We start from the raw sequence: 113,547 nt of genomic DNA on the forward strand, positions 1-113,547 counted from the left end.
CGGCGCGCAGGGCGTCGATGATGACGCCGGCCGAGTTCGGGGAGTCCCAGACCTCGAGCTTGTACTCCAGGTTCAGCGGGACGTCACCGAAGGCGCGGCCCTCGAGGCGGACGTAGGCCCACTTGCGGTCGTCCAGCCAGGCCACGTAGTCGGACGGCCCGATGTGGACGTTCTTCTCGCCGAGGTCCCGGTCGGGAATCTGGGAGGTGACGGCCTGCGTCTTGGAGATCTTCTTGGACTCCAGGCGCTCGCGCTCGAGCATGTTCTTGAAGTCCATGTTGCCGCCGACGTTCAGCTGCATCGTGCGGTCCAGGATCACACCGCGGTCCTCGAACAGCTTCGCCATGACGCGGTGCGTGATGGTGGCGCCGACCTGGGACTTGATGTCGTCACCGACGATCGGCACGCCCGCCTCGGTGAACTTGTCCGCCCACTCCTTGGTGCCCGCGATGAAGACGGGAAGGGCATTGACGAAGGCGACCTTGGCATCGATGGCGCACTGGGCGTAGAACTTCGCGGCGTCCTCGGAGCCCACGGGGAGGTAGCAGACGAGCACGTCGACCTGCTTGTCCTTGAGGATCTGGACGACGTCGACCGGCTCGGCGTCCGACTCCTCGATGGTCTCGCGGTAGTACTTGCCGAGACCGTCGAGGGTGTGGCCGCGCTGGACGGTGACACCGGTGGTGGGCACGTCGCAGATCTTGATGGTGTTGTTCTCGGAGGCGCCGATGGCGTCCGACAGGTCGAGGCCGACCTTCTTGGCGTCGACGTCGAACGCGGCGACGAACTCGATGTCCCGCACGTGGTAGTCACCGAACTGCACGTGCATCAGGCCGGGGACCTTGGCCGCCGGGTCGGCGTCCTTGTAGTACTCGACGCCCTGCACCAGCGACGCGGCGCAGTTGCCCACGCCGACGACGGCTACGCGAACCGAACCCATTCCGGTTGCTCCCTGTGTGTACGAGTGAGGCCCTGAGTGGGCCGTCACGTGGCGGTGTCGCCGGGCGTATCCGTCCCCGGGAGGTCCCTGGGACGGGGCAGGCCGCCCGCCGATCCAGATGTGGTGTCCTGCTGAGCGGACTCCCCGGACTCCGACCCCTTCAGGTCGCGTCCGGCCCGCTCGCTTTCGATGAGCTCGTTCAGCCAGCGCACCTCGCGCTCCACGGACTCCATTCCGTGGCGCTGGAGCTCAAGCGTGTAGTCGTCGAGCCGCTCCCGGGTGCGTGCCAGGGAGGTGCGCATCTTCTCCAGACGCTCCTCCAGGCGGCTGCGCCGGCCCTCCAGCACGCGCATCCGCACATCGCGCGAGGTCTGCCCGAAGAAGGCGAACCGCGCGGCGAAGTGCTCGTCCTCGTACGCGTCCGGGCCGGTCTGCGAGAGCAGCTCCTCGAAGTGCTCCTTACCTTCGGCCGTCAGCCGGTAGACGATCTTCGCGCGGCGCCCGGTGAGGGGGGCCGCCAGAGCGTCTTCGCGGGTGTTGCCCGGTTCCTCGATCAACCAGCCGTTTACGACCAGCGTCTTGAGGCAGGGGTACAGCGTTCCGTAGCTGAAGGCCCGGAACACACCCAGGGATGTATTGAGTCGTTTGCGCAGTTCGTAGCCGTGCATCGGAGACTCGCGCAACAGCCCGAGTACGGCGAACTCAAGGATGCCGGAACGCCGGCTCATGATCGCCTCCTCTCGGCACACAGCGTCTTTGTCTCGCGCTGATGTATCGACTCGATACATCCCGACGATAGAACGGCCCCCGTTGTGCGACAAGGGGGCAGATGGTGAACGGGATCACATCACTGATTCGTACGCGGCAAGTTGCCTGATTTGGGGTGAACTTCAGGGCTCGGAAGGTTTTGGCGGTGCGTAGTCTGTGCGCCATGCACACCACCGGGAACCATGGGGCGCTTGGGGGGCGTCGTGGTCCCCGGTGCAGTACGGGTGAATGCAGCAACGACCGCATCCGTACTTCGGGGGGACCGGAAACCAGCCGCTGTTTCCAGGCGCGCACGGGTGCGCCTGCCCGAGGAGTAATCGTCCGATGAGCGAGCACCGTCGCAAACCGCCGCCGCCGCAGGGAGGCGGACGTGCCGCGGCCCGACGCGGCCAGCCCGGCCCGTCCTCCGGCCGCCGAGCGGCCCCGCGAGGCGCCAACGAGGCCCCTGCCGACTCCTATGGTGACGAGCCTGCCTACGGCAGCCGTGCCGAGGCGCGCCGCGCGAGCCAGAGAGGCGGCGGTCGCCGCCAGGGTCCCGACACCACCGGCCCGGGGCGCGGCCGAGGCCGTGCCGCCGCGGCCCCCACCCGTTCGAGGTTCATCGACTACCCCCGCGCGGGCAGGGACGGCTGGCAGCGCTGGCTGCCGTCGTGGAAGGTCGTGACCACGGTCTGCATCGCGTTCTTCGGAAGCCTGGTGGCCCTGGTCGGCGTGGGTTACGCATGGGTCGGCATCCCGAGCGAGAACGATGCGGCCAAGTCCCAGAACAACGTGTACTACTGGGCCGACAAGTCCCAGATGGTGGCCACGGGCACCGGTGTGAACCGGCAGAACGTCCCCATCGAGAAGATTCCGCTGGCCATGCGGTGGGCGGTGATCTCGGCCGAGAACAAGAGCTTCTACAAGGACTCGGGCGTGGACCCCATGGGTATCGCACGCGCCCTGGCCAACATGGCGCGCGGCGGCCAGACGCAGGGTGGTTCCACCATCACCCAGCAGTTCGTGAAGAACACGTACCTGAGCCAGGATCAGACCGTGACCCGCAAGTTCACGGAGATGATCATCTCCCTGAAGGTGGGCACGAAGCGGAGCAAGGACCAGATCCTCCAGGGGTATCTGAACACCTCGTACTTCGGGCGTGGTGCGTACGGCATCCAGGCCGCCGCGCACACGTACTACGGCAGGGACTCGGACAAGCTGACGCCTAGTCAGTGCGCCGTGCTCGCGGCACTGCTGAAGGGCCCCACGTATTACGACCCGGCCGGTAACACCGACCTGGACAAGGCCGCCACTCCGGAGGCCAACCTGCACCTCTCCACGGAGCGCTGGCGCTGGATCCTCGGTGAGATGCACAAGGACAACCACCTCACCGACGCCGAGTACCAGAAGGCGGTCAGCAAGTACCCGATGCCGAGCGGCCGCAAGGCCACCAAGGGCATGACGGGCCAGATCAGCTACCTGGCCGACACGGCGAAGAAGTACGTGCTGAAGCACTCCAAGATCACCGAGGCTCAGTTCGACAAGGGCGGCTACCAGATCTACACGACCTTCCAGAAGGACAAGGTCGACGCTCTGACGACTGCCGTGAAGAAGATCCAGAAGGACCGTCTCCACCCCGAGACCGAGCCGAAGGACAAGTACGTCCAGTTCGGCGCGGCTTCCGTCGTCCCCGACGACGGTGCCATAGTCGCCCTCTACGGTGGTGCCGGATACGAGAACGGCCACTTCACCAACAACGCGGACACCTCGGGTGTCCCCGTCGGTTCGACGTGGAAGCCGTTCGTGCTGGCCGCGGCCATGGAGCACGGCACGTACGACTCCGACGGCGAGGGCATCTCGCCGTTGAGCAAGTACAACGGCAACGACCATCTCAAGGTCAGAAGGCCGGACGGTTCCTACTACCTCACCAAGGACAACTCGATCTTCTACCAGAAGAACGAGAGTCCTCACCCGTGGGGTTACATCACCTTGCGCAAGGCGATGGAGCAGTCCGTGAACACGCCGTTCGTTCAGCTCGGCGTCGATGTCGGGCTGGGACGGGTCCGGGACATGGCCCGCTCGGCCGGCATCCTCGACGACAGCATCTCGAAGGACCTCAACCCGTCCTTCTCCATCGGTACCTCCACGCCGAGTGCCATCCGCATGGCGGACGCCTACGCCACGTTCGCCGCCTCCGGTAAGCACGCGGAGCCGTATTCCGTGACCGCCGTCAAGCACGATGGCGTGCAGGAGCCGGGCTTCGACAAGCCGGAGACCAAGCGGACCATCCCCGGCGACGTGGCCGACAACGTCACGAACGTGCTGGAGAACGTCATCCAGAACGGCACGGGCACGAAGGCCAAGGCTCTGGGGCGTACGGCGGCCGGCAAGACCGGTACCACCGACAAGAACAAGTCGGCCTGGTTCGTCGGGTACACCCAGCAGCTGTCCACCTCGGTGGCCATGTTCCGTGAGAATCCGGAGAACCACACCCTGCTCTCCATGAACGGAACGGCGGGCGCGGACTCCATCCACGGTGGCGACATTCCCACCCTGGTCTGGACCGAGTACATGCAGGCGGCGCTGCAGGGTAAGAGCGACCCGGGCTTCCCGGACCCCACCAAGATCGGCAAGGTTCAGGACGAGGCGGGTGCGCCTTCTCCGACCCCGTCCATCAGCCTCACGCCGAGCGCGACCCCGACCGAGTCGCCGAGCCCGTCGCCGACCGAGTCCGAGCTGGAGCCGTCGCCTTCGGCCACCGTCACCTGTGGCTTCTTCGGCTGCCGGGACGGCGGAAATGACAACGGCGGCAACGGCAATGGCAATGGAGGCGACGGAGGCAACGGCACCGGCGGCTTCAACGGTGGCACCGACACCGGCGGCGGCGGTGAGCCCAGCCCGAGCAACTCGGCCACGGAAACCCCAGGCACCACCCGGGGAGGCTTCTTCGGAGGTCAGGACGGCTAGCCCGTCCGAATGACCGGTTGCGTCCCCGACGACCGGTACGCCTGTTTCACGTGAAACATGGGCCGCCGCACCTGTGAGGTGCGGCGGCCCACGGCTTTTTCCGGGGCGCGTACGGCAGGATGTGCCCCATGCCCAGTGCTGAAACGACGCCCGCGCGCGTGCCCGAGCCGGAGACGGTACGACCGACCCGGGAGGACGAGATCGCCGCGGCCGGCAGCGAGCTGATCGGCGGCCCGGTCGGGCGGCGTGCCCTGCTCGGAACGTCCTGGTGGACACCGGTCAGGGTCATCGCCCTCGTGGCGATCGGCATGTTCGCCCTCGGCCTCGTCCAGAAGGCGCCCTGCTACGACGGTGCCTGGTTCTTCGGGGCCAGCTCGCAGTACACGCACGCCTGCTATTCGGACATCCCGCACCTCTATCAGGGGCGCGGCTTCGCCGACGGACTCGTGCCGTACTTCGACAGGCTCCCGACCCAGAACCCGGGCGACATCGAGTACCTCGAATACCCGGTGCTGACCGGCGTGTTCATGGAGGTCGCCGCCTGGCTCACCCCGGGCAGCGGCAGCATCCAGCAGCAGGAGCAGTGGTACTGGTTCGTCAACGCCGGGATGCTGATGATCTGCGCCGCGGTCATCGCCGTGTGCGTGGCCCGTACGCACCGGAGGCGCCCCTGGGACGGGCTGCTGGTCGCCCTGGCGCCCGCTTTCGCCCTGACCGCCACCATCAACTGGGACCTGCTGGCCGTCGCCCTGACCGCCGCCGCGATGTTCATGTGGTCGCGAAGCCGCCCGGTCGCCTTCGGTGTGCTGCTCGGGCTCGCCACGGCCGCCAAGCTCTACCCCGTCTTCCTGCTCGCGCCGCTGCTCGTGCTGTGCTGGCGGGCCGGCAAATGGCGGGCGTTCTTCCAGGCGGTGGGCGGCGCGGTGGTCGCCTGGCTCGTGGTGAACCTGCCGGTGATGCTGTTCGCGTTCCCTGGCTGGTCGAAGTTCTACCGGTTCAGCCACGACCGGCCCGTCGACTTCGGCTCGTTCTGGCTGATCTGGGCGCAGAACTCCGGCAACCCGCCCAGCATCGACTTCGTGAACACCGCGGCCAGCGCTCTGGTCATGCTGTCCTTCATCGGGATCGCGGCGCTGACGTTCTTCGCCCCGCGCCGTCCGCGCTTCGCCCAGCTCGCCTTCCTGATCGTGGCCGCCTTCATCCTCACCAACAAGGTCTACTCGCCGCAGTACGTCCTGTGGCTGGTGCCGCTGGCCGTGCTGGCCCGGCCCAAGTGGCGGGACTTCCTCGTCTGGCAGGCGTGCGAGGTGGCGTACTTCCTCGGCATCTGGATGTACCTCGCGTACACGACCAGCGGAGACGCCCACAAGGGACTGCCCACGCACGGCTACCACTGGGCGATCGCCCTGCACCTGCTGGGCACGCTCTACCTGTGTGCCGTGGTCGTCCGGGACATCCTCCTGCCGGAGCGGGACGTGGTGCGCCTGGCCGGGGACGACGACCCCTCGGGCGGGGTCCTCGACGGCGCGCCCGACGTGTTCGTCCTGGGCGCCGCCGCCCAGAACCGGCGGCCCACCGAGCCGCCCGAGATGCTCCGGATGGAGTGGGGAGTGCCGGGCGAGCCCACGCACTGAGCAGGACTCCGGGCAGGAAAAAGGCCGTGTACGAGAAGCTCGTACACGGCCTTTCCGCTTCCGTCCCGCGCTCTAGCGGTCGACGATCCGGTCGAACTGCGTGGTGGTGTGCCGCAGATGGGCCACCAGCTCGTCACCGACCTGCGGCTCGGGGGCGTCCGACGGCACGAACAGGATCGACACCTGCATGTGCGGCGGCTCGGCGAACCACCGCTGCTTGCCGCCCCAGACGAACGGGGCGAGGTTCCGGTTCACCGTGGCGAGGCCGGCCCGGGCGACGCCCTTGGCGCGCGGCATGACGCCGTGCAGGGCCTTCGGGGCCTCCAGGCCCACTCCGTGCGACGTACCGCCCGCCACGACCACCAGGTAGCCGTCGGAGGCCGCCTTCTGCTGCCGGTAGCCGAAGCGGTCGCCCTTGGCCACGCGCGTGACATCCAGGACGGCGCCGCGGTACTCGGTGGCGTCGTGGTCCCCCAGCCACAGCCGGGTGCCGATGCGCGCGCGGAACCGGGTCTGCGGGAACCGCTGCTGGAGCCGGGCGAGTTCCTCGGCCTTGAGGTGGCTGACGAACATGGTGTGCAGCGGCAGCCGGGCCGCGCGCAGCCGGTCCATCCAGCCGATGACCTCGTCGACCGCGTCCGTGCCGTCGGTGCGGTCCAGCGGGAGGTGGATGGCGAAGCCTTCCAGGCGGACGTTCTCTATGGCCTGGTGCAGCTGCGGCAGGTCCTGCTCGCTGATGCCGTGCCGCTTCATCGAGGACATCACCTCGATGACGACACGGGCGCCCACGAGGCCGTACACGCCGTCGACCGACGACACCGACCGCACCACGCGGTCCGGCAGCGGCACCGGCTCCTCGCCGCGCCGGTACGGCGTCAGCACGAGCAGGTCGCCGCTGAACCAGTCCTTGATGCGCGCGGCCTCGTACGTGGTGCCGACGGCGAGCATGTCGGAGCCCAGCCGGGTGGCCTCCTCCGCCAGCCGGTCGTGCCCGAAGCCGTAGCCGTTGCCCTTGCAGACCGGGACGAGTCCCGGGAACTGCTCCTGCACGTGCTTGTGGTGCGCCCGCCAGCGCGCGGTGTCGACGTAGAGCGTGAGCGCCATGGCCGGACCGGAACCTTTCTCGTGGCTGGGGTGGATCAGGGGGGTGAGAGCCGTGCGGCCGGTGAAGGCCGCTCGAAGGCTATGGAATCAAAGGTTCGCTGCTCAGCGGCGCGACATGTAGATGTCGAGGGCCTTGTGGAGCAGCTTGTTCAGCGGGAAGTCCCACTCGCCGAGGTACTCGGCGGCCTGACCGCCCGTGCCGACCTTGAACTGGATGAGGCCGAACAGGTGGTCCGTCTCGTCCAGCGAGTCGGAGATGCCGCGCAGGTCGTAGACGGTGCCGCCGAGCGCGTAGGCGTCGCGCAGCATGCGCCACTGCATGGCGTTGGAGGGGCGGACCTCACGGCCGATGTTGTCGGAGGCGCCGTAGGAGTACCAGACGTGGCCGCCGACGATCAGCATCGTCGCCGCCGAGAGGTTCACACCGTTGTGGCGGGCGAAGTACAGCCGCATCCGGTTGGGGTCCTCGGTGTTGAGGGCCGTCCACATGCGCTGGAAGTACGACAGCGGGCGCGGCCGGAAGTGGTCGCGCACGGCGGTGATCTCGTACAGCCGCTGCCACTCCGCCAGGTCCTGGTAGCCGCCCTGGACGACCTCGACACCGGCCTTCTCGGCCTTCTTGATGTTGCGGCGCCACAGCTGGTTGAAGTTCTTGTGGACCTCTTCCAGGGAGCGGTTGGCGAGCGGCACCTGGAAGACGTAACGGGGCTGCACGTCGCCGAAGCCAGCGCCGCCGTCCTCGCCCTGCTGCCAGCCCATGCGGCGCAGCTTGTCGGACACCTCGAAGGCGCGCGGCTCGATGAAGTCGGCCTCCATGTCGCGCAGGCGCTTCACGTCCGGGCTCTGGATGCCCTTCTTGATGGTCTCCGAGTTCCAGCGGCGGATGATCACCGGCGGGCCCATCTTCACGGAGAACGCGCCCTGGTGCTTGAGGTGGGCCAGCATCGGCTGGAGCCACTCCTCCAGGTTCGGCGCGAACCAGTTGATGACCGGTCCCTCGGGGAGGTAGGCGAGGTAGCGCTTGATCTTGGGCAGCTGGCGGTAGAGGACCAGGCCGGCGCCGACCATCTCGCCGGTGCGCTCGTCGAACCAGCCGAGGCTCTCCGAACGCCATTCGGCCTTCACATCTGCCCATGCCGGGACCTGCATGTGGCTAGCCGCCGGCAGGCTCTGGATATAGGCCAGATGCTGCTCACGGCTGATGGTCCTCAGGGTCAGGCTCATGTCGGGGCGCTCCTCGGGCTGGTGTGTCCCCATGGGTACAGGGGCTCCGGCTCTCGCGCGAAGCCTACTGCCCGGTGCGAGCGCCCCGACTGGGGCGTACGGCACCTTCTCCCCGGCCGGTGGCCGGGAAGGTGCCCCCGGGTGTCTTCGTGGATGTGATGCGTGGGTGCTGTGCGCGGGACGGCGGGTGGGTCAGCCGCCGATCACTCCGCCGAACAGACCGCCGTTCGCCATGCCGAGCAGGAAGCCGATGCCGGAGGCACCGAGACCCAGGATCAGGCCGAAACGCTCGCGAGTGGTCACCGAGATCCACTGCCCGTACGCGCCGCCGACGATCCCGATCAGGCCGGCCCAGGAGGCGAGCAGGTGGAGACCCGGGAAGAAGGACGTGATGAAGGAGAGCAGTCCGAGGACCAGCGTCGCCACCGTCAGGGTGTCCTGAACCGGATGGGGCTTGCCGTCGGTGGCGAACAGGGAGCCGGCGATGTTGGGGAACGATGCCTGTGCCATGTGGGGCACCTCCTGCGGATAGCGGCGGCGCACTGTAGCGCCTTACACACCCGATGTGTACAGATTGGCTGCCCCCACCGCCTGATTTCAACCGGAAGCCAGTGTGCGGGTAGTCTGTAACGTCTGCACCGGTGTCTGCCCGCACCTTTCCAGGTCACTGCGCGGAACTTCCTTCGAAGTCTCCGACTGTCAGTGGCGGCCGATACCGTTGCGCACGCATCACGACCCTCCTGCCACGGAACGACCGTGGCCGCTGAGTCCAAAGGAGGTGGGTTCCACATGCGTCACTACGAGGTGATGGTCATCCTCGACCCCGATCTCGAGGAGCGTTCGGTCTCCCCGCTGATCGAGAACTTCCTCTCTGTCGTCCGCGATGGCGGCGGCAAGGTGGAGAAGGTCGACACCTGGGGCCGTCGTCGTCTGTCGTACGAGATCAAGAAGAAGCCCGAGGGCATCTACTCGGTCATCGACCTGCAGGCCGAGCCTGCGGTCGTCAAGGAGCTCGACCGCCAGATGAACCTGAACGAGTCGGTCCTCCGGACCAAGGTCCTCCGCCCCGAGATGCACTGAGCCTTCGGCTCAGCTGATCTCGGGATTCGAGTAGCAACCAAGCAGCTAACCCGCCGAGAGGTTCCCCCATGGCAGGCGAGACCGTCATCACGGTCGTCGGCAATCTTGTCGACGACCCCGAGCTGCGCTTCACCCAGTCCGGTGCGGCGGTCGCGAAGTTCCGCGTCGCGTCCACTCCCCGCACCTTCGACCGGCAGACCAACGAGTGGAAGGACGGCGAGAGCCTGTTCCTCACCTGCTCGGTCTGGCGTCAGGCGGCGGAGAACGTCGCGGAGTCGCTCCAGCGCGGCATGCGCGTCATCGTGCAGGGCCGGCTGAAGCAGCGGTCCTACGAGGACCGTGAGGGCGTCAAGCGCACGGTCTTCGAGCTGGACGTCGAGGAGGTCGGCCCCAGCCTGCGCAGCGCGACGGCCAAGGTCACCAAGACCTCCGGTGGCGGTGGCGGCGGTGGCGCACGCGGCGGCCAGGGCGGATACGGCGGCGGCGGTGGCGGCGGCTGGGGCGGTGGCTCCGGCGGTAACCAGGGCGGCGCTCCGGCCGACGACCAGTGGGCTTCCGGCGCTCCCGCCGGTGGCAACCAGGGCGGCGGCTGGGGCGGCAGCTCCGGCGGCGGTGGCGGCTACTCGGACGAGCCCCCCTTCTAAAGGGCTCGCATCCCCACTTCTTGATCACACAGGAGAAACACCATGGCGAAGCCGCCTGTGCGCAAGCCTAAGAAGAAGGTCTGCGCTTTCTGCAAGGACAAGGTCACGTACGTGGACTACAAGGACACGAACATGCTGCGGAAGTTCATTTCCGACCGCGGCAAGATCCGTGCCCGCCGCGTGACCGGCAACTGCACGCAGCACCAGCGTGACGTCGCCACGGCCGTGAAGAACAGCCGTGAGATGGCGCTGCTGCCCTACACGTCCACCGCGCGATAAGGGAAGGGTGACCGAAACATGAAGATCATCCTCACCCACGAGGTCTCTGGCCTCGGTGCCGCCGGCGATGTCGTCGACGTCAAGGACGGTTACGCCCGCAACTACCTGATCCCGCGGAAGTTCGCTATCCGCTGGACCAAGGGTGGCGAGCAGGACGTGGCGCAGATCCGCCGCGCCCGCAAGATCCACGAGATTCAGACCATCGAGCAGGCCAACCAGATCAAGGCCCAGCTCGAGGGTGTGAAGGTCATTCTGGCCGTTCGCTCCGGCGACGCCGGCCGTCTCTTCGGTTCCGTCACCCCGGCCGACGTCGCTTCCGCGATCAAGGCTTCCGGTGGCCCCGAGGTCGACAAGCGCCGCGTCGAGCTGTCCGCCCCGATCAAGACCCTGGGCTCCCACGAGACCTCGGTGCGTCTGCACCCCGAGGTTTCCGCCAAGGTCAGCGTCGAGGTTGTCGCGGCCTGACGCCGCGCGCAGCTTGAACAGCTGAGAGAGGGGCCGTCCCACGGGGGCGGCCCCTCTTCGCGTTCGTCACCGGGGGCGATGGGGCATCGGTGATCGGCCGTCGGCACCCTCGGCACGTTTCACGTGAAACCGGGACAACGGTGGGACGGAGGCTGCCGCCCCGCCTCAGCGGCTGGCGCCCGTCACGATCCACTTGCCCGAGCGGGCCCGCAGCCACAGGGTGAGCAGGCGGACCGTCATCATCAGGGTCATGGCCGCCCACAGCGCGGTCAGACCGCCGCCCAGCACGGGGACGAGCAGCGCCACCGGCGTGAACACGGCCAGGGTGGCCACCATCGCCCAGGCCAGATAGGGGCCGTCTCCCGCCCCCATCAGGACGCCGTCCAGGACGAAGACGATCCCGCAGACCGGCTGGGACAGCGCCACCATCAGGAGAGCGGGCAGTGCCGCGTTCCGTACCGTGGAATCGCCGGTGAACAGCGGCAGGAAGAGCGGCCGGGCGGCCACGACGAGCACGCCGAGGACGATGCCGGTCGCGATGCCCCACTGGACCATGCGGCGGCAGGCCTCGCGTGCGCCCGGGGCGTCGGCGGCGCCGAGGTACCGTCCGATGATCGCCTGTCCGGCGATCGCGATCGCGTCCAGGGCGAAGGCCAGCAGACTCCACAGGGACAGGACGATCTGGTGGGCGGCGATGTCCGCGTCCCCGAGCCGGGCCGCCATCGCCGTGACGATCAGGAGAATCGCCCGCAGGGAGAGCGTGCGGACCAGCAGCGGAACGCCCGCCTGGGCCGATGCCCTGATGCCGGCGAGGTCCGGCCGCAGCGACGCCCTGTGCCGCCGGGCCCCGCGCACGACCACCAGGAGATAGACGGCGGCCATGCCCCACTGGGCGATGACCGTGCCCCAGGCCGAGCCCGCGATCCCGAGCCCGGCCGGGTAGACGAGCAGCGCGTTGAGGACGGCGTTGGCGACGAAGCCCGCGACGGCGACGTACAGCGGGGTCCTGGTGTTCTGCAGACCGCGCAGTACACCGGTGGCGGCCAGGACCGTGAGCATGGCCGGGATGCCCAGCGCCGAGATGCGCAGATAGGTGGTGGCGTAGGGCGCCGCCGTGACGGAGGCGCCGAAGAGACGCACGATGTCCGGCGCCAGCGGCAGCACCACGGCGATGACCGAGGCGCCGATGAGCAGGGCCAGCCAGATGCCGTCCATGCCCTGGCGCAGGGCCGCGGGAAGGTCACCGGCGCCGACCCGCCGGGCCACCGCGGCCGTGGTGGCGTAGGCGAGGAAGACGAACACGCTCACGGCGGTCGTGAGGAGTGCCGTCGCGACGCCGAGACCGGCGAGCTGGGCGGTGCCGAGGTGGCCGACGATCGCGCTGTCGGCCAGGACGAACAGAGGCTCGGCGACGAGCGCACCGAAGGCCGGAACCGCCAGGGCGACGATCTCTCGGTCGTGCCGCCGACGAGTGGCCGGGGGAATCGCTGGAGCCTGTGTCATGAGCGTCAATGTATCCGTCCACAGGTAAGCGATGCAATTGTCATGTGACCCTTACATTCCGTCCTGGATCGCGGACGTTCGCGCGTTGTTCGAGGTGATCTTGGTCCGGCTGGGGAGTTTTTTGTTCTGCACAGCCAGTGGACGATAAAGGTGCAGGTCAGAGTCGTCCTGCTCAGGGAATCGAGGTCTTGTTCACAGGGCTGTCCACCGGGTCGTGCACAGGTTTCGGGGAGTTCTCCACAGCATCTGGGCCGTCGTCCACATGCCCTGTGGATAACCAGATTGGCTGAAGGTGCCTGGGGGCCTACCGTGGTCCGGCGCCCGCTCCCCGTCCCGGCCCTGGAAAACGTCGTACCACCGACGCGCCGGATCCGGAGCCGGGCCTCTCATTTTGTCAGTGCCGTGCCGTACAAAGAGGCGTGGCGAGGTCCGCGGTGCGGACGGGAGGAGGTGGCTCGGTGAGCATTTCCGAGCCCTTGGACGATCAGTGGGCCGACAGCGGACCCAGCGATCGTCTGCCCGCCTCCCGCCGCCGTGGCGAAGCCGTCCGCAGCCGCGGCGAGCAGCACGACCGCGGCCGGGACGACGGTGACTGGGAAGGCGGCGGCTCCTCCTTCGAGCGGGTGCCGCCTCAGGACCTCGACGCCGAGCAGTCCGTCCTCGGCGGCATGCTGCTGTCCAAGGAAGCCATCGCCGACGTGGTCGAGATCCTCAAGGGTCACGACTTCTACAAGCCCGCGCACGAGACGATCTACCAGGCGATCCTCGACATCTACGCGAAGGGCGAGCCGGCCGACCCCATCACCATCGCGGCCGAACTCACCAAGCGCGGCGAGATCAACAAAGTCGGCGGCGCGGCGTATCTGCACACCCTCGTCCAGACGGTGCCGACGGCGGCGAACGCCGAGTACTACGCCGAGATCGTCCACGAGCGCGCGGTGCTGCGCCGGCTGGTCGAGGCCGGCACGCGCATCACGCAGATGGGATACGCGGCCGACGGCGACGTGGACGAGATCGTCAACAGCGCCCAGGCCGAGATCTACGCGGTAACCGAGCAGCGCACCAGCGAGGACTACCTGCCGCTCGGCGACATCATGGAGGGCGCCCTCGACGAGATCGAGGCAATCGGCTCCCGCAGCGGCGAGATGACCGGCGTGCCCACCGGGTTCACGGACTTCGACTCCCTGACCAACGGCCTGCACCCGGGCCAGATGATCGTCATCGCCGCGCGTCCCGCCATGGGTAAGTCCACCCTGGCGCTGGACTTCGCGCGGGCCGCCTCGATCAAGCACAACCTGCCGAGCGTGGTCTTCTCCCTCGAAATGGGCCGCAACGAGATCGCGATGCGTCTGCTGTCCGCCGAGGCGCGGGTCGCCCTGCACCACATGCGCTCCGGCACGATGACCGACGAGGACTGGACCCGGCTCGCCCGCCGGATGCCGGACGTCTCGGCCGCCCCGCTCTACATCGACGACTCCCCGAACCTGTCGATGATGGAGATCCGCGCCAAGTGCCGCCGCCTGAAGCAGCGCAACGACCTGAAGCTCGTCGTCATCGACTACCTCCAGCTGATGCAGTCCGGCGGCTCCAAGCGCGCCGAGAGCCGTCAGCAGGAGGTCTCGGACATGTCCCGTAACCTCAAGCTCCTCGCGAAGGAGCTGGAGATTCCGGTCATCGCGCTGTCCCAGCTGAACCGTGGTCCCGAGCAGCGCACCGACAAGAAGCCGATGGTCTCCGACCTGCGTGAGTCGGGCTCCATCGAGCAGGACGCGGACATGGTCATCCTGCTCCACCGCGAGGACGCCTACGACAAGGAGTCACCGCGCGCGGGCGAGGCCGACCTGATCGTCGCCAAGCACCGAAACGGCCCCACCGCCACGATCACGGTCGCCTTCCAGGGCCACTACTCCCGTTTCGTGGACATGGCCCAGACCTGACCGGGCCGGCAGCGGCTGAAAGAACTCGACGTGCCGGTCTCCAGCGGGTGGACTGGGCGTATGACGACATCTCATGAAGAGCTGCTGCCGGGGACCCGGCGGGCGCTGTCGCACCGGATCGCCGTCGCGCAGGCCGAGGGGCGTGCGCCGTCGCTGGTCGCCGCGGTGGTGCGGGGCGGGCGGGTCGTGTGGCAGGGGGCGCGGTCCTCGGTCGACGGGCACGCCCCGGACGAGAACGTGCAGTACCGGATCGGCTCCATCACGAAGACGTTCACCGCCGTTCTGGTGCTGCGGCTGCGGGACGAGGGGCTGCTGGACCTCGGTGACCCGCTGGAGAAGCATCTGCCGGGCACCGGCGCCGGGGAGGCGACTGTCGCCGAACTGCTCGCCCACACGGCGGGCTTGGCGGCCGAGTCGCCCGGTCCCTGGTGGGAGCGGACGCCGGGCTCGCTGCGTCCCGAGCTGAGCGATGTGCTCGGGGAGCACCCCCTCCCGCACCCGGTCGGACGGTGCTTCCACTACTCCAACCCCGGCTACACCCTGCTCGGCGCGCTGGTGGAGGAGCTGCGCGGCGCTCCCTGGGAGCAGGTGCTGCGCGAGGAGATCCTCGAACCGCTCGGCCTCCACCGCACGAGTGCTCAGCCTCAGGCGCCGCACGCGGGCGGCTGGGCGGTGCATCCCTGGGCGGATGTGCTGCTGCCCGAACCGCTGGAGGACCTCGGCCGGATGGCGCCGGCCGGACAGCTCTGGTCGACCACCGGTGACCTCGCCCGGTTCGCCGCGTTCCTGGCCAAGGGGGACGACCGGGTGCTGAGCGCGGAGTCGGTCCGGGAGATGCGGACACCCGCCGCGCCCGCCGAGGCCGCCGATGTGGCCGACGGAGCCGCCTACGGCCTCGGGATGCAGATCCAGCACCGTGACGGCAGGCTCCTCGTCGGCCACTCCGGCTCGCTCCCGGGCTTCCTGGCGAACATCACCATCAGCGTGGACGACGACGTGGCGGCGGTCGTGCTGGCCAACTGCACGAGCGGCCCGCTGCTCGGCGCGCTGGACGCCGATCTCGTCCGCATCGTCGCCGAGGCGGAACCGCGCATCCCGGAGCCCTGGCGGCCGATGCCTGAAGTGGACGCGGACGTCCTGGAGTTGGCCGGCCCGTGGTACTGGGGGACACACGCCTTCGGGCTGCGGGTGTCCGCCGACGGACTCGCGCTCGGCCCGCTCTCGGGAGCCGGCCGTCGTGCGCGGTTCCGGCCGAACGGCGACGGCACGTGGACCGGTCTGGAGGGCTACTACGCCGGTGAGTTGCTGCGTCCCGTACGGCGTCCGGACGGCACGCTGAGCCATCTCGACGTCGGCTCCTTCGTGTTCACCCGGCAGCCGTACGACTCGGCGGCGCCGGTGCCGGGTGGCGTGGACGCGGGAGGCTGGCGGGGGAGCGAGCAGGCTTAAGCGCGGCGGAAGTTGAGGGGATTCGCCCCTGTTTCACGTGAAACAGGGGCGAATCGCTGTTCGCGGGCGCCCGGCTGGGGTGCCCGCGCCGAGACGCGGGCGCTCAGAGGTTCAGCTTGAAGCCCTCGTGCGAGGCGGTGAATCCGAGGCGCTCGTAGAAGCGGTGCGCGGCGGTGCGGGTCTTGTCGGAGGTCAGCTGTACGAGGGTGCAGCCGAGGTCGCGTGCCCGCTCGACGGCCCAGCGGATGAGGTCACCGCCCAGTCCGGCCCCGCGCTGGTCCGCGTGGACACGGACGGCCTCGATCAGCGCACGGGTCGCGCCCTTGCGGGAGAGCCCGGGGATGACCGTGAGGTGCAGGGTGCCGACCACGCGTCCCGCCAGGACGGCGACGACCAGATGCTGGTTCGGGTCGGCGTCCAGGCGCTCGAAGGCGTTGACGTAGGGCGTCAGGTCGTCGGGGGACTCGCGCCGGGCGCCGAGGGGGTCGTCGGCCAGCATGGCGACGATCGCGGGGATGTCGTCCGGTCGGGCCCGCCGTATGTCCGTCTGTTCCATGATCCCCGACCCTAGACGGGTGTGTGCAGGGACTCCACGGCCTTTACCAGGGGCGCCAGTTCGGGCTTCAGGGCGGCGGCGTCCAGTGCCTCGCGCAGGGCGGCGTCGTTGGTGGGGCGCGCCTGCTCCAGCAGCGTCAGACCCGCCTCGGTGACGTTCGTGTAGATGCCCCGGCGGTCGGTCGGGCACAGATAGCGCTCCAGCAGGCCCCGGTCCTCCAGGCGGGTCACCAGGCGCGTGGTGGCGCTCTGGCTGAGGACGACCGCGTCGGCCACCTGCTTCATCTGGAGATGGCCGCCCTCGCCGTCGTGCTGGCGGCTGAGCACGTCGAGCAGGGAGTACTCGCGCACGCTCAGCTCGTGCCGTGACTGGAGGGCGCGCTCGATGTGCGCCTCGATCCTGCCGTGCAGCAGCGACAGCGCGCACCAGCTCTGGGCGAGGGCGGTGAGCGCGGGGTCCGTCGCAGTCATGGGCGTTCTCCTCCGTCCCGGGCGGCCGGGTTCCAGGGTAGAGCATCACTCGCAATATCCAGCGATTGCATTTAACCCGCGTCTGCAACTATTGTCGAAGCGCGCAAAGCGCTCCTGCAATCGTCTGGGAAGGTGTACCCCCTCATGCCTCTCGCGCTTCTGGCCCTCGCGATCGGGGCCTTCGGAATCGGGACGACCGAGTTCGTGATCATGGGCTTGCTGCCCGAGGTCGCGGGCGACTTCGGGGTCTCCATCCCCCTGGCGGGCCTGCTCGTGACCGGCTACGCCCTCGGCGTGGTGATCGGCGCCCCGCTGATGACCGTCCTCGGCACCAAGGTCTCGCGCAAGCGGATGCTGATGATCCTCATGGGTCTGTTCATCGCCGGGAACCTGCTCTCCGCCGTGGCCCCGGTGTTCGGGATCATGCTCGCCGGACGCGTGGTCGCGTCCCTCGCCCACGGCGCCTTCTTCGGCATCGGCTCGGTCGTCGCCGCCGAGCTGGTGGCCCCGGAGAAGAAGGCCGGCGCCATCTCGATGATGTTCACCGGTCTCACGGTCGCGAACGTGGTCGGGGTGCCGCTGGGCACGCTCGTCGGGCAGCAGGTCGGCTGGCGGGTGACCTTCGGCATCGTGGCCGCGCTGGGCGTGGTCGGCCTCGCCGGTGTCGCCAGGCTGGTGCCCGAGATGCCGCGTCCCGAGGGCGTGCGGCTCCGCCACGAGCTGGCCGCCTTCAAGAACGCCCAGGTCCTGCTCGCCATGGCGATGACCGTCCTCGGCTTCGGCGGGGTCTTCGCGGCCGTCACCTACATCGCCCCGATGATGACCCACGTCGCCGGGTTCTCCGACGGCTCGGTGACCTGGCTCCTGGTCCTGTTCGGCCTCGGCATGGTCGGCGGCAACCTGGTCGGCGGCAAGTTCGCCGACCGCGCCCTGATGCCGATGCTGTACGTCTCCCTGGGCGCCCTGGCCGTCGTCCTCGCGCTGTTCACGCTGACCGCCCACAACAAGATCGCGGCCGCCGTGACCATCGCCCTGATCGGCGCCCTGGGCTTCGCGACCGTCCCGCCCCTGCAGAAGCGCGTGCTCGACCAGGCGCACGGCGCCCCGACCCTGGCCTCGGCCGTGAACATCGGCGCCTTCAACCTGGGCAACGCCCTCTCGGCCTGGCTCGGCGGCATCGTCATCGCGGCCGGCTTCGGCTACACCGCCCCCAACTGGGTGGGCGCCGCCCTCGCGGCCGCCGCGCTGGTCCTCGCCTTCCTGTCGGCCGCCCTGGAGCGCCGCGACGGCACGACCGGCACCGCGGCTTCCTCCGGCGCGGCCGTCACCGACGCGTCCGTCCCGCAGCGGGCGGCCGTCCACCACTGAGCCCGCCCCTCCCCGACCACCGGACGGCCGTGCGGGCCGGGGGCGTCACACCTCGCCCGGCCCGCACGGCAGCACCTCAGAAACACTCAAGGAGAACCCCCACCATGAGCACCACCACCATCACCCCGCTCACCACCGAGGACGCCGAACTGCTCATCGCGACGGCGCGGCGCGCCGCCGAGGACGCCGGAGTCACCGTCAGCGTCACCGTGCTGGACGCGGGCGGCCATCTGCTCGCCTTCCGCCGGGACGACCGGGCGGTGCTGATCTCCGGCGAGACCAGCACCCGCAAGGCCTACACGGCGCTCCAGCTGAACGCGGCCACCGCCGACCTGGTCGACGCCGTGCAGCCCGGCGCCCTCTTCCACACGCTGCCCACCGCGCTCGACCGTCCCCTGCTGTTCATCGCCGGTGGTGTCCCGGTGCACCGCGACGGCCGGCTCGTCGGCGCCATCGGCGTCGGCGGCGGCGCGCCGGACCAGGACCACGGCTTCGCGACCGAGGCCGTGCGCGCTCTCGACGCCTGACGGAGCCGTCACACCGTGACGGGTGCGGGCCCCCGGCTGGACACAGCCGGGGGCCCGCACTCATCTCCCTGCGGTCAGCCCGCTGCCACCGTCAGCGGCGCGAACCGACGCGTCCAGTCCCCCGGCACATTGGCGATTCCGCAGGTCATGACAGCGTTGACCGCTACGGGCGCCAGACCTCGTTCCTTGAACCAGGCGCGCAGTTCGTCGTGGCGCATGTCGATGTCGGTGCGCAACGGACGCTCGGTGCGGGCCGCGAGCGAGGCGACGAGCGCCTTCGCCGTCTCCGTGTCGCGGGCGATCAGCGGTCCCACCACGTGCGTGTCCATGTTGGGCCAGGCGGCGGCGTAGCCCGTGATCCGTCCCGCCTCCTCCGCCACGCGCAACTGATCGGCGAACGCGGGCAGGCGGGCGAGGAGCGGGGTGCGGTCGGTGCCGAAGACCTCCGCGTCGAGTCGGAGGATCGCCGGAAGGTCCTCGGCCGTCGCGGCACGGGTCGGCGTCCGCTCCGGCAGCCCGGACGGGACGAAGTCGCCCATGAGCATCTCGGCGTGGCCCACGACCTTGAAGCCCAGCTCCTCGTAGAGCGTCCGGCCCATGGGCGTGGCGTGCAGCGTCAGCGGGGTGGTGCCCGACACTGACACGACGTGCCGCAGCAGGCGCCGTCCCACACCTTGGCGGGCATGGCGCTTTGCCACCAGCACCATCCCGACGGCGCCGAGGTCCGTGTGCCCTTCCGGGCCGTATTCCGTGACGACACAGGCGGCGACGAGACCGCCCTCGGGGTCGTCGATGCCGTACCCCTGTCCGGCGGTGAGGAGCAGCCCCCACTTGTGTTCCTCACGCTGCCACTGCCGGTCCTCGGAGAGGTCGGCACACGCGGTCAGATCGCGCGGGTTCAGACGGCGGATGGGCAGAGTAGCGAGTGAATGCGTCGGCACGCGGGCCACGCTGTCGGATCCAGGGCGTGGCGTCCACCGGTTATACGGGAAGCCCGGGCCGGCCCTCATGCGCCCGAGCGACCGCGCCGCATGACTGTTTCACGTGAAACACGGCCTCTTGGGCGGTGACAGATCAAATACCCCGCTCTGTCCGCTACTTGAGGAACGAACAGCCTAACCGGACGAAGGTCCCGAAGAACCGCTTTTTCAGGTACGCCGTCGCGGTCCCCGAGCGCGGTGGAAGGCTGCGGAACGAGTGCTGTGGGTCGGTCCGCCCCGCCGGGGACACGCGCGCTTCCCCACCGGGAGAGCGTCCGCCGACCACGGATGTTCGAGGCGAGGGCACACCATGGACGCTCCGGCCGCCATGTCGGGGGAGAACGGGACACGGGGCGACGGGCAGGGACGCCGGCTGGTGGAATCCGCCGAGACGACATCCCTGGACGCGCTCCTCATCCGCCGCACGCTGACCGAGATCGCGCCCGTCGCCGACAAGGTCACCTCGTACTTCTACGCGCTCCTCTTCGTCCGCCACCCGGAGCTGCGCTCGCTGTTCCCGCCCGCCATGGACACCCAGCGGGACCGGCTGCTGCGGGCACTGCTCACCGCCGCGGAGCACATCGACAACACCCCCGTCCTCGTGGACTACCTGCGCAATCTGGGCCGCGGACACCGCAAGTACGGGACGCTGGACGAGCACTACCCGGCCGTGGGCGCATGCCTGATCGGCGCCCTGAGCGCGTACGCCGTCCACACCTGGACTCCGCAGACCGAGGAAGCCTGGTCTCGCGTCTACGCCACCCTCTCCCAGGTGATGATCTCCGCCGCGGCGGAGGACGCGGTCGCTGCCCCGCCCTGGTGGGGAGCCGAGATCGTCGCGCACGATCTGCGCACCCCGGACGTCGCGGTCCTCACCCTGCGCCCGGACCAGCCGTACCCGTTCCGCGCGGGGCAGTACACGAGCGTGGAGACACCCTGGTGGCCTCGTGTCTGGCGGCACTACTCCTTCGCTTCCGCACCGCGTGCCGACGGTCTGCTGACCTTCCATGTACGGGCCGTTCCGGCGGGCTGGGTGTCCAACGCGCTGGTGCACCGCGCCCGCCCGGGAGACGCCGTACGCCTCGGGCCGCCGGTCGGCTCGATGACCGTCGACCACACCGGTGAGGGAGGCCTGCTCTGCCTGGGCGGCGGCACCGGCATCGCGCCCATCAGGGCCTTGGTCGAGGAGATCGCCGGACATGGTGCGCGCCGCTCCGTCGAGGTGTTCTATGGCGCCCGCGCCGACCATGACCTGTACGACATGGACACGCTGCTGAGGCTCCGGGCGAGCCACCCGTGGATCTCGGTGCACCCCGTCATCGACTGGCAGGACCGCCGCCGGCTGCCCGACGTCATCCGGGCGGGCGGACCCTGGCACGGGTACGACGCCTACCTCGCGGGACCGCCCGGCATGATCTGCGGCGGAGTGGCCGTCCTGCGCGCCCTCGGCGTGCCGGACGTCCGCATCCGGCACGACCCCGTGGAGGAGATGACCGTCGCCGGTTTCTGAGCGCCTATCCGAGGTCGGGCGCGTGCATGGCGCGTACGCCCTCGATGTTGCCGTCCAGGTAGTGGCGCAGGGACAGCGGGACGAGGTGGACGGAGGCGATGCCGACCCGGGTGAACGGGATGCGGACGATCTCGTACTCACCGGCGGGCTCGTCGACTTCGGGGCCGTGGCGCAGTGAGGTGTCCATGGACTCCAGGCGGCAGACGAAGAAGTGCTGCACCTTCACCCCGGTCGCACCGCCGTCCTCGCCGATGTGCTCCACGGTGTCCACGAAGCAGGGGACCACGTCGGTGATCTTGGCGCCGAGTTCCTCGTACACCTCGCGGTGCAGGGCGTCCACGACGGTCGGGTCGGCGGGCTCGACCCCGCCGCCCGGGGTGACCCAGTACGGATCGACTCCCGGTTTGGTGCGCTTGATCAGGATCAGGTCGTCACCGTCCAGGAGAACGGCTCGGGCGGTGCGCTTGACCACGGGTCGGACGGTCATGGGAGAAATGTGGCCCGGGTTGTTCCACGTGAAACATCGCGAGGAGCCACGGCCGGGGCACACGGTGTGACCTCTGTCGCACGCGGGCTCAACACCAGCGCGTGGCCGCCCGTTGCAGCCACTCGTGCGCCCGCGCCACATGCGGCAGGGCGAGCGAGCCGGTGCGCACCACCAGGAAGTAGGTCCGTAGCGGCGGGACCAGCGGATCGTGCAGCAGGACGATCTCCTCGCGCTCCAGCGCGGGTCCGCACAGATAGCGGGGCAGCACGGCCAGCCCGGCCCCGGCGCTCGCGCACGCCAGCACCGCCCGCAGGTCGGGGACGATCACCGTGCCCGCGACGGCCGGGCAGGAGTCGAAGACGGAGGCCCAGTAGCGCGCGACGAAGGGCAGCGACTCGTGCACCTCCACGACGGGCAGGTTCTCCAGAGCGGGCGCACCACCGCCGAGCGGCAGCGCTCCGATCCGTTCCGCCCAGCGCGGTGAGGCGACCAGCACATGCTCCTCGTCGCACAGCGGGCTCGCGGTCAGCAGGGCGCCGCGTGGCCGGGCCGTGCTGATGGCCAGGTCGTGATGGCCCGCGGCCAGGCCCTCCAGCGCCTCCTCCGCCGTGCCGAAGGAGGCGCGGAGCGCGAAGCCCTGACCGTCACGGGCCGCGAGCTCGGTGAGGGCGGGCAGCGCGCGTTCGGCGGTGAACTCGGGCGGGCCGGCCAGGTGCAGGGTCCGCAGCGACGACTCTTCGTCCAGGCCGCTCTCGGCTATCTCCACCAGCGCGTCGAGGTGCGGTGCCGCCTTGTGCGCGAGTTCGTCGCCGATGGTCGTGGGCGTCACCCCGCGTGCCTGCCGCAGGAAGAGCGGACGGCCCAGCTGGCGTTCCAGCGTGCGGATCTGGGAAGTCACAGCCGGCTGGGACAGACCCAGCAGCGCGGCGGCGCGGGTGAAGGAGCCGGCCCGGTGCACGGTGACGAAGGTACGCAGCAAGGCCAGGTCCATGGCGGGTCCTTCCCTTCCCTGCCTTCTCCGGCCCTCGGGCAGGACCCAACTATAAATAAGTCGATAGGTCTCTGTCGTTACCGTGATTGGACACTGACGCAGAGTCAACTAGCCTTGTCCGCACGGTTCTTCGCGCGCGGAACCGACGCGGTCCGAGCCACGAGGGGGGAGGCTCGGACCGCGGCCACTCGGCCCTATCCGGCGGACTCGTCCAGCGCGCGCAGCACGTCCGCCACCAGGTCCTCGGGGTCCTCGGCGCCGACCGACATGCGGACGAAGCCCTCCGGCACCGCGTCACCGCCCCAGCGCCCGCGCCGCTCGGCGGTGGAGCGCACCCCGCCGAAGCTTGTCGCGTCCTCGACCAGACGCAGCGCCGCGAGGAAACGCTCGGCACGCGCGCGCGTGGGCAGCGTGAAGGAGACCACGCAGCCGTAGCGGCGCATCTGCCGCGAGGCGACCGGGTACGCGGGATCCTCGGGCAGGCCCGGATAGCGCAGCCCCGCGACGTCCGGGTGCTTTCGCAGCGCCTCCGCCAGCAGGAGCGCGGTCGCGTTCTGGCGGTCGGCGCGCAGGGCCAGCGTGGCGATCGAGCGGTGCGCGAGCCATGCCTCCATGGGACCCGCGATCGCCCCGACGATCTTGCGCCAGCGGCGCACGGCGGCCATCGCCTCGCCGTCCCGCCCGGCCACGTAGCCCAGCAGGACGTCCCCGTGGCCGGTCAGCTGCTTGGTGCCGCTGGCCACCGAGAAGTCGGCGCCCAGCTCCAGCGGACGCTGTCCGACGGGCGTGGCGAGGGTGTTGTCGACGGCCACCAGGGCGCCGCGCGCGTGGGCCGCGTCCACGAGCCGCCGGATGTCGCAGACGTCGAGCCCCGGATTGGACGGCGACTCGATCCACAGCAGCCGCGCGCCGTCCAGGACCTCCAGCTGGGCGTCCCCGCCGGTGGGCGCGGTGCGCACCTCGATGCCGTACGCCTCCAGCTGCTCGCGGACCAGCGGGAAGACCTGGTAGCCGTCGGAGGGCAGCACGACCACGTCGCCGGAGCGCAGCTGGGAGAAGAGCACCGCGGAGATCGCGGCCATGCCGGAGGCGAAGACCAGCGTCTCCACGCCGTCCTGCCCGGGCGCCTCCAGCTCGCCGATGGCCCGCTCGAGGAGCGTCCAGGTCGGATTGTCGTCACGGCCGTACGCGTACGGTCCCGTGACCTCGCCCGGCAGATGGAAGTGCGCGGCGAACACCGGCCCGGGCAGGGTGGGTTCGTGCTTGACCGGCTCGGGCAGTCCGGCCCGTACCGCGCGTGTGCCGTCGCCGGCGCGGTCCGGGTGTGCGGTGGCGTCGCTCATGCGGGGGGCTCCTCCAGGTGTGCGCGTACGGCGGCGAGCAGTCCGTCGCCCGCCCGTTCCACCATCTCAAGGCACTCCTCGAAGCCGTCCCGGCCCCCGTAGTACGGGTCCGGCACATCGAGGTCGTCGCCCGCCGCCGGGTCGTAGGAGCGCAGCAGGCGCACCTTGCGCGCGTCCTCCTCGGTCGGCGCGAGCCGGCGTAGGGCCTTGAGGTGGCCCGTGTCGAGGGCGATCACGAGGTCGCGCCCGGCGAACCACGACGGCTGGAATTGCCGGGCGGTGTGCGCGGTGCCGTAGCCGTGCTCGTCGAGGACCGACACGGCGCGCGGGTCGGCGTCGTCGCCCTCGTGCCAGCCGCCGGTGCCGGCGCTGTCCACCTCGATCAGGCCGTCGAGCCCGGCCTCCGCGACACGCGCGCGGAGGACCGAGGCGGCCATCGGGGAACGGCAGATGTTTCCGGTGCACACGAAACAGACGCGGTAGGTCATGGCGTGCTCAGTCCTCGTCGGGCAGGACGAGGTTCAGCGCCCAGGAGACGACGGAGATGATCAGGCCGCCGAGCACGGCGGTCCAGAAGCCGTCCACGTGGAAGCTCAGGTCGAGCTTGCCGCACACCCAGGAGGTGAGCAGCAGCATCAGCGCGTTGACGATCAGGGTGACAAGACCGAGCGTCAGGATGAACAGCGGGAAGGTGAGGACCTTCACGACCGGCTTCACCAGGAAGTTGACCAGGCCGAAGATCAGCGCGACCACGATCAGGGTGCCGATCTTCCTGCCCGTGCTGTCACCGGTGAGGGTGATCTTGTCGAGCAGCCACACGGCGACCGCGAGGGCGGCCGCGTTGGCGATCGTCTTGACTACGAAATTCTTCATGTGTCTGATCGTGGCAGACGAGGTCAACAGTGAGCAGTGGGGCGAGGGCGGCGGCGACGATGAAGGAATTCCGGCTGGACGAACTGGAGGCGGAGCGCGCCGCGAACGACGGCGCCTACCTCCAGTTCCTGCGGGAACGGAACATGTCGGTGGGGCTGTACGCCCTCGACGCGGGCTCCCACGACCCGCAGCGGCCGCACGGCCAGGACGAGGTGTACTTCGTCGCCAGCGGCCGGGCCTCGATGACGGTGGGCCTGGAGACGACCGAGGTAGCGCGGGGCAGCGTGGTCTACGTACCGGCCGGAGTGGCCCACAAGTTCCACCACATCAGCGAGGATCTGCGGGTTCTCGTGGTGTTTTCTCCACCGGAGGCGTGAGGGTCCGTCTCAGGGTTCCCTAGGGGACGGTTCAGGGGAGGACAAGGGGTGCGCGGCCCCCGCGGAGGCCTCTCGCGGCCCTAGCATCGAGGTCGGACATCAATTACTGCGAACGCAAAGGACGAGGGCAATGCGAGAGATCTTCGCGGGGCTGCCGTGGTGGGTGAAGTGGGTCGCGGTGCCGGTCATCGCGCTGGTCGTCTTCGGCGGCCTGATAGCGACCGTCGTCGGCTTCCTGATCGGTCTGCTGTTCAAGGTCCTGCTCTTCGTCGCCCTGGTCGGCGGACTGATCTACATCGTGCGGAAGTTCATGTCCGGATCCTCGTCGCGCAGCGACTGGTGACGTACGCGGGAGCCGGTGGGCGGTAACACGGATCGCCGGTTCCCTCGGGGGAGGGAAGTTTTCCGGCGTACCGTCCACGCGCGGTGGTGGACGGTTAAAGTCCGGAAATCTCGTGGGGCCCGGCCCCCACGGGCGGCACGCCTCCTCGCCCGTGCCCACCGAGCACGGGCCGCCCCCATCCGCGCGCTTCGGGAGCCACCCCTTGGCCATGGTCGACACCGCCCCGGCAGGACCCCACGCACCGCCCGCATCGCCCCGGTCCTGCGCTCCCCCGATGCAGCGGCCGAACGGCCCGGCCGTCCGGGACAAGCACTCCGCGACCCTCATCGGGTCCGTCCAGCGTGCGATGCGGCTGCTGGAGACCGTCGCGGCCCACGAGTACGGCGCCCCGGCCAAGCAGCTCGCCCGGGAGACCGGGATCGCCCTGCCCACGGCGTACCACCTGCTGCGCACACTGGTGTACGAGGGTTATCTGCGCCGGGAGAAGGGGCTGTTCTTCCTCGGGGAGGCCGCCGACAGGCTGAGCGCGAGCGCGGCACAGCAGAAACGTCGCAGCACGGTGGCGGGCACCCTCGCGCAATGGCGCGATTCCATCGGTGTGCCGGTGTACTACGCGATGTACCGGGACGGCGAGATCGAGGTGCAGTGCGTCGCCGAGTCGCGGGAGGCGCCGGCGGTCGAGGAGTGGGCCGACTTCCGGGAGACGGCCCACGCGCACGCGATCGGGCAGTGCCTGCTCTCGCAGTTGGACGAGGAAGCCCGCCGGGACCACCTGGACCGCTACCCGGTGCGGTCGATCACGCCGTACACCGTGCGGGACAACGGCGCCCTGCTGCGGCGGCTGGCCCGGGTCGGGCGCATGGAACCCGTGGTGGAGCGTCAGGAATACGCCCTGGGGGCGGTTTGCGCGGCGATTCCCCTCACGATGGGTACCACGGCGGCTACGATCGCGATCTCGGTGCCCGCCCACCAGGCCGACCGGCTGATGCCCGCGACACAGCGGCTGCAGGCCGAGATCGGACATCACCTCGGGGCGTTCGCGCTTTCTATCAGCATCTGAAAACTCACTCCTTGTGATCTGTTGTGTACTTTCAGCTAGATTTGGGCATGGTCCGGGGATTAATCCCAGCCAGTCGATGTCATACGACGGGGTAGGCGATGCGCGAGTCCGTACAGGCAGAGGTCATGATGAGCTTTCTCGTCTCGGAGGAGCTCTCCTTCCGCATTCCGGTGGAGTTGCGCTACGAGACGAGCGATCCCTACGCGGTGCGGCTCACCTTCCATCTGCCCGGCGATGCCCCGGTGACCTGGGCCTTCGGGCGGGAGTTGATGATCGACGGCGTGGGCAGGCCGTGCGGTGAGGGCGACGTGCACATCGCGCCCGTCGATTCCGAGGTGCTGGGCGAGGTGCTGATCCGGCTTCAGGTCGGCAGCGACCAGGCGCTGTTCCGCTCCTCCGCGCCGCCGCTCGTGGCGTTCCTGGACCGTACGGACAAGCTGGTCCCGCTCGGTCAGGAGGGGGCGCTGGCCGATTTCGACGCGCACCTCGACGAGGCGCTGGACCGCATCCTGGCCGAGGAGCAGAGCGCCGGCTGAAGTGACGGGGAGCGGTGGGCCGTTCGGACGGCAGGGCCGTACGTGCTTTGCAGAAACGCTTCTGCGGGGTGTGTGCGGCCCTCTCCTGGTTCCCCGTCCCCAGTTCCTCCACGGGGTGGCCCCACCGCGTGACGCCCCCCTCTGGCCCTCGCTCACCGCCTCCGGCGCCGTCCGCGGCCACCACGCGCCGCTGCCGCCGCTGCGGCCGGGGCCGGGTTGCCCGGTTCGGGCCGGTCGGCCGCGACCACCAGGGCGGCGAGGGCCGTGGTGACCGGCACCGAGGCGACCAGCCCGATGGAGCCGACCAGCGTGCGCACGATCTCCTCCGCCACCAGCTCACTGGTGGCCACGGTGCTCACGCTGCTCTGCGCGATCGAGAACAGCAGCAGCAGGGGGAGCGCGGCGCCCGCGTAGGCGAGGACGAGGGTGTTGACCACGGAGGCGATGTGGTCGCGGCCGATGCGGATGCCCGCCCGGTACAGACCCCGCCAGCCCATCGAGGGGTTGGCCTCGTGCAGCTCCCAGACGGCCGAGGTCTGGGTCACCGTCACGTCGTCCAGCACGCCGAGCGAACCGATGATGACGCCGGCCAGCAGAAGACCGCTCATGTCGATCGACGGATAGAGCCCGTGGATCAGCCCCGTGCTGTCGTCGGTGTTCCCGGTGAGCGCGGCCCAGCCGATGAACTGCGAGCCGAGAAAGCCGATCAGCATCAGCGAGACCAATGTGCCGAGCACCGCGACCGACGTACGGGCGGACAGCCCGTGGCACATGTAGAGGGCGATCAGCATGATGGCGCTCGATCCGACCACCGCCACCAGGAGCGGATTCGAACCCTGGAGTATCGCGGGCAGGATGAACAGGGTCAGCACCAGGAAGCTGACGGCCAGCGCGACCAGCGCCATGACACCGCGCAGCCGCCCCACCACCACGACGGCGACGGCGAAGATCCCGGCGAGCAGTGCCATGGGGAACTGCCGGTTCACGTCGGTGACGGAGTACTGCAGGTCCTTGGGCGCCGAGGGCTCGTAGGCGACCACGACCTGTTCGCCCTGGTGCAACTGCCGGGTCTGGTCGGGCTGGACGATCTCGGTGAAGGTGCGGCCCCGGTCCTTGCCGGTGTCGACCCGGACCGTCGCCTTCTTGCAGGTGCCCTTCCCCGCCTGGGCGGTCGCGCCGGCGCCGGAGGAGGCGTTGTCACCGAGGGACGAACCCCCCGAGGCGTTCACGGACTTGCAGCTCACCGACAGGACCCGGGTGACCGTGGCCTGCTGGGTCTGGCGGTCGAAGCCGACCCCTGAGCGCTGGTGCGGCGGGGCGCCCCCGGGCCAGAGCACCACGAGCCCGACCACGACGGCGGCCGTGAACGGGATCAGGATCGCCGCGATGACCTTGCGCAGATGCCGGGACACCGGAGCCGCGGGGCCATGGCTGTGCGAGTGGCCATGACTGTGGCCGGGAGAGCCGTGACCATGGCCCGGTTCCTGGTCGCCGCCGGAGCCCGCGTGGTACCCGTGCGCGTCTCCGGGGCCGCCGCCGGAGCCCTGTCCGCCCCCGCCTGCCGGGCCGCCGCCCTGTCCGGGGCCGTGCCGATGGGGCGGCCCGGGCGGGGGAAAGGGAGGCTGATGTGTCGTGGTCACCGTCCGATCATTGCAAGAACGACCGAGGCCCACTGTTCTTCCCGTCAGAAGGGGCGCTAGCGTGGAGGCACCTTTGCACACGCGGGAGCTCGGAGCACCGGGCTGAGAGGGCGCTGACCTCCGTCTTCGCGATGTTTCACGTGGAACCGTGGTTCCACCGGACCATCTGCGGACGGAAATCGCTGCGTCGACCGCCGAACCTGTTACCGGGTAATGCCGGCGTAGGGAGTAGGTCTCATGACCAACAAGGACGCACGCACGCCTGCCTCCACGCAGAACGCGACCAAGGGGTCGCCGGACGCGGAGGCCGGGAAGTCCAACGGCTGGCACAAGGCGTACCTCGCGGGCTCACGCCCCGATGTACACGTGCCGGTCCGTCAGGTGCACCTGACCAACGGACGGTCGGTCACGCTCTACGACACATCGGGGCCGTACACCGACCCCGCCGTCCCCACCGATGTCCGGCGGGGACTGACCCCGCTGCGGGAGAACTGGATCGTCGCGCGGGGCGACACCGAGGAGTACGCCGGGCGCCCCGTCCGGCCCGAGGACGACGGCATCAAGCACACCTCGCCGCGCGGCGGGCTGCGGAACCTGGACGCGGTCTTCCCCGGCCGCCCCCGGCTGCCGCGCCGCAGCCGTGACGGCGGTGCGGTCACGCAGCTCGCCTACGCGGCGCGGGGCGAGATCACGCCCGAGATGGAGTTCGTGGCCCTCCGCGAGAACGTGTCCCCGGAGGTGGTCCGCGAGGAGATCGCCGCCGGTCGCGCGGTGCTGCCCGCCAACGTCAACCACCCCGAGATCGAGCCGATGATCATCGGCAAGCGCTTCCTGGTGAAGGTCAACGCCAACATCGGCAACTCCGCCGTCACCTCCTCCATCGAGGAGGAGGTGGAGAAGATGACCTGGGCGACCCGCTGGGGCGCCGACACGGTCATGGACCTCTCCACCGGCCGCAACATCCACACCACGCGCGAGTGGGTGCTGCGCAACTCCCCCGTGCCCATCGGCACGGTGCCGCTCTACCAGGCCCTGGAGAAGGTCGACGGCAAGGCCGAGGAGCTGACCTGGGACATCTACAAGGACACCGTGATCGAACAGGCCGAGCAGGGCGTGGACTACATGACGGTCCACGCGGGCGTGCGGCTGCCGTACGTCCCGCTGACGGCGAACCGCAAGACCGGCATCGTCTCGCGCGGCGGCTCGATCATGGCGGCCTGGTGCCTGGCGCACCACAAGGAGTCGTTCCTCTACGAGAACTTCGAGGAGCTCTGCGAGATCCTCGCCGCCTACGACGTCACCTACTCGCTGGGTGACGGTCTGCGGCCCGGTTCCATCGCGGACGCCAACGACGAGGCGCAGTTCGCGGAGCTGCGCACGCTCGGGGAGCTCAACCGGATCGCCAGGCGCTTCCATGTACAGACGATGATCGAGGGCCCCGGGCACGTCCCGATGCACAAGATCAAGGAGAACATCGACCTCCAGCAGGAGATCTGCGACGAGGCTCCGTTCTACACACTCGGCCCGCTGACCACCGACATCGCCCCGGCGTACGACCACATCACCTCCGGCATCGGCGCGGCGATGATCGCCTGGTGGGGGACGGCGATGCTCTGCTACGTCACGCCCAAGGAGCACCTGGGCCTGCCCGACCGGGACGACGTGAAGACCGGCGTCATCACCTACAAGATCGCCGCGCACGCGGCCGACCTCGCCAAGGGGCACCCCGGCGCGCAGGAGTGGGACGACGCGCTGTCCGACGCCCGCTTCGAGTTCCGGTGGGAGGACCAGTTCAACCTCGCCCTGGACCCGGACACCGCGCGGGAGTTCCACGACGAGACCCTGCCCGCCGAGCCCGCCAAGACGGCCCACTTCTGCTCCATGTGCGGGCCGAAGTTCTGCAGCATGAAGATCTCGCAGGACATCCGGCGCGAACACGGCGGCAGCAGGGCGGAGATCGAGGAGGGCATGGCCCGCAAGTCCGAGGAGTTCGCGGCCACGGGCAACCGGGTCTATCTGCCCCTCGCCGAGTGACGGCCGGGTGACGCCGGGGGAGTCCGGTGCCTACTCCGGCTGATGCTCGGGACCGCCGAAGTCGGGGCTCGAGTAGTCCGGGCTGGAGAAGCGCGGCCGGTCGGAGACCGAGCCGTCGTGCGGGCTGCTGAAGCCGGGGCGGCCGTAGCCCAGGCGCGGCATCCTTCCGGTCGGGGTGGTGGGCCGGCCCGGGTACGGGGTCACCGGGCCCGGCCGGTCCAGGGCCTCCCTGAGGAAGGGCAGGATGCCGCGCTCCAGCAGGGCGTCCCGCCAGGCGTCTCTGGCCTCGGCCACCGCCCGGTCCCCCTCGGCGTAGGCACCCGCCTCGGCGGTCGCCTTGTTGCGCAGGGCGGTGAGCAGCAGCCCCACGGCGGCGACCAGGATCGCGGCGGCGGTCACGGCGCCGAAGACCCACCCCGCCGCTATCAGCGTGCGGGCGAAGGCCTGGCCGGGGGCCAGCATCTTCAGGAGGTAGCCGACGAGCAGGAAGAGGGCGGCGGCGGTCCCGGCGAGGACGGGAGCGAGCACGGCTATCACCGCGATCGCTCCCGCGCCGGCGGTCTCGGCGGCCTCCCCGAGCGTGGTCGCGGCGAGGCCCAGCGTGCCCGGGCCGGGGTCGGTGGAACCGGCTTCGGCCTGGGTGTCGGGGGACGGCGCCGGGTGGCGCAGTTCCTCGCGGACCTTCACGTAGTGCTGGTACTCGGTGGCCGCGGCGGCCGTGATGAGCACGATGGCGCCCAGCGCCATGGTGCGCAGTTGTTCGGGGTTGAGCCGCTGACCCACGGCGGACAGTTCCGGGCGGTGTGGCGCGGAGCGCAGCGCCTCATCGAGGAGCCGCTCGAAATCCTGGCGGTCCTCGTTCAGCAGGTGCTGCGGAACGCTGTTCATGTGCATCCCCCGATGCTCCGTAGGGCTGGGGGCTCGCATGGCGGCGAGCCGTCGGGCAGAAACGGAGGGGAGCCTGCTACGGATAAACCGATGGTAGAGCCGTCAAGGCTCAAGGTGACAGGGGGTTGCCGGAAATTGAGGCCCGGCCCGGTGTCCGGCCGACCCCGACCGGTTTAGTCGGCCGAACCCTCAGGCGTCCAGGGGGAGTTGCCGGACCAGCAGCTTTCCGGCCATGGTCACGCCGCCGTCCATCGCGATGGCGAGCCCCTCGGCGTAGACGTGCGGACCCTCGACGTGCGGGGTGCCGTCCTCCTCGTCCTCCTCGGAGCCGACATGGCCGAGCAGGTACGGAATGGGGCTGTGGCCGTGAACGACCCGGGTGCCGCCGTACGTATCGAGAAGGGAGCGCACGGCGTCCGCGCCGCCCTCGTCGCGGAAGGAGAAGCGCTTGGTGAACTTGCGGAACAGGTCCCAGACCTCGTCCACGCTGTTGCGCGTCAGGGTCTCGCGGACGGTGTCGTTGACGGCCTCGATCGAGTCGCCGTAGTCGAGATAGGCGGTGGTGTCCGAGTGGAGCAGCAGATAGCCGTCGGCCGACTCGACGGCGTCGAGGCGTGCCATCCACTGGAGATGGTGGTCCTGGAGGCGGTCCATGTCGGTCTTCTGGCCGCCGTTGAGCAGCCAGGCGGCCTGGAAGGTGGCCGTGCCCGCGCCGGAGTGGACCGGGGTGTCGCCGAACCGCTTGGCGCCCAGGAGCAGCAGTTCGTGGTTGCCCATGAGGGCCTTGCAGTAGCCGCCGGCGGCGGCCGCCTCGGCGGACAGCCGCATCACCAGGTCGATGACGCCGATGCCGTCCGGGCCGCGGTCGGTGAAGTCGCCGAGGAACCAGAGCCGGGCGGTGCCCGCGCACCACTGGCCCGCCTCGTCGATCAGGCCCTGTTCGCGCAGGGCGGCGAGCAGCTCGTCCAGATAGCCGTGGACGTCGCCGACGACGTACAGCGGGCCGGGGCCCGCGTTCTCCCGGGGCGCGTGCGCGGCGTCCGGGTCGACGGGGAGCTGGATGGTGTCGCCGCGCTGGATGACGGGCAGGTCGCGCTGGGTGGGCGTGTAGCCGTCGGGGAAGTCCTCGTCGGCCGGGACCACGTTGCCGGGGTGCGGATACGGACCGGTCTCATGGACGTACGCGGGCACCCGGAAGTCGCGCAACGTCTCCGTCCGCTCCACCTCGGTCCCCTGACCGGCCCCCTGAGTCATCAGACCCCTCCACCATCGCGCCGCAGCTGCACCGCTTCGGACTGCCTGGTCGCAGCGGCCCGCGGTGTCGTGGGCCCATCATAGGAATGCGCGTCGTGCCATGTGATGACCCAGGGGTGGTGAATCCGAGCAAGACGCCGGTTCACCGCGGCTTTCGTACCGATTGGGCATGAGTTCGACCGGATGCCGGGGTGGACCCGCCGGGCGGGTCGCCCGGCCGGGCCGGGGACCCGCTACCCCTTCTCCGGCGTTCGGGGCGGGCTGACGGTCGTCCGCGGCGGGCGCCGCTGCGAGGACGTGCGCACGATCAGTTCCGTCGGTATCACCTGCTCGACCGGGTGGTCCGAGTCGACTCCCTCGATGGCGTCGATGAGGAGCTGGACCACGGCCGTGCCGATGCGGCGGGGCTTGAGGGAGAGGGTGGTGATGGGAGGCTCGGTGGTCGCGTACACCGTGGACTCGCTGCAGCACACCAGCAGCAGGTCGTCCGGGACGCGCAGGCCGTAGCGGCGGGCGGCGGCCAGCAGGTCGGTGCCGTTGGGGTCGAAGAGACCGTAGACGGCGTCCGGGCGGTCGGGGCGGGCGAGGAGCCGGTCGGCGGCGACGGCGCCCGCGCACGGGTCGTGCGCCGGGTACGCCTCGTACACCGGGTCCTGGCCGACGCGCTCGCACCAGCGCAGATAGGCGGTGGTCGACAGATGGGTGTACGTGTCCGTCGTGGTGCCGGTGAGCAGGCCGATCCGGCGGGCCCCCGCGGCGGCGAGGTGGTCGAGGATGCCGAGGACGGCGGCCTCGTGGTCGTTGTCGACCCAGGCGGTGACCGGGAGCGAGCCGGCCGGGCGGCCGTCGGAGACGACCGGTAAGCCCTGCCGGACCAGTTCGCTGACGACCGGGTCCTGGTCGGAGGGGTCGATGACGACCGTGCCGTCCAGGGCCACGTTGGACCACACGTCGTGGCGTGAGGTGGCCGGGAGGATGACGAGGGCGTAGCCGCGGGCGAGCGCGGCGGAGGTGGCGGCCCGCGCCATCTCGGCGAAGTACGCGAACTCGGTGAAGGTGAAAGGTTCATCCCCGTACGTGGTCACGGTCAGGCCGATGAGGCCGGACTTGCCCGTACGGAGGGTGCGGGCGGCGGCCGAGGGGCGGTAGCCCAGCCGGTCGGCCACCTCGCGGACATGGCGCCGGGTGGCATCCGGGAGCCGCCCCTTGCCGTTGAGGGCGTCGGAGACGGTCGTGATGGAGACCCCGGCGGCGGCGGCCACGTCTCTGATGCCCGCCCGGCCCGGCCGGCTGCCTCGGCGTGAGGTTTCCGCGCGGCTCACCTGGTGCTTCCCTGCTGCTGTCATGGCGTGCCGATAGTAGGGCTCAGGTGGTGGGGTAGTGCGGACGCATATGCACGCGTTGACAGGCACGTTTCTGCATGGTCGTCAGTACCGAACTGCCTTAGAAAACAAGTCAGTTGACCGACTCGATGGCGAGACGTGGCTTATCCACGCGTGTGGACCTGCCAACTGCCCGATGTTTCGAAGAGGTCTCAACTCACCTGCACGAGGGATGCGCGCCACGGCGCGAGCCACCGGCGCGCGGACAGACGCGCGGTGCGCCCCCCAGGGAGCGTCCCGGTCCGGACGACCCGCACGGCCCCCGGAGAGCGCTTCGCGAAGGTACGCAACCGCGCCGAATCCTCATAAGGTGAGGAGTATTGGAAGCCGGCGGTGTCGACGGTCCGCCGGTGGTCGCGAGGAGGACTGCGGTGAGCGAGACGAGCCCCAAGCTGCGCGCCGAGCTGGAGGGTATCCCCACCTACAAGCCGGGCAGGCCCGCCGCGGCCGGCGGCCAGACCGCCTACAAGCTCTCCTCCAACGAGAACCCCTATCCCCCGCTGCCCGGCGTCATGGAGCGCGTCACCGCCGCCGTCGCCGAGTTCAACCGCTACCCGGACATGGCCTGCACCGCGCTGATGAGCGAGCTGGCCGAGCGCTTCGGCGTCCCGCTGTCCCACATCGCCACGGGCACCGGCTCGGTGGGCGTGGCCCAGCAGCTGGTCCAGGCGACCAGCGGGCCGGGCGACGAGGTGATCTACGCCTGGCGCTCCTTCGAGGCGTACCCGATCATCACGCAGATCAGCGGCGCGCGGTCGGTCCAGGTGCCGCTGACGGACGGTGACGTGCACGACCTGGACGCGATGGCGGACGCGATCACCGACCGGACGCGGCTGATCTTCGTGTGCAACCCCAACAACCCGACCGGCACGGTGGTCCGGCGGGCCGAGCTGGAACGGTTCCTCGACCGGGTGCCCGGCGATGTGCTGGTGGTCCTCGACGAGGCGTACCGCGAGTTCATCCGCGACCCCGAGGTGCCCGACGGGGTCGAGCTGTACCGGGAGCGGCCGAACGTCTGCGTGCTGCGCACCTTCTCCAAGGCGTACGGCCTCGCCGGGCTGCGGGTCGGCTTCGCGATCGCCCACGAGCCGGTGGCGGCGGCGCTGCGCAAGACGGCGGTGCCGTTCGGGGTCAGCCACATCGCGCAGGAGGCGGCGATCGCCTCGCTCCAGGCCGAGGACGAACTGCTGGGCCGGGTCGGCTCGCTGGTGTGCGAGCGGCAGCGGGTGTCGGACGCGCTGCGCGCGCAGGGCTGGACCGTGCCGGAGAGCCAGGCGAACTTCGTGTGGCTGCGGCTGGGGGAGCGCACCGCGGAGTTCGCCGAGGAGTGCGAGCGGCACGGCGTGGTGGTGCGGCCGTTCGCGGGCGAGGGCGTCCGCGTGACGATCGGGGAGACCGAGGCGAACGACATCTTCCTGAAGGTGACGGAGGCGTTCCGCGAGAAGAACTGAGCGGAACTCCGTAAGCAGTACCGGAGCGTTCATGGGGCCCCGCCGCGTGCGGGGCCCCACCCGTAGGCGCGTCATGCCGCGGGAGGGAGTGGCGTATTGGTGCCTGACCCCCTATCGGATGTCGAAGGCGCGTACGTCATAATGGCTTGTGAATGTGAACGCTTTCACAAGCTCGATCCCGATCGCCCCATATGTACGACACAAAAGGGGCAAACCCCACCGTCTGTCGCGGTGGAGTTAGGAGAGTGACGACGTGGAACTGGCTCTGGCGCCGGAGACCCTGGCGCGCTGGCAGTTCGGCATCACCACCGTCTACCACTTCCTCTTCGTTCCGCTGACGATCTCCCTGGCCGCTCTCACGGCCGGCCTCCAGACGGCCTGGGTGCGCACGGGCAAGGAGGTGTATCTCAGGGCGACGAAGTTCTGGGGCAAGCTCTTCCTGATCAACATAGCCATGGGCGTCGTCACCGGCATCGTGCAGGAGTTCCAGTTCGGCATGAACTGGTCGGCCTACTCGCGCTTCGTCGGCGACATCTTCGGCGCCCCGCTCGCCTTCGAGGCCCTGATCGCCTTCTTCTTCGAGTCCACCTTCATCGGACTCTGGATCTTCGGCTGGGACAAGCTCCCCAAGAAGATCCATCTGGCCTGCATATGGATGGTCTCGCTCGGCACGGTCCTGTCGGCGTACTTCATCCTCGCGGCCAACTCCTGGATGCAGCACCCCGTCGGCTACCGGATCGACAAGGCCAGGGGGCGCGCGGAGCTGACCGACTTCGGGGCCGTGCTCTTCCAGAACACCGCGCTCAGCCAGGCGTTCCACACCCTGGCCGCCGCCTTCCTGACCGGCGGCGCCTTCATGGTCGGCATCGCCGCCTACCATCTGGCCCGCCGCAGGCACATCCGCGTCATGAAGACCTCGCTGCGGCTCGGCCTGGTCACCGTGGTCGTCGCCGGACTGCTCACCGCGGTCAGCGGAGACATGCTCGGCAAGGTCATGTTCAAGCAACAGCCCATGAAGATGGCCGCCGCCGAGGCCCTGTGGGACGGCCAGAAGCCCGCCCCCTTCTCGATCTTCGCCTACGGCGACGTGCAGAAGGGCCACAACACCGTCGCCATCGAGATCCCGGGCCTGCTCTCCTTCCTCGCCAACGACGACTTCTCGTCCTACGTGCCCGGCATCAACGACGTGAACAAGGCCGAGCAGCAGCGGTTCGGGCCCGGGGACTACCGGCCCAACATCCCGGTCGCCTTCTGGGGCTTCCGCTGGATGATCGGCTTCGGCATGGCCTCCTTCGCCCTCGGGATCGCCGGACTCTGGCTGACCCGCAAGAAGTTCCTGCTCCCCCAGCACCTCCGGGTCGGCGAGGACGAGGTGCCGCATCTGGTCCTCCTCCCCCACAAGGCGCTCGGCCCGAAGCTCGGCACCTGGTTCTGGCGCATCGCCGTCTGGACGCTGGCCTTCCCGCTGATCGCCAACTCCTGGGGCTGGATCTTCACCGAGACCGGCCGCCAGCCCTGGGCCGTCTACGGCGTCCTGCAGACCCGGCACGCGGTCTCCCCCGGCGTCTCCCAGGCCGAGGTCGTCATCTCGATGGCCGTCTTCACCGCGCTCTACGCGATCCTCGCCGTCATCGAGGTCCGGCTGCTCGCCAAGTACGCCAAGGCGGGCCCGCCCGAGCTGACCGAGGCCGACCTCAACCCGCCCACCAGGATCGGCGGCGATCTCCGTGACGCCGACAAGCCGATGGCCTTCTCGTACTAGGCCGGGGGAACAGCCATGCATCTTCACGACATCTGGTTCGTCCTGATCGCCGTCCTGTGGACCGGCTACTTCTTCCTGGAGGGGTTCGACTTCGGGATCGGCATCCTCACCCGGCTCCTCGCCCGGGACCGGGCCGAGCGGCGGGTGCTGATCAACACCATCGGCCCCGTCTGGGACGGCAACGAGGTGTGGCTGCTCACGGCGGGCGGCGCGACCTTCGCCGCCTTCCCGGAGTGGTACGCCACCCTCTTCTCCGGCTTCTATCTGCCCCTGCTGGTGATCCTGGTCTGCCTGATCGTCCGGGGCGTCGCCTTCGAGTACCGGGCCAAGCGGCCCGAGGAGAACTGGCAGCGCAACTGGGAGTGGGCGATCTTCTGGACCTCGCTGCTTCCGGCCTTCCTCTGGGGCGTGACCTTCGGCAACATCGCCTACGGGGTGAAGATCGACCGGCACTTCGAGTATGTCGGCGGCCTCGGAGACCTCTTCCACCCCTACGCGCTGCTCGGCGGTGTGGTGACGCTCACGCTGTTCACCTTCCACGGCGCGGTCTTCGCGGCGCTCAAGACGGTCGGGGACATCCGGGTACGGGCACGCCGGCTGGCCCTGCGGGCCGGACTCGTCACCGCCGTGCCGGCGCTCGGGTTTCTGCTCTGGACGCAGGCCCACAGCGGTGACGTCGCCAGCCTCGCGGCGCTGATCGTCACGGTTGCCGCGCTGACCGCCGCCCTCGTGGCCATCGGTGCGGGACGGGAGGGATGGGCATTCGCGCTGTCCGGCGTGACCATCGTGGCGGTCGTCGCGATGCTGTTCCTGTCGCTCTTCCCGAACGTCATGCCGTCCACGCTCGACGGAGACTGGAGCCTGACCGTCACCAACGCCTCTTCGAGTCCGTACACCCTGCGGATCATGACCTGGTGCGCCGCGATCGCCACGCCGCTCGTGCTGCTCTACCAGGGCTGGACCTACTGGGTGTTCCGTAAGCGCATCGGTACGCACCACATCGCCGACACCGCACACTGAGCGTCCCAAGGGTATGTTTCACGTGAAACACACTCTCGGGACTGAAGGACACGTTTCACGTGAAACCGATCGATTCCCGCCTCCTGCGCTATGCGGGCGCCACGCGTCTCTTCCTGGTGGCGGTCGTCGTCCTGGGCGGACTCGGCGCCGCGCTGGTCATCGCTCAGGCGATGCTCATCGCCGAAGTCGTGGTGGGCGCCTTCCAGCACGGAAAAACCGCCTCTGACCTGGTCACACCGCTGGGGCTGCTGGTCGCCGTGGCCTGTGGCCGGGCGCTGGTCTCCTGGCTCACCGAGCTGGCGGCCCACCGGGCCAGCGCGGCGGTGAAGTCGGAGCTGCGGGAGCGGCTGGTCGAGCGGGCCGCCACGCTCGGTCCCGGGTGGCTGAGCGGCCAGCGCACCGGCTCGTTGGTCACGCTGGCCACGCGCGGGGTCGACGCCCTCGACGACTACTTCTCGCGCTACCTCCCGCAGCTCGGGCTCGCGGTGGTCGTCCCCGTGGCCGTGCTGGCGCGGATCGTCACCGAGGACTGGGTGTCGGCGGCGATCATCGTCGGCACCCTTCCGCTCATCCCGATCTTCATGATGCTGATCGGCTGGGCCACCCAGTACCGGATGGACCGGCAGTGGGGACTGCTGTCCCGGCTCTCCGGTCACTTCCTGGACGTGGTGGCGGGCCTGCCCACGCTGAAGGTCTTCAACCGGGCCAAGGCGCAGGCCGAGTCCATCCGCAAGATCACCGGCGAGTACCGCCAGGCGACCATGCGGACGCTGCGGATCGCCTTCATCTCGTCCTTCGCGCTGGAGCTGCTGGCCACGCTCTCGGTCGCCCTGGTCGCCGTGACCATCGGCATGCGTCTGGTGCACGGCAGCATGGACCTGTACATCGGCCTGGTCATCCTGGTGCTGGCGCCCGAGGCGTATCTCCCGCTGCGCCAGGTCGGCGCCCAGTACCACGCGGCGGCGGAGGGGCTGGCCGCGGCGGAGGAGATCTTCGCCGTGCTGGAGACCCCGGTCCCGGCGTCCGGCACCGGCCGGGTGCCCGAGGGCGCGCTCTCCTTCGACTCCGTGACCGTCCGCTACCCCGGCCGCTCGACGGACGCCGTGGACGGTGTGTCCTTCGCCGTCGAGCCCGGGGAGACCGTCGCGCTGGTCGGCCCCAGCGGCGCCGGCAAGACCACGCTGCTCAACGTCCTGCTCGGCTTCGTACGCCCCACCGCCGGACAGGTCCGGATCGGCGGGGCGGATCTCGCGGACCTCGACCTGGAGCAGTGGCGCTCCCGGATCGCCTGGGTGCCGCAGCGGCCGCACGTCTACGCGGGCACCATCACCGAGAACGTCCGGCTGGCCCGCCCCGACGCCGACGACGCGGCCGTGCGCCAGGCCCTCGCCGACGCGGGCGCCCTGGACTTCGTCGACGCGCTGCCCGCGGGCGCCGACACCGTGCTGGGCGAGGACGGGGCGGGACTGTCCGCCGGCCAGCGCCAGCGGCTCGCGCTCGCCCGCGCCTTCCTCGCCGACCGGCCCGTCCTGCTCCTCGACGAGCCCACGGCCGCCCTGGACGGCGCCACCGAGGCGGACGTCGTGGCAGCGGTCCGGCGGCTCGCCGTGGGCCGCACGGTCCTCCTCGTCGTGCACCGGCCCGCGCTGCTGGAGGCCGCCGACCGGGTGGTCCGGCTGGAAGCCCCGGTCGCCGCCGCCGACGCGGCTCCCGTCATGGCCGAGGTGACCCCTCCCGAGCTGGCGGCCACCGCGCTCGACGCCCATGTGCCCGAGCCCGCCGCGCCCGCCACCACCCTCGCGGACCTGCCCGGCAGTGGCCCGCTCGACCAGGACGGCGCGCCGGTCCCGCCCGCGACGGCGCGCGGCAGCCGCCCCCGCCATGTCCTGGCCCGGGTGCGGGCGCTGGCCGCGCCCCGCTACGGACGCCTCGCCTTCGCCCTGATCCTCGGCAGCCTGGCGCTCGGCTGCGCGGTCGGCCTGATGGCGACCTCCGGCTGGCTGATCTCGCGGGCCTCGCAGGAACCGCCGGTGCTCTATCTGCTGGTGGCCGTGACCGCGACCCGGTTCTTCGGCATCGGGCGGGCCGTCTTCCGGTACACCGAGCGGCTGGTCTCGCACGACGCCGTGCTGCGGATGCTCGCCGACACCCGGGTCGCCGTCTACCGCCGCCTGGAGCGGCTGGCGCCCGCCGGACTGCGGACCACCCGGCGCGGCGACCTGCTCAGCCGGCTGGTCAGCGACGTGGACGCCTTCCAGGACTACTGGCTGCGCTGGCTGATGCCCACCGGTGTCGCGGTCGTCGTCTCCGCCGCCTCGGTCGGCTTCACCGCCTGGCTGCTGCCCGAGGCCGGAGCCGTCCTGGCGGCCGGCCTGCTCCTCGCGGGCGTCGGCGTGCCCCTGCTCACCGCGAACGTCGCCCGGCGCACCGAGCGCCGCCTCGCCCCCGCGCGCGGCGAGCTGTCGACCCGCGTCACGGACGTGCTCACCGGCACCGCCGAGCTGACCGTGGCCGGCGCGCTGCCCTCCCGTACAGACGCGGCCCGGCGCGCGGACGGCACGCTCACGAGGATCGCCTCGCGCGCGGCCGGGATCACCGCCCTCGGCGACGGACTCACCGCGCTCATCTGCGGGCTCACCGTCGCCGCTGCCGCGGCGGTCGGCGCCACGGCGGTGGCCGGCGGGCGGGTGCACGGCGTGGTGATGGCCGTCATCGTGCTGACCCCGCTGGCCGCCTTCGAGGCCGTCCTGGGACTGCCGCTCGCCGCGCGCTACCGCCAGCGGGTGCGGCGCAGCGCGGAGCGCGTGTACGAGGTCCTGGACGCGCCGGTGCCCGTGCGCGAGCCGGAGGAGCCGCGTCAGGCGCCCGCCTCGCCGTTCCCGGTCGTGGTGCGCGACCTCAGCGCCCGGTACGAGGGACAGCACGGCGACGCGCTCGCCGGACTCGACCTCACGCTGGAGCAGGGCCGCCGGATCGCCGTCGTCGGGCCCTCCGGCTCGGGCAAGACGACGCTCGCCCAGGTGCTGCTGCGCTTCCTCGACCCGCGCGCGGGCAGCTACACGCTGGCCGGTGTCGCGGCGGACGAGCTGGACGGCGACGACGTGCGCGGGCTCGTCGGGCTGTGCGCCCAGGACGCCCACCTCTTCGACAGCACCGTGCGGGAGAACCTGCTGCTGGCGCGGAAGGACGCGAGCGACGCCGAGCTGCGCGACGTTCTGCTGCGGGCCCGGCTCCTCGACTGGGTGGACGAGCTGCCCGAGGGTCTGGACACGCTGGTCGGAGAGCACGGTGCCCGGCTGTCGGGAGGCCAGCGGCAGCGGCTCGCGCTGGCGCGGGCCCTGCTCGCCGACTTCCCGGTGCTGGTGCTGGACGAGCCCGCCGAGCATCTGGACCTGCCCACCGCCGACGCGCTCACGGCGGACCTGCTGGCCGCCACCGAGGGCCGGACCACGCTGCTGATCACGCACCGGCTGGCCGGTCTGGACGCGGTGGACGAGGTCCTCGTGCTGGACGCGGGCCGGGTCGTGCAGCGCGGCCCGTACGCCGAGCTGGTCTCCGCCGACGGCCCGCTGCGCGCGATGGCGCGGCGCGAGGCCGAGGCGGAGACGCTCGTGGTGACGCGCTAGCGGACGGACGCGCTCGGGGTGACGCGCCGGCCGACCGTCAGAGGCGGCCGGCGAGCAGCCGCTCGATCACGACCGCCACCCCGTCCTCGGTGTTGGCCACCGTGCGGCCGGTGGCCGCGGCGAGGACGGCGGGGTGGGCGTTGCCCATCGCGTAGGAGCGGCCGGCCCAGGTCAGCATCTCCAGGTCGTTGGGCATGTCGCCGAAGGCGACGACCTCCTCGGGCGAGATGCCGCGCTCGGCGCAGCACAGGGCCAGGGTGCTGGCCTTGGAGACCCCGGCGCCGCTCAGTTCCAGGAGCGCGCTGGGGCTGGAGCGGGTGACGTTGGCGTGGCCGCCGATCGCGACGCGGGCCGTGGTGAGGAACGCGTCCGGGTCCAGCTCGGGGTGGTAGGCGAGGATCTTGAGCACGGGCTGGTCGGCGTCCGGTCCGTCCGGCGCGAGCAGCTCCTCGGCGGGCAGCAGGTTGTCCGGTATCTCCAGGTGCAGCTTGGGATACGCGGGCTCCTGGTGGAAGCCGTAGGTCTGCTCGACGGCGAACACTGTGCCCGGCGCCGCGTCGCGCAGCAGCCCGACCGCGGTGAGTGCGTTGTGCCGGGCCAGCTCGCGCACCGAGACGAACCGGTGGGCGCCGGCACCGCCGTGCAGGTCGACCACGGCGGCGCCGTTGCCGCAGATCGCGAGGCCGTGGCCGTGGACGTGGTCGGCGACCACGCCCATCCAGCGGGCCGGGCGGCCGGTGACGAAGAAGACCTCCACCCCCGCCTTCTCGGCCGCCGCGAGGGCGGCGACGGTCCGCGCGGAGACCGTCTGGTCGTCGCGCAGCAGGGTGCCGTCGAGGTCGGTGGCGATCAGCCGGGGCGGCGGGCCTACGGTGCCTCCCTCTCCTGGCGGGGCCGAGAACGCGGGGGATACCGGGGGCGTCCCCGGCTGTCTGGTCGCTGAGGTCACCCGGCCATTCTCGCGCATATGCGCGCACGGCCGTGCGGGACTCCGCACATATGAGGCGCCGTTGGGGTCGGAACGGGTCACATCCGGCCACGGCTACGGGGCGCCCGGGTCGGCCGACCTGGCCCCGCCGGGCCGGCGAACCTGGCTCCGCAGGACCGGCGAACCTGGCCCCGCCGGGCTCGCCGCCTCAGCCCCGCTTCGCTCGGCGGCTCAGCCCCTCCCAGCTTGGCGGCGCAGTTCCGCCGGGGTCGGCCGACCTGGCCCCGCCGGGCTCGCGGACCTGGTCCCCGCCGGGATCGGCGGCTCAGTCCCGCTTGGACTCGCGACCCAGCCCTGCCCCGGCTCGCCAATCCAGCGCTGCCCCGGCTCGGTGGCCCAGCCCCGCCAATCCAGCCCTGCCCCGGTTCGGCGCCCCAGCCCCGCTCCGCCCCGGCTCGCCCGCTCAGCCCCGCCGAGCCAACCCCCGTCACCCCAGCTGCGCCGGCGCCTCCCGTGCGATCCGCTCGAAGACCTTCTGGTCGGCGGCGAAGTCCGAGTCCGGGATCGGCCAGTGGATCACGATCTCGTCGAAGCCCAGCTCCTGATGGCGGCCCGCGAAGTCCACGAACGCGTCCAGTGACTGGAGCGGCCCGGTGCGGTCGGGGGTGAAGCCGGTGAGCAGGACCTTGTCCAGCTCCGCCACGTCCCGGCCGGCCTCGGCGCACGCCTCGGCCAGCTTGGCCAGCTGACCGCGCAGGGCCTCGACCGACTGCTCGGGGGTGCCGTTCTCGTACAGCTTGGGGTCGCCCGTGGTCACCCACGCCTGGCCGTGCCGGGCGGCCAGGCGCAGGCCGCGCGGGCCGGTGGCCGCCACCGCGAAGGGCAGCCGGGGGCGCTGCACGCAGCCGGGGATGTTGCGGGCCTCGACGGCCGAGTAGTACCGGCCCTCCTCGGTGACCGCGCCCTCGCTGAGCAGCCGGTCGAGCAGGGTCACGAACTCCGCGAACCGGTCCGCGCGCTCCCGAGGCGTCCACGGCTCCTGGCCGAGCGCGGTCGCGTCGAACCCGATGCCGCCCGCGCCGATGCCGAGGGTGATCCGGCCGTCGGAGACGTCGTCCAGGGAGATCAGGTCCTTGGCGAGGGTCACCGGGTGCCGGAAGTTGGGGGAGGTGACGAGCGTGCCCAGACGCAGCCGTGAGGTCGTGGCGGCCGCCGCCGTCAGGGTGGGCACCGCGCCGAACCAGGGGCCGTCGCGGAAGCTGCGCCACGACAGGTGGTCGTAGGTGTACGCCCCGTGGAAGCCCAGGTCCTCCGCGCGCTGCCACTTGGCACGGCCGCCCTCGTTCCAGCGGTCGATGGGAAGGATCAGGGTGCTCAGACGCAGACTCATGGCGTCGAGCCTACGTGGCCTGCGGAAAGGGCCGGCCCGCTCCCAAAGGCACTCCGGCCACGGCGTCCAGCCCTCTGTCAGCGCGGCTCGGTGAACCGCAGATACCGGGCCGGTACGGCCTCCGTCAGCCAGACCCCGTTCGCGCTGACGCGGAAGACATGGCCCTCGCGGTGCATGGCCCCAGCGTCCACCGCGAGGACGACGGGGCGGCCGCGCCGGGAGCCGACCCGGGTGGCCGTCTCGCGGTCGGCCGAGAGGTGGACGTCGTGGCGGCTCATGGGCCGCAGTCCCTCCGCGCGGATCGCGTCCAGGGCACGGGCGACGGTGCCGTGGTAGAGGTACGGCGGCGGGTCGGCCGGGGGCAGCCCCAGGTCGACGCTCACGGTGTGGCCCTGGCTGGCGCGGATGCGGGTGCCCTCGATCGCGTAGCGTCTCTTGTCGTTGGCGGCCACGACGTGGTCGAGTTCCGCGCGCGTGAACGGGAAGCCGTGCGTGGCGGCCGCCGTCATCAGCGCGTCGATCTCGGCCCAGCCGCCCGCGTCCAGCGTGAGTCCGATGCGCTCGGGCTGGTGGCGCAGATGCTTCGCGAGGTACTTCGACAGCTTTACATTACGTCTGTCATTCATGCTGCCTTACATTCCCACTTTTCTGTTTTGTCTGTTCAGTCGGCTCACCTTCTCTTCCGCTTTCCTGATGTACATGAAGAGACACAGGTCACGCACTCGATTTACGATCTGAGGTTTGATCCACAGCGAAGTTCAGTTATCCACAAGGAAGTTGGCGATTCTGTGGACAACTGGGGTCCGTTTCACGGCAGTTGGCTTGTTCTGTGCCTGCTCCTGCCCAACCTCCCTATCAGGAGGTCGAGTCCACGAATTCGGTGATCCACAGCGCGAGTTGATGGGGCCGGGTGCGGGGAACCCAGTGCTTGGCCGGGAGGGTGCGCCGGACCAGCCGGGGCACCCACTGCGCCAAGTCGTCGTAGAGCCGCGGGGAAAGGAACGCGTCGCCCGCGGGCGTGATGAGCTGCACCGGTACGTGCGCGTGGGCGTCCGGGCGCGGTCTGCGCAGCCGTGCGCGGACGTTGTCCCGGTACAGCCAGGCGCCGTTGGCCGCGTCCGAGGGCAGGGAGGCGGTCGGGTAGCCGTCGGCCGGGATCTTCTCCGCCCGCCGGAGGATCGCCGGCCAGTGCCTGCCGAGCGGGCCGCGCCAGGCCAGTTCGGGCAGCACCGGGGTGTGCAGCAGGTAGACGTACCACGACTTGGCGCCCTGGCCCAGGAGTTGACCGATCCTGCGGGGCGTCGGGTGCTTCACGCGCGCGTTGATCCAGTGGCCGAAGTGGTCGAGGGACGGCCCCGACATGGAGGTGAAGGAGGCGACGCGGCCCCGCGTGCGGGCGACCGTGACGAACTCCCAGGACTGCACCGATCCCCAGTCGTGGCCGACGAGATGGACCGGCCGGTCCGGGCTCACCGCGTCCACGACGGCCAGGAAGTCGTCGGTCAGCTTGGCCAGCGTGAAGCCGCCGCGCAGTGGCTTCGGCGCGGTCGAACGGCCATGGCCCCGGACGTCGTACAGCACCACGTGGAAGCGGCCGGCGAGCCGGGCGGCGACCTCCGACCAGACCTCCTTGCTGTCCGGATAGCCGTGCACCAGCACCACCGTCGGCCGCGCGGGATCGCCGAGTTCGGCCACGCACAGCTCGATTCCGCCGGTCTTGACCCGGCGTTCGCGCGCACCCTCCAGCATCACTTCTCCTCCGCCCGGTGCCGCACTTCCCGACTCCGCTGAATCTCGCAGTTGTTAGAGGCGGCGTCAATAGGGGAGATCACCGGGGTAACCCCTAGGGCCCCGTCCTACCGGAGTCTGACTCCAAGACGGCTCTGAGGTCTGACGACCGGCGTGGCCCGCGTCACTACCGTCGGGGACGTGACTGTGATCGCGACCGAGAGCCTGAGCAAGCGGTACCCACGGGTGACCGCCCTCGACCGGCTGTCCGTGGACATCGGACCCGGTGTGACCGGACTCGTCGGTGCCAACGGCGCCGGCAAGTCCACCCTGATCAAGATCCTCCTGGGTCTGTCCCCCGCCTCGGAGGGCCGCGCCACCGTGCTCGGCCTCGACGTGGCGACCGAGGGCGCCGCCATCCGGGAGCGGGTCGGGTACATGCCGGAGCACGACTGCCTGCCGCCCGACGTCTCGGCCACCGAGTTCGTCGTGCACATGGCGCGCATGTCCGGACTGCCGGCCGCCGCCGCGCGCGAGCGCACCGCGGACACCCTGCGCCATGTCGGCCTCTACGAGGAGCGCTACCGCCCCATCGGCGGCTACTCCACCGGCATGAAACAGCGGGTCAAGCTCGCCCAGGCGCTGGTGCACGACCCGCGCCTGGTCTTCCTGGACGAGCCCACCAACGGCCTCGACCCGGTCGGCCGCGACGAGATGCTGGGCCTGATCCGCCGCGTCCACACCGACTTCGGCATCTCCGTCCTGGTCACCTCGCACCTGCTCGGCGAGCTGGAGCGCACCTGCGACCACGTGGTCGTCGTGGACGGCGGCAAGCTGCTGCGGTCCAGCTCCACCACCGACTTCACCCAGTCCACGACGACCCTCGCCATCGAGGTCACCGACAGCGACACCCACCCCGACGGCACCCGCGCCCTGCGCGAGGCCCTCGGCAAGCGCGGCCTCGACACCCAGGACGAGGGCGGCGGCCTGCCCGGCGCCGGACACATCGTCCTGGTGACCGCGAGCGGCGAGGAGACGTACGACCTGGTGCGCGACGTGGTCGCGGACCTCGGACTCGGCCTGGTGCGCATGGAACAGCGCAGACACCGCATCTCCGAGGTGTTCACCACCGCCGACGCGCAGCGGAAGGAGGCCGCCGGCCATGGCGGTTGAGCACCCCACCACCCAGACGGCACAGGCGCCCTCCGGCGACCAGTCCCGCATCCACGACATCGGCTACCGCGGCTACGACGGCCCCCGCCTCGGCCGCGCCTACGCCCGCCGCTCGCTCTACTCGCAGTCCCTGCGCGGTGCCTACGGCCTCGGCCGCTCGGCCAAGTCCAAGGTGCTGCCGATGCTGCTCTTCGCGGTGATCTGCGTGCCCGCGGCCATCATGGTCGCCGTCGCGGTCGCCACCAAGGCGCACGAACTGCCGGTCTCCTACAGCCGGTACGCGATCATCATGCAGGCCGTCATCAGCCTGTACGTGGCCTCGCAGGCACCCCAGTCGGTCTCGCGCGACCTGCGCTTCAAGACCGTGCCGCTGTACTTCTCGCGGCCGATCGAGACCGCCGACTACGTGCTCGCGAAGTTCGCGGCGCTCACCTCGGCCCTGTTCATCCTGACCGGCGCCCCGCTGCTCGTGCTCTACATCGGCGCGCTGCTCTCCAAGATGGACTTCGCGCACCAGACGAAGGAATTCGGCCAGGGGATGGTCTCCGTGGCGCTGCTCTCCCTGCTGTTCGCGGGAATCGGCCTGGTCATCGCGGCCGTCACCCCGCGCCGGGGCTTCGGCATCGCCGCCGTCATCGCCGTCATGACGATCTCCTACGGCGCGGTCTCCACGCTCCAGGCCATCGCGGACGCCCGGGGCAACACCGACGCCGTGCCGTGGATCGGCCTGTTCTCCCCGGTCACCCTGATTGACGGCGTCCAGTCGGCACTGCTCGGCGGCACGTCGTCGTTCCCCGCCGGCGTCGGCCCGTCCACCGGCGAGGGCTTCGTCTATCTGGCCGTCGTCCTCGGCCTGATCGCCGCGTGCTACGGCCTGCTGGTGCGCCGCTACAAGAAGGTGAGCCTGTGACGACTCTCAGCATCGACCACGTCTCCCGCTGGTTCGGCAACGTGGTCGCCGTCAACGACATCACCATGACGATCGGCCCCGGCGTCACCGGTCTGCTCGGTCCCAACGGTGCCGGCAAGTCCACCCTCATCAACATGATGGGCGGCTTCCTCGCCCCCTCCACCGGCGCGATCACCCTGGACGGCCGCCCGGTGTGGCGCAACGAGTCCGTCTACCGGGAGATCGGCGTCGTACCCGAGCGGGAGGCGATGTACGACTTCCTCACCGGGCGCGAGTTCGTGGTCGCCAACGCCGAACTGCATGGCCTCGGCGACAAGGAGGCGCAGCGCGCCCTGGCCACGGTCGAGATGGAGTACGCGCAGGACCGGAAGATCTCCACGTACTCCAAGGGCATGCGGCAGCGCGTGAAGATGGCCTCCGCGCTCGTCCACGACCCCTCGCTGCTGCTGCTCGACGAGCCGTTCAACGGCATGGACCCGCGCCAGCGCATGCAGCTCATGGATCTGCTGCGCACCATGGGCGACGAGGGCCGCACCGTGCTGTTCTCCTCGCACATCCTGGAGGAGGTCGAGCAGCTCGCCCGGCACATCGAGGTCGTCGTCGCCGGACGGCACGCGGCCAGCGGCGACTTCCGCAAGATCCGCCGTCTGATGACCGACCGTCCGCACCGCTACCTGGTGCGCTCCAGCGACGACCGGGCCCTGGCGGCCGCGCTCATCGCGGACGCGTCGACGGCCGGCATCGAGGTCGACACGTCCGAGGGCGCGCTGCTCGTCCAGGCCGTCGACTTCGGCCGCTTCACCACGCTGCTGCCGAAGGTCGCCCGCGACCTGGGCATCCGGCTGCACACGGTCTCGCCGTCGGACGAGTCCCTGGAGTCCGTGTTCTCGTATCTGGTCGCGGCGTAGGAGGCCGAAAGATGTACGACCCCACCGTCGCCCGGCTCACCTACCGGGCCCTGCTCGGCCGGCGCCGGGCCCTCGTGCTCGGCGCGCTGCCGCTGCTGCTGATCGTCATCGCCATGATCGTGCGCGGACTGACCGGCGCCGACGACCAAGTGGCCGCCGACGTCCTCGGCGGGTTCGCGCTCGCCACCATGGTGCCCATCATCGGCGTCATCGCCGGCACGGGCGCCATCGGACCGGAGATCGACGACGGCTCCGTGGTCTATCTGCTGTCCAAGCCGCTCAAGCGGCCGGCGATCATCTTCACCAAGCTGATCGTCGCCATCGCGGTCACCATGGTGTTCTCCGCCGTCCCGACCCTGATCGCGGGCCTGATCCTGAACGGCAACGGCCAGAACATCGCCGTCGCCTACACGGTCGCCGCGCTCGTCGCGTCCATCGCCTACTCGGCGCTGTTCCTGCTGCTCGGCACCGTCTCGCGGCACGCGGTGGTCTTCGGCCTCGTCTACGCGCTGGTCTGGGAGGCGCTGTTCGGCTCCCTGGTGTCCGGCGCCCGCACCCTGAGCGTCCAGCAGTGGGCGCTCGCGGTCGCCCACAAGGTCGCTGGCGGGGACCTGGTCACCTCCGACGTGGGGCTGACGACGGCCACCGTGCTGCTGGTCGTGGTGACCGTCGCGGCCACCTGGTTCGCGGGGTGGAAGCTGCGGTCGCTGACGCTGGCGGGCGAGGAGTAGGAGGCGGGCCCCGGGCACTTGACGGGGCCTTCACTCCCGCCTCGGCACACTGGAGAGAGTCGGAGACGCGGCGCGGAGGTGCGCGGATGACCGAGCGGACACCCCAGGACGGGGAGCCGGGACGGGACGACGAGCCCGGACGGGACGACGAGCCCGGACGGGACGACGAGCCCGGACGGGACGGTCCCGGCTCGTGGGACGACGTGGTCCTCGACGAGGACTTCGTACGGGACGCCGCCACCGTCGAGCCCTCCGCCCGCGCCCGGATGCTCGCCGCCCGCTGGCGCGCGGAGCGGCCCGAGCCGCAGCCGTGGCGCTCGGACGAACCGCCCGCGGGCTGGTTCTTCAGCCGGGCCCGCCGGCGCAGATGGCGGCGCCGGTAGCGGGGTTAATTCGGTGGCGCCGGCCATGAAGGGACGGGCACAGTAGGGGTGTCCCTTCCGCCGGGAAACTCCCGGCGCACCCGAACCGGGAGAGGAGCCGGATGATGCCTCTGCACGGCAGTACGTCCGGCTTCCGGCAGGGCGGCCCGAGGCGGACTCCGGTGTAGTTACCCACCGTCGAGCCCGCTCCGCACAGGGAGCCGCCCGGGGCGGCCGCTTCGAGCACGCGAAGTCGCTCTCGCGTGGGCCGCCCACCCGGAGGATTGGCCGAGTGGCAAGGCACCGGCTTGCTAAGCCGTGGTCGGGTGTGACAGCCCGCGCACGTTCGATCCGTGCATCCTCCGCGTGACCACACCCGATGGGGCGGGGACCGTTCTCGGTCCCCGCCCCATCGGGTTCAGCCTCGCTCGTCGAGCAGCCGCTCCAGCACCACCGCGATGCCGTCCTCCTCGTTGGAGGCGGTCACCTCGTCGGACACGGCCTTCAGGTCCGCGTGCGCGTTGCCCATGGCGACGCCGTGCGCGGCCCAGCCGAACATCGGGATGTCGTTCGGCATGTCGCCGAACGCGATCGTGTCGGCCGCCTTCAGGCCGAGGCGGCGGGCCGCCAGGGAGAGGCCGGTCGCCTTGGACAGGCCGAGCGGCAGCAGTTCGACCACGCCCTCGCCCGCCATGACGACCCCGACGAAGCCGCCCGCCGCGCCCTGGGCGGCTTCGGCCAGCTCGTCGGTGCTCAGCCGGGGGTGCTGGATGTAGATCTTGTTCAGCGGCGCGGCCCACAGGTCGGACACGTCGGTGAACGGCGTGCTCGGCAGGGCGCCGGTGCCGCTGACCGTGTAGCCGGGGCCGACCATCACATCGCCGTCCAGGCCGTCCCGGCTGGCGGCGATGTACAGCGGACCGACCTCCGCCTCGATCTTCGCCAGCGCCACGCCGGCCAGCTTCCGGTCCAGGGTGACCGAGGTCAGCAGGCGGTGCTGCCCCGCGTCGTAGACCTGGGCGCCCTGGCCGCAGACGGCCAGGCCCTCGTAGCCGAGGTCGTCCAGGATGTGCCGGGTCCAGGGGACGGCGCGGCCGGTGACGACGATGTGCGCGGCACCCGCCTCGGTGGCGGCGACGAGCGCCGCGCGGGTGCGCGGCGAGACGGTGTCGTCGCCGCGCAGCAGCGTGCCGTCGAGGTCGGTGGCGATCAGCCGGTAGGGGAGGTCGCTCACTTGGCGGCCGGCTCCAGCACCTCACGGCCGCCGAGGTACGGGCGCAGCACCTCGGGGACGCGGACCGAACCGTCGGCCTGCTGGTGGTTCTCCAGGATCGCCACGATGGTGCGCGGTACGGCGCACAGCGTGCCGTTGAGCGTGGCCAGCGGCTTGACCTGCTTGCCGTCGCGCATGCGGATCGACAGGCGGCGGGACTGGAACTCGGTGCAGTCCGAGGTCGAGGTCAGCTCGCGGTACTTGCCCTGGGTCGGGATCCACGCCTCGCAGTCGAACTTGCGGGCCGCGGAGGAGCCGAGGTCACCGGTGGCCACGTCGATCACGCGGAACGGCAGCTCCAGCGAGGTCAGCCACTGCTTCTCCCACTCCAGCAGGCGCTGGTGCTCGGCCTCGGAGTCCGCCGGGTCGACGTACGAGAACATCTCGACCTTGTCGAACTGGTGGACGCGGAAGATGCCCCGGGTGTCCTTGCCGTGCGAGCCGGCCTCGCGGCGGAAGCACGGGGAGAAGCCCGCGTACCGCAGCGGCAGCTTGTCGGCGTCGATGATCTCGTCCATGTGGTACGCGGCGAGGGCCACCTCGGAGGTGCCGACCAGGTAGAGGTCGTCCTTGTCCAGGTGGTACACGTCCTGCGCGGCCTGGCCGAGGAAGCCGGTGCCCGCCATGGACTGGGGGCGCACCAGGGCCGGGGTGAGCATCGGGGTGAAGCCCGCGGCGGTGGCCTGCGCCATGGCCGCGTTCACCAGGGCCAGCTCCAGGAGGGCGCCGACACCGGTGAGGAAGTAGAAGCGGGAGCCGGAGACCTTGGCGCCGCGCTCGGTGTCGATCGCGCCGAGGATCTGGCCGAGCTCCAGGTGGTCCTTGGGCGCGAAGCCCTCGGCACCGAAGTCGCGGATGGTGCCGTGCGTCTCCAGCGTGACGAAGTCCTCCTCGCCGCCGACGGGGACGCCGGGGTGGACGAGGTTGCCGAGCCGGAGCAGCAGCTCCTGGGTCTCGGTGTCGGCCGCGTCGCGCTCGGCGTCGGCGGCCTTCACGTCGGCCTTGAGCTGCTCGGCGCGCTTGAGCAGTTCGGCCTTCTCCTCGGGAGCGGCCTTGGGGATCAGCTTGCCGAGCTGCTTCTGCTCGGCGCGCAGCTCGTCGAAGCGGACGCCGGAGGACCTGCGCCGCTCGTCGGCAGAGAGGAGGGAGTCGACGAGCGCGACGTCCTCTCCACGGGCGCGCTGGGACGCGCGCACACGGTCGGGGTCCTCACGAAGCAGGCGAAGGTCAATCACGGGGCCAAGGCTACCGGTGCGGGGGGACGGGCCGGGAATCACTTCCCGGTTCCGCTCTGCAAAGATCGTCCGGAGTACCCCGGCTTGACCGGACTCCCTTGTGGCGGGCGGTACTTGGCGGCCGCCCTTGTCCACAGGAATCCACCGGGTGGGGAAAGTTATCCACAGGCTGTGCGAAAGGGCTGTGGATTTTGGAATTGATCACTCCGGAACGGGGTGCGGGTTCGAAGAATTCCTGGTTCAAACACGCATGACACCCACTTTCGGACGTAGATGGGTCACCTCAAAAGGTGAATCGAAGGAAACGGGTAGACGAAAGCCGATCTATATAAGGATCGTCGGCCTTGGACCGGCTAGGGCGATTTGTCGACCGTCGGGCCTGTTGTTGTCGACTTGTCCCCAGGTCGAGAAGCTGACCTGTGGATAACTTCTGTGGACAACGCGGAGGCCGCTAGAACCGGCCGTCCTGGCAGCCCGCCACCCAGTCGGCCGCCGCCAGGAACTCCTGGTCCGACGTGCCCGGCGGGGTCGGCCTGGCCTCCCCGGGCCTGATGTCCGCGCGCGGATAGGAACCGAGGAAACGCACCTGGAGACAGATCCGCTTCAGGCCCATCAGTGCCTCGGCCATGCGCCGGTCGGAGATGTGCCCCTCGGCGTCGATGCAGAAACAGTAATTACCGATACCTGCCCCGGTCGGACGCGACTGGAGCAGCGTCAGGTTGATACCGCGCCCCGCGAACTCACCCAGAAGGTCGCGCAGGGCACCGGGGTGGTCGTCCCGCTGCCAGAGCACCACCGAGGTCTTGTCGGCGCCGGTCGGCGCGGCGGGCCGGGCCGGGCGGCCGACCAGCACGAACCTGGTCTGCGCGTTCTCCGCGTCGTGGATGCCGGTCTCCAGCGGGACCAGGCCGTACCGGGCCGCCGCGAACTCGCCCGCGAAGGCCGCGTCGTACCGGCCCTCCTGGACCAGCCGGGCGCCGTCCGCGTTCGAGGCGGCGGACTCCCAGAGGGCGTCCGGGAGGTGGGCGCGCAGCCAATTGCGGACCTGCGGCTGGGCGGCCGGGTGGGCGGTGACCGTCTTGATGTCGGCCAGCTTCGTGCCGGGGCGGACCAGCAGCGCGAAGGTGATCGACAGCAGCACCTCGCGGTAGATCATCAGCGGGTCCCCGGCGACCAGCTCGTCCAGGGTGGTGGTGATGCCGCCCTCGACCGAGTTCTCGATCGGAACGAAGGCCGCCTCGGCCTCGCCGTTGCGTACCGCGTCCAGCGCGGACTGCACCGACACATAGGGGATCAGCTCACGGGTGGCCGCCTCCGGAAGCGTGCGCAGGGCGACTTCGGTGAAGGTGCCTTCGGGACCGAGATACGCATAGCTCGCTGGCATGACCTCACCCTAATGGCCGCGCGGGAAGCAGGCTCGGGCGTCTCACGACGGCCACTCGCACGGGTGGTTTCGATTGCCGGGCACCGCAGAGGTGCGGCTCAGCCCTCCAACAGCCGCTGCCCCACGTACTCGCCCTTCGCCGCGCCGCCCGGCACCGCGAACAGGCCGCTCGACTCGTGCCGCAGATAGGCGGAGAGCGCGTCCCCCCGGTCGAGCTTGCGCTGCACCGGGACGAAGCCGCGCAGCGGGTCCGCCTGCCAGCAGATGAAGAGCAGCCCGGCGTCGGGCGTGCCGTCCGCGTCGAAACCGTCGTGGAAGGAGAAGGGGCGCCGCAGCATGGCCACGCCGCCGTTGCGGTCGGGCCGGGTGATCCGGGCGTGCGCGGTGAGCGGCACCAGGTACTCGCCGTGGGCGTCCGTCTTCTCCAGGTCCATCGGCGTGGTCTCGTCGCCCCCGGACAGCGGGGCCCCGTCGGACTTGCGGCGCCCGACGACCGCCTCCTGGGCCTTGAGCGACAGCTTCTCCCAGTCGTCGAGCAGCATCCGGATGCGCCGGACGACCGCGTAGGAGCCGTTCGCCATCCAGGCGGGCTCCCCCGAGGCGGGGACGAAGATCCGCTTCTCGAAGTCGGGCTCGGCGGGCTTGGGGTTGCGGGTGCCGTCGATCTGGCCCATGAGGTTGCGGGCCGTCATGGGGTGCGCGGTGGCGCCCGGCGAGCGGTTGAAGCCGTTCATCTGCCAGCGGATGCGGGCCGCGTCCCCCGCCTCCTTCTGGAGGGCGCGCAGGGCGTGGAAGGCGACCAGCGCGTCGTTCGCGCCGATCTGCACCCACAGATCGCCGTCGCTGCGGGACGTGTCGAGGTGGTCGGAGGAGAAGGCGGGCAGCGGGTCGAGCGCGGCAGGGCGTTGCTTCTCCAGGCCGGTGCGGGCGAAGAAGGAGTGTCCGAAGCCGAAGGTGACGGTCAGCGAGGCGGGCCCGGCGTCGCGGGCCACGTCGGTGTCGTCGTGCGGCGCGGGCTCGCCCGCCATCAGCCGCTCCGCCGTCGTCGACCAGCGGCGCAGCAGGGCCGCGGCCTCCTTGCGGCCCGCGCCGGGCGCCAGATCGAAGGCGATCAGATGGCCGCGCGCCTGGAGCCCCTCGGTGATGCCGGGCTGATGTTTCACGTGGAACATCGCCCGGTCCGAGCCGAGAGAGGTGAGCGGAGCGGCGGGGGCGGGCGCGGCGGCGTACCCGACGGAGGCCCCGGCCGCGCCGAGTACGAGACCGGTGGCCCCGGCGGTGCCGAGCAGGGTGCGCCGGGAGACGCCCCGGGCGCCGGACTGCTCCGGTGCCGGGGTGCCGGTGTCCTCGCGGGTCTGGGGGACGGAGGGGTCGGGCATGGTGCGGTTCAGCCGATCTGCGCGTTCTTGGAGACGGTCGCCTGGTCGATGTCGGAGGTGCGCACGGTCACGGCGACCTTCCAGTCACCGGCCACGGGGATCTGCACCCCGGTGGCGGCCCAGTGGCCGTTCGTGATGTGTTCCGTCTTCACGGGCAGGGGGCCGATCTTCTTGGCCTCCTGGGTGAGGGCGACCTTCACCTCGGGGACGTCGAAGGGGCGGCCGTCGGGGCGCTGGACGTAGACGTGCATCTCGTTGCCGCCGACCCGCGCGGGGTCCAGGTCGATGCGGACCAGGCCCTTGCCGTTCTTGCCGCCGGTGTCGAAGGCCATGTCGAGCGTCAGCGCGCCGGAGGTGTCGGAGGCGGCGGAGCTGCCGGCGGACGTGCCCGCGGCCTTCGCCTCCTGCTCGGTGCGGCCCGGCTCGGTCTGGGTCAGCGCGGTGGTGACGGCGAGCAGGACGACGGCGACGGCCGCCTCGGTGAGCACCGAGCGGCGCAGCCCGGACCGGTTCGGGTCGGCGTCCCGCAGCCGCTTGCGCCGGGCGTCCGCCACGGCACTGCGCTGCCGGGCGAGCTGGGCGGTGCGCTCGGCGCTGTCCGTGGTGGTGGACGTGGTGCCCGCCGCGGACTTCTCGCCCTGCGCGGCGGCGGCCGTGGTGGCGGGCACGTCGGCCGCGTCATCCGCCTCGGGGGTCTCCCCCTCGGAGGTCTCCTCCGCTGCCTCGGTCTCCGGGTGCTCCGTCAGCCGTCCCGTCCACCGCCGGGAGATCCCCGCGACGGCGACCATCACGGCCACCAGGCCGATCTTCACCAGCAGCAGCTGTCCGTACCGGGTCTCGGTGAAGGCGGACCAGGAGCCGAGCTGGCGCCAGGACTGGTAGACGCCGGTGGCGACCAGGGCGAGCACCGAGCCGAAGGCGAGCCGGGAGAAACGCCGTACGGCCGACGCCTCGACCGTGGTGTCCGCCGGTGCCCGGTAGAGGGCGACCAGGAGGGCGGTCAGACCGCCGAGCCAGGCGGCGACGGCCAGCAGATGGACGATGTCGACCGGTATGGCGATGCCCGGCTGGAGCCCGGTGGAGGCGTGCTCGGCCATGGCCCAGCTCGCCGCGAGCCCGGCCGCGACGACCACGCCGCCGATGGCCAGCCCGAAACCGAGGTCCCGCTTCTCCTCGGCCTCCTCGCCGGTGGCGCTCTCCTCGGCGTCCTCGTCCCCCTTCGCGTACGCCCCGAAGAGCACCGCCACGAAGAGCGCGGCGGCGGCGAGCAGCAGCAGCCGGGAGACCAGCGCCGCACCGGCCTTGGTCTGGAGCACCTGGCCGAGCAGGGCCAGGTCGAAGACGTCCCCGAGCTTGCCCGAGGTGGTGTACGAGCCGCGCAGGAGCAGCAGCCACAGCGTGGCGCCGGTGAGTCCCACCCAGCCGCCGACCACCAGCCGCTGCAGCGCCCGTACTCCGGCGCCGCGCCGCCAGCAGGCCAGCACGAAGGCGGCCCCGCCGACCAGCACGATGTACCCGGCGTAGGACGCGTACCGCCCGACCGCGTACAGCGTGCCGACCACGCCGCCGCCGACCGTCGCGGTGCCGGAGACGACGGTCTGGGAGGGCGCCCCGATCGAGAAGGTGTAGGCGCCGGCGACGGGGTGGCTGTCGGCCGAGACGACTTGGTAGGTCACCGTGTAGGTGCCCTTGGCCAGGCCGCTCTTCAGCTGGACCGCGTAGGTGGTGCCGCTGACGTTGGCGGGCTTGCCGCGCTGGACGGGCTTGCCCTTGGGGTCGAGGACCCGCAGGGAGTCGTCGCCCATCGCGACCTGCTCGGAGAAGGTGAGCGACACCTGGGTGGGCGCCTTGTCGACCACCACGCCCTGGGCGGGGTCGCTGCCGGTCAGCGCGGCGTGCGCGGAGGCGGGCGCCGCACCCGCGAACAGCACGGCGGTGACGGCGAGAAGCAGCAGCACCAGAGGGCGCAGCCGGGGGGTGATGGTCCGGGTCACGATGGTCCCTCCCTAGTGGCCGGTCGACGGGTTGTACGTGGCGGACCGCACCGGCATCTCGACGGTGAGCGGTTTGGAGTGGGCGAAGCCGAGTTTCACCGTGACCCGCTGGCCCTCGCGCGGCTTGCGCTTGAGGCCCTCGAACATGAGGTGGTCGGCCCCGCTCTTGAACACCAGCCGGCCGTGGGCCGGTACGGCGAAGGAGGTCTGCTCCGTCATGGCGCCGCCGCTGGTGCTGTGCATGGTGACCTCACCGGCGATGTCGCTGCTGACGGAGGTCAGCTCGTCGGCGCCGCCGCCCTTGTTGGTGACGGTGAGGAACCCGGCGGCCATGTCGGCCGAGACCGGCTGGGGCATGTACGCGGCACCGGCGGACAGTTCGGGACGGCCGCCGGAGTCCGAGCCGCAGCCGGTGAGGGCGAGCGTCCCGGCGAGCGCGGCGACGGCGGCGAGCGGCAGATGACGCCTCACGGCTTCGCTCCCCGGACCAGCTTGGGCAGGTCCTTGGTGTAGTCGTCGACCGTGGCGTCCTCGCCGTAGAGGACGTAACCGCCGTCGGTCCTGGGGGAGAAGGCGATGACCTGGGTGCCGTGCACCGAGACGGTCTTGCCGTTCTTGTCCTTGGTGGTCGGCTCCACGGAGATGCCCAGGGTGCGGGCGCCCGCCTTGATGGTGGGGAAGTCGCCGGTGAGGCCGATGAAGCGGGGGTCGATCCCCTTGAGCCACTTGCCGAGTTCGGCCGGGGTGTCACGGCCGGGGTCGGTGGTGACGAAGACGACGCGCAGCTTGTCCTGTTCGGCCTTGGGCAGCGCCTTCATGGCGACGGCGATGTTGCTCATCGTCGTGGGGCACACGTCGGGGCAGTGGGTGTAGCCGAAGTAGACGAGGGTCGGGTGGCCCTTGGTCTCGGCGCGCAGGTCGTACTTCTTGCCGTGGGTGTCGGTGAGGACCAGGTCCGGCTTCTCGAAGGGCTGGTCGAGGACGGTGGCGGCCTTGCCGGAGTCGGTCTCCTCGGAGACGGACGAGACCGGCGACCTGGCGTCGTCACCGGAGCCGCAGGCGGTCAGGCCGAACGCGGTGGCGGCGAGCAGGGCGGCCGCGGCGAGGGTCTTCCCGCGCGCGGAGAGGGGCGCCGAGGGGCGCGGGGCAGGCATGGAGGGCATGGCAGAACTTCCCGAAAGGTGAGGAATCCGCCGCGCACCGGGGCCGCACGGGTGGTGCGTCCCCGGTGCGCGCGGACGGGTGGGTCAGGCGGTGCGGCGGCGGCCCGCGAGGACGCCGTAGCCGACGCCGGCCGCGCCGACGACGATGCCGACGATGCCGAGGACGCGGGCGGTGGTGTCGGTGCCGCCGTCCTTGTCGGAGGCGGCCGCGGTCTGCTCGCTCTTGCCGCCGGCCTTGTCGTCGGACGGGGCGCCGGCCGTGCCGGTGGCGGCGGCCTGGGTGCCGTGGTGGTCGTCCGTGGCGGCCGTCAGCTCCAGCGTCGGGGCCGGGTTCTCCGGCTCGTCCTGGCCCTTCTGCTGCACCTCGATCCAGCGGACGACCTCCTTGTTGGAGTACGTCTGCAGCGCCTTGAAGACGAGCTGGTCGGTGTCCTCGGGCAGGGCGCCCAGCGAGAGCGGGAACTTCTGGAAGTAGCCGGGCTGGATGCCCTTGCCGTCGGCGGTCCAGGTGACCTTGGTGACGGCCTCGTCGATCTTCTCGCCGTGCATGGTGAGCGGCTTGGCCAGCTTGGACTTGGTGACCTTCACGTTCCAGCCCGGCACCGGCTGCGGCATGACCGAGGCGATGGGGTGGTCGGCGGGGAGGTTCACCTCGAGCTTGGTGGTCGAGGCGTTGTCGCGCTCGTTGGGGACCTTGAAGTCGACGACCGCGTAGCCGCCCTTGGCCGCGGCGCCCTCGGGCTGCACGGTGACGTGCGCGAAGGCGGGGGCCGACAGCGCGAGGACGGCGGTGCCGGCGACGGCGGCAGCGGCGGCGATACGGGCGGTGGTACGGGAAACCTGCATGGCAGAGCACTCCACTCTGAGCGAGATCCGATGACGAAGAGGGGTGCGCGTGCGGTCGGTCCGACGCGTGCACGCGCGCGCCGCGTGACGGCGGCCCCTCTCCGCGTGGTGCCGGTGGTCCGGTTCCCGGGGAGTGGTGGTCGCGTCGTGTCAGGCGGCGAGGCGGAACGCGGCGGCGGGCGGGCCGCGCCGGATCACGGAGTGCTGGAGCGCGGTGGTGTGCGGGGCGGGCTGCTCGTCGCGGTCGTCGCGGCGGGCGCGCGGGTCGGGCCCGGTGGCGGGCAGCAGCCCGGCGCACAGGGCGCGCGCGAGGGCGAACGCCGCGCGCAGGGACCGTACGAGCGCGGCCTCGGCGACGCCGTGGGCCGACAGCCCGATCAGCCGCAGCACGGCCAGGTCGCCCCGGCGCAGCAGCCAGCCGACGGCCACGGCCGCGAGGACGTGCCCGAGCAGCATCTGCAGCGAGGGCAGCGCGGCGGCGGAGAAGCCGGTCAGGTCGTGGGCGTGCGGGGCGGCGGCCGCCGGGGTGCCCAGGAGGTGGCCCGACGGGTCGATCAGCCGTGCGTCGAGCAGCAGCTGATAGGCCCGGCCGGGGCTGAGCGTCGAGGGGGCGGAGCCGCACAGCAGCCGGGTGGCCCGCTCGACGAGCACGTCCTGGCTCGGGGCCACGGCGCCCATGTGCATGGACCCCATGCCGCCCATGCCGCCCATGCCGCCCATGTGCATGGACCCCATCGAACTCATGGAGCCCGCCGCAGCCGTGGACGTGTGCTGGCCGAGACCGAACAGCGTGTGCAGCGCGGTCTGGCCGAGCGCGAGGAGTGCGGCGATGGCGGGCAGCGAACGCGCCCGCCCCGCGAGCGGCGCCATGATCAGCAGCGAGCCCGCGAACCCCGCGCCGAGCGTCCACAGCGGGACGGTCGCGCAGGAGGCCATGGTGTGCCCGGCCGCGGCCAGCACGACACAGACCGCGGCGAACACCGCGGCCCGCAGCAGCCGGAACCGGGTTCCGGCGCGCGTCGTGCGCGCGTGGGGGGCAGTCATGGCGGGGCTCATCATCGCACTGCGCTCCCGGGCCCCGTACGCCAGGTGGCCGGATTCGGCGGCAGGGAAAGCGAAGGGGAGGCGACGGGACGGCGCCGGCGGAGCGCGGGGCACACGCGTGGGGCGCCCGGGGCCATACACCGATTCGTCCCCCGCGCGCATCGGCTCTATGGGCGACCTCACGCTCCGGAGGGGCTTACGCACGCGGAGCGGCGGCAATACGTAACGGTATGTCGAGCCGCGGCCTGGAGGCTGGAGCATGAGCATCTGGTGGTCCGTCCACTTGCGACGCGAGGCCGCGAGCGTGCCGCTCGCCCGCAGGCTCCTGATCGGCACGATGGAGACGGCGGGCGTCGACCCGGACGTCTCCTACGACCTGTCGGTGGCCCTGAGCGAGGCCTGCGCGAACGCGGTCGAGCACGGCGGAGACGGCGTGCGCGGCGGCGGCTCGGAGGCGTACCGGGTGACCGCCTACCTCGACGGCGAGAAGTGCCGCATCGAAGTGGCCGATTCGGGGCCGGGGTTCGGGTCCGTGCCCGAGGTCCGCCCGGCGCGGGCGGACGCCGAGGGCGGCCGGGGGCTGTGTCTGATCAGCGCGCTGGCCGATCACGTCCACATCGGGACGGGTGCGGGCCGGGGCGGCACGGTGGTGAGCTTCGACAAGGTCCTCAAGTGGAAGAAAGATCCTTCCCTGCTTACGGCATGAGGGGTTCCACCGGGCGCCCGCGCGGCTAGGGTGCGCGCATGTCTGCGGAACTCATTCAAAACCAGGAAATAACGGGTGGATTCACCCTGCGTGCCCTCGCCCCCCACGACGCCCCCGGGCTGGCCGCCGCCTATACCGACAACCGTGCCCACCTCGCCCCCTGGGAGCCGGTCAGGCCCGACTCCTTCTTCACCGCGGGCGGCCAGGCCGAGCGGATCGAGGGGCTGCTGCGGAGTTGTGCGGACGGAACCGTGGCGCCGTGGATCATCGAGACGCCGGACGGCCGGATCGCGGGGGCGATCACCCTGTCCGGCATCTCCCGGGGTCCTTTCTGCAGCGCGAGCGTCGGCTACTGGGTGGCCGCCGACCGGCAGAACCAGGGGCTGGCCAGCGCCGCCCTGGAGCGGGTCTGCGACCTCGCCCGCGACCGGCTCGGACTGCACCGCGTCGAGGCGTCCACGCTGACCGACAACACCGGCTCGCAGCGGGTCCTGGAGAAGTGCGGGTTCGCGCCGATCGGGCTCGCCCCGCGCTATCTGCACATCGACGGCGCCTGGCGGGACTGCCGCCTCTTCCAGCGCGTACTGCACGACCACGCCCCGGCGGCTCTCTGACCAGGCCCCCCCGAACGCACCGGCGGCCGGACACCCCGTGAGGTGCCCGGCCGCCGCCGTCGTACGAGGGAGAGCGCTCAGCCTCTGGGCCTCAGTCCTTGAGGCTCAGTTCCTGAGTCTCAGCCCTTGAGCCCGGCCATCCACGCCTCGACCTCGTCGGAGCGGCGCGGCAGTCCCGCCGAGAGGTTCCGGTTGCCGTCCTCGGTCACGAGGATGTCGTCCTCGATGCGCACGCCGATGCCCCGGTACTCCTCGGGGACCGTCAGGTCGTCGGCCTGGAAGTACAGGCCGGGCTCGACGGTGAGGACCATGCCGGGCTCCAGGGTGCCGTCGACGTAGGTCTCGGTGCGGGCGACCGCGCAGTCGTGCACGTCCATGCCGAGCATGTGACCGGTGCCGTGCAGGGTCCAGCGGCGCTGGAGGCCCAGCTCCAGGACGCGCTCGACCGGGCCCTCGACCAGGCCCCACTCGACCAGCTTCGCGGTGAGCACCCGCTGCGCGGCGTCGTGGAAGTCGCGGAACTTGGCGCCGGGCTGCACGGCGGCGATGCCCGCCTCCTGGGCCTCGTACACCGCGTCGTAGATCTTGCGCTGGACGTCGGTGTACGTGCCGTTCACCGGCAGGGTGCGCGTGACGTCGGCGGTGTAGAGGGTGTGGGTCTCCACGCCGGCGTCCAGCAGGAGCAGGTCGCCGGAGCGGACCGGGCCGTCGTTGCGCACCCAGTGCAGGGTGCAGGCGTGCGGGCCGGAGGCGCAGATCGAGCCGTAGCCGATGTCGTTGCCCTCGACGCGCGCGCGGAGGAAGAAGGTGCCCTCGATGTAGCGCTCGGAGGTGGCCTCGGCCTTGTCGAGGACCTTCACCACGTCCTCGAAGCCGCGCACGGTGGAGTCGACGGCCTTCTGCAGCTCGCCGATCTCGAAGTCGTCCTTGACGAGACGGGCCTCGGAGAGGAAGACCCGCAGCTCCTCGTCGCGCTCGGCGGTGACCTTGTCGGCCAGGGCCGCCTCGATGCCGGCGTCGTGGCCGCGCACGACTCGCACCGGACCGGTGGCCTCGCGCAGCGTGTCGGCCAGCTTGCGCACGTCGGCGGCGGGGATGCCGTACAGCGCCTCGGACTCGGTCAGCGAGTGGCGGCGGCCGACCCACAGCTCGCCCTGGCCGGAGAGCCAGAACTCGCCGTTCTCGCGGTCGGAGCGGGGCAGCAGGTAGATGGTCTCGCGGTGGCCGCCCTCGGCGGGCTCCAGGACGAGGACGCCGTCCTCGGTCTGGTTGCCGGTGAGGTACGCGTACTCGGTGGCGGCGCGGAAGGCGTACTCCGTGTCGTTCGAGCGCGTCTTGAGGTTGCCCGCGGGGATCACGAGGCGCTCACCCGGGAAGCGGGCGGACAGCTCGGCGCGGCGGCGCCGGGTCTCGGCGGCCTGGGCGACCGGCTTCAGGTCCCGCAGTTCGGTGTCGGCCCAGCCGCCGCGCATGTTGTCGGCCAGCTCGTCGGAGACGCCCGGGTACAGGCCGTTCTTCCGCTGCTTGATGGGCTCCTCCGCCTCGGACTCCGGGGTCTCCGGGTTGAGCTCGTCGGACACGTGATCCTCCTCCGTACGGCAAGTGGTCTCCCCGGGCTCGCGAGGTCCGCGACCGTGCCCGAGCTGGGAACCACCATCATCGTACGGTCGTACCGGGACGGACCGGGGCGTCGGTACGGGGCGGGGGCGCGGCGTCGATGCGGGGCGTGCGGCGTCGTGGTGGGCGCCGGCTCAGTCGAAGCGGGCCGCCAGCAGGACCACGTCCTCCTCGTCGTCCCGCGCGTCGAGGCCGTCCGGCAGGACCGTGCGCAGGACGTGGTCGGCGACGGCGCCCGGGTCGCCGCGCAGCGCGCGCGGGACGCTCGCGGCGGCCGCGCGCAGCCGGGCGAAGGCGCGGTCCATGGCCTCGCCGGTGCGGTGCAGCAGTCCGTCGGTGTAGAGGAGAAGCGTCTCTCCGGGCTCGGCGTGGAACTCCAGGCTGGGCGCCTCCCAGCAGGCGAGCATGCCGAGCGGCGCGGAGACGGAGGTCTCGGCGAACTCGGTGCGCCGCTCCCCGACGACCAGCGGCGGGCTGTGTCCGGCCCCGGCCAGGGTGATCTTGCGCAGGGCGGGCTCGCAGTAGGCGAAGAGCGCGGTGGCGGAGCGGGCGGGCTCGGTCAGCCGCAGCAGCAGCTCCAGGTCGGACAGGACGGCGACCGGGTCCTCGCCCTCCATCACGGCGTAGGCCCGCAGCGAGGCGCGCAGCCGGCCCATGGCGGCGACCGCGCCGGGTCCTGAGCCGGTGACGGAGCCGACGGAGAGGCCGAGCGCGGCGTCCGGCAGCGGCAGGGCGTCGTACCAGTCGCCGCCGCCGTGCGGCCCGGTGCGGTGCCGGACGGCCAGCTGGACGCCGGGCACCCGGGGCAGCCGGGAGGGCAGCAGCTCCTCGGTGATGGTCGCCGCGCGGGCGCGGGCGCGCTCCACCTCCGTGAGCAGGGCGAGGTGGGCGGCGGCGTGCCGGACGTACAGACCGATCAGATGACGGTGGTGTTCGTCGGGGGCGGCCGGTTCGTCGTAGAACCAGACGGCGCCGCCGAGTGTGCCCGCCGGCTCGGAGACGAGCGGGAGCGCGTAGCAGGCGGCGTAGCCGAGACGGGTGGCCACCTCGCGGTGGCGGGGGTCGAGGCCGTCCTCGGCGAACAGGTCGGCGCGGACGCTCTCGCCGCCCGGGACGGGGTGGAGCGGGCCGTGCGGGACGGTCTCCAGGTGGCCGATGTCGGCGCGGTCGAGGCCGAGTCCGAGGGTGGTGCGCGGGCCGCTCCCGTCGCCGGGCTCCAGCACGACGAGGCCGCGGCGGGCGCCGGCCAGGGCGGCCCCGGCGCGCAGCAGCTCCTGGAGGGCGGCGTCGAGGGTGCCCGTGCGGCACAGCCGTTCGGTCAGTTCCTGGAGGGTGGTGAGGTCCGAGACCCAGCCGGCCAGCCGGTCCTGGAGCAGGGTGCCGGGGGCGGGCGCGTGAGGGGCGGGGACGGCGGGTGCGGCGGGCGCGGTGTCCGGGGGGAGAGCGGCGTCCGGGACGGGAGGGACGGGCGCGACAGTGTGGGCGGGAGTGGCAACCGTGGGATCGATTCCGGCCACTTTCGCGGGGTGCGGGGCGGTCATGGCGTTCGGCTTCCGGGCCGGTGCGTCGTGCTGAAAAGCATCGCGAACCCCCATGTCGTTCTGCGCCGCTGGCAGTGTCTCCACATGTACACGGACTCGTGAGGGGATGTCCAGCATTGTCCTGCCGGTATTCCTGGTGTCCGTGCGTCTGACGTGCTTTTCCTTCGATGCCCTTGCCTTACTGGCAAGTTGGCTTGAAACTGCCTCGGGTAAGGCTCCTCTGCGGTCGACTGGCCCTGCTCCACGGAGCGTCACAGCGGTCGTGATGGGTACGTACTCGGAGAAGGCCAGGGGCGGTTGGGCGACAGCCCGGAACCTGGCGGCGGACCCGGGCGTCATACCAACCGACGGCCGAGCCCCATCCTCCCGTGGCGGAGGCGGAGAGAAACACGCGCGACGGCAAAACGCCAGGCTTCGCCACCCCCCGCGCCGCAGCCGTACTCCTGCTGGACGCACCACCGACGCGGCCGATGTTCGACCCCGGGGGCTCTTCCTGCCGTGCGCGGGGGCGTGATGCGCCACAAGGTACGCAGAGTGAAGTGATCGACACATGATGTGATTCCACGGTGTTGCCAGCGGTGCAACGGAGTTGCCCAGCGGTGCAACGGAAAGGAACGAGCGCTCATGCGCGAGATCCTCGGAAGGCGACGCGGGCTGCTGCCCGGGAGGCACGAGTCCGGGCCGGATCTGCCCGGCGCGGCCCTGACCTTCGCGACCGAGTGGCGGTGGCCGGTACTCCCGGGCGTGGCGCCGGACTCCGGCGGCCCGTCCCGCTGCTCCTGCCCCGACCCGGACTGCACGGTGCCCGGCGCCCACCCCTTCGACCCCGGCCTGCTCGCGGCCAGCACCGACGCGCGCATGGTGCGCTGGTGGTGGGGCCGGCGCCCGGCCGCCCCGATCGTCCTGGCCACCGGCGGCCAGGCGCCGTGCGCGGTCAGCCTGCCCGCGCTCGCGGCCGCCCGCGCCCTCGCCCTGCTCGACCGGCGCGGCAAGCGGCTCGGCCCGGTGATCGCCACGCCGGTCCGCTGGGCGATCCTGGTGCGGCCGTACTCCATGGAGCAACTGGGTGAACTCCTCTACGCCCAGGACCATGTCCCCGGCTCCCTCCGCTTCCACGGCGAGGGCGGCTATCTCGCCCTGCCCCCCTCCGAGACCGGCCAGGGCGCCGTCCGCTGGGAGCGCGCCCCGCTGCCCGGCTCGGCGCGGCCCTGGGTGCCCGACGTGGAGGCCGTGGTGCCCACCGTCGTCGAGGCCCTCACTCGTACGGGTGTGAGCGCGCCCGAGTTGTAGGGGTGTCGGGCGGCAGCGGGCCCGGACTGCCTTCCGGGCTCGTTATGTTCCGCCCATGCTGCGCATCCCCACCGGCCCCGGCGGCCGGGCCCCCGTACGGCCGCGTCTGCCGACCCTCGCCGGACTCGCGGTGGCGGCGGTGCTGCTGCCGCTGGGCACGGCGTCGGGACAGCCCGGCGGGCCGGACCGGTCCGGGGGCGGTACGGCGGTCGCCGGCGCGTCCGGTGGGCGTACGGCGGTTGCCGGCGCGCCCGCTTCCGGTGCGGGCGCCGCCGGCGGGTCCGGCGCGGGGGTGTCTGTCAGGGGTGTGCCTGCCACGGGTGCGCCCGTCGTGGGGGTGCCCGTCGGCTCCCCGTCCGCCGGCCGTACGCCCGCTGCCGTCCCGCCCGCTCCGGAAGCCGGCGTAGCCGGGCGGGAGCGCCGCCGGACCCTGGGGCTCGGGCAGGCCACCGCCGTCCGCTGCGGTCCCGGACTCTCCGCGCCGGACGGTGTCGAGGCGCAGACCTGTGTGCTGACCCGGGGCGGCGAGACCTGGGCCCGTACCTACTACCGCAACACCAGCGGTGACGCGATGGACGCCCTGCTGAGCCTCATGGGCCCGGGCGGCCGGACCGTGCTGACGCGCTGCGCGGCCGACGGCGACGACGAGCCCGCCACCTGCGAGACCCCGCGCGTGCGCGTCCGGGGTGCCGGGGGCGTTCCGGGTGCCTTCACGGCCGTCGCGGAGTTCGCCGGGCGGGGCGATGCCGCGCCACTGCTGCTGCGGGCCGGGAGCAACTTCCCCCGTTAGCAAGGGAGTTGGTGTCGCACCGCGGGTGCGTGACCGGCACGCGGGCATGGAAAGGCCCGGTTGCTGGCGACGGGGGATGCACCAGCAACCGGGCTACTGGAACGGTAACAAGAGATCGGCGGTTCGCAAATTCCGGCTCGGCCATTCGGCCACCGATTGCCTTGTCAGAACCGGGAGTTGTGACAGGCGTCACCCTCCCGGGTCACCGCCGTCCCGGCCGTTCTCAGCTGAGCGTGACCTGCCGGTTCGTCAGTCCGCCACGGGCCCGGCGCTCCTCCGGCGTGAGCGGCTCGGTGACCGCGAGGGCCTCGGCGAGCCGCTCGGCGAAGGCGGCGGCGGGCTTCTCGATGTCCTCGGCGCCGACCCCGGTGGGCAGGTCCCACACCGGCACGGTCAGACCGTGGGCGCGGAAGGAGCCGACCAGGCGGGTGCCTTCGCCGAGGCTCGACTGTCCGGCCGCGTGCAGCCGGGCCAGCGCGTCCAGCAGGCGCTCCTCCGGGTGCGGCATGACCCAGCGCAGGTGGTTCTTCTCCGGGGTCTCGCACCAGTACGCCGACTCGACGCCGGTCAGCTTCACCGTGGGGATCGCGGCGGCGTTGGCCCGCTCCAGGGAGGCGGTGACCTCGGCGCTCGCGTGCTCCGCGTCCGGCACCCAGAACTCGAAGCCGCTGTGCACGTCCGGGTCCAGCGGCGCGGCCGGGTCCAGCAGGTCCTGCAGCCGGGGTCCGTCGGCGGGGGCGCGGCGGGCCTCGACCGGGGTGCCGGGTTCCGCCTCCAGCGCGCGCAGCAGGGTGTCGGCCAGATCGCGGCTGATGTCGCCGGAGGCCGTGTCGTTCTGCAGGCCGAGCAGCACCGAGCCGTCGTCGCGGCGCAGCGCGGGCCACGCCATCGGCAGCACGGTGGCCAGCGTGACGGAGGGGACGCCCTCGGGCAGCCCTTCCCGCAGGGTCAGGGCGGCGGTGGCGGCCGGGACCAGCTCGCGCAGGGCCACCCAGTCGCACTTGCCGTTCAGCCCCTCGAAGGGGCGGTGCACCAGCTCGGTCGCCGCGTGCGCGGCGGCCCGGCCGTGGCACGCCTTGTAGCGCCGGCCGCTGCCGCAGGGGCAGGCCTCCCGGGCGCCGACGACCGGAATCTGTCCGCCGTCGGAGCGGGCCCCGCTCGGCTGCGGGCGCTTGGCCTTCGTCTGGGGTCGCTTCTTGGCCATCGTGGGTGTCTCCCGGTTACGGCTCCGTCTGGTACGCGGGGAGCCTAGCCGTTCGCGCCATCAGCGGCTCGGACCTGTGGACAACCCTCGGCGGCCCGGAACTCCGGGGCGCCCGGGGGCCGCCCGGGGGCCGTCAGTCCAGGGCGTCGAACACGTCCGCGAAGTCCAGTCCGTCCAGCGCCGGCAGCGACGGCACCGCCGTGACGCGCGTAGCGAAAGCGTGGTGTCCGCAGCGTGCGTCGGGATCGTGCACGTCGGCGTGGACGACCACCCAGACCGTCATCTCGCCGGGGACCTGGTCCCGGACGCCCCAGTCGTCGGCGAGCGCGTCGATGATGCTCAGTCCCCGGCCGCCGTGCGCGGTGACCGAGGGGCTCGCCGGAGCCGGGCGGGTCGGGCCGCCGCCGTCCGTGACCTCCACGATGAGCCGTCCCCGCGCGTCCACCCGCCAGGCCGCCCGCACCCAGCCGCTCCCGGCCGGGGCCCCGCCCAGGGGGCGTCCGTGCCGGTACGCGTTGCTGAGCAGTTCGGACAGAATCAGCACGGCGTCGTCGATGACCGACTCCGACACACCGCCGCCGCGCAGCTGCGCCCGCATCCGGTGCCTCGCCTTGCCCACGCCCGCAGGGCCATGGGGTACGGCCATGCTCGACGACGTGGGCACCTCCTGTGCCACCACCAACGCCACCCCCGAGACCTCCTTCGCCCCACGCCACGGTGTGGATGCCCCTTTGGCCTGTACCGGAAACCGGTCAGTCTTGTTCCGGCGACGCATTCGCAACGTCCGCACACGCACCGAACGCGCCGGAGCACTCCCTTGTGCTCCCTATGGCCCGGTGGCCGGATTTCGGTGGTGTGGCCGGGAAACGGAGGATGCTCCACCGCCGCCCCCGGGTCAAGGGCCGCGTGCCGGTCCTTACGGGACTCTTGGGCCGTACCGGACCGGAAGCCGTGGGGTCAGCCGAGCCGGCCCAGCCGGCCGAGCACCGCGCGCGGGCGGTTGGTGATGATGGCGTCCACCCCGAGCCGTACGCACAGATCCACGTCCTCGGGCTCGTTCACGGTCCACACATGGATCTGGTGCCCGGCCTGTTTCAGCCGTTCGACATATGCCGGGTGGCTGCGCAGGATGCGGATCGAGGGCCCGGCGATGCCCACCCCCTCGGGCAGCCGCCCGTCGCGCAGCCGGGGCGAGACGAACTGGGCGAGGTACACGGTCGGCAGGTTCGGCGCGGCTGCCCGCACCCGGTGCAGGGAGCGCGCGGAGAAGCTCATGACGCGCACCGGGGAGTCGGCGGGGTGCTCCGGCGCGTCCAGGCCGAACCGCTTGAGCAGCATCAGCAGCCGTTCCTCGACCTGGCCCGCCCAGCGCGTGGGGTGCTTGGTCTCGATGGCCAGCTCCACCGGGCGCCCGGCGTCCGCGACCAGTTCGAGGAGCCGTTCCAGGGTGAGCACGGAGGTCGCCTCGCGGTCCTCGGGCCGGTGCTCCCAGTCGGGCTCCTCGTCCCGCCCGCGCCCGGAGCCGCGCCCCTTCCAGGAGCCGAAGTCCAGGGCGGCGAGGTCGGCCAGCTCCAGGGCGGAGACCGCGCCGCGGCCGTTGGAGGTGCGGTTGACCCGCCGGTCGTGCACGCAGACGAGATGGCCGTCGGCGGTGAGTCTTACGTCGCATTCGAGGGCGTCGGCGCCGTCCTCGATGGCCTTGCGGTAGGCGGCCAGGGTGTGTTCCGGCGCGTCCTCGGAGGCCCCCCGGTGCGCGACGACCTGGATCGAGTGCTGTGATACATGGGTCACGGCGTCATCGTGCCACCGACACGACGTGCGGTGGGAGGCGTGAACGGTACGCGTGACGGGCACGGCGATACGCGGTAATTAATGCGTATATAAGTATTGCCGGAGATGTCCTGTGTAAAGGTTGTCACCGGACCCACAGCCCCCGCTTATGGTGCTCTGACGGCTCGTGGGAAAAGCTGCGTACATACAACAAGTGCGACCGACGACGACAGCCGTGGATCGAGGAGAAGAGCTGTGAGCACCGAGAACGAGGGCAACGCGGTACCCCCGGCCCCGTCCGCACCTCCCGTGCCGGTGGACGCTCCCGCTGCCTCCGCGCAGGGCGCCGTATCCGACGGCGGAGTACCGACGACTCCGCTGCCGCCGCTGCCCCAGGGCCCGCCCGGACACGCCGGGCAGGCTCCGGGACCGGCACCCGCCGAGGGCCCCCAGGCCCACGGTCAGGGCCCCGCCCCGCACCACTCCTACGGCACGCCCGCCCCCGACGGTTCCTGGCCGCCCCCCGCCCACGGCGACGCGGGCGGGGCCGGCGGCGCGGGCGGCGGCTGGGGCGCCTCGTACCAGCCGCCGGCCCCCAAGCGCTCCGGGCGCGGCGGGCTGATCGCCGCCGTCCTGGTGGCCGCGCTGGTCGCGGGCGGCGTCGGCGGCGGCATCGGCTACACCCTGGCCAAGGACAACGACGGCCAGGGCTCCACCACCATCTCCGCCACCGACAGCAGCGCCTCGCAGGTCAAGCGCTCGGCGGGCACCATCGCGGGCGTCGCGGCCCGGGCGCTGCCCAGCACCGTCACCATCGAGGCGGAGAGCAGCAGCGGCGAGGGCGGCACCGGCACCGGGTTCGTCTTCGACACCCAGGGCCACATCGTCACCAACAACCACGTGGTCGCCGACGCGGTCGACGGCGGCAAGCTGACGGCCACCTTCCCGGACGGCCGGAAGTACGACGCGGAGATCGTCGGCCACGCGCAGGGCTACGACGTCGCCGTGATCAAGCTCAAGAACGCGCCCTCGGACCTCAAGCCGCTCTCCCTGGGCGACTCGGACAAGGTGGCCGTGGGCGACGAGACGATCGCCATCGGCGCGCCCTTCGGGCTGTCCAACACGGTCACCACCGGCATCATCAGCGCCAAGAACCGCCCGGTGGCCTCCAGCGACGGCAGCTCCAGCAGCAAGGCGTCGTACATGAGCGCCCTGCAGACCGACGCGTCGATCAACCCGGGCAACTCCGGCGGGCCGCTGCTGAGCGCCTCCGGCGCGGTGATCGGCATCAACTCCGCGATCCAGTCGACCAACAGCGGCGGCTTCGGCTCCGGCCAGTCCGGCTCGATCGGCCTCGGCTTCGCCATCCCGATCAACCAGGCGAAGTACGTCGCCCAGCAGCTGATCAAGACCGGCAAGCCGGTGTACGCCAAGATCGGCGCCTCCGTCTCCCTGGAGGACTCCACCGACGGCGCGAAGATCACCGACCAGGGCGCGGCCGGCGCCGCCGCGGTCGAGTCGGGCGGCCCCGCCGCCAAGGCCGGCCTCAAGCCGGGCGACGTCATCACCCGGCTCGACGGCTCGGTCGTCGACAGCGGCCCGACCCTCATCGGCGAGATCTGGACCCACAAGCCCGGCGACAAGGTGACGGTCACCTACCAGCGTGGCGGCCAGGACCACACGGTCGACCTCACCCTCGGCTCCCGAGTCGGCGACAACTGACGCCCACCGCCCCCTCCACCCCGCGATCCCGGTACGCTGTACCCCGCTCCGCCCCAGGTGGGCGGCGCGGGGAGGCGTGCCCGAGCGGCCGAAGGGAACGGTCTTGAAAACCGTCGTGGCAGCGATGTCACCGTGGGTTCAAATCCCACCGCCTCCGCAGAGGTCGTAGAGACGAGTCAGAAGGGGTGCCCCTCATGGGAGGGGCACCCCTTCTGCGTGGGGCGGGGTCAGTCGGTGCTCGTTCGGGAGCCGGTCGCGCCCGGGGTCTTCGGGGCCCAGGTGGGGGCGTGGGTGGCGTCCTTGAGGCCCGGGGATTTCATCAGGACCCGCCAGTTCTCGCTGCCCGGGTCGCCATCGAGCCGGACGGTGAATTCCTGGACCTGGTGGGAGTTGTGGAAGTACAGGACGACGACCTGGCGCTCGGAGCCGGAGTCGTAGAAGTCGCCCGTCACCTTTCCGCGGGCGCCGGTGCCGTAGCCCTTGATCCAGTTCTCGGCGGTCTTGCGGGCCTCGGCCGCGGTGCTGTCGCTGGTGGCGAGCTTGCGCAGGTTGTCCGTCCTGCCGTCGGCGATGTCCCATACGAGCTGTTGGATCACCAGCAGGGAGCCGGTGGAGGGGTAGCCGGTCACGTGCAGCGGCTCGTGGTCGGCGTACGCCTGCTCGTAGGACGCGCCCGGCCCTCCGGCGTCGGCGAAGCCGCCGTCGAAAGCGGCGCATCCAGACGTCAGCAGCACTGCTGCCACGATCCATCCGGCCGCCTTGCGGCCCTGCTTCAACGTGGGCATCTCACGTCCTAGTCGGTTGCGGGTCCTGGGACGAGATCCCCGACCTTCGCGTTGTACTCGTGCGGAACGGCCGCGGCACTCCGCCATCTGGTTACGTGCCGCAGGAAGCCTGCGACCCGCCAGGAAGACGGAGTGGCGAACAGGCGGGTTCCTCGCGGGGGCGCCCCGCGTGACGGTCTTTCGGCCGAGCCGTCATGAACGGGGGAAACGAATCGAGCCGAGCGGCAGGTGCGACCGTCCGCACTCTCAGGGGAGGGGTGCCTCTTCCGCGCGCCGGGTTACGGGGCGGACGGCGACGGCCACGCACAGGGCCGCGAGCGGGAGTTCCGCGCACACCGCCATGGCGGCCGCGGTGGCCAGTTCCGGGCCGGGGGCGGCGGTGGCCAGGTCGAGGCAGGCGTCGGCGAGGAGGAGTGCCGCCGCGGCGGCCGCGGGTACGCGGTGCCGGGGGTCGCCGCGCAGCAGACACCCTCCCGCGGTGATCAGCGCGGCGGCCTCCAGCGCGTCGAGCGCGACCCAGGCGGCGGCCTCGGCGGGCGGGAGCGTGCCGGCGAGGTAGCCGAGCCAGGGCAGCAGGGCCAGGCCCGCGCCGGCCAGCACGCGGCCGTGCCAACGGGCCGTGCCACGGGCGCGGACGACGAGGGGGAGCGGGTGGTCGAGGGCCATGACGGAGGTCTCCTCCGGTGTCGTGAACCCGGCCTTCGGGCTCACGGTCAACCCTCCGGTTTCCGCCGGCCCGGGTCAGTAACGCCGCTGTCCGACCTGGGGTGGCACTGGCTACACCCCCGATACGGAAGGAAGTTGGATGGCCGTCCCCGTACCGGCCGCCTACCGTTGCGCCATGAGAATCCCGCCCCGGTCACGGCGCGCCCTCACCCGGCTGGCCCGTGACGCGTCCTTCCTCGCCCTGGGGGTGCCGCTTCATCTCTTCATGGGGGTCGCACTGTTCATGGTGTCCGGCCTGGTGTGGGAGACCCTCGCCGGAGGGGACGGCACGGCGCCGGTGATCCTGGGCTTCGCACTGCTGCTGACGGCGGGTGCCGTGCCGGTGCTGACCGTCGCCCAGCGCGGGCGGTTCCGCCGCTTCCTCGGGATCGACATCCCCGGCCCGGGCTGGCGGCGGCCGTGGCGCCAGACCGGGTACCACTGCCTCGCCGGGACGCTCTTCGGCGTCCTCGAAGTGCTGGTCGTAGGGCTGCTGTTGGCCTCCGTGGCCGCGTCGCTCACCTGGGCCTGGGTGTACGCCCTGCCCTGGGAGTGGCGGGTCGGGCACCTCGGCTACTCCGTACAGGCGGTGTACGTCTCCGCGGCCGGACTGCTCGTGCTGGCCGCCGTCCCGGGCGCGGCCGGTGCTCTCGTACGGCTGGAGAGCCAGGTGGTGCCCGCTCTGCTCGGACACAGCAGGGAGGAGGACCTGGCGCGGCGGGTCGAGGACCTCACCGAGAGCAGGGCCGGTGCGTTGGACGCCGCCCACGCCGAACGACGGCGCATCGAAAGGGACTTGCACGACGGCGCGCAGCAACGCCTGGTGTCGCTGGCGCTGAACCTGGGAATCGCCCGGGCCACGCTGACCCAACTGCCGCCGGAGGCAAGGGAGGTGATCGACGCGGCGCACCAGGAGGCGAAGGAGGCGATCGAGGAGCTGAGCAGTCTCGTACGCGGACTGCACCCGGCCGTCCTGGACGAACTCGGCCTGGATGCCGCCCTGTCGGGGCTCGCCGCCCGCGCCCCGCTGCCCGTACGGCTCCGCGTGGAGCTGCCCCGGCGGCAGTCCCCGGCGGTGGAGGCGGTCGCGTACTTCGTCGTCTCCGAGGCGCTGACGAACATCGCCAAGCACGCCCGCGAGGCGACTCGGGCGGAGGTGACGGTCACCCGGCTGGGCGGAATACTGCGGCTGGTGATCTCCGACGACGGCCCCGGCGGCGCCGATCCCGCCCGGGGCAGCGGACTGACCGGGCTCGCTCAGCGGGTGCGGTCGGTGGACGGAAGGTTCCGGATGAGCAGTCCGGCAGGGGGACCGACGACGATGAACGTGGAGCTGCCGTGCCCGAGTTGAGACGTGCCGTGATCGCCGAGGACTCCGTGCTGCTGCGGATGGGGCTGGTCAAGGTCGTTCAGATGGCCGGCTTCGAGGTGGCGGCCGAAGTGGGCGACGCCCAAGGGCTGTTGGCCGCCGTGGAGGAGTACGACCCGGCGCTGGCCCTGGTGGACGTCCGGATGCCGCCGGGTTTCACGGACGAGGGTGTGCACGCGGCCCTGTCGATCCGGCGGAGCCGTCCCGCGACCGCCGTCCTGCTGCTCTCCCAGTACGTCGAGGAGCGCTACGCCGCCGACCTGCTCGCCACCCACACCAGCGGAGTCGGCTACCTCCTCAAGCAACGGGTCGCGGACGTAGAGGAGTTCATCGAGGCGCTGCGGCGCGTGGCGGACGGCGGCACCGCTCTCGATCCCCAGGTCGTCGCCCAACTCCTCGTACGGCGCCGGAGCGATCCCCTCGACCGCCTCACCGCCCGTGAACGCGACGTCCTCGCCCTGATGGCCGAGGGCCGCTCCAACGCGGGCATCGCCGAGCGGCTCGTGGTCAGCGAGAGCGCGGTGGCCAAGCACATCAACAACATCCTCGCCAAGCTGGACCTGCCCCGCGCGGACGCGGACCACCGGCGGGTGCTGGCGGTGCTGCGGTTCCTGGGGGTGGGGGCGTGACACCGGGCCGCCGGGCAGACCGCGACGCCGGGCAAACCGGGCCGCAGGGCAAACCGGGCCGCCGGACAGACCGCGCCGCCGGGCGCACCGGCGTTATCCTTCCTGCCATGCGTATCCCGTCGTGCCTCAGCTGGTGGCGCTCCTCGTAGGAGCGGCCGCCTCTCGCGCATGACCCCACGGAAGGGCCGTTCGGACGGACGGCCCTTTTCCCGTACTCCCGGACCCGGGTGCGTGCCGTCCCGACGGCGCTCACGACGACCAGGAGACCCCGTGCACACAGACTCCGCGGACACCACCGTCCACCCCACCCCGCTCGAAGAGCGGATCACCCAGGACCCGGCCCGGTTCCGCATCCTCACCGGCGACCGCCCCACCGGCCGGCTGCACCTCGGGCACTACTTCGGCACCCTGCACAACCGGGTGCGGCTGCAGAACCTCGGCGTCGAGACGTTCGTGATCATCGCGGACTACCAGGTGCTGACCGACCGGGACCTGGCGGACGACCTCACCGGGCACGTCGAGGAGCTGGTCCTCGACCACTTCGCCGTCGGTGTGGACCCGGCCCGCAGCACGATCTTCACGCACAGCGCGGTCCCCGCGCTCAACCAGCTGCTGCTGCCCTTCCTCAGCCTGGTCTCCGTGGCCGAGCTGAGCCGGAACCCCACGGTCAAGGACGAGATCGCGCACTCGCGGCAGGCGGCCGTCAGCGGCCTGATGTTCACGTACCCCGTCCACCAGGCGGCCGACATCCTGTTCTGCAAGGCCGGCCTGGTCCCGGTCGGCCGGGACCAGCTTCCGCACCTGGAGCTGACCCGGACCGTCGCCCGCCGCTTCAACGAGCGGTACGGCGCCGGGATCTTCCCCGAGCCCGAGGCGCTGCTCTCCCGCGCCCCCGTGCTGCTCGGCACGGACGGCACCAAGATGAGCAAGGGCCGGGGCAACGCCATCGCGCTCGCCGCGAGCCCGGACGACACCGCCCGGCTGATCAGGGGCGCGAAGACGGACGCCGAGCGGCACATCCACTACGACCCCGAGCGGCGCCCCGAGGTCTCCTCGCTGCTTCTGCTGGCCGCGCTGTGCCAGGACCGCGCCCCCGAGGAGATCGCGGACGAGATCGGCGCCCTGGGGTCGGCCGCGCTGAAGAAGGTGGTGACCGAGTCCGTCAACGAGTACCTGGCGCCGGTCCGCGCCCGCCGCGCCGAGTACGCGCGGGACCGGGCCCAGGTCCGCCGGGTGCTGCGCGAGGGCAACGAGCGGGCCCGGGCCGTCGCCGACGCCACCCTCGCGGAGGTGCGGACCGCCATGAACAGCGATTACTGAAGAGCGCCGAGACGGATCAGGCGTCCTGCGGGTACCAGCGCAGTTCCACCGTGTTGCCGTCCGGGTCCTGGACGTAGACGGAGGTGGCGGTGCCCCGGGCGCCGCTCCGCTGGACCGGGCCCTGCAGGACGGGCACCGGGGCCGACTCCAGGAACTCGTCCCAGTCCAGCGGGTCCACCGTGAGACAGATGTGGTCCACGTTGGACTCGCCCCGGGGCTTGCCGACCATGTCGATGATCGTCTCCGGCGCGACCCGTACCGAGGGGAACGACGCCTTCCCCGCCCGCCAGGCGTCCACGTTGACCGGCTCCAGGCCGAGGAACCCGGTGTAGAAGCCGAGGGAGCGCTCGACGTCGGCGACGTTGAGGACGAGGTGGTCGAAGGCCTTGACGTGCAGTGCGGGCATGTTCCCCTCCAGAGGAAGACCGTGTGGATGTGTGTTCCACGATCCGCCGGGGCGGGGAGACCATCAAGCGCTGATCGTTCTATGTTCATTGAGCCTGGCTCAACGAACGGGGGACCTCGTGCTGGAACGGATCGAACTGGAAGCCTTCCTGGCGCTCGCGGAGGAACTGCACTTCGGCCGCACCGCCGAGCGGCTCGGCGTCTCGACGGGGCGGGTCAGCCAGGTGATCAAGAAGGTGGAGCGGCGGGTCGGCGGGCCGCTGTTCGAGCGGACCAGCCGGAGCGTCCTGCTGACCCCGGCCGGGCGGCGGCTCGCCGGTGACCTGGCCCCGCTGGCCGCCGGGATGACCGAGGCACTGCGCCGGGCTGCCGACGCCAGCCGGGGGATCACCGGGGAACTCCGGGTCGCCTTCCTCGGCGAGTGGACGGCCCCCGCGCTGCTGAAGGCGGTCACGCTGTTCGAGGAGCGGCACCCGGAGTGCCGGGTGACCGTACGGGAGGCCCAGCTGGCCGACTCGCGCGCGAGCCTGCTCGACGGCTCGGTGGACGTGCTCGTCGCCGCGTACCCCTTCGACGGCATGACCTGCGGGCCCGCGCTGCTCACGGAGCGGCGGCTGCTCGCCGTGCCCTCGGGGCATCCGCTCGCGCGGGAGGAGGCGGTGTCCGTCGAGGTCCTCGCCGAGCACCCGGTGGTGCAGTACCCCGAGGTCACCTCCGCCGGCTTCAAACGGGACCGCACGCCCGAGCGGACGCCTTCGGGGCGCCCGGTGCCGAAGGGGCCCGCCGGACGCACGTTCTCCGAGATGCTGACGCTGGTCGCCATGGGCCGGGGCGTCCTCCCCGTCGGAGAGCACGCCCGCCGGTACTACCCGCGCCCCGACCTCGCCTACGTCCCGCTGCACGACGCCCCGCCGATCCGGCGCGGGCCGATATGGCGGCCGGACAACACCAGCGCGCGGGTACGGGAGTTCGTACGGGCGACGGTGGACGCGGGGCGGGAGGGTTGACGCGGGGGACGGGCGACTGACGCGAGGACACGGCCGGGGCACCCGCCCCGCGCCCGTCAGAACGCGCCCGTCCCGTGCCGCCGGCGCCCGCCCGGGATCAAGGCGCCCGCCTCGTGCCGCCGGCGCCCGCCCGGGACCAGGGCGCGCACCCCGCGCCCGTGAGAACGCGCACCCCAGCCCCGTCAACGCTCCGCCCGGGACAGGGCGCCCGTCCCGTGCCGCCGGCGCCCGTCCGGGATCAGGGCGCGCACTCCGCGCCCGTGAGGACGCGCACCCCAGCCCCGTCAACGCCCCGCCCGGGACAGGGCGCCCGTCCCGTGCCGCCGGCGCCCGCCCGTGACCGGGGCGCACCCCGCACCCGTGAGAGCGCGCACGCCGCCCCCGTCAACGCCCCGCCCGGGATCAGAACGCCCGCCCCGCCACCCGCGCCGCCGACGCGATCGTGGCGCGGGCCTCCGGTTCCGGCAGGCCCGTGGTCAGGGCCGCTTCGAGGAGGGGGCCGGTCAGGGTGGGGCCGAGGCCGGACTCGTGGGCGCGGCAGGCGGCCCAGAACAGCCGGGTGTTGCGCTGGCCCTCGTGGGCGGTCAGGACGAAGTGCAGCAGCCCCTGGCCGTCGCCGGGGGCGCGCCGGAGCGTACGCCGGACCGGGCGGGGCGGCGGTACGAGCAGCCGCAGCAGGTTGCGCGGACAGGGCGCCGGGCGCAGCCGGGCCGTACCGGGGGCCGTGACGTAGACGCCGTGGGCGGTGCGGGAGCCGGGGCCGACCAGGTAGCCCCCGGCGCCCCGGACGTCGATGCCGGGGGCGAGGCGGCCCGCGGAGTTGGGCACGACCGTGTCCGGCGGGCCGGTGAGCCAGAGGTGGCGGCCGCCGCTCGGGGTCAGGACGACGACCGTCTCGGGGAGGGTGAACCGGAACCTGAGGCCCAGGGCGCGCAGCGCGGCCGGCGCGTCGGTGCCGGGCTTGGTGTCCAGGTCGATGCCGACGAGGTGGTGCGGGGGCAGGCCGCAGGCGATGCCGTAGCCGGTGGCCCAGGGGGCGGCGGCGAACAGGTCCCGGACGCGGTCGGGGTCGGCCGAGGCGTCGTGGACGCCGTGGCCGGGGCGGCCGCACTCCCCGTGGCAGGGCGGCCGCCCGGGGCCGTCCGCGCGGTGCGGCGAGCGCAGCGCCGGCAGCTTGGTCCGGGACAACGGGATGACGGCCAGGCCGCGTTCGGCGGCCGAGAGGGCGTGGGCGAGGGCCAGGGTGGTGACCTGCCGGCGGAAGATGGCCATGAAACGATGGTCGTACGTATGTTCGATGATCGCCAGAGGGCCTCGGGGCCGGCCCCGAGGACTCCTCAGGGTCAACCCTCAGACCGGGTGGAGCCGTACTCCACCCTCAGGAGGTGGGGGCGCGCCCGGTCCTCCGACCTGAGGCGGACCCCGCTTCGGGACCTGCGGGCGATCCGCCGGAGGGGCCCCGCTCCTAGCGTGGGAGTCATGACCGCACCCGTCTGCACCAGCGCCTCGGCCGCCGCCGCACCAGCGCGGCAGACCCTTCCGCACCCCCGGCTCCGTACCGCTTCGACCACGTACTCGTCGTTCTCCTCCTACGTCCGCGCCCGGCGCCCCGTGCTGCTGCGCACTGCCCGCTCGCTGACCGCCAACCCGAACGACGCCGAGGACCTGCTCCAGACCGCGCTCGCCAAGACGTACGCCGCCTGGGAGCGGATCGAGGACCACCGGGCGCTCGACGGCTATGTGCGGCGCGCGCTGCTCAACACGCGGACCTCGCAGTGGCGCAGGCGCAAGGTGGACGAGTTCGTCTGCGACGAGCTGCCCGAGCCGGAGGTGCGGGGCGGCGTCGCCGACCCCGCCGAACGCCAGGCGCTGCACGACGCGATGTGGCGTGCGATCGCCAAACTCCCCGCCCGTCAGCGCGCGATGGTCGTCCTGCGCTACTACGAGGACCTCAGCGAGGCCCAGACCGCCGAACTCCTGGGCGTCTCGGTGGGCACGGTCAAGTCGGCGGTCTCCCGCGCGCTCGGCAAGCTGCGGGAGGACCCGGAGCTGGGCGTCGTACGGCGGGACGGGTCGGACGCGGGGGTCTGATCCGGCTCGCCGGGAAGGGGGGCTCACCAGCGAGTTTCGGCCCCCCTAGTGACATACCGCGCGGTATGTGCGCAGAATCAGCGCGACTCTACTTCCGCTGAGGCAATGTTGCCGGGGAGGACGCCCGCCGTGCTGAGCACCATGCAGGACGTACCGCTGCTGATCTCGAGGATTCTCACCCACGGGTCGACCGTCCACGGATCGTCGCGGGTCACCACCTGGACCGGGGAGGGCGAGCCGCACCGCCGCACCTTCGCCGAGATCGGCGCCCGCGCGGCCCAACTGGCACACGCCCTGCGGGACGAGCTGGGGGTGGAGGACGACCAGCGGGTCGCGACCCTCATGTGGAACAACAGCGAGCACGTCGAGGCGTACTTCGCGATCCCCTCCATGGGCGCCGTGCTGCACACCCTCAACCTCCGCCTCCCGGCAGAGCAGTTGGTGTGGATCGTCAACCACGCCGCCGACCGCGTGCTCCTCGTCAACGGCTCGCTGATCCCGCTCCTCGCACCCCTGCTGCCCCAACTCCCCACCGTGGAGCACATCGTGGTGGCGGGCCCCGGTGACCGCGCCCCGCTGGCCGGCGCCACCGCGCGCGTGCACGAGTACGAGGATCTGCTTGCCGGCCGTCCGGAGAGCTATGACTGGCCCGAGCTGGACGAACGCCGGGCCGCCGCCATGTGCTACACCTCCGGCACCACCGGCGACCCCAAGGGCGTGATCTACAGCCACCGTTCGATCTACCTGCACTCCATGCAGGTCAACATGGCCGAGTCGATGAGCCTGACCGACTCCGACACCACGCTGGTCGTGGTCCCGCAGTTCCATGTGAACGCCTGGGGCCTGCCGCACGCCACCTTCATGTCCGGCGTCAACATGCTGATGCCGGACCGGTTCCTGCAGCCCGCCCCGCTCGCCGAGATGATCGAGTCCGAGCGGCCCACGCACGCGGCCGCCGTCCCCACCATCTGGCAGGGCCTGCTCGCCGAGCTGCGCGCCAAGCCCCGTGACGTCTCCTCCCTCGGCCAGGTCACCATCGGCGGCTCGGCGTGTCCGCCCGCCCTGATGGAGGCGTTCGACGAGCTGGGCATGCGGGTCTGCCACGCCTGGGGCATGACGGAGACCTCCCCGCTCGGCACGGTGGCCCGCCCGCCGGCCCACGCCCTCGGCACCGAGGAGGAGTTCGCCTACCGCGTCACCCAGGGCCGCTTCCCGGCCGGCGTCGAGGCCCGCCTCACCGGCCCCGGCGGCGAACGCCTGCCCTGGGACGGCGAGTCGGCGGGCGAGCTGGAGGTGCGCGGCCCCTGGATCGCGGGCGCCTACTACAACGGCCCCGACGCCGAACCCCTGCGCCCCGCCGACAAGTTCAGCGCGGACGGCTGGCTGAAGACCGGCGACGTCGGCATCATCTCCCCGGACGGCTTCCTCACCCTCACCGACCGCGCCAAGGACGTCATCAAGTCCGGCGGCGAGTGGATCTCCTCCGTCGACCTGGAGAACGCGCTGATGTCCCACCCGGACGTCGCCGAGGCGGCCGTGGTCGCGGTGCCCGACGACAAGTGGGGCGAACGCCCGCTGGCCACCGTCGTGTTGAAGGAGGGCGCCCAGGTCGGCTTCGAGGCGCTGCGGGCCTTCCTCGCCGAGGAGGCCGGGGTCGCCCGCTGGCAGCTGCCCGAGCGCTGGACCATCGTGGAGACGGTCCCGAAGACCAGCGTCGGCAAGTTCGACAAGAAGAAGATCCGCGAGGCACACCGGCTGGGCGAGCTGGACGTGACCCGGCTGGGCTGAGACCCCCGCGCCCCTTACGGGAACGGGCCCCACCGCGCGGTGGGGCCCGTACGGGTTTCCCCGGAGCCGTTCCGTACGGGTTTCCCCTGAGACCGTCCCGTACGGCCTCGTACGGCTAGTTCGTGCCGATCCGCGCCAGCAGGTCCACGATCCGCGCCTGCACCTCGTCGGTGGTCGCGCGCTCCGCGAGGAACAGCACCGACTCGCCCGAGGCCAGCCGGGGCAGGTCGCCCGGGTCGACAGTCGCGGTGTAGACGACCAGCGGGGTGCGGGTGAGCTGCCCGTTCGTGCGCAGCCAGTCCACGATCCCGGCCTGCTGCCGCTGCATCTGCGTCAGATCCATGACGACGAGGTTCGGCCGGAACTGCCCGGCCAGCGTCACCGCGTCCCCGTCGCTCGCCGCCCGCGCCACCTGCATCCCGCGCCGCTCCAGCGTCGCGGTCAGCGCCAGCGCGATCTCCGCGTGCTCCTCGACCAGCAGCACCCGTGGCGGATGCTGCTCGCTGTCGCGCGGCGCCAGCGCCTTGAGCAGGACGGCCGGATCGGCGCCGTACGCCGCCTCGCGCGAGGCCTGTCCGAGCCCGGCCGTCACCAGCACCGGCACCTCGGCGGCGACCGCCGCCTGACGCAGCGACTGCAGCGCCGTACGCGTGATGGGGCCGGTCAGCGGGTCCACGAACAGCGCGGCCGGGAACGCGGCGATCTGCGCGTCCACCTCCTCGCGCGAGTGCACGACGACGGGACGGTAGCCGCGGTCGCTCAGCGCCTGCTGGGTCGTGGTGTCCGGCGCGGGCCACACCAGCAGCCTGCGCGGGTTGTCCAGCGGCTCCGGGGGCAGCTCGTCGTCCAGCGGCTGCGGACGCGGGGTGTCCGCGACCTCGACGGCACCGCCGGGACCGTCCAGCGGCTCGGGCCCCTCGGCGGCGTTCGCGTCCGGTGCCCCTATGGCGTACGAGCGCCCGATGCCCTCGGTACCGGGGGCGATGCGGGCTCCGGCCAGGGACGGCTGCGCGGCCTCGGCGGCCGCACCGGGCCTGCCGGGCTGCTCCGGCTGCGCCTCGGGGCGCGCGGCCGGGGGCGTCCCCAGCTTGCGGCGTCGGCCACCGCCGTTCGTCCCGTGCGGGGGCGGGGTGGCACCGGGCTGCGGTGCCTGCTGCGCCTGCCCTGCCTGCTGCACCTGCGCGGCCTGCCGGACGAACGGCACGCCCTGGCCCAGCGTCCGCACGCTGAACGCGTGCCCCTGGGTGGAGGTCGGGTCGTACGCGGGCGCACCCGGCGCCTCCGCCGGCAACGGCTGCGCGGCCCGCGGCGGCAGCGCGGACGCCTGTGGCGCGGGCACACCGGCCCCGGCCGTGTCGTCCTCGTCGTCGTCGGGCCAGGGCTGCGGGAACGCGGGCGCGGCCGCTTCGGCGGGCAGCGGTTGCGGCCCTGCCTGCGCGGCCGCCTGCGGCGCGGCCTCGGCGGGGGCCGGGGCCTGCGCGGGAACGGCCTGGGCCGGGACGGGCATCCCCTGGGCGGGTACGGGCATCCCCTGCGCCGGGATCGGCGCGGGCTGCGCCGCCACGGGCGCGGCCTGACCGGGCACCGGCAGCGGCTGCCCGGCAGCGGGTACGGCGCCGCCGGGGGCCTGAGCCGGGAGGGCGACGGCCTGTCCGGGCACGGGTACGGGCTGCCCCGGCGCGGGTACGCCGGCTGCGGCTGCGGCGGGTGCCTGACCGGCCATGGCGACGGTCTGACCGGGCACCTGCACCGGCGGCCCGGCGACCGGCACGGCCTGCCCGGGAACGGGGAGCGCCTGGCCGGGAACCGGGAGCGCCTGTCCGGGTACGGGTACGGGCTGCCCCGGTGCCGGAACCGGCTGACCGGGTACCGGGACCGCCTGAGCGGGAACCGGTACGGCCTGGCTCGGGACCGGCGCGGGCTGCCCGGCCACGGCGACGGCCTGACCGACGGGGGCGCCCGGCTGACCGGCGGCCGGAACCGCCTGACCAGGGGCGACGGCGGCCTGCCCGGGCACCGGTGCGGCCTGCGCGGCCACGGCGGCGGGCTGCCCCGCGACCGCGACCTGCTGACCGGGAACCTGCGCCACACCCGGAGCCGGCACCTGCGCCGGAAGCCCCGGCACGGCACCCGGCGTACCCGGCGTGCCCGGCATCGCACCCGGCTGGGCCTGCGGAGCGACCCGCGCGACCCCCTGCGCCTCCCCCGTGGGCTCGCTCGGCTGGGCCACCGCGCGGCGGCGGCGTCCGGTGGGCGTGGTCGTGGGATGCGGCTGGGGCGGAGTGTGGTCGTCGGCCTGGTCGGCGGGGGCGGAGTCGTGCCGTCCCTCGCCGCCGGGAGCCGGAATAGGCGCCGGAAGCGGGGCCGGAATCGGAGCCGGCACGGGCGGCTCCGGCGTGCGGTCGGCCTCGGCCGGCGGCAGGGCGAAGACGGGCCGGGGCCCCTGGGCGGCGGCCTCCGGGGCGGCACCGGCCGCTTCCGGCGCGGCACCCAGCGCGCGGCGGCGCCGTCCGGTCGGCTGGACACCCGGGGTCACCCGAGGGTCGGGGGCGGCGGGCAGCGCGGGCGGCAGGGCCGCCTGCTCCTCGCGGCCGCCGGAGACGGGGACGCCCCTCGGCGAAACGGCGGCGCCGAGCCCCGAGGCCGCGGCGGCCGTACCGGCGGCGTGCTCGGCGGCCGTCGTCACGGCACCCTCGGCCACCGCGTCCTGCCCGGCACCGGCACCGGCACCGGCGTCGGTGGGCCGTGCGCGCCGTCGTCCCGTACCGCCGGACGCCGCCTGCGCGGTCTCCAGCGCGGCCGGGCCGCCCTCCTCCTGGGCCGGGGCACCGCGCCTGCGGCGCCGTCCGGTCGGCGCGGGGGCGTCCGCGTCGCCGCTCACCGGACCGGCGGCGGACAGGTCGCTGTCGAGGAACGCGTCGGTGGAGGACCGCCGGACCCGGCGACCCGCGTCCTGCGCTTCCGGAGCCGGAGCCTCGTCGGCCGCGTCCTCCTGGACGGCCGGGAGCCGCAGGGCGACCGTCCCGGCACCGCCGCCGAGCGGCACCTCCAGGACGTACGCGCTGCCGCTCATGCCCGGGACCTCGTGCGTCTGGAGCACACCGCCGTGCGCGCGGACGATCCCGCGCACGATCGGCTCGTGCACCGCGTCGCCCCCGGCGTACGGCCCGCGCACCTCGATCCGGGCGACCTCCCCGCGCTGGGCGGCGGCGACCACGACCGTGTTGTCCAGGTAACCGCCCGCCGAGACGGGCGCGTTGCCGGTGGCGTCCACACCCGCGACGTCCGCCACGAGGTGGGCGAGCGCGGTGGCCAGGCGCTGCGGATCGACCTCGGCCTCGATGGGCGGGGCGTGCACGGCGAACTGCACGCGCCCCGGCCCGATCAGCTCGACGGCGCCGTCCACACCGGCGGCGACCACGGCGTCCAGCATCACCTTCGTACGGGTGATGTCCTCGCTGCCGGAGTCCAGGCGCTGGTAGGAGAGGACGTTGTCGATGAGGGCGGTGATGCGGGCGTACCCGGCGGACAGGTGGTGCAGGACCTGGTTGGCCTCGGGCCACAGCTGGCCGGCGTCGTCGGCGGCGAGGGTGGCCAGTTCGCGGCGCAGCTCGTCGAGGGGGCCGCGCAGGGAGTCGCCGAGCAGGGTGAGCAGCTGCTCGTGCCGGGCGGAGAGGGCCTCGTAGCGGTCCTTCTCTCGCTCGGCGAGGGCCGCGTACCGCTCCTCGCCCGCCGCCAGCCGCTCCTCGTGCTTCTCGCGCAGCCCGGCCAGCTCGGTGTCGCGCTCCTCGCGCAGCTCAGCGAGCTTTGCGTCCCGTTCCTCGCGCAGCTCCTCCAGCTCGGCCACGTGCTTCTGGCGCAGCGCGGTCAGGTCGGAGGCGTGCTCCTCGGAGAGCTTCTCCAGCTCGTCGGCGTGCGCCTTCTCCAGCTCGGTCTTCTCGACCGACAGCGTCTCGTAGGCCCGCCGGTCGGTGAAGGTCATCACGGCGCCGACCAGCTGGTCCCCGTCGCGCACGGGCGCGGTGGTCAGGTCGACCGAGACCTCGTCGCCGTTCTTGGCCCACAGCACCTGCCCGCGCACCCGGTGCTTGCGCCCCGAGCGCAGGGTGTCGGCGAGGGGCGACTCGGCGTACGGGAAGGGGGAGCCGTCGGCCCGCGAGTGCAGGACGAGGTTGTGCAGCTCCTTGCCGCCCAGCTCGCCGGCGCGGTAGCCGAGGATCTGCGCGGCGGCCGGGTTCACCAGCACGATCCGCCCGTCGGTGTCCGTACCGACGACGCCCTCGGAGGCCGCCCGCAGGATCATCTCCGTCTGCCGCTGCGAACGGGCCAGCTCGGCCTCGGTGTCCACGGTCCCGGACAGGTCCCGTACGACGAGCATCAGCAGCTCGTCGCCGGTGAAGCCGGAACCGTCGTACGCCTGCTGGCCGTTCTCCAGGTTCGCGCTGGTGACCTCGACCGGGAACTCGGTGCCGTCGGTGCGCCGGGCGACCATCCGCGTCGGCTTCGTGCGGCCGCGCGGGTCCATGTGGTCGGGGCGGCGCATCGAGCCCGGGATCAGCTTGGAGTCGAACTGCGGCAGCAGATCGAGCAGCCCGCGCCCGACGAGCGCCGTGCCGGGGGCCTCGAAGGTCTCCAGGGCGATGGTGTTGGCGTTGACGACGGTCCCGTTGGCGTTGACCAGGAGCAACGCGTCGGGCAGCGCGTCGAGTATGGCTGCGAGGCGAGCAGCGCCTCGGGATGGCCTGCTGCTCACGAGACGCTTCCTCCCTGTTACCGCACCTTGCCTACCGCTCGGGCCATCTTGCCAACCGGCCCGCGGGGTGTCACGCGAGGGAGTCTAAGGGCACCGGTCGGGCTCGCGGCGCCGGATACGGGGGAGGTCCCACGTGGAAGTGACCCCGAACATGTGCGCGCGTGGGAGGCGGGGGCGTGTGTGTGCGGGACGCGACGGCGTGTGCGCGCGCAGGACGCGGCGGCGTGTGCGCGCGTTCCCCTTCTCCTCCCTTCCTTCTCTCCCCTCTCCCTCCTCTCTCCCTCCTCCGTGACGTCCGCCGTGACGTCCTCCGCCACGCCAAAGAAGCCCTTTGCCCTGCGGCCCCCGTGCCTAGTACCGTGGGGGTCGATTGGTGACGCGGCGCTCGCCTGTGTCATCATCTGCACGCACCGATCGCGCGCTCGCGTGGGAGCGGTTGTGCTGGAGGCGTCGCCTAGTCCGGTCTATGGCGCCGCACTGCTAATGCGGTTTGGGCCTTACAGCCCATCGAGGGTTCAAATCCCTCCGCCTCCGCACCATCCCGAAGCCCCGGTCCCCAGGACCGGGGCTTCGGTGTTTCCCGCGCCCGTTTCCCGCCCACGGTTCCCGCGCACGTTTCCTGCTCACGGTTCCCGCGCACGTTTCGCTGTTTCCACCCCGCGCCCGGCTCCGGCGACGCCGGCCCCGCCCCACCCCAGATCCACGTTTCCGCAGGTCAGAGTGGGTGATCGGAACGGATTTCACATGACGGCGGCAGTCATGTAATGTTCTTCCTGTCGCCGGGACGGGCCGAAAGGGCCGGAACGGAAGACAAAAATAAAAGAACAAGCACTCGTAGCTTAACGGATAGAGCATCTGACTACGGATCAGAAGGTTGCAGGTTCGAATCCTGCCGAGTGCACAGCGAAGAGGCCCCGGAGAGATCCGGGGCCTCTTGCGTTTCCTGCGCCGGCACCCCTGGGGCCGGCGAGTCAGGACGCGATGAGGCGGCTGGTGAAATCCGAGCAGGGTGATGTTCTGCCGGAAGGGAACCGTGTCAGAGGCCCGGTCTAGGTTTGGTCTGTGGATCACAGTCTTCCCGACGCCGGGGCGCCCGGTGAGCCCGGCTTGCCGTCTTGTCAGGTGGTCCTGGCGGAGACGGATTGGGGTTCGCTCCAGACGGCGTTGGGGAGTGGTGGGGACCTTCCCGGGGTGCTGGTGCGGCTGTTGGAGCCTGATTCCGGGGTTCAGGTTGCCGCTTTGTCGGAGCTGGGGGAGTTGGCCGGGCACCAGAACACCGTCTATGAGGCCACCGCCCCCGTCGCGATGTATGTCGCCGGCGTCCTCACCCACCCGGCGGCCATGACGCTGCGGGCCTATCGCAACGTCCCCTTCCGCGCGACGCTGTTGAGCTGGCTGGCTTCCACGGCTTACGACGCCTCCGACGAGGTTGCCGGCCGCACGGAGCGGTACTTCCCCGGCTTCCTCGCCCCCGGCACCGTCGTGGCGGACTTCCGGGAGCTGCGTCCGAGGCTTTACCGGGCCGTCGCGCCCTTCCTCCGGGACGGTCACGAGGACGTGCGCGAAGCCGCCGTCGTCGCCGCGCTCATCCTCGCCGAGCACCCCGCGCTCGCCGGGCACCGCGATCACCTCGCCGTGCACGCACGCGCCGTCCTGGACACCGGCGCCGACCCCAACCGGCGGGTCGCCCGGAAGGCGCTCGAAGCATGGGGCCACGACGTCCCCGATCCTGAGCCTTTCCGGGAGGAGCCGTGGGACCAGGGACCGCACAGCGACGGCCGCGGCGATCTCGAACTGCCCTTCTGACCGATACGCGCAGGGCCCGGTGTGGACCGGACATGGAGGCGGAGTTGAGCGTCACGGGTGTGTGGGCCGTCGGAACGGTGTCGGACCGGACGCTGGACGAGCTGTTGCGGGCGGCGGTGCGGGCCTCGCCGCCGGTGCCGGGGCCGTCGTACGTTCATGTGCCCGAGGGGCTGGCCTGGTGGCGGGGCAAGGGGACGGAGTCTCTGTTCAGCGCGTCCACGGATTCTCCCGGCGCTTGGGTGGCCGGCGAGGACGCCTTCCGGCTGAGCGCGTTCTTCGACAGCTGCTACGACGACTCCGAGCCGGTGGAGGCGCTGGGCGACGCCGTGATGGGGGCGTTCCCGCCCGAGGGGGACGAGGGGCTGTTCGCCGCCGTGACCCGCAAGGCCGGCCCCTTCTCCGCTCTGGCCTACGCGCTCGGCCCCGAGGCGGCGCAGCTGCTGCCGGGCTGGTTCGGTGACTTCCTGCTGCGCGCCGACGAGGTCCGCGCCCGGCTCCCCGAGGCCGAGGAGGCCCTGGCCCTGACCGGACCCCGGCGGCGCGACGTGGTCGAACGGATCGACCAGTGGATGACCGCTCTGGGAGACAGCCCCGACCACGACGCCGAGGAACTCCTGGACGGCCCGCTCCGCGTCCTCCACCACGCCGCCCGCACCGGCCTGGGCGCGGCCGGCGTCGTCCGCTGGTACTGACGTCAGGGGGAGGCCGGCGGACGCCCCTCGCGGGGCGGTGACGTCACCCATACTCCGCCCCGACGCGGGTCACGGCGTCCGGTACGGCGGCCACGCGGACGCGGCGCCGAGGGGCGGGGGCGGGGTGGGGAGAACGCGCTGGTGGGGGCGGGAAAGGGTGCGGAATCGATACCTCTGTCTTCTATCGAGTGAACGTGCTTCATCCGTACGGCCGTTGATGGGCGGCTTCCCTAGCTTCCGGGGTGGAGGTGATGCTCGATGTACGAGCAGGACGGCACAGCCGCGTCACGGGCGCGGGACGCCATCGACATCAACGACTTCGTTTTCGCGGCCACCGGGGCACGCGTACGGAGGCTGACCGCGCCGGACGGTGAGCACTGGTTCGTGGCGGTGGATGTCGCGGTGAGTCTGGGCTACGTGAATACGCGACAGGCCCTGTTGTGGCATGTCTCAGTGGACGACCACCGCACTCTCGACGATCTTGTGCGAAGTATCTGTGGAGCAGACGCTTTGCGCAGCGTTGCAGGTCACGGGCTCAAGAAGTCGATGCGGATGGTGAATCTCCAGGGGTTGATCACGCTCGTCAACGGCTGCACCAAACCAGAGTGCGCACCCTTCAAGACCTGGGTCTCCGAAGTCATCGCCACCATCCAGCGCGACGGTTCCTACACCCTCGACCCCGCCCCCGTGCAGCCCGCCGCCGGCGGAGGTACCGCCTATCTCATGCCCGAGGAAGTCGCGGAGGCCATCGTCCGGCTGGAGGAGCGGAACATCCGGGCCGACGAGGCGATGGCGGTCGCGCGGCTGGAGGAGATCGAACAGGCGCGGCGGGCGAACGAGGAGCGTGGGCGGACCAACGACCACCTCGGCCGGGTCAGTGATCAGCTCGGGCACACCAATCAGCACCTCGGCGCCCTCGACTCCCGAGCCGGAGGGCTGCATCACGTGCTCGGCCGGATCGCCGACACCCTCGATCTCATCGCGGAGCGGCTCCAGCCCCAGCCTCAGACCGCGCCCACCGGCAATCCCCCGCCCCTCACCCCCCAACACCTCCTCGCGACCTGGCGGGCCCGCAACCTCGTCGTCACCGACGACGTGCACGCCGTGGCCGCCTGTCTCGCCCCCGACCTCGTACGCGGCCCCGTCCACTGCAAGCTCGACGAGGTAGCCGAGCGCACCGGACTCACCCTCGACCGCGTCCACGACTGCGTACGCATGCTGATCAAACGAGGATGTGTACGTCAGACCGGAAACGCGGCCGACGGCGTCCCGGTGTACGCCCTGCCGTAGCACCGGTGTCAGTGCCCTCCCCTACCCTCACCACCCATGACAACCCCCCGCATCTGGAGATGCTCCGGACTCCGCTGGACCCCGGAGGGCCCCGCGCTGGTGTGGGACGGTGGGCGGCGCAGTCCGCTGGGCCGGGGGAAGCGGGTCGCCTTCGCCGTGGCGGAGGACACCACGCGCCGGTGTACAGGCGCGCGCGGGAACGACTGTCCGGTGCGCGCGGCGGTGTCGGGAAGAAGCACCGGTGCCCGGTGCGAGGAGTGCGCACGGTTGGACCGGGCCCATTCGGTGGCCGCCGACACCCTGGCCGACGATCCGCGCCCGTACCGTGTCTATCTCGCCTGGTTCGGACCCGGCATGACCAAGGTCGGCATCACGGCGGCCGAGCGGGGTTCCGCGCGCCTGCTCGAACAGGGCGCCGTCTGTTTCAGCTGGCTCGGCACCGGCCCCCTGATGGCGGCCCGCCGCACCGAGGAGCTGCTGCGCGCCGCGCTGAACGTGCCGGACCGCGTGCCGTACGCCGAGAAGCGCGCCGTACGGGCCAAGTTGCCGACGACCAGCGCCGAACGCGCCGTAGAAGTAGAAGAGTTGCACGCCCGAGCACGTGCACTTCCCGCCTGGCCCGAGTCCCTCACCCCCGCCCCCTGCCAAGTCGTCGACCACGTAGAGGCGTTCGGACTCCGGGAGGCCGAACCCGCCCTCGGCGCCGTACGCGAGCTGGTCCCCGGCGGTGCCCTCGGCGGAGAACTCGTCGCCGTCGCCGGACCCGATCTGCATCTCGCCGTCGTCGGCCAGGGAGTCGTCGTCCTCGACACACGGCTGATGACCGGCTGGGACCTCGTCACCCCACAGTCGCCGCACAGCGGTGAACTGACCGTCCCGGTAAGGAAGTTCACGGCACACAGGGCCGGCCGTCAGGACGGGCTCTTCTGACGCGCCCCGCCCTGCGCCGAACGGATCGGCAATTCCCCATCAAACTCCCAAAGAAGCCCCACCCAATTCCCAAGGAATCCCCTGATCGGCCCCTTTCCGATCACCCCTCGCGCATTTCTCAGTGAAATCACAGATTCCCGAAAGTCTCTTCTCAGAGGCCCCGGACATGGTTCCGCCATGACCACGACCTCGCCCCAGGGGCGCACCGAACTGCTGAGGCCGGACGGCAGCCCCGTCCGCGTGCTGGTGGTGGACGACGAGCTGTCCATCACCGAACTGCTGAGCATGGCCCTGCGGTACGAGGGCTGGCAGATCAGGAGTGCCGGGGACGGTCAGGGCGCGCTGCGCACCGCGCGGGAGTTCCGGCCCGACGCCGTGGTCCTGGACATGATGCTGCCGGACATGGACGGCCTGACCGTGCTGAGCCGGCTGCGCCGTGAACTGCCCGACGTACCCGTGCTGTTCCTCACCGCCAAGGACGCGGTGGAGGACCGTATCGCCGGGCTCACGGCGGGCGGCGACGACTATGTGACCAAGCCGTTCAGCCTGGAGGAGGTCGTGGCCCGGCTGCGCGGACTGATCCGGCGCTCCGGGGCGGCCGACCGGAGGTCGGACTCCATGCTGGTGGTCGGCGACCTGACCCTGGACGAGGACAGCCACGAGGTGACCCGGGGCGGCGACTCCATCCACCTGACCGCGACCGAGTTCGAGCTGCTGCGCTTCCTCATGCGCAACCCGCGCCGGGTGCTCAGCAAGGCGCAGATACTGGACCGGGTCTGGTCGTACGACTTCGGTGGGCAGGCCAACGTGGTCGAGCTGTACATCTCGTATCTGCGGCGGAAGATCGACGCGGGCCGGGAGCCGATGATCCACACCCGGCGCGGCGCGGGTTATCTGATCAAGCCCGCCGTGTCATGAGCGGGCGCCGGCGGCCGCCCCGGACCGGCGGCCGCCGCACCGCGCGGCCGCGCACGCTGCGGACCCGGCTCGTCGTCGCGTCCGTGGCGCTGATCGCCGTGGTGGCCGCGGTGATCGGCACGGTGACCACGCTGGCGCTGCACGAGCTGCTGTACAAGCAGCTGGACCACCAGGTGTCGGACATCGCCCGGCGCGCGGTGGGCCGCCCCTTCCAGCTCCCCGGCACCGGGAACCCCGGCGGTCCGGCGGGCGGGGTCGCCGCCCCGGTGGACACCTCCGCCACCCCGGCCCAGAAGGTCGGCACGCTGCTCACCAAGGGCCCGACGCCGAAGACGGCCGTCGCCGCGTACGTCAGCGGCGGCAAGGTCGTCTCCGCGGCGGTGGCCCGGCAGCAGAACGACGACTTCGACCGGTTCCAGCGGATGCGCGCCCAGCTGCTCACCGAGGCCCAGGTCGAGGCGCTCGCCGCCGTCCCCCGGGACGACGGCCGGCACACCGTGCGGCTGCCGGGGCTCGGCGACTACCTCGTCCGGTACGCGCACAGCCAGGACGGCGCCGACCGCTTCTACATCGCGCTGCCGACCGCCGTGGCCGACGGCACCGTGGACACCCTGATCCTGGTCGAGGTCTGCGTCACGCTCGCCGGGCTCGTCGCCGCCTCGCTGGCCGGAGCGGTCATCGTCGGCGTGGCCACCCGCCCGCTGCGCAAGGTCGCCGCCACCGCCACCAGGGTCTCCGAACTCCCGCTGCACAGCGGCGAGGTGAACCTCAGCGAGCGCGTCCCGGAGGCGGAGTGCGACCCGCACACCGAGGTCGGCCGGGTCGGCGCCGCGCTCAACCGGATGCTCGACCATGTGCACGGCGCCCTGCACGCCCGCCAGCAGAGCGAGACACGGGTACGGCGCTTCGTCGCCGACGCCAGCCATGAACTGCGCACCCCGCTCGCCTCGATACGCGGCTACGCCGAGCTGACCCGGCGCGGCCGCGAACCCGTCGGCCCCGACACCCGGCACGCGCTGGGCCGTATCGAGTCCGAGGCGGCGCGGATGACGCTGCTCGTGGAGGACCTGCTGCTGCTCGCCCGCCTGGACGCGGGCCGCCCGCTCCAGTTCGAGCCGGCCGACCTGGTCCCGCTGGTCGTGGACACCGTCAGCGACGCGCGCGCCGCCGGGCTCGGCCACAACTGGCGGCTCGACCTGCCCGACGAGCCCGCGCTCGTGACCGGTGACGCCGCCCGGCTGCACCAGGTCCTGGTCAACCTGCTGGGCAACGCCCGCAGCCACACCCCGCCGGGCACCACCGTGACCGCGCGGGTGCGTCCGCGCGGCCCCTGGATGTGCGTGGACATCGAGGACGACGGGCCCGGCATCCCGCCCGAGCTGCTGCCGCACGTCTTCGAGCGGTTCGCGCGCGGCGACTCGGCGCGCACCCGGGCCACCGGCTCCACCGGTCTGGGGCTCGCCATCGTGCGGGCCGTCGTGCTCGCGCACGGCGGTGACGTACGGGTGGAGAGCGCGCCGGGCCGCACCGTGTTCACGGTCCGGCTGCCGCTGACGCCGGGCGAACCGCTGCCGTCCAGCCGCCCGGAACAAGTACCCCTGACGCACAGTCAACCGGAACACCGGCCTCACTCACAGCCGGACCACAGCGTCACCACACGTGCGCGACAGGGCTTCTGACCAGAGTCACTTCCATGCGAAGCGACTCTTCTCCCGGCACCCTGCCGGCGCGGGAGCACATCCCCGCCGACGCCGCGGGCACGCCGGTCCTGGACGTAGTCATCCCGGTCTACAACGAGGAGAAGGACCTCGAACCGTGTGTGCTCAGGCTGCACGAGCACCTGACCCGCACCTTCCCGTACGGCTTCCGCATCACCGTCGCGGACAACGCGTCCACCGACACCACCCCGCTCGTCGCGGCCCGCCTCGCCGCCGCCCTGCCCGAGGTGAGCGTGCACCGCCTGGAGCAGAAGGGCCGGGGCCGCGCCCTCGCGACCGTGTGGTCCGCCTCCGACGCGCCGGTCCTCGCCTACATGGACGTCGACCTCTCCACCGACCTCAACGCCCTGCTCCCGCTGGTGGCCCCGCTGATCTCCGGCCACTCCGACCTCGCGATCGGCTCCCGGCTCAGCCGGGCCTCCCGGGTGGTGCGCGGACCCAAGCGGGAGTTCATCAGCCGCGGGTACAACCTGATCCTGCGCGGCTCGCTGCAGGCCCGGTTCTCCGACGCGCAGTGCGGCTTCAAGGCCATAAGGCGCGATGTGGCCCAGGTGCTGCTGCCGCTGGTGCGGGACACCGGCTGGTTCTTCGACACCGAGATGCTGGTGCTGGCCGAGCGGGCCGGGCTGCGCATCCACGAGGTGCCGGTGGACTGGGTCGACGACCCCGACTCGACCGTGCACCTCGTGCGCACCGCGACCGAGGACCTCAAGGGCGTCTGGCGCGTGGGCCGCGCGCTCGCCACCGGCTCGCTCCCGCTGGACCGCCTCGCCCGCCCCTTCGGCGACGACCCGCGCGACCGCGAGATCTCCGACGTGCCCGGCGGACTGGCCCGCCAGCTGGTCGGCTTCTGCGTGGTCGGCGGCCTGTCCACCCTGTTCTATCTGCTGCTCTACAGCGTCTTCCGCCAGTTCTCCGGCTCCCAGGTCGCCAACGCGCTCGCCCTGCTGCTGTCCGCGCTCGCCAACACCGCCGCCAACCGCCGCCTCACCTTCGGGGTGCGCGGCCGGGGCGGGGCCGTACGGCACCAGGCGCAGGGCCTGGTCGTCTTCGCCATCGGACTCGCCCTGACCAGCGGCTCCCTGGCCGCCCTGAGCGCGGCCACCACGCAGCCCGCGCACTCCACCGAACTCGCGGTCCTCATCGCCGCCAACCTCGCGGCGACCGTCCTGCGCTTCCTCCTCTTCCGCGCCTGGGTCTTCCCGGACCGCGCCGAACCGGCCCCACCCGCCCAACAGGCCCCGTCCTTCGCCCCGTTCACCCCCACCGCGAAGCACGCCCGGACCGGGTACGACACCGAGCCGGCATACGCCCAGCAGGCCCCGTACGCCCCACAGACCCCGTACGCCCCGCAAGCCGCGTACGCCTCCCAGTCCCCCTACGACTCCCCCACCCCGTACGACGACCCGACCGCCCCGCACCCGACGCACCCGACGCACCCGACCACCATCACCCGACCGGGGGACACCCGATGACCACCCACTACGACCGGTTCACCCCGCCGGAGGCACCCGCCCCGGCCGGCCCCGAACCGGCCGCCCAACACGCCGCCCCCCGGCCCCCGTTCGCCCGCAGGGTGTGGCGCGGCCGGCCCGAGGACCCGGCCTGGGCGCGCCCCGCCTTCCTCGGCCTGCTGGCCGCGACCTTCCTGCTCTACCTCTGGAACCTCGGCGCCAACGGCTACTCCAACTCCTTCTACGCGGCGGCCGTCCAGGCGGGCGGCACGTCCTGGAAGGCGTTCTTCTTCGGCTCGCTGGACGCGGCCAACGCCATCACCGTCGACAAGCCCTCGGCGTTCCTGTGGCCGATGGAGCTGTCGGTCCGGATCTTCGGCCTCAACACCTGGGCGCTCCTCCTCCCCGAGGTCCTCATGGGTGTCGGCACGGTGGCGGTCGTGTACGCGGCCGTACGGCGCCGGTTCAGCCCCGCGTCCGGGCTGATCGCGGGCGCGGTGCTCGCGCTGACGCCGGTGGCGGCACTGATGTTCCGCTTCGACAACCCGGACGCGCTGCTGGCCCTGCTGATGTCGCTGGCCTGCTACTTCGTCGTCCGCGCGGTGGAGGACGGGCGGACGAAGTGGCTGGTGTGGGCGGGGGTGGCGATCGGCTTCGCGTTCCTCGCCAAGACGCTCCAGGCGTTCCTGATCCTGCCGCCGCTGGCGCTGGTCTACGCCGTCTGCGGGCCCACGCCCCTGCGCAGGCGGCTCGGTCAGCTGGCGCTCGCGACCGGCGCGCTCGTCGTCGCGGGCGGCTGGTGGGTCGCGGTGGTCGAGCTGTGGCCCGCGTCCTCCCGCCCGTACGTCGGCGGTTCGCAGAACAACAGCTTCCTGGAGCTGACCTTCGGCTACAACGGCCTCGGCCGCCTCAGCGGCGACGAGACCGGCAGCGTCGGCGGTGGCGGCGGCCGGGGCGGCGCCGGTGGCGGCGGGGCCTGGGGGACGACCGGCTGGGACCGGATGTTCGGCGACGAGGTCGGCAGCCAGATCTCCTGGCTGCTCCCGGCCGCGCTGATCCTGCTGGTGGCCGGCCTGTGGGCGACGCGCACGCTGCGGCGCACGTCCGTCACCCGCGCCTCGTTCCTGGTCTGGGGCGGCTCGCTGCTGATCACCATGGTGGTCTTCAGCTACATGGCGGGCATCTTCCACCAGTACTACACGGTCGCCCTCACCCCGTACCTCGGCGCGGTGACCGGCATGGGCGCCGGGCTGCTCTGGGAGCGCCGCAAGGAGACCTGGGCCGCGCTGGTCCTGGCCGCCGCCTCGGTGGCCGGGGGCGCGTGGGGGTACGTGCTGCTCAACCGCACGTCCGGCTATCTGCCCTGGCTGAGGTGGCTGGTCCTGGTCGGCGCCCTGGTGGCGGCGCTCGGGCTGGTCTTCGCCGGCCGGCTGGGCCGCCCGCTGGCCCTCGCCGCGGCCGGGCTCGGTCTCGCGGCGGCGCTCGCCGGTCCGACGGCGTACACGCTGAGCACGGTGAACTCGGCGCACACCGGCTCCATTCCGACGGCGGGTCCGGCGGGCGCGAGCACGATGGGCTTCGGGGGCGGCGGCCGGCGCGGCGCGCTGCGCGGCGGCTTCCCGGGCGGCACGGGGATGCCGGGGCCGGGCGGGAACCAGCAGGGCGGCCAGGGCGGCCAGACCCCGCCGAACGGCAACGGCAACGGCAACGCCAACGGCGGCGGCAACGGCAACGGCTTCCCGGGCGGCAACGGAATGCCCGGCCAGAACGGCAACGGCTCCGCGAAGGGCCAGCGGGGCGGCACCGGCTTCCCCGGCGGCTTCTCCATGGGCGAGCGCGGCCGGACGGGCGGTGGCATGGGCGGTCTGCTCGACGGCGCCAAGGTCTCCGCCAAGGCGAAGAAGCTCCTGGAGTCGGACGCCGGCGCCTACACCTGGGTCGCCGCCTCCATCGGCTCCCAGAACGCCGCGAGCTACCAACTCGCCACCGGTGACCCGGTGATGGCCATCGGCGGCTTCAACGGCACCGACCCGTCCCCGACCCTCGCCCAGTTCAAGAAGTACGTGGCCGACGGAAAGATCCACTACTTCATCGCGGGCGGCGGAATGGGCGGCGGAATGGGCGGCCGTGGCGGTGAGGGCGGCCGCAGCGGCGGCTCCTCGTCCGGCATCAGCACCTGGGTGGAGGCCAACTTCACCAAGGTGACGGTCGGTTCGGCCACCTTCTACGACCTGACCCAGCCGAAGAAGAGCTGACCCCGGCGCCACGGAACAAACCCGCTGTACACCGTATAGTCACCGCTATACGGTGTACAGCATGTCCGTTTCCTCCGAGCTGCCCGCGCCCCAGGCTCCCCGCGCTCCCCAGGCACCCGAGGGGCACGCCCGCCGCTGGCTGATCCTCGGCGTCATCTGCCTCGCCCAGCTCACCGTGCTGCTCGACAACACGGTGCTGAACGTGGCGATCCCCTCGCTCACCCGGCTGCTGCACGCGGGCACCGCCGACATCCAGTGGATGATCAACGCGTACTCGCTCGTGCAGTCGGGCCTGCTGCTCACCGCGGGCAGCGCCGCCGACCGCTTCGGCCGCAAGAAGATGCTGCTCGCCGGCCTCGCGGTGTTCGGCACGGGCTCCCTGGTGGCCGGACTCGCCCAGAACACGGGCCAGTTGATCGCCGCACGGGCCGGGATGGGCGTCGGCGGCGCGCTGCTGGTCACCACCACGCTCGCGGTCGTCATGCAGATCTTCGCGCCCGCGGAACAGCCGAAGGCGATCGGCATCTGGGCGGCGGTCAACTCGCTCGGCTTCGCGGTGGGCCCGCTGATCGGCGGTTTCGTCCTGGACCACTTCTGGTGGGGCGCCATCTTCCTGATCAACATCCCGGTCGCGGTGCTCGGCGTCATCGCGGTGGCGGCGCTCGTACCCGAGTCGAAGGCGGCACCCGGCCAGGCACGCGGCGGCCGCCCCGACCTGCTCGGCGCGCTGCTGTCCACCATCGGCATGGCCACCCTGGTCTACGCGGTCATCTCCGGCCCGCACCACGGCTGGACCTCGCCCCGCGTCCTCGGCACGGCGGCCGTGGCGGTCCTGGTCCTCGCGCTCTTCGCGTACTGGGAGAACCGTGTCCCCGAGCCGATGCTCGACCCGCACTTCTTCCGCGACCGCAGGTTCACCGGCGCGGTCGCCGGGCTCGTGCTCATCACCTTCGGGATGGGCGGGGCGCTGTTCCTGCTCACCCAGCACCTCCAGTTCGTCCTGGGCTACGGCCCGCTGGAGGCCGGGGTGCGCACCGCGCCGCTCGCCCTGACCGTCGTGGCGCTCAACTTCTCCGGCCTGTCCGCGAAGTGGGCCGGGAAGCTGGGCACGCCGGTGGCCATCGCGCTGGGCATGGTGCTGATGGCGGCCGGGCTCGTCTCCATCGCCGAACTGGCCTCCGCCGGGTACGGCGGCACGCTGCTCGGCCTCGTGCTGATCGGCGCCGGGTGCGCGGTCGCCAACCCGGCCATGGCGCACGCCATCATGAGCGCGATCCCGCCGGACAAGGCGGGCGTCGGCGCGGGCATCAACGGCACGCTCGCCGAGTTCGGCAACGGTCTCGGGGTCGCCGTCCTCGGCGCGGTGCTCAGCTCCGCCGTGGCCTCGGGACGGTCGCTGTCGGCCGGGCTCGGGCAGGGCCAGCTGGTGGGCGCGGCCGCCGTCCTCGCGGGCGGGTTCGTGGCGGCGGCGCTGCTGCGGCGCGCGGAGCGCACGGCGGCCTGAGGGGCGGAGGATGGGGGTAGGCGGGCGGAGGGCCGTCCGGCGGTTCTGGCATCGTGACCGGTGACCGGGAGAATGTCGAGGAGGGTGCGCCGATGGTGAAGGCGGAGCGGTCGGCGCGGGACAGCGTGTGGCTCGGCGGCAAGGAACGGCGCGGCACCCGTGCGGGCCAGCCCTCGGGGCTCGACCGGGAGCGGATCACCGCCGCGTCGCTGCGGCTGCTGGACGCCGAGGGACTGGCGAAGTTCTCCATGCGGCGCCTGGCGGCCGAGCTGAACGTCACCGCGATGTCCCTGTACTGGTACGTCGACACCAAGGACGACCTGCTCGAACTCGCCCTGGACGTGGCCTTCGGCGAGCTGCCGCTGCCCGACTTCGAGGACGCCGGCGCCGACTGGCGCGACCAGCTGCGCGCGCTGGCCACCGCCTACCGCTCGCTGCTGGTGCGCCACCCCTGGCTGTCCCCGCTCGCGGGCCGTTACCTCAACATCGGCCCGAACTCCCTCGCCTTCTCCCAGGCGATTCGGACCGCGGTGCGCCGGGCGGGCCTGCCCGCGCACGGGGTGACGGGGGCGATCTCGGCCGTCTTCCAGTTCGTCTACGGTTTCGGCACCATCGAGGGGCACTTCTTCGCCCGCATCGCCGCCACCGGCCTGAGCGCGGACGAATACTTCGCCCAGGCCATGGCCTCCGTCTCCGAGGTCCCGGGCACCGACGAGATGGTCAGGGAGTCCGGCGAGCTGATGGAGGCGCGCGGCGGCGACACGGTCGCCGAGATGCTGGAGCGCGACTTCACCTTCGCCCTGGACCTGCTGATCGCGGGCATCGAGGCGATGGTCGCGCGCGGCTGAGCGGCGAGAGCTAGTCGCCCTCCACCAGCCGGGCCGGGAAGCCGCCCGTCGCCACCGGACCCCACCGCTCCGGCGTCACCCGGATCACGGACTTGCCCTGGCGGATCATCGCCTGCCGGTACTCGTCCCAGTCGGGGTGCTCGCCCGCGATGTTGCGGTAGTACTCCACCAGCGGTTCGAGCGAGTCGGGCGCGTCGATGACCTCGGCCGTGCCGTCGACCTGGACCCAGGGGCCGTTCCAGTCGTCGCTGAGCACGATCACGCTGACCCGGGGGTCCTTCCTGATGTTCCGGGTCTTGGCCCGCTCCGGGTAGGTGGCGGCCACGATCCGCCCCGAGTCGTCCACTCCGCAGGTCAGCGGGGACCCCTGCGGCCCGCCGTCGCCCCGCCGGGTGAGCAGGATCCCGCGGTGGCGGGGGCGTACGAAGTCCAGCAGCTCGTCGAGCGTCACGCGGGTGTTCGTCGCGATATTCGGCATGGCGGCAGCCTAGGGGGTGACGTTTGGATCAGGCCGACGACGCGGCGCCTGGCACGCGCATCTGCCGCGTTGTCGTCGGTCACCAACGCTCCGCGTTGATTCCCTCCTCCGCCTTGCAGCTGCACGCACCAGACCCCGCTCGGGTCGGCCACCATCGCACCGGAGTCACCTGCGCCGACCTGATCCAAACACCACCCCCTAGGACGACAGTGGCCCGACCGGGTGGTGCCCGGCCGGGCCGTGTCGGATTCGTACGTCGCGTCAGGACGCTTCACGTCAGGACGCGTCGCGTCAGAGCGCCGGCAGCGAGTCTCCCTGGACCGCCTGGATGTCCAGTTCCACGCGGAGGGTGGTGCCGATGGCGGCGATGCCCGCCTGGAGGACCTGGTTGTAGTTCATCGCGAAGTCGTCGCGGTGCAGCTCGGCCGTCGCCCGGAACGCGGCGCGGGTGCCGCCCCAGGGGTCGGCGCCGGTGCCGAGGTAGGCGAGGTCCAGGTCGACCGGCCGTACGACACCGCGCATCGACAGCTCGCCGTGCACGGTCCAGCGGTCGGGCCCGGCCAGGGTGAGGCCCGAGGAGCGGTAGGTCAGCTCCGGGTGGTGCGCCACGTCCAGGAAGTCGGCGGAGCGCAGATGGGTGTCGCGCATCGTGTTGCCGGTGTCGATGGACTCGGCCCGGATCACCGCCTCCACCCGGGACTTGGCGAGGTCGTCGGGGGCGATCTCGATGCTCCCGCCGAACTCCGTGAACCGGCCCCGCACACTGGAGATCCCCAGGTGCTGGGCGACGGCGCCGACGCTGGAGTGCACCGGGTCGATGGTCCAGGGCCCGGGCGGCGGCAGCTCGGTGCCGCCCTGCCGGGCCAGGGTCACCGTGCCGACCTCGGCCCGCCCGCTCGCGGTGACCAGCGCGCTGGAGGCGACGGGCGCGTACCCGACGGCGGTCACGATCACTGTGTACGCCCCCGGTGCCAGCGCGGTGCCGTCGCGCACCGCGCCCTCGGCGTCGGCCTCGGCCCGCAGCACCTGCGCACCGGTCATGTCGGCCACCGTGACCACCGCGTGCGAGACGGCCCAGCCGTCACGGGTGCGGATTCTCGCGGTCAGTGCCATGGCGTTCTTCTCCCTGCGCGGCTGAGCGCGCGTCGGTCAGGGGACCGGCCCGTGGCCCGCCGGCGAAGGCGGGCCACGGGCCGGTCGGGTGAACTACTCGCCGGGATGGGCGAGTTCGATGTCGTGGCCGTCCGTGCCGGTACCGGAGACGGTCAGCGCGGTGGCCACCGGCGGGTACCCCGTGGCGATCACGGTGTAGTCGCCGCCGTCCAGGTCGGTGAAGGCGTACGCGCCGTCCGAACCGGTGGTGGCGGTGCCGACCACGTTGCCCGCCTGGTCGACCAGGGTGACGCGGGCGTCGGCCAGCGGCCCGTGCGGGGCCCGGACGACACCGCTGAGCAGCGCGCCGGTGTCCAGGTCGACCTCCACGCGGGTGACCCCGGTGGTGGCGACCTCCACGGGCAGCGCCCGCGGCCGGTAGCCGACGGCGTTGACCGCGACCGTCACCGTGCCGGGCACCAGCTCGGTGAACCCGAACTCGCCCTGCTCACCGGTCTGCGCGGCGGCCAGCAGGTCCCCGCGCACATCGGTGACGACGACCATCGCGTCCTTGACCGGCAGCGCGCTCCCGGAGGCCCGCACCACACCGGTCAGCCCGCTGGTGCCGCTGAGCAGGATGTCGTAGGTCAGCGGCTCCTCGCCCACCACCACGGTGGAGGCCTGCGGCTGGTAGCCGTCGGCGGAGGCGATGAGGACGTACGAGCCGGCGCCCGGCGCCCGGACGCTGTACGAGCCGTCGGCCTGGGCGACCGCGCGGCCGAGCTGGCGCCCGGTCAGCGAGATCAGCGTGACGGCGGCCTGCGGGACCGGCGCGCTCTCGGCGCCCCGGACGTGCCCGCCGACCGGGATGCCCCCGCCGGAGCCCGTCTCGGACCCGGCGACGGAGGCGGTGGCGGCGGCGGGCGCGGTGACCGCGGCCATGCCCTCGCCCTGCGGCTCCGCCTCGCCGATGGCACCCACCAGCACCGGGACCTCCTGGGACTCGGCGACCACCGGAGCGGCGGCCGGGTCGATCGGGGCCTCGGACTCGGTGCTCTGCGCCAGCGCGCCCTTGGTCCGCAGCGGGACCTCCTTGATGAACAGCGTGATCAGGAAGGCGACCGCCGCGAGCAGGCCCGCGATGAAGAACACGTCCGCGATGCCGTGGCCGTACGCGCTCTCCATGAGCGTGCGCAGCGGCGCGGGCAGCTTGTTCATGTCCGGGATGGTGTCGGTCGAGCTGGAACCGGCCAGCGCGGCCTGGTACTTCGGGCTGAGGGCGGAGACGCCGTCCTTGACGTAGTGCGTGATCCGGTGGGCCATCACCGCGCCGAGCGCCGAGACGCCCATCGCGCCGCCGAGGGAGCGGAAGAAGGTGACCGTGGAGCTGGCGGAGCCGAGGTCCGCGGGGGACACCTGGTTCTGCGTGGCGAGCACCAGGTTCTGCATCATCATGCCGATGCCGAGACCCAGCAGGGCCATGAAGACGGCCATCTTCCAGTAGTCCGTGTCGTACCGGATGCCGCCGAGCAGCAGCAGGCCGGCCGTGACCAGGACGCCACCGCTGACCAGCCACGCCTTCCAGCGCCCGGTGCGGGTGATGAACTGCCCCGAGACGGTCGAGGAGATGAACAGACCGCCGATCATCGGGATGGTCAGCACGCCCGACATGGTCGGGGACTTGTCGCGGGCCAGCTGGAAGTACTGGCTGAAGAACACGGTGCCGCTGAACATCGCGACGCCGACGAACAGCGAGGCGAGCGAGGCGAGCGTGATGGTGCGGTTCCTGAACAGCCGCAGCGGGATGATCGGCTCGCTGGCCTTGGCCTCCACGAGCACGAACAGCGCGCCGAGCACGATCGCGCCGGCGATCATCGTCCAGGTCTGCCAGGAGATCCAGTCGTACTTGTCACCGGCGAAGGTGACCCAGATCAGCAGCAGCGAGACGGCCGCCGAGATCAGGAACGCGCCGCCCCAGTCGACCTTCACGTCCCGCTTCACGACGGGCAGGTGCAGGGTCTTCTGGAGCACGATCAGCGCGATGACGGCGAAGGGGACGCCGACGTAGAAGCACCAGCGCCAGCCCAGCCAGGAGGTGTCGGTGATGACACCGCCGAGCAGCGGGCCGCCGACGGTCGCGACCGCGAAGGTGGCGCCGAGGTAGCCGGAGTAACGGCCGCGCTCGCGCGGGGAGATCATCGCCGCCATGACGATCTGCGCCAGGGCGGACAGACCGCCGACGCCGATGCCCTGGACGACACGGCAGGCGATCAGCGTGCCGGCGTTCTGCGACAGGCCGGCCGCCATCGAGCCGAGGACATAGATGACCAGGGCTATCTGGACGAGGGCCTTCTTGCTGTACAGGTCGGCGAGCTTGCCCCACAGGGGGGTGGCCGCCGTCATCGACAGCAGGGCGGCGGTGACCACCCAGGTGTAGGCGGACTGGCCGCCGCCGAGGTCTCCGATGATGTGCGGCAGGGCGTTGGAGACGATCGTGGACGACAGGATCGCCACGAACATGCCGAGCAGCAGCCCGGAGAGCGCCTCCATGATCTGCCGGTGGGACATCGGGGCGTGGTCGGCGCCACCCCCGTGCTTGGCGTGAGCCCGCACACCGGCCGGTGTGGTCGTTGCCATGGGCTTCCTTTTCTTACGTGTTCGCGGGTGTACGGGTTTCCTCGACTACGGGGGCGCTCTGTCTCGGCAGCCCGCTGCGGCAGTCCCCGAAGGACGCGCGCAGCCGGGTCATCAGCCGGATGAGCTGGCCGACCTCGTCGTCGGTCCAGTCGCTCAGCCGCTCGGCCAGCAGCCGTCCGGTGCGCAGCGACAGCTCGTCGAGCTGCCGGGCTCCGGCCGGAGTCAGGCGCAGGATGCGCGAGCGCTTGTCGGCGGGGTCCGGTGACCGTTCGATCCAGCCGCGGGCCGCGACGTGCGCGACATGCCGGCTCGTGACCGACATGTCCACGGCGAGCAGCTCGGCGAGCCTGCTCATGCGCATGGCCCCGTGCCGGCCGAGCAGCGTCAGCACGGCGGCGGAGCCGGCCGGGCAGTCGGGGGGCAGGATGCGCCCCAGATCGCGTTTCACGGCGCCGACGGCACTGAGCTGACGTGCCAGTTCCAGGAACTGCGCCTGCTCGGCCATCACACCTCCCGTATTCGTTGCTTGGGGCAACCATAAGAGTGTTTGGTTGCCACAGGCAAATAAACAGGGGTGGTTCGGCGCAAAAACTTGGCAAAGGCAAGTATTGCGATCGTAAATGCGCAGGTGGCTGCGGGCGGGCTGCGGGTGACGTGCCCGCGTCTGTCCCGGTGGCCCCGCACTTGGGCCGCAACCGGGGATTCGCTAGTGTCTCGGCCCATGGCTAACACCCAGGGCCCGCAGGGCAATTACGACCCCGCCGGCAGCACCCAGATGTTCCGCGCGTTCGTCGACGACGCTCCCCCGCCCGTCCAGCAGCAGGCGGCCTCGTCCGGTCCGCGCGTCGGTCTGATCATCGGCATCGTCGTGGCCGTGGCCGTCGTCGCCGCGGTGGCGTGGCTGGCGCTTAGTTAAGGGACGGGCTCCGGGAGGAGCCCCTCCGACTCGCATGATTCATGGCGGACCCGGCGTGGAGTGACTGCTCCACGCCGCCGCCTTTTTCCGCGTCCTCGGGCCGGCCGCCTCAGTCGGCGACCAGGCCCTCCCGCAGCTGGGAGAGGGTGCGGGTGAGCAGGCGGGACACGTGCATCTGGGAGATGCCGACCTCCTCGCCGATCTGCGACTGCGTCATGTTCGCGAAGAAGCGCAGCATGATGATCCGGCGCTCGCGCGGCGGCAGCTTGGCCAGCAGCGGCTTCAGCGACTCGCGGTACTCGACGCCCTCCAGGGCCGTGTCCTCGTAGCCGAGGCGGTCGGCCAGCGAGCCCTCGCCGCCGTCGTCCTCGGGGGCCGGGGAGTCCAGCGAGGACGCCGTGTAGGCGTTGCCCACCGCGAGGCCGTCGACCACGTCCTCCTCGGAGACCCCGAGGGCGGCCGCGAGTTCCGGCACGGTCGGGGAGCGGTCCAGGCGCTGGGACAGCTCGTCGCTGGCCTTGGTGAGCGCCAGGCGCAGCTCCTGGAGCCGGCGCGGCACCCGCACCGACCACGAGGTGTCGCGGAAGAACCGCTTGATCTCGCCCACGACCGTCGGCATGGCGAACGTCGGGAACTCCACGCCCCGTTCGCAGTCGAAGCGGTCGATTGCCTTGATCAGGCCGATGGTGCCGACCTGGACGATGTCCTCCATCGGCTCGTTGCGCGAGCGGAAGCGGGCCGCCGCGTACCGCACGAGCGGGAGGTTCAGCTCGATCAGGGTGTCGCGGACGTAGGCGCGCTCGGGGCTGTCGTCGGCGAGCGCGGCCAGCCGCAGGAACAGGGAGCGGGACAGGGTGCGGGTGTCGAGGTCCGCCGTCTGGGGGACGGGGGCCGGGGCGGCGGCCGCGGCGGGCGCGGCGTCGAGAGCCGTGGGGCCCTCGAAGGAGTCGAGGACGTCGAGAGCGTCGAGCTTCTTGGGCGCTGCCTCGCTCTTCGTGGGCGTGAGCACCTTCGAGCTGCCCTGTTCTGCGGACATGCCACCCCCTTTGGGTCGCGGGACGGTCGGCGCGCTGCCTGGAGGCAACGCGACCTTCACCTGAATACCGGAGCCGGAGCCTCGGCAAACGCGCTTCCCGCAGAATGTCACATGTCGGCAACGCGCTGAAGTGACATGTCGACACGTGAGACGTCAATCGCCCCTGGAAGAAGGCGGTCTGACGGGCTTTCGGCGCACAACTGTCGGCATCTGACCGGATGCGTGATTCGCTCCGGACGGTGATCGTTCGCTCCTGCTTGCGAACGCGTGCTACCTGCGGTTTTCGGGTTTGTGCTCCCGTGCGCCGGTCATGCCTCGATCCGGTTGGCGGATCTGAGCCGCTGGAAGCTGCGCGCGAGCAGCCGGGAGACGTGCATCTGGGAGACACCGAGCTCGGCGCTGATCTGCGACTGGGTGAGGTTGCTGTAGTAGCGGAGCAGGAGGATGCGCTGTTCCCGTTCGGGAAGCTGGACGAGGAGGTGGCGGACCAGGTCGCGGTGCTCCACACCGTCGAGCGCCGGGTCCTCGTAGCCGATGCGGTCGAGCAGCCCGGGCAGCCCGTCGCCCTCCTGGGCGGCCTCCAGCGAGGTGGCGTGGTACGACCGCCCGGCCTCGATGCAGGACAGCACCTCCTCCTCGCTGATCCGCAGCCGCTCGGCGATCTCGGCGGTGGAGGGGGAGCGGCCCATGGCGGTGGTGAGGTCCTCGGTGGCGCTGTTCACCTGCACCCACAGCTCGTGCAGCCGGCGCGGTACGTGGACCGTGCGGACGTTGTCCCGGAAGTACCGCTTGATCTCGCCCACCACGGTCGGCATCGCGAAGGTCGGGAACTGCACGCCCCGCTCCGGGTCGAAGCGGTCGATGGCGTTGATCAGGCCGATGGTGCCGACCTGGACCACGTCCTCCATGGGCTCGTTGCGGGAGCGGAAGCGGGCGGCGGCGTAGCGCACGAGGGGGAGGTTGGCCTCGATGAGGGCGCCGCGGACCCGGGTGTGCTCCGGAGTGCCCGGCGTCAGGTCCTTGAGCTGGGCGAAGAGGACCTGGGTGAGGGCGCGGGTGTCGGCGCCGCGGCGCTTCTCGGGTGCGGGCTGTTCGGGGGGTGCCGGGGCGGGGGCGGGCGCCTCCGCCTGGGGCGGCGCAGAACTGGCCGACACGGTCAACGCCACCTCTTCATCGGTCAATCATCCGTCAAAAGCGGTCATAGCATCACAAGACATGTGCACTGTGTGCAAGCACCGCATCACGCCGTGTTGGGCTCAAACGCCCCCAACTCGGGTATCCGGAAACGCCGAAAAGCCCCCCGCCGTCGGTGGCGGAGGGCCGGGGGCGAGGGGCCGGGAGGCCTGTGGGCCGCCTCAGAACTCGTAGTCGGCGATCACCCACGTGGCGAACTCCCGCCACAGGGCGACGCCCGCCTGATGGGCGGGGTGGTCGATGTAGCGCTGGAGCGCGGCGGTGTCCTCGACGGAGGAGTTGATCGCGAAGTCGTAGGCGATGGGGCGGTCGGAGAGGTTCCAGCCGCACTCCCAGGAGCGCAGCTCCGGGATCACCCCGCCCAGCTCCTCGAAGAGGGCGGCGCCGGCGACCACACGGGGATCGTCGCGCTCGACACCGTCGTTGAGCCTGAAGAGGACCAGGTGCCGGATCATGGGATGTACCTCAGCTCTTTCCGCCGTTGGCGGCCCAGGTCATGAAGTCGCCTATGGCCCCGGCCGCGTCCGATATGCCCTCGAAGACTATCTGGACGTAACCGGCCGCCTTGGCCGGGTCCGTGATGATCACGTACAGCGCGAAGACCACGAGCGCGTACACGATGATCTTCTTCGCGTTCACCGCCACCGCGGCCTCCCCTGTCCCTCGGCTGTCCCTCGGCCCCCATGAGCCCCTGCCGCAAGCGGCGAGTGTAACCGTCACGATCTTTTTTGGGGATCAACGCGCGCCCGGGCCCCGGCAGTTGACGCCCGGGGCCGGACGCACGAAGGGCCCCGTCTCTCGACGGGGCCCTTCTTCGGCGGTAGCGGAGGGATTTGAACCCTCGGTGACGGGTTACGCCACACTCGCTTTCGAGGCGAGCTCCTTCGGCCGCTCGGACACGCTACCGAGGGAGACCTTACAGCAAGGTGGGGCATGGTCTGAAATCGGTTGCCGCGGGGCCCCGGGGCAGGGCCGCGGCGCCCGGTTCAGCGGTCCCGGAAGAAGTCCGTGAGCAGCCGTCCGCACTCCTCGGCGAGCACGCCCTCGATCACCTCGGGGCGGTGGTTGAGGCGCCGGTCGCGCAGCACGTCCCACAGGGAGCCCGCCGCGCCCGCCTTGTCGTCGCGGGCGCCGTAGACCACCCGGTCGAGCCGGGACTGCTGGAGGGCGCCCCCGCACATCGTGCAGGGCTCCAGGGTGACGACGAGCGTGCAGCCGGTCAGCCGCCACTCGCCGAGCACCCGGGCGGCCCGGCGCAGCGCGAGGATCTCCGCGTGGGCCGTGGGGTCGCCGGTGGCCTCGCGCTCGTTGTGCCCGGTGGCGAGCACCGTCGTACCGTCCGGGGACAGGACGACGGCGCCCACGGGTACGTCCCCGCCGAGCGCGGCCCGCCCGGCCTCGGCCAGCGCGAGCCGCATGGCGGGCTGCCAGGGGGCGCGCACGGGGTCGGGTACGGGTTCGGTGCCGGGTCCGGGGCCGGACGTGCCCCGGGTTTCGTCGGGGGCGGTCAGCGGACGGTCTCCAGCACCTCCGAGGCGCCCAGCGCCTCGGCGATCGCGCCGAGCGCGTCGTCGGCGCCGAGCGCGCGCAGCTCCTTCTCCCCGATGCCGAGGTCGTCGAGGATCTCGCGGTCGCCCACGGGGCTGTGCGGGACGGCGTCGGCGGACGGGGTGTCCTCGTCGTCGTCCTCCTCGTTCTCGCCGTCCTCCGTGCCGTCGAGGTCCAGCGAGTCCAGGTCGGGGCCGTCGTCCGCGCCCGGTTCGCGGCCCAGCAGCTCGTCGGTGAGCAGCAGCTCGCCGTACGCGCTGCGGGCGGCGGCGGCCGCGTCCGAGACGTAGATACGGGGGTCCTCCTCGCCGTCCACGCGGACGACGCCGAACCAGGAGTCCTCCTGCTCGATCAGGACGAGGACCGTGTCCTCCTCGGGCGAGGACTCGCGGGCCAGGTCGGCCAGATCCGACAGGGTCTCCACATCGTCGAGCTCCGTGTCGCTCGCTTCCCACCCGTCTTCGGTGCGCGCGAGCAGTGCGGCGAAGTACACCGTGACTCTCCCACTGGTCATAGGTGTGCCGGTTGGCGGTCCCCCCGGCGGAGGTCTCTGGACGGACGGGGTTGTCGCCCCGGGGTCCGCCCACTGGGAATCGTGGCAGAAACAAGTCCGTCAGGGGACGTCTTCGGCTCCCTGTGTCTCGCTGTTTCGATCGTGCGTCCATGGGGACTCACCAGCACGCCCGTCGCCGCCACCTGCGGATCGTACGCGGCTTTCCGGGCACCTACGCACGCCCGCCCCTCCCGTCACGGCGGAGGCGGACGCGGTCCTGCTCACCGGGGCTTTTCCCGCGGCCTTGCACACAGGACCGTACGCCGCGAAGGCCCGCCGACGGAACGTTCACAGGGGCGTGGCGTGGCGGGGCGCTGGGCGCTGGGCCCTGGCGGGGGCGTGTGTGAACGGTGCCGATCGGTGTGGGGGTGCGCTGCGGTGGGGGTTGGGCGTGGTGAGGCGCGGTGTGGGGGTCGGCTGACGGGCGGCCCGGAGCCGTCTGCGCAGGTCGTGTGGTCCTGCGCCGGGCCGAATCCGCAGGGGCGCCCTGCCGCACCGGACCTGCCCGCACCCGCCAGGGGCCCGGCGGCCGGCCGGTCACGTGGACACCTCGCCGTACCGGCCCCGCCCGCGCGGGCCGGGACTGGGGGCCGGGTGGGCGCGGTGGAGGCGTTCGGGCTGACGCGAGCCGGGACCGGGGCCCGGTTACTGTTAGAGACATGCGTCTCCACGTCGTCGACCACCCTCTGGTCGCTCACAAGCTCACCACGCTGCGCGACCAGCGCACCGACTCCGCCACCTTCCGCCGGCTCGCCGACGAGCTGGTCACCCTGCTCGCGTACGAGGCCACGCGGGACGTGCGTACCGAGGCCGTCGACATCCAGACGCCGGTCGCGCGGACCACCGGGGTGAAGCTCGCCCGGCCGCGTCCGCTGGTGGTGCCGATCCTGCGCGCCGGTCTCGGCATGCTGGACGGCATGGTCCGGCTGCTGCCGACCGCCGAGGTGGGCTTCCTCGGCATGATCCGCAACGAGGAGACGCTGCAGGCCGAGACGTACGCCTCCCGGATGCCGGAGGACCTCTCCGGCCGCCAGGTCTACGTGCTCGACCCGATGCTGGCCACCGGCGGCACCCTGGTCGCCGCGATCCAGGAGCTGATCAAGCGCGGCGCCGACGACGTGACCGCCGTCGTCCTGCTGGCCTCCCCCGAGGGCGTCGAGGTCATGGAGCGCGAGCTGGCCGGCACCCCGGTCACCGTGGTCACCGCGGCCGTGGACGACCACCTCAACGAGAACGGCTACATCGTCCCGGGTCTGGGCGACGCGGGCGACCGCCTGTACGGCGCGGCCGAGTAGGACCCCCGCTCCCGGCCGTCACCCGGCCGGGATCAGCAGTTCTTCTTGTCCTTCTTCACCACGGCCGCCGTCTGCGCGGGTTCGGTCAGCTTGATCACCGCCTGGTCGGCGGCCGTGCGCTGGTCGAGGGTCTTGAAGCGGTCCCCGATGATCAGGTCGAGCGTGGCGCCCTTGCGGGCCGCGTCCGTACGGCGCTCGGCGCCGGTCAGCTGCGTGCCGAGCACGGGGAGCGAGGTGTCGAGGGCGGTGGCGGGTCCGAGGAGGACCCCGGTGCCCTTGACCTTCTTGTCGAAGTCCTTGCTCGCGTTGCCCACGTCGCCGATCTTGAAGCCGCGCTTCTTCAGCTCGTCGGCGGTCTGCTTGGCCAGCCCCGAGCGCGTGGTGGCGTTGTAGACGTTCACCGTGATCGTGCCGGGCTTGGGCAGCGCCTTGACCGGGGCCGGGCTCGCCTTCTTGAGGCAGGCCGCGGACGCGGCGTCGGAGGCGTGCCGGTGGCCCGTGAAGACGTCGACGAGCTGGAGCGTGCCCCAGCCGACCAGGCCCAGTGCGGCGACGGAGGCCACGGCGGCGGCGACGAGCCTGCCCCGCCGCCGGGGCGGGCGCATCCGAGGGTATGTCTCCCCCGTGATCCGGTACTTGCCGCCCATGCCGGGGGGAGTCAGCATACTCATGAGCCGCAGCGTAGTGCGCCGCGGCTGGGATGCCTATTAGATGATCAGCAGACGGAGTACAGCCCGACCCAAATGGGCTAACACCGGTACCGCGTACGGCCGTCGGGGGCGGTTCAGCCCAAGTTCAGGCCCGGATCAGGCCCCGTCCGGGCTCAGCCCAGTTCGAGCACGCGCGCGTGCAGCACCTGACGCTGCTGCAGGGCGGCGCGGACCGCGCGGTGCAGCCCGTCCTCCAGATAGAGGTCGCCCTGCCACTTCACGACATGGGCGAAGAGGTCGCCGTAGAAGGTCGAGTCCTCGGCGAGCAGCGTCTCCAGGTCGAGCTGCTGCTTGGTGGTCACGAGCTGATCGAGGCGGACCGGGCGCGGCGCGACGTCCGCCCACTGCCGGGTGCTCTCCCGGCCGTGGTCGGGGTACGGCCGGCCGTTTCCGATGCGCTTGAAGATCACACGGAAAGCCTACCGGCCCAGACGTTCCGGGCGCAGCCATGGCGGCGTAGTGCGACGCTGAAAAAGCCACCGCACGTCATGGCAAGGCAGGACAAAGGTGGCATACCGGAGAGCATCGGGGACGAGACCGACGGGAACAGGGGCCTGAGATGACCGACCCGGAGACCGGCGGCACAACGGGGGGCGGCGCGACGGCGGGTGACGGCGCGACGGCGGGTGACGGCGCGACGGCGGGTGACGGCGCGACAGGCGGCGACGCGGCACTCGCCGCTCCGGCGCGGCGGATCGCCGCCGGGTACGCCTTCACCGGACCCGCCCTCGACCTCGGCGCCCTGCTGTGGGACGGCGCCTGCCACCCCGGCGCGCAGATCCGCGTCCCGCTGCCGATGCTCAACCGCCACGGCCTGGTCGCGGGCGCCACCGGCACCGGCAAGACCAAGACGCTCCAGCTGATCGCGGAACAGCTCTCCGCGCAGGGCGTCCCGGTGTTCCTCGCGGACGTGAAGGGCGACCTCTCCGGCATCGCCCGGCCGGGACCCGGCGGCGACAGGGTCACCGCGCGCGCCGCCGAGACGGGTCAGACGTGGACACCGGCCGGATTCCCCGTGGAGTTCCTGGCGCTCGGCGGGATCGGCCACGGCATTCCCGTACGCGCCACCGTCACCAGCTTCGGCCCGGTCCTGCTGTCCAAGGTGCTCGGGCTGAACCGCACCCAGGAGCAGTCCCTCGGGCTGATCTTCCACTACGCCGACACCAAGGGCCTGGAGCTGATCGACCTCAAGGACCTGCGCGCGGTCGTCGCCTTCCTCACCTCCGACGAGGGCAAGCCCGAGCTGAAGGGCATCGGCGGGCTGTCCACCGCCACCGCCGGGGTCATCCTGCGCTCCCTGACCGCGTTCGAGGCGCAGGGCATGGCGGACTTCTTCGGGGAGCCCGAGTTCGACACGGCCGAGCTGCTGCGGACGGCGCCGGACGGGCGCGGTGTGGTCTCCGTCCTGGAACTGGCCGCCGTACAGGACAAGCCGGTCCTCTTCTCCACCTTCCTGATGTGGCTCCTCGCCGACCTCTTCCACGACCTGCCCGAGGCGGGCGACCTGGACAAGCCCAAGCTGGTGTTCTTCTTCGACGAGGCGCATCTGCTCTTCCACGACGCCTCGGACGCGTTCCTGGACGCCATCACCCAGACCGTGCGGCTGATCCGCTCCAAGGGCGTCGGCGTCTTCTTCGTCACCCAGACCCCGAAGGACGTCCCCTCCGA

At 71.8% G+C, this 113,547-nt stretch carries 101 protein-coding genes, 5 tRNA genes, 1 pseudogene and 1 riboswitch (2 of these 108 only partly in view); of the genes and pseudogenes, 53 read left to right on the forward strand and 54 right to left on the reverse strand.

Features of this window, described 5'->3' with window-relative positions; genetic code table 11:
* A protein-coding gene (locus AB0898_RS02135) for an inositol-3-phosphate synthase (protein WP_356100796.1) crosses the window boundary here: on the reverse strand, positions 1-940 show its 5' portion. 143 nt of this gene lie to the left of the window's left edge; only the first 940 of its 1,083 coding nucleotides appear in the window; the start codon lies at positions 938-940; its stop codon lies beyond the left edge, outside the window.
* 44 nt (positions 941-984) lie between these two features.
* Positions 985-1,668 carry a helix-turn-helix transcriptional regulator gene (locus AB0898_RS02140; protein ID WP_366800882.1) on the reverse strand — a complete coding sequence of 228 codons (684 nt, stop codon included), beginning with the start codon at positions 1,666-1,668 and terminating at the stop codon, positions 985-987.
* 364 nt (positions 1,669-2,032) lie between these two features.
* Between AB0898_RS02140 and AB0898_RS02145 the strand changes: the two genes are divergently transcribed.
* Both AB0898_RS02145 and AB0898_RS02150 read left to right on the forward strand, forming a co-directional pair.
* Positions 2,033-4,654, forward strand: a complete 2,622-nt coding sequence (locus tag AB0898_RS02145) for a transglycosylase domain-containing protein (protein WP_366800883.1) — start codon at positions 2,033-2,035, stop codon at positions 4,652-4,654.
* A 128-nt stretch (positions 4,655-4,782) separates the two neighbouring features.
* Positions 4,783-6,288 carry a glycosyltransferase 87 family protein gene (locus AB0898_RS02150; protein ID WP_366800884.1) on the forward strand — a complete coding sequence of 502 codons (1,506 nt, stop codon included), beginning with the start codon at positions 4,783-4,785 and terminating at the stop codon, positions 6,286-6,288.
* Positions 6,289-6,360: 72 nt separating this feature from the next.
* Here AB0898_RS02150 and AB0898_RS02155 read toward each other — a convergent pair whose 3' ends face one another.
* The 3 genes from AB0898_RS02155 to AB0898_RS02165 all read right to left on the reverse strand — a co-directional run bounded on the left by AB0898_RS02155 (position 6,361) and on the right by AB0898_RS02165 (position 9,126).
* The gene (locus AB0898_RS02155; RefSeq protein WP_366800885.1) at positions 6,361-7,392 is read right to left on the reverse strand and encodes an alanine racemase; all 1,032 of its coding nucleotides are present in this window, start codon (positions 7,390-7,392) and stop codon (positions 6,361-6,363) included.
* A gap of 102 nt (positions 7,393-7,494) precedes the next feature.
* Positions 7,495-8,616: a peptidoglycan bridge formation glycyltransferase FemA/FemB family protein gene (locus AB0898_RS02160; protein WP_161183373.1), complete on the reverse strand. Its 1,122-nt coding sequence runs from the start codon at positions 8,614-8,616 to the stop codon at positions 7,495-7,497.
* Between the two features lie 192 nt (positions 8,617-8,808).
* Positions 8,809-9,126: a hypothetical protein gene (locus AB0898_RS02165; RefSeq protein ID WP_366800886.1), complete on the reverse strand. Its 318-nt coding sequence runs from the start codon at positions 9,124-9,126 to the stop codon at positions 8,809-8,811.
* Between the two features lie 279 nt (positions 9,127-9,405).
* Between AB0898_RS02165 and rpsF the strand changes: the two genes are divergently transcribed.
* The 4 genes from rpsF to rplI all read left to right on the forward strand — a co-directional run bounded on the left by rpsF (position 9,406) and on the right by rplI (position 11,084).
* Positions 9,406-9,696 carry a 30S ribosomal protein S6 gene (gene rpsF, locus AB0898_RS02170; protein WP_003975025.1) on the forward strand — a complete coding sequence of 97 codons (291 nt, stop codon included), beginning with the start codon at positions 9,406-9,408 and terminating at the stop codon, positions 9,694-9,696.
* 68 nt (positions 9,697-9,764) lie between these two features.
* A complete protein-coding gene (locus AB0898_RS02175; RefSeq protein WP_366800887.1) occupies positions 9,765-10,340 on the forward strand; it encodes a single-stranded DNA-binding protein in 576 nt (191 codons plus the stop codon).
* Positions 10,341-10,382: 42 nt separating this feature from the next.
* Positions 10,383-10,619: a 30S ribosomal protein S18 gene (rpsR, locus tag AB0898_RS02180; protein WP_003949403.1), complete on the forward strand. Its 237-nt coding sequence runs from the start codon at positions 10,383-10,385 to the stop codon at positions 10,617-10,619.
* Positions 10,620-10,637: 18 nt separating this feature from the next.
* Entirely contained in the window at positions 10,638-11,084 is a 447-nt protein-coding gene (gene rplI, locus AB0898_RS02185) for a 50S ribosomal protein L9 (RefSeq protein ID WP_366800888.1), read from the forward strand.
* A gap of 165 nt (positions 11,085-11,249) precedes the next feature.
* Here rplI and AB0898_RS02190 read toward each other — a convergent pair whose 3' ends face one another.
* Positions 11,250-12,587 (reverse strand): MATE family efflux transporter, encoded by a 1,338-nt coding sequence (locus tag AB0898_RS02190; RefSeq protein WP_366800889.1) that lies wholly within the window; start codon positions 12,585-12,587, stop codon positions 11,250-11,252.
* Between the two features lie 458 nt (positions 12,588-13,045).
* Here AB0898_RS02190 and dnaB point away from each other — a divergent pair, with 458 nt between their 5' ends.
* Together dnaB and AB0898_RS02200 are read left to right on the forward strand one after the other, a co-directional pair.
* A complete protein-coding gene (dnaB, locus tag AB0898_RS02195; RefSeq protein ID WP_366800890.1) occupies positions 13,046-14,524 on the forward strand; it encodes a replicative DNA helicase in 1,479 nt (492 codons plus the stop codon).
* A 60-nt stretch (positions 14,525-14,584) separates the two neighbouring features.
* Positions 14,585-15,973, forward strand: a complete 1,389-nt coding sequence (locus AB0898_RS02200; RefSeq protein ID WP_366800891.1) for a serine hydrolase domain-containing protein — start codon at positions 14,585-14,587, stop codon at positions 15,971-15,973.
* 103 nt (positions 15,974-16,076) lie between these two features.
* Here AB0898_RS02200 and AB0898_RS02205 read toward each other — a convergent pair whose 3' ends face one another.
* The gene (locus AB0898_RS02205) at positions 16,077-16,529 is read right to left on the reverse strand and encodes a GNAT family N-acetyltransferase (RefSeq protein ID WP_366800892.1); all 453 of its coding nucleotides are present in this window, start codon (positions 16,527-16,529) and stop codon (positions 16,077-16,079) included.
* Between the two features lie 11 nt (positions 16,530-16,540).
* Positions 16,541-16,999: a MarR family transcriptional regulator gene (locus tag AB0898_RS02210; protein WP_366800893.1), complete on the reverse strand. Its 459-nt coding sequence runs from the start codon at positions 16,997-16,999 to the stop codon at positions 16,541-16,543.
* A gap of 144 nt (positions 17,000-17,143) precedes the next feature.
* Between AB0898_RS02210 and AB0898_RS02215 the strand changes: the two genes are divergently transcribed.
* Entirely contained in the window at positions 17,144-18,367 is a 1,224-nt protein-coding gene (locus AB0898_RS02215; RefSeq protein ID WP_366800894.1) for an MFS transporter, read from the forward strand.
* A 104-nt stretch (positions 18,368-18,471) separates the two neighbouring features.
* Positions 18,472-18,894: a heme-binding protein gene (locus tag AB0898_RS02220; RefSeq protein ID WP_366800895.1), complete on the forward strand. Its 423-nt coding sequence runs from the start codon at positions 18,472-18,474 to the stop codon at positions 18,892-18,894.
* A 74-nt stretch (positions 18,895-18,968) separates the two neighbouring features.
* On the opposite strand, the gene AB0898_RS02225 is transcribed toward AB0898_RS02220, so the two are convergent.
* On the reverse strand, positions 18,969-19,835 hold the full coding sequence (locus AB0898_RS02225) for a GNAT family N-acetyltransferase (protein WP_366800896.1): 867 nt from the start codon (positions 19,833-19,835) through the stop codon (positions 18,969-18,971).
* 349 nt (positions 19,836-20,184) lie between these two features.
* Between AB0898_RS02225 and AB0898_RS02230 the strand changes: the two genes are divergently transcribed.
* The gene (locus tag AB0898_RS02230; protein ID WP_366800897.1) at positions 20,185-21,384 is read left to right on the forward strand and encodes a globin domain-containing protein; all 1,200 of its coding nucleotides are present in this window, start codon (positions 20,185-20,187) and stop codon (positions 21,382-21,384) included.
* A 4-nt stretch (positions 21,385-21,388) separates the two neighbouring features.
* Here AB0898_RS02230 and AB0898_RS02235 read toward each other — a convergent pair whose 3' ends face one another.
* From AB0898_RS02235 to AB0898_RS02255, 5 genes are all read right to left on the reverse strand, one after another.
* Entirely contained in the window at positions 21,389-21,871 is a 483-nt protein-coding gene (locus AB0898_RS02235; RefSeq protein ID WP_366800898.1) for an NUDIX hydrolase, read from the reverse strand.
* Between the two features lie 88 nt (positions 21,872-21,959).
* Complete coding sequence (locus AB0898_RS02240) at positions 21,960-22,862, reverse strand: LysR family transcriptional regulator (RefSeq protein ID WP_366800899.1); 903 nt, start codon at positions 22,860-22,862, stop codon at positions 21,960-21,962.
* 194 nt (positions 22,863-23,056) lie between these two features.
* On the reverse strand, positions 23,057-24,205 hold the full coding sequence (locus AB0898_RS02245; RefSeq protein ID WP_366800900.1) for a cystathionine gamma-lyase: 1,149 nt from the start codon (positions 24,203-24,205) through the stop codon (positions 23,057-23,059).
* Complete coding sequence (locus tag AB0898_RS02250) at positions 24,202-24,693, reverse strand: low molecular weight protein-tyrosine-phosphatase (RefSeq protein WP_366800901.1); 492 nt, start codon at positions 24,691-24,693, stop codon at positions 24,202-24,204. The genes AB0898_RS02245 and AB0898_RS02250 overlap by 4 nt, the downstream gene beginning before the upstream one ends.
* 7 nt (positions 24,694-24,700) lie before the next feature.
* Positions 24,701-25,078 carry a phage holin family protein gene (locus tag AB0898_RS02255; RefSeq protein WP_366800902.1) on the reverse strand — a complete coding sequence of 126 codons (378 nt, stop codon included), beginning with the start codon at positions 25,076-25,078 and terminating at the stop codon, positions 24,701-24,703.
* A 59-nt stretch (positions 25,079-25,137) separates the two neighbouring features.
* Between AB0898_RS02255 and AB0898_RS02260 the strand changes: the two genes are divergently transcribed.
* From AB0898_RS02260 to AB0898_RS02275, 4 genes are all read left to right on the forward strand, one after another.
* Positions 25,138-25,455, forward strand: a complete 318-nt coding sequence (locus AB0898_RS02260) for a cupin domain-containing protein (protein ID WP_366800904.1) — start codon at positions 25,138-25,140, stop codon at positions 25,453-25,455.
* Between the two features lie 130 nt (positions 25,456-25,585).
* Positions 25,586-25,798, forward strand: a complete 213-nt coding sequence (locus tag AB0898_RS02265) for a DUF5326 family protein (protein ID WP_366800905.1) — start codon at positions 25,586-25,588, stop codon at positions 25,796-25,798.
* A 346-nt stretch (positions 25,799-26,144) separates the two neighbouring features.
* Positions 26,145-26,858 (forward strand): IclR family transcriptional regulator, encoded by a 714-nt coding sequence (locus tag AB0898_RS02270; protein WP_407078282.1) that lies wholly within the window; start codon positions 26,145-26,147, stop codon positions 26,856-26,858.
* 98 nt (positions 26,859-26,956) lie between these two features.
* A complete protein-coding gene (locus tag AB0898_RS02275) occupies positions 26,957-27,394 on the forward strand; it encodes an SsgA family sporulation/cell division regulator (RefSeq protein ID WP_018547576.1) in 438 nt (145 codons plus the stop codon).
* Between the two features lie 152 nt (positions 27,395-27,546).
* Here the strand turns inward: AB0898_RS02275 and AB0898_RS02280 are convergent, their stop codons facing one another.
* A complete protein-coding gene (locus tag AB0898_RS02280) occupies positions 27,547-29,034 on the reverse strand; it encodes a YibE/F family protein (protein WP_366800907.1) in 1,488 nt (495 codons plus the stop codon).
* Between the two features lie 71 nt (positions 29,035-29,105).
* A riboswitch (TPP riboswitch) is annotated at positions 29,106-29,279 on the forward strand.
* Here AB0898_RS02280 and thiC point away from each other — a divergent pair.
* Positions 29,272-31,068 (forward strand): phosphomethylpyrimidine synthase ThiC, encoded by a 1,797-nt coding sequence (gene thiC / locus AB0898_RS02285; protein WP_366800908.1) that lies wholly within the window; start codon positions 29,272-29,274, stop codon positions 31,066-31,068. It overlaps the preceding riboswitch by 8 nt.
* Positions 31,069-31,098: 30 nt before the next feature.
* Here the strand turns inward: thiC and AB0898_RS02290 are convergent, their stop codons facing one another.
* The 3 genes from AB0898_RS02290 to AB0898_RS02300 form a co-directional block, all read right to left on the reverse strand.
* Positions 31,099-31,962 carry a hypothetical protein gene (locus AB0898_RS02290; protein ID WP_366800909.1) on the reverse strand — a complete coding sequence of 288 codons (864 nt, stop codon included), beginning with the start codon at positions 31,960-31,962 and terminating at the stop codon, positions 31,099-31,101.
* A 183-nt stretch (positions 31,963-32,145) separates the two neighbouring features.
* A complete protein-coding gene (locus AB0898_RS02295; RefSeq protein ID WP_366800910.1) occupies positions 32,146-33,210 on the reverse strand; it encodes a metallophosphoesterase in 1,065 nt (354 codons plus the stop codon).
* 233 nt (positions 33,211-33,443) lie between these two features.
* Complete coding sequence (locus AB0898_RS02300; RefSeq protein ID WP_361116903.1) at positions 33,444-34,556, reverse strand: LacI family DNA-binding transcriptional regulator; 1,113 nt, start codon at positions 34,554-34,556, stop codon at positions 33,444-33,446.
* A 407-nt stretch (positions 34,557-34,963) separates the two neighbouring features.
* Here AB0898_RS02300 and hisC point away from each other — a divergent pair, with 407 nt between their 5' ends.
* The 4 genes from hisC (at position 34,964) to cydD (ending at position 42,451) form a co-directional block, all read left to right on the forward strand.
* A complete protein-coding gene (hisC, locus tag AB0898_RS02305) occupies positions 34,964-36,043 on the forward strand; it encodes a histidinol-phosphate transaminase (RefSeq protein WP_366800911.1) in 1,080 nt (359 codons plus the stop codon).
* A 253-nt stretch (positions 36,044-36,296) separates the two neighbouring features.
* Entirely contained in the window at positions 36,297-37,805 is a 1,509-nt protein-coding gene (locus AB0898_RS02310) for a cytochrome ubiquinol oxidase subunit I (protein ID WP_366800912.1), read from the forward strand.
* A 15-nt stretch (positions 37,806-37,820) separates the two neighbouring features.
* Positions 37,821-38,825: a cytochrome d ubiquinol oxidase subunit II gene (gene cydB / locus AB0898_RS02315; protein ID WP_366800913.1), complete on the forward strand. Its 1,005-nt coding sequence runs from the start codon at positions 37,821-37,823 to the stop codon at positions 38,823-38,825.
* Between the two features lie 59 nt (positions 38,826-38,884).
* Complete coding sequence (gene cydD / locus AB0898_RS02320) at positions 38,885-42,451, forward strand: thiol reductant ABC exporter subunit CydD (protein WP_366800914.1); 3,567 nt, start codon at positions 38,885-38,887, stop codon at positions 42,449-42,451.
* A gap of 37 nt (positions 42,452-42,488) precedes the next feature.
* Here the strand turns inward: cydD and AB0898_RS02325 are convergent, their stop codons facing one another.
* The 4 genes and pseudogenes from AB0898_RS02325 to AB0898_RS02340 all read right to left on the reverse strand — a co-directional run.
* Complete coding sequence (locus AB0898_RS02325; protein WP_366800915.1) at positions 42,489-43,418, reverse strand: HAD hydrolase family protein; 930 nt, start codon at positions 43,416-43,418, stop codon at positions 42,489-42,491.
* A 448-nt stretch (positions 43,419-43,866) separates the two neighbouring features.
* Positions 43,867-44,769, reverse strand: a complete 903-nt coding sequence (locus AB0898_RS02330) for an LLM class flavin-dependent oxidoreductase (protein ID WP_366800916.1) — start codon at positions 44,767-44,769, stop codon at positions 43,867-43,869.
* 77 nt (positions 44,770-44,846) lie between these two features.
* A complete protein-coding gene (locus tag AB0898_RS02335; protein WP_366800917.1) occupies positions 44,847-45,395 on the reverse strand; it encodes an RNA 2'-phosphotransferase in 549 nt (182 codons plus the stop codon).
* Between the two features lie 238 nt (positions 45,396-45,633).
* Positions 45,634-46,518 (reverse strand): annotated as a pseudogene (locus tag AB0898_RS02340) (alpha/beta fold hydrolase); the annotation flags it as partial.
* 186 nt (positions 46,519-46,704) lie between these two features.
* On the opposite strand from AB0898_RS02340, the gene AB0898_RS02345 reads away from it, so the two are divergent.
* The 6 genes from AB0898_RS02345 to AB0898_RS02370 all read left to right on the forward strand — a co-directional run bounded on the left by AB0898_RS02345 (position 46,705) and on the right by AB0898_RS02370 (position 50,946).
* Positions 46,705-47,670: an ABC transporter ATP-binding protein gene (locus tag AB0898_RS02345; protein WP_366801047.1), complete on the forward strand. Its 966-nt coding sequence runs from the start codon at positions 46,705-46,707 to the stop codon at positions 47,668-47,670.
* Entirely contained in the window at positions 47,660-48,580 is a 921-nt protein-coding gene (locus AB0898_RS02350) for an ABC transporter permease subunit (RefSeq protein ID WP_366800918.1), read from the forward strand. The genes AB0898_RS02345 and AB0898_RS02350 overlap by 11 nt, the downstream gene beginning before the upstream one ends.
* Positions 48,577-49,488: an ABC transporter ATP-binding protein gene (locus AB0898_RS02355; protein WP_366800919.1), complete on the forward strand. Its 912-nt coding sequence runs from the start codon at positions 48,577-48,579 to the stop codon at positions 49,486-49,488. Before AB0898_RS02350 ends, AB0898_RS02355 begins: the two co-directional genes overlap by 4 nt.
* A gap of 11 nt (positions 49,489-49,499) precedes the next feature.
* Positions 49,500-50,219, forward strand: coding sequence for an ABC transporter permease subunit (locus tag AB0898_RS02360; RefSeq protein ID WP_366800920.1), 720 nt, complete (start codon positions 49,500-49,502; stop codon positions 50,217-50,219).
* 86 nt (positions 50,220-50,305) lie between these two features.
* A complete protein-coding gene (locus tag AB0898_RS02365; protein WP_366800921.1) occupies positions 50,306-50,602 on the forward strand; it encodes a hypothetical protein in 297 nt (98 codons plus the stop codon).
* Between the two features lie 257 nt (positions 50,603-50,859).
* Positions 50,860-50,946, forward strand: a tRNA-Ser gene (locus AB0898_RS02370).
* Positions 50,947-50,999: 53 nt separating this feature from the next.
* Here the strand turns inward: AB0898_RS02370 and AB0898_RS02375 are convergent.
* From AB0898_RS02375 to AB0898_RS02415, 9 genes are all read right to left on the reverse strand, one after another.
* Complete coding sequence (locus tag AB0898_RS02375) at positions 51,000-51,815, reverse strand: HAD family hydrolase (RefSeq protein WP_366800922.1); 816 nt, start codon at positions 51,813-51,815, stop codon at positions 51,000-51,002.
* A complete protein-coding gene (serS, locus tag AB0898_RS02380; RefSeq protein ID WP_366800923.1) occupies positions 51,812-53,089 on the reverse strand; it encodes a serine--tRNA ligase in 1,278 nt (425 codons plus the stop codon). Before serS ends, AB0898_RS02375 begins: the two co-directional genes overlap by 4 nt.
* A gap of 451 nt (positions 53,090-53,540) precedes the next feature.
* The gene (gene pheA, locus AB0898_RS02385) at positions 53,541-54,473 is read right to left on the reverse strand and encodes a prephenate dehydratase (protein WP_366800924.1); all 933 of its coding nucleotides are present in this window, start codon (positions 54,471-54,473) and stop codon (positions 53,541-53,543) included.
* Positions 54,474-54,571: 98 nt separating this feature from the next.
* Positions 54,572-55,852 carry an iron uptake transporter deferrochelatase/peroxidase subunit gene (efeB, locus tag AB0898_RS02390; RefSeq protein ID WP_366800925.1) on the reverse strand — a complete coding sequence of 427 codons (1,281 nt, stop codon included), beginning with the start codon at positions 55,850-55,852 and terminating at the stop codon, positions 54,572-54,574.
* 8 nt (positions 55,853-55,860) lie between these two features.
* The gene (locus tag AB0898_RS02395; protein WP_366800926.1) at positions 55,861-57,846 is read right to left on the reverse strand and encodes a copper resistance protein CopC; all 1,986 of its coding nucleotides are present in this window, start codon (positions 57,844-57,846) and stop codon (positions 55,861-55,863) included.
* A gap of 12 nt (positions 57,847-57,858) precedes the next feature.
* Positions 57,859-58,317: a copper chaperone PCu(A)C gene (locus AB0898_RS02400; RefSeq protein ID WP_366800927.1), complete on the reverse strand. Its 459-nt coding sequence runs from the start codon at positions 58,315-58,317 to the stop codon at positions 57,859-57,861.
* On the reverse strand, positions 58,314-59,000 hold the full coding sequence (locus AB0898_RS02405) for an SCO family protein (protein WP_366801048.1): 687 nt from the start codon (positions 58,998-59,000) through the stop codon (positions 58,314-58,316). Before AB0898_RS02405 ends, AB0898_RS02400 begins: the two co-directional genes overlap by 4 nt.
* 93 nt (positions 59,001-59,093) lie before the next feature.
* A complete protein-coding gene (locus AB0898_RS02410; RefSeq protein WP_366800928.1) occupies positions 59,094-59,855 on the reverse strand; it encodes a YcnI family protein in 762 nt (253 codons plus the stop codon).
* Positions 59,856-60,005: 150 nt separating this feature from the next.
* Entirely contained in the window at positions 60,006-60,899 is an 894-nt protein-coding gene (locus tag AB0898_RS02415) for a hypothetical protein (RefSeq protein WP_366800929.1), read from the reverse strand.
* A 259-nt stretch (positions 60,900-61,158) separates the two neighbouring features.
* Between AB0898_RS02415 and AB0898_RS02420 the strand changes: the two genes are divergently transcribed.
* Both AB0898_RS02420 and AB0898_RS02425 read left to right on the forward strand, forming a co-directional pair.
* Positions 61,159-61,605 (forward strand): ATP-binding protein, encoded by a 447-nt coding sequence (locus tag AB0898_RS02420; RefSeq protein WP_366800930.1) that lies wholly within the window; start codon positions 61,159-61,161, stop codon positions 61,603-61,605.
* A gap of 38 nt (positions 61,606-61,643) precedes the next feature.
* A complete protein-coding gene (locus AB0898_RS02425; protein ID WP_366800931.1) occupies positions 61,644-62,219 on the forward strand; it encodes a GNAT family protein in 576 nt (191 codons plus the stop codon).
* A 119-nt stretch (positions 62,220-62,338) separates the two neighbouring features.
* Here AB0898_RS02425 and AB0898_RS02430 read toward each other — a convergent pair whose 3' ends face one another.
* Positions 62,339-63,799 (reverse strand): aminopeptidase P family protein, encoded by a 1,461-nt coding sequence (locus tag AB0898_RS02430; RefSeq protein WP_366800932.1) that lies wholly within the window; start codon positions 63,797-63,799, stop codon positions 62,339-62,341.
* A gap of 171 nt (positions 63,800-63,970) precedes the next feature.
* Positions 63,971-65,494 (reverse strand): PP2C family protein-serine/threonine phosphatase, encoded by a 1,524-nt coding sequence (locus AB0898_RS02435; protein ID WP_366800933.1) that lies wholly within the window; start codon positions 65,492-65,494, stop codon positions 63,971-63,973.
* A gap of 507 nt (positions 65,495-66,001) precedes the next feature.
* Between AB0898_RS02435 and AB0898_RS02440 the strand changes: the two genes are divergently transcribed.
* The gene (locus AB0898_RS02440) at positions 66,002-66,667 is read left to right on the forward strand and encodes a bifunctional DNA primase/polymerase (RefSeq protein ID WP_366800934.1); all 666 of its coding nucleotides are present in this window, start codon (positions 66,002-66,004) and stop codon (positions 66,665-66,667) included.
* Between the two features lie 55 nt (positions 66,668-66,722).
* Positions 66,723-67,457 carry a hypothetical protein gene (locus AB0898_RS02445; RefSeq protein ID WP_366800935.1) on the forward strand — a complete coding sequence of 245 codons (735 nt, stop codon included), beginning with the start codon at positions 66,723-66,725 and terminating at the stop codon, positions 67,455-67,457.
* Positions 67,458-67,680: 223 nt separating this feature from the next.
* On the opposite strand, the gene AB0898_RS02450 is transcribed toward AB0898_RS02445, so the two are convergent.
* The 3 genes from AB0898_RS02450 to AB0898_RS02460 all read right to left on the reverse strand — a co-directional run bounded on the left by AB0898_RS02450 (position 67,681) and on the right by AB0898_RS02460 (position 70,452).
* Entirely contained in the window at positions 67,681-68,661 is a 981-nt protein-coding gene (locus AB0898_RS02450; protein ID WP_366800936.1) for a DUF5926 family protein, read from the reverse strand.
* A 133-nt stretch (positions 68,662-68,794) separates the two neighbouring features.
* Entirely contained in the window at positions 68,795-69,436 is a 642-nt protein-coding gene (locus AB0898_RS02455; RefSeq protein ID WP_366800937.1) for an ATP-binding protein, read from the reverse strand.
* A 182-nt stretch (positions 69,437-69,618) separates the two neighbouring features.
* Positions 69,619-70,452, reverse strand: a complete 834-nt coding sequence (locus tag AB0898_RS02460; protein ID WP_366800938.1) for a glycerophosphodiester phosphodiesterase — start codon at positions 70,450-70,452, stop codon at positions 69,619-69,621.
* 234 nt (positions 70,453-70,686) lie between these two features.
* On the opposite strand from AB0898_RS02460, the gene AB0898_RS02465 reads away from it, so the two are divergent.
* Together AB0898_RS02465 and AB0898_RS02470 are read left to right on the forward strand one after the other, a co-directional pair.
* The gene (locus AB0898_RS02465; protein WP_366800939.1) at positions 70,687-72,153 is read left to right on the forward strand and encodes a trypsin-like peptidase domain-containing protein; all 1,467 of its coding nucleotides are present in this window, start codon (positions 70,687-70,689) and stop codon (positions 72,151-72,153) included.
* Positions 72,154-72,223: 70 nt separating this feature from the next.
* A tRNA-Ser gene (locus tag AB0898_RS02470) sits at positions 72,224-72,310 on the forward strand.
* 70 nt (positions 72,311-72,380) lie between these two features.
* On the opposite strand, the gene AB0898_RS02475 is transcribed toward AB0898_RS02470, so the two are convergent.
* Positions 72,381-72,938 carry a hypothetical protein gene (locus AB0898_RS02475; RefSeq protein ID WP_366800940.1) on the reverse strand — a complete coding sequence of 186 codons (558 nt, stop codon included), beginning with the start codon at positions 72,936-72,938 and terminating at the stop codon, positions 72,381-72,383.
* A gap of 246 nt (positions 72,939-73,184) precedes the next feature.
* Complete coding sequence (locus AB0898_RS02480; RefSeq protein ID WP_366800941.1) at positions 73,185-73,649, reverse strand: hypothetical protein; 465 nt, start codon at positions 73,647-73,649, stop codon at positions 73,185-73,187.
* Between the two features lie 130 nt (positions 73,650-73,779).
* Here AB0898_RS02480 and AB0898_RS02485 point away from each other — a divergent pair, with 130 nt between their 5' ends.
* The 3 genes from AB0898_RS02485 to trpS all read left to right on the forward strand — a co-directional run bounded on the left by AB0898_RS02485 (position 73,780) and on the right by trpS (position 76,961).
* Positions 73,780-74,994, forward strand: a complete 1,215-nt coding sequence (locus AB0898_RS02485) for a histidine kinase (protein WP_366800942.1) — start codon at positions 73,780-73,782, stop codon at positions 74,992-74,994.
* Positions 74,995-75,002: 8 nt separating this feature from the next.
* The gene (locus tag AB0898_RS02490) at positions 75,003-75,641 is read left to right on the forward strand and encodes a response regulator transcription factor (protein WP_366801049.1); all 639 of its coding nucleotides are present in this window, start codon (positions 75,003-75,005) and stop codon (positions 75,639-75,641) included.
* A gap of 270 nt (positions 75,642-75,911) precedes the next feature.
* Positions 75,912-76,961: a tryptophan--tRNA ligase gene (gene trpS, locus AB0898_RS02495; RefSeq protein ID WP_407078276.1), complete on the forward strand. Its 1,050-nt coding sequence runs from the start codon at positions 75,912-75,914 to the stop codon at positions 76,959-76,961.
* A gap of 16 nt (positions 76,962-76,977) precedes the next feature.
* Here trpS and AB0898_RS02500 read toward each other — a convergent pair whose 3' ends face one another.
* Positions 76,978-77,367, reverse strand: a complete 390-nt coding sequence (locus tag AB0898_RS02500) for a VOC family protein (protein ID WP_366800943.1) — start codon at positions 77,365-77,367, stop codon at positions 76,978-76,980.
* A 118-nt stretch (positions 77,368-77,485) separates the two neighbouring features.
* Here AB0898_RS02500 and AB0898_RS02505 point away from each other — a divergent pair, with 118 nt between their 5' ends.
* Positions 77,486-78,373, forward strand: coding sequence for a LysR substrate-binding domain-containing protein (locus AB0898_RS02505; RefSeq protein ID WP_366800944.1), 888 nt, complete (start codon positions 77,486-77,488; stop codon positions 78,371-78,373).
* Positions 78,374-78,775: 402 nt separating this feature from the next.
* Here AB0898_RS02505 and AB0898_RS02510 read toward each other — a convergent pair whose 3' ends face one another.
* Entirely contained in the window at positions 78,776-79,645 is an 870-nt protein-coding gene (locus tag AB0898_RS02510) for a bifunctional DNA primase/polymerase (protein WP_366800945.1), read from the reverse strand.
* 207 nt (positions 79,646-79,852) lie between these two features.
* Here AB0898_RS02510 and AB0898_RS02515 point away from each other — a divergent pair, with 207 nt between their 5' ends.
* Positions 79,853-80,464, forward strand: a complete 612-nt coding sequence (locus tag AB0898_RS02515; protein WP_366800946.1) for a SigE family RNA polymerase sigma factor — start codon at positions 79,853-79,855, stop codon at positions 80,462-80,464.
* Between the two features lie 129 nt (positions 80,465-80,593).
* The gene (locus AB0898_RS02520) at positions 80,594-82,252 is read left to right on the forward strand and encodes a long-chain fatty acid--CoA ligase (RefSeq protein ID WP_366800947.1); all 1,659 of its coding nucleotides are present in this window, start codon (positions 80,594-80,596) and stop codon (positions 82,250-82,252) included.
* Positions 82,253-82,367: 115 nt separating this feature from the next.
* Here AB0898_RS02520 and AB0898_RS02525 read toward each other — a convergent pair whose 3' ends face one another.
* A complete protein-coding gene (locus tag AB0898_RS02525) occupies positions 82,368-87,005 on the reverse strand; it encodes a PAS domain-containing protein (RefSeq protein ID WP_366800948.1) in 4,638 nt (1,545 codons plus the stop codon).
* Between the two features lie 443 nt (positions 87,006-87,448).
* Here AB0898_RS02525 and AB0898_RS02530 point away from each other — a divergent pair.
* The 12 genes from AB0898_RS02530 to AB0898_RS02585 all read left to right on the forward strand — a co-directional run bounded on the left by AB0898_RS02530 (position 87,449) and on the right by AB0898_RS02585 (position 100,420).
* A tRNA-Ser gene (locus tag AB0898_RS02530) sits at positions 87,449-87,539 on the forward strand.
* Between the two features lie 294 nt (positions 87,540-87,833).
* Positions 87,834-87,906, forward strand: a tRNA-Arg gene (locus AB0898_RS02535).
* A gap of 338 nt (positions 87,907-88,244) precedes the next feature.
* Complete coding sequence (locus AB0898_RS02540; RefSeq protein ID WP_366800949.1) at positions 88,245-88,811, forward strand: hypothetical protein; 567 nt, start codon at positions 88,245-88,247, stop codon at positions 88,809-88,811.
* A 44-nt stretch (positions 88,812-88,855) separates the two neighbouring features.
* Positions 88,856-89,503, forward strand: coding sequence for a hypothetical protein (locus tag AB0898_RS02545; protein WP_366800950.1), 648 nt, complete (start codon positions 88,856-88,858; stop codon positions 89,501-89,503).
* A gap of 258 nt (positions 89,504-89,761) precedes the next feature.
* Positions 89,762-90,793 carry a Bro-N domain-containing protein gene (locus AB0898_RS02550; RefSeq protein WP_366800951.1) on the forward strand — a complete coding sequence of 344 codons (1,032 nt, stop codon included), beginning with the start codon at positions 89,762-89,764 and terminating at the stop codon, positions 90,791-90,793.
* Between the two features lie 36 nt (positions 90,794-90,829).
* A complete protein-coding gene (locus AB0898_RS02555) occupies positions 90,830-91,723 on the forward strand; it encodes a DUF2797 domain-containing protein (protein WP_366800952.1) in 894 nt (297 codons plus the stop codon).
* A gap of 177 nt (positions 91,724-91,900) precedes the next feature.
* On the forward strand, positions 91,901-92,641 hold the full coding sequence (locus tag AB0898_RS02560; RefSeq protein WP_018547522.1) for a response regulator transcription factor: 741 nt from the start codon (positions 91,901-91,903) through the stop codon (positions 92,639-92,641).
* On the forward strand, positions 92,638-94,320 hold the full coding sequence (locus tag AB0898_RS02565) for a HAMP domain-containing sensor histidine kinase (RefSeq protein ID WP_366800953.1): 1,683 nt from the start codon (positions 92,638-92,640) through the stop codon (positions 94,318-94,320). Before AB0898_RS02560 ends, AB0898_RS02565 begins: the two co-directional genes overlap by 4 nt.
* 14 nt (positions 94,321-94,334) lie before the next feature.
* On the forward strand, positions 94,335-95,834 hold the full coding sequence (locus AB0898_RS02570; RefSeq protein WP_366800954.1) for a bifunctional glycosyltransferase family 2/GtrA family protein: 1,500 nt from the start codon (positions 94,335-94,337) through the stop codon (positions 95,832-95,834).
* Positions 95,831-98,068 (forward strand): glycosyltransferase family 39 protein, encoded by a 2,238-nt coding sequence (locus AB0898_RS02575; protein ID WP_366800955.1) that lies wholly within the window; start codon positions 95,831-95,833, stop codon positions 98,066-98,068. Before AB0898_RS02570 ends, AB0898_RS02575 begins: the two co-directional genes overlap by 4 nt.
* A gap of 61 nt (positions 98,069-98,129) precedes the next feature.
* A complete protein-coding gene (locus tag AB0898_RS02580; protein WP_366800956.1) occupies positions 98,130-99,572 on the forward strand; it encodes an MFS transporter in 1,443 nt (480 codons plus the stop codon).
* 92 nt (positions 99,573-99,664) lie between these two features.
* Positions 99,665-100,420: a TetR/AcrR family transcriptional regulator gene (locus tag AB0898_RS02585; protein ID WP_366800957.1), complete on the forward strand. Its 756-nt coding sequence runs from the start codon at positions 99,665-99,667 to the stop codon at positions 100,418-100,420.
* A gap of 10 nt (positions 100,421-100,430) precedes the next feature.
* Here AB0898_RS02585 and AB0898_RS02590 read toward each other — a convergent pair whose 3' ends face one another.
* From AB0898_RS02590 to AB0898_RS02605, 4 genes are all read right to left on the reverse strand, one after another.
* Positions 100,431-100,898: a PPOX class F420-dependent oxidoreductase gene (locus AB0898_RS02590; protein WP_366800958.1), complete on the reverse strand. Its 468-nt coding sequence runs from the start codon at positions 100,896-100,898 to the stop codon at positions 100,431-100,433.
* Between the two features lie 291 nt (positions 100,899-101,189).
* A complete protein-coding gene (locus AB0898_RS02595; RefSeq protein WP_366800959.1) occupies positions 101,190-102,011 on the reverse strand; it encodes a YceI family protein in 822 nt (273 codons plus the stop codon).
* A gap of 93 nt (positions 102,012-102,104) precedes the next feature.
* Complete coding sequence (locus AB0898_RS02600; RefSeq protein ID WP_366800960.1) at positions 102,105-104,627, reverse strand: MFS transporter; 2,523 nt, start codon at positions 104,625-104,627, stop codon at positions 102,105-102,107.
* A 13-nt stretch (positions 104,628-104,640) separates the two neighbouring features.
* Complete coding sequence (locus AB0898_RS02605; protein WP_366800961.1) at positions 104,641-105,132, reverse strand: MarR family transcriptional regulator; 492 nt, start codon at positions 105,130-105,132, stop codon at positions 104,641-104,643.
* Between the two features lie 216 nt (positions 105,133-105,348).
* Here AB0898_RS02605 and AB0898_RS02610 point away from each other — a divergent pair, with 216 nt between their 5' ends.
* Positions 105,349-105,543 (forward strand): hypothetical protein, encoded by a 195-nt coding sequence (locus AB0898_RS02610; RefSeq protein ID WP_366800962.1) that lies wholly within the window; start codon positions 105,349-105,351, stop codon positions 105,541-105,543.
* Between the two features lie 109 nt (positions 105,544-105,652).
* On the opposite strand, the gene AB0898_RS02615 is transcribed toward AB0898_RS02610, so the two are convergent.
* The 7 genes from AB0898_RS02615 to AB0898_RS02645 all read right to left on the reverse strand — a co-directional run bounded on the left by AB0898_RS02615 (position 105,653) and on the right by AB0898_RS02645 (position 109,814).
* Positions 105,653-106,579 carry an RNA polymerase sigma factor SigF gene (locus AB0898_RS02615; RefSeq protein WP_366800963.1) on the reverse strand — a complete coding sequence of 309 codons (927 nt, stop codon included), beginning with the start codon at positions 106,577-106,579 and terminating at the stop codon, positions 105,653-105,655.
* Positions 106,580-106,887: 308 nt separating this feature from the next.
* The gene (locus AB0898_RS02620; protein ID WP_199581864.1) at positions 106,888-107,739 is read right to left on the reverse strand and encodes an RNA polymerase sigma factor SigF; all 852 of its coding nucleotides are present in this window, start codon (positions 107,737-107,739) and stop codon (positions 106,888-106,890) included.
* A gap of 195 nt (positions 107,740-107,934) precedes the next feature.
* Positions 107,935-108,228, reverse strand: coding sequence for a Dabb family protein (locus AB0898_RS02625; RefSeq protein WP_366800964.1), 294 nt, complete (start codon positions 108,226-108,228; stop codon positions 107,935-107,937).
* A gap of 10 nt (positions 108,229-108,238) precedes the next feature.
* Complete coding sequence (locus AB0898_RS02630; protein WP_018547508.1) at positions 108,239-108,418, reverse strand: hypothetical protein; 180 nt, start codon at positions 108,416-108,418, stop codon at positions 108,239-108,241.
* A gap of 173 nt (positions 108,419-108,591) precedes the next feature.
* Positions 108,592-108,679, reverse strand: a tRNA-Ser gene (locus AB0898_RS02635).
* Positions 108,680-108,759: 80 nt separating this feature from the next.
* Positions 108,760-109,191, reverse strand: coding sequence for a tRNA adenosine(34) deaminase TadA (tadA, locus tag AB0898_RS02640; protein ID WP_366801051.1), 432 nt, complete (start codon positions 109,189-109,191; stop codon positions 108,760-108,762).
* 89 nt (positions 109,192-109,280) lie between these two features.
* Positions 109,281-109,814 (reverse strand): hypothetical protein, encoded by a 534-nt coding sequence (locus tag AB0898_RS02645; RefSeq protein ID WP_366801052.1) that lies wholly within the window; start codon positions 109,812-109,814, stop codon positions 109,281-109,283.
* A 719-nt stretch (positions 109,815-110,533) separates the two neighbouring features.
* On the opposite strand from AB0898_RS02645, the gene upp reads away from it, so the two are divergent.
* A complete protein-coding gene (gene upp, locus AB0898_RS02650; protein ID WP_018547505.1) occupies positions 110,534-111,169 on the forward strand; it encodes a uracil phosphoribosyltransferase in 636 nt (211 codons plus the stop codon).
* A 32-nt stretch (positions 111,170-111,201) separates the two neighbouring features.
* Here the strand turns inward: upp and AB0898_RS02655 are convergent, their stop codons facing one another.
* Positions 111,202-111,840 (reverse strand): LytR C-terminal domain-containing protein, encoded by a 639-nt coding sequence (locus tag AB0898_RS02655; RefSeq protein ID WP_366800965.1) that lies wholly within the window; start codon positions 111,838-111,840, stop codon positions 111,202-111,204.
* Positions 111,841-111,992: 152 nt separating this feature from the next.
* Positions 111,993-112,289: a type II toxin-antitoxin system VapB family antitoxin gene (locus tag AB0898_RS02660; RefSeq protein WP_003986294.1), complete on the reverse strand. Its 297-nt coding sequence runs from the start codon at positions 112,287-112,289 to the stop codon at positions 111,993-111,995.
* A 149-nt stretch (positions 112,290-112,438) separates the two neighbouring features.
* Here AB0898_RS02660 and AB0898_RS02665 point away from each other — a divergent pair, with 149 nt between their 5' ends.
* Positions 112,439-113,547, forward strand: the 5' portion of a protein-coding gene (locus AB0898_RS02665) for a helicase HerA-like domain-containing protein (protein ID WP_366800966.1). Its footprint extends 535 nt past the window's final position; the window shows 1,109 of its 1,644 coding nt (coding positions 1-1,109); it begins with the start codon at positions 112,439-112,441; the stop codon falls past the right edge of the window.

The sequence above is a fragment of the Streptomyces sp. NPDC005435 genome (assembly GCF_040703155.1).
Taxonomy (GTDB): Bacteria; Actinomycetota; Actinomycetes; order Streptomycetales; family Streptomycetaceae; genus Streptomyces.

Bases quoted from the DNA above. Each gene is read 5' to 3' on its own strand.
- AB0898_RS02140 (WP_366800882.1), bottom strand. From the start codon at position 1,668: ATGAGCCGGCGTTCCGGCATCCTTGAGTTCGCCGTACTCGGGCTGTTG.
- AB0898_RS02145 (WP_366800883.1), top strand. From the start codon at position 2,033: ATGAGCGAGCACCGTCGCAAACCGCCGCCGCCGCAGGGAGGCGGACGT.
- AB0898_RS02150 (WP_366800884.1), top strand. From the start codon at position 4,783: ATGCCCAGTGCTGAAACGACGCCCGCGCGCGTGCCCGAGCCGGAGACG.
- AB0898_RS02155 (WP_366800885.1), bottom strand. From the start codon at position 7,392: ATGGCGCTCACGCTCTACGTCGACACCGCGCGCTGGCGGGCGCACCAC.
- AB0898_RS02160 (WP_161183373.1), bottom strand. From the start codon at position 8,616: ATGAGCCTGACCCTGAGGACCATCAGCCGTGAGCAGCATCTGGCCTAT.
- AB0898_RS02165 (WP_366800886.1), bottom strand. From the start codon at position 9,126: ATGGCACAGGCATCGTTCCCCAACATCGCCGGCTCCCTGTTCGCCACC.
- rpsF (WP_003975025.1), top strand. From the start codon at position 9,406: ATGCGTCACTACGAGGTGATGGTCATCCTCGACCCCGATCTCGAGGAG.
- AB0898_RS02175 (WP_366800887.1), top strand. From the start codon at position 9,765: ATGGCAGGCGAGACCGTCATCACGGTCGTCGGCAATCTTGTCGACGAC.
- rpsR (WP_003949403.1), top strand. From the start codon at position 10,383: ATGGCGAAGCCGCCTGTGCGCAAGCCTAAGAAGAAGGTCTGCGCTTTC.
- rplI (WP_366800888.1), top strand. From the start codon at position 10,638: ATGAAGATCATCCTCACCCACGAGGTCTCTGGCCTCGGTGCCGCCGGC.
- AB0898_RS02190 (WP_366800889.1), bottom strand. From the start codon at position 12,587: ATGACACAGGCTCCAGCGATTCCCCCGGCCACTCGTCGGCGGCACGAC.
- AB0898_RS02200 (WP_366800891.1), top strand. From the start codon at position 14,585: ATGACGACATCTCATGAAGAGCTGCTGCCGGGGACCCGGCGGGCGCTG.
- AB0898_RS02205 (WP_366800892.1), bottom strand. From the start codon at position 16,529: ATGGAACAGACGGACATACGGCGGGCCCGACCGGACGACATCCCCGCG.
- AB0898_RS02210 (WP_366800893.1), bottom strand. From the start codon at position 16,999: ATGACTGCGACGGACCCCGCGCTCACCGCCCTCGCCCAGAGCTGGTGC.
- AB0898_RS02215 (WP_366800894.1), top strand. From the start codon at position 17,144: ATGCCTCTCGCGCTTCTGGCCCTCGCGATCGGGGCCTTCGGAATCGGG.
- AB0898_RS02220 (WP_366800895.1), top strand. From the start codon at position 18,472: ATGAGCACCACCACCATCACCCCGCTCACCACCGAGGACGCCGAACTG.
- AB0898_RS02230 (WP_366800897.1), top strand. From the start codon at position 20,185: ATGGACGCTCCGGCCGCCATGTCGGGGGAGAACGGGACACGGGGCGAC.
- AB0898_RS02235 (WP_366800898.1), bottom strand. From the start codon at position 21,871: ATGACCGTCCGACCCGTGGTCAAGCGCACCGCCCGAGCCGTTCTCCTG.
- AB0898_RS02240 (WP_366800899.1), bottom strand. From the start codon at position 22,862: ATGGACCTGGCCTTGCTGCGTACCTTCGTCACCGTGCACCGGGCCGGC.
- AB0898_RS02245 (WP_366800900.1), bottom strand. From the start codon at position 24,205: ATGAGCGACGCCACCGCACACCCGGACCGCGCCGGCGACGGCACACGC.
- AB0898_RS02250 (WP_366800901.1), bottom strand. From the start codon at position 24,693: ATGACCTACCGCGTCTGTTTCGTGTGCACCGGAAACATCTGCCGTTCC.
- AB0898_RS02255 (WP_366800902.1), bottom strand. From the start codon at position 25,078: ATGAAGAATTTCGTAGTCAAGACGATCGCCAACGCGGCCGCCCTCGCG.
- AB0898_RS02260 (WP_366800904.1), top strand. From the start codon at position 25,138: ATGAAGGAATTCCGGCTGGACGAACTGGAGGCGGAGCGCGCCGCGAAC.
- AB0898_RS02265 (WP_366800905.1), top strand. From the start codon at position 25,586: ATGCGAGAGATCTTCGCGGGGCTGCCGTGGTGGGTGAAGTGGGTCGCG.
- AB0898_RS02270 (WP_407078282.1), top strand. From the start codon at position 26,145: ATGCGGCTGCTGGAGACCGTCGCGGCCCACGAGTACGGCGCCCCGGCC.
- AB0898_RS02275 (WP_018547576.1), top strand. From the start codon at position 26,957: ATGCGCGAGTCCGTACAGGCAGAGGTCATGATGAGCTTTCTCGTCTCG.
- thiC (WP_366800908.1), top strand. From the start codon at position 29,272: ATGACCAACAAGGACGCACGCACGCCTGCCTCCACGCAGAACGCGACC.
- AB0898_RS02290 (WP_366800909.1), bottom strand. From the start codon at position 31,962: ATGCACATGAACAGCGTTCCGCAGCACCTGCTGAACGAGGACCGCCAG.
- AB0898_RS02295 (WP_366800910.1), bottom strand. From the start codon at position 33,210: ATGACTCAGGGGGCCGGTCAGGGGACCGAGGTGGAGCGGACGGAGACG.
- AB0898_RS02300 (WP_361116903.1), bottom strand. From the start codon at position 34,556: ATGACAGCAGCAGGGAAGCACCAGGTGAGCCGCGCGGAAACCTCACGC.
- cydB (WP_366800913.1), top strand. From the start codon at position 37,821: ATGCATCTTCACGACATCTGGTTCGTCCTGATCGCCGTCCTGTGGACC.
- AB0898_RS02325 (WP_366800915.1), bottom strand. From the start codon at position 43,418: ATGCGCGAGAATGGCCGGGTGACCTCAGCGACCAGACAGCCGGGGACG.
- AB0898_RS02330 (WP_366800916.1), bottom strand. From the start codon at position 44,769: ATGAGTCTGCGTCTGAGCACCCTGATCCTTCCCATCGACCGCTGGAAC.
- AB0898_RS02335 (WP_366800917.1), bottom strand. From the start codon at position 45,395: ATGAATGACAGACGTAATGTAAAGCTGTCGAAGTACCTCGCGAAGCAT.
- AB0898_RS02350 (WP_366800918.1), top strand. From the start codon at position 47,660: ATGGCGGTTGAGCACCCCACCACCCAGACGGCACAGGCGCCCTCCGGC.
- AB0898_RS02360 (WP_366800920.1), top strand. From the start codon at position 49,500: ATGTACGACCCCACCGTCGCCCGGCTCACCTACCGGGCCCTGCTCGGC.
- AB0898_RS02365 (WP_366800921.1), top strand. From the start codon at position 50,306: ATGACCGAGCGGACACCCCAGGACGGGGAGCCGGGACGGGACGACGAG.
- pheA (WP_366800924.1), bottom strand. From the start codon at position 54,473: ATGCCAGCGAGCTATGCGTATCTCGGTCCCGAAGGCACCTTCACCGAA.
- efeB (WP_366800925.1), bottom strand. From the start codon at position 55,852: ATGCCCGACCCCTCCGTCCCCCAGACCCGCGAGGACACCGGCACCCCG.
- AB0898_RS02405 (WP_366801048.1), bottom strand. From the start codon at position 59,000: ATGCCTGCCCCGCGCCCCTCGGCGCCCCTCTCCGCGCGCGGGAAGACC.
- AB0898_RS02410 (WP_366800928.1), bottom strand. From the start codon at position 59,855: ATGCAGGTTTCCCGTACCACCGCCCGTATCGCCGCCGCTGCCGCCGTC.
- AB0898_RS02415 (WP_366800929.1), bottom strand. From the start codon at position 60,899: ATGACTGCCCCCCACGCGCGCACGACGCGCGCCGGAACCCGGTTCCGG.
- AB0898_RS02420 (WP_366800930.1), top strand. From the start codon at position 61,159: ATGAGCATCTGGTGGTCCGTCCACTTGCGACGCGAGGCCGCGAGCGTG.
- AB0898_RS02425 (WP_366800931.1), top strand. From the start codon at position 61,644: ATGTCTGCGGAACTCATTCAAAACCAGGAAATAACGGGTGGATTCACC.
- AB0898_RS02435 (WP_366800933.1), bottom strand. From the start codon at position 65,494: ATGCTGGACATCCCCTCACGAGTCCGTGTACATGTGGAGACACTGCCA.
- AB0898_RS02440 (WP_366800934.1), top strand. From the start codon at position 66,002: ATGCGCGAGATCCTCGGAAGGCGACGCGGGCTGCTGCCCGGGAGGCAC.
- AB0898_RS02445 (WP_366800935.1), top strand. From the start codon at position 66,723: ATGCTGCGCATCCCCACCGGCCCCGGCGGCCGGGCCCCCGTACGGCCG.
- AB0898_RS02450 (WP_366800936.1), bottom strand. From the start codon at position 68,661: ATGGCCAAGAAGCGACCCCAGACGAAGGCCAAGCGCCCGCAGCCGAGC.
- AB0898_RS02455 (WP_366800937.1), bottom strand. From the start codon at position 69,436: ATGCGTCGCCGGAACAAGACTGACCGGTTTCCGGTACAGGCCAAAGGG.
- AB0898_RS02475 (WP_366800940.1), bottom strand. From the start codon at position 72,938: ATGCCCACGTTGAAGCAGGGCCGCAAGGCGGCCGGATGGATCGTGGCA.
- AB0898_RS02485 (WP_366800942.1), top strand. From the start codon at position 73,780: ATGAGAATCCCGCCCCGGTCACGGCGCGCCCTCACCCGGCTGGCCCGT.
- AB0898_RS02500 (WP_366800943.1), bottom strand. From the start codon at position 77,367: ATGCCCGCACTGCACGTCAAGGCCTTCGACCACCTCGTCCTCAACGTC.
- AB0898_RS02510 (WP_366800945.1), bottom strand. From the start codon at position 79,645: ATGGCCATCTTCCGCCGGCAGGTCACCACCCTGGCCCTCGCCCACGCC.
- AB0898_RS02515 (WP_366800946.1), top strand. From the start codon at position 79,853: ATGACCGCACCCGTCTGCACCAGCGCCTCGGCCGCCGCCGCACCAGCG.
- AB0898_RS02550 (WP_366800951.1), top strand. From the start codon at position 89,762: ATGTACGAGCAGGACGGCACAGCCGCGTCACGGGCGCGGGACGCCATC.
- AB0898_RS02555 (WP_366800952.1), top strand. From the start codon at position 90,830: ATGACAACCCCCCGCATCTGGAGATGCTCCGGACTCCGCTGGACCCCG.
- AB0898_RS02560 (WP_018547522.1), top strand. From the start codon at position 91,901: ATGACCACGACCTCGCCCCAGGGGCGCACCGAACTGCTGAGGCCGGAC.
- AB0898_RS02565 (WP_366800953.1), top strand. From the start codon at position 92,638: ATGAGCGGGCGCCGGCGGCCGCCCCGGACCGGCGGCCGCCGCACCGCG.
- AB0898_RS02570 (WP_366800954.1), top strand. From the start codon at position 94,335: ATGCGAAGCGACTCTTCTCCCGGCACCCTGCCGGCGCGGGAGCACATC.
- AB0898_RS02575 (WP_366800955.1), top strand. From the start codon at position 95,831: ATGACCACCCACTACGACCGGTTCACCCCGCCGGAGGCACCCGCCCCG.
- AB0898_RS02580 (WP_366800956.1), top strand. From the start codon at position 98,130: ATGTCCGTTTCCTCCGAGCTGCCCGCGCCCCAGGCTCCCCGCGCTCCC.
- AB0898_RS02585 (WP_366800957.1), top strand. From the start codon at position 99,665: ATGGTGAAGGCGGAGCGGTCGGCGCGGGACAGCGTGTGGCTCGGCGGC.
- AB0898_RS02590 (WP_366800958.1), bottom strand. From the start codon at position 100,898: ATGCCGAATATCGCGACGAACACCCGCGTGACGCTCGACGAGCTGCTG.
- AB0898_RS02595 (WP_366800959.1), bottom strand. From the start codon at position 102,011: ATGGCACTGACCGCGAGAATCCGCACCCGTGACGGCTGGGCCGTCTCG.
- AB0898_RS02600 (WP_366800960.1), bottom strand. From the start codon at position 104,627: ATGGCAACGACCACACCGGCCGGTGTGCGGGCTCACGCCAAGCACGGG.
- AB0898_RS02605 (WP_366800961.1), bottom strand. From the start codon at position 105,132: ATGGCCGAGCAGGCGCAGTTCCTGGAACTGGCACGTCAGCTCAGTGCC.
- AB0898_RS02610 (WP_366800962.1), top strand. From the start codon at position 105,349: ATGGCTAACACCCAGGGCCCGCAGGGCAATTACGACCCCGCCGGCAGC.
- AB0898_RS02615 (WP_366800963.1), bottom strand. From the start codon at position 106,579: ATGTCCGCAGAACAGGGCAGCTCGAAGGTGCTCACGCCCACGAAGAGC.
- AB0898_RS02625 (WP_366800964.1), bottom strand. From the start codon at position 108,228: ATGATCCGGCACCTGGTCCTCTTCAGGCTCAACGACGGTGTCGAGCGC.
- tadA (WP_366801051.1), bottom strand. From the start codon at position 109,191: ATGCGGCTCGCGCTGGCCGAGGCCGGGCGGGCCGCGCTCGGCGGGGAC.
- upp (WP_018547505.1), top strand. From the start codon at position 110,534: ATGCGTCTCCACGTCGTCGACCACCCTCTGGTCGCTCACAAGCTCACC.
- AB0898_RS02655 (WP_366800965.1), bottom strand. From the start codon at position 111,840: ATGAGTATGCTGACTCCCCCCGGCATGGGCGGCAAGTACCGGATCACG.